This window comes from Nostoc sp. (assembly GCF_036919815.1).
In the GTDB taxonomy this organism is placed as follows: domain Bacteria; phylum Cyanobacteriota; class Cyanobacteriia; order Cyanobacteriales; family Nostocaceae; genus Nostoc.
The window spans coordinates 1-115,343 of record NZ_JBALCE010000005.1; the positions used below are offsets into that span (position 1 = coordinate 1).

Below are 115,343 nucleotides of genomic sequence, written 5' to 3' on the forward strand. Positions count from 1 at the left end.
ACGACGTGTCATGATAACACTCCTCACTCTTCTGAATTTTCCATCAGCCACTAATTCTAAAATAGATTGATGCCTATTTGATGACACACCCTAGTAGTCTGTCAAGTTTAAATTGATGGGTAAGCAAGTTCGTAGTGAGTCAGCGCAGGAACAGGGTGTTTCCCCTATGAGCAACGTTAGCGTGTTTTGTCTAAGGCTCGCTGTTAGCGTTCGAGCGTCACCCGTCCCTTGCGCGTCTTTGTCTGGAGAAGGGTAATACCATTTGAGATTTGAGATTTTGGATTGTGAAACATCCATTGGATAAGCGTTTCAGGTTTGCATCTGTCGCAATGATTTTTCAAATTGGTATAAGGACTTTAACTTTAGTGCTTACTACAAACTCTTCATTACTTGCTTGACAAAGTAGTAGTATGCTTATTTCCAGCGTGAAGTCTCAACGATGAACCTCTAAGTCGAAATTCACCGTATATGGTTCCTCCAGTGATTGCTGATTACTAGCCTTGATTGCATCTAAATAGCGACGCAAAGACAACAGTTGTTGGGAATTGGGACGATAAGTGAGACTCCCTTGTTTTTCAAAAAGTGGTGCTGTGGCGATCGCCTGATAGTCAGGATTTTGTTGCGAACTCTGGGTAAGCCAAGCTGAGTCTGTGACTGAAGGTATCAAACCTGAAGGCAGTTCACCTTCTAAAAAAGCTAGCAGGCGTTCCTGACAAGTGCGAGTATTGATCCCACGACCTTCAAATAACTGGATAACTTCACCGAAAGATAAGGGTCGATCTGGTAGCAGCCGCAGCAATTCTGTAAATAGGAAATAATCAGTGTATTGTTGCCTGGGTATATCTAATATCTGGGGATGTAGAGGCAGCATTGCCAAACCATAGGCAACCCGACTGCAATTAGGAGCGCCGTTTTCGCCAAGATATAAATCTTGAATAATCTTAGAGTTGGGGAGTTTTTGCCGTAGCCATCGGTTCACCGTCCCGACACAAGCCACCCCACCAGTCAGGATAGCTTGATTAATTGCTTCTGTAGGGATGCCACGAGCTACCAATAATTTGTTGAGTTCTCGGTTGATGCGGCGCACAAAGGGGATAAATACCTGGCTTTCTAAGTCTCGTCGCTGCAAAATCCACTGCTGATCGGCCAATTCCAGGGTAAAAGAGTCTTGGTGTTGCAAAATCAACTTTAGGGCTAGTGCCGCATCTAATACCGCCTGTCCCAGTAGAGAACTTTCTAGACGTTGCTGGAGGCGAATCCGAGCGATAATATCTGGTTCTCCGACTCTGGGTAGTTCTAATTCTTCCAACCCTAAACTCTGCCAACGCATTTGGTCTAAACCCGGAATTGAGGGTTGCCATTGCCAAGGATTAGTGGTAATAGTTTGGCCATCGCTTGGTGTTTCGGAGCGTGATTGCCGAGATTTAGGTGGCAATAGCAGCTGGCAGATAATATCTTGTTCAATTCCCTTGCCAGCGTATGCAAAACTGTGAAGCATGAAATCATTGTATGTCAATTGCAGTAAGGTTTCTGGTACATCGACCAGCAACATTTCTGTGGCAGCTGTTCCAATATTAATCACCAGGGTATTGCCAACAATCGGATGTTCGCTGGTTTTTGCTGGATGAGAACCTTGACTATTGCTTAATTTTACTTGCTCACCGTTACCAGCATCGAGTTCTGGGAGTAGACTAGCGATCGCTTCTTCCACAAAAAAGACTTGCTGCGGATGTTGGATCAGTTTGCTAGTGAGTAAAGCTTCGCGCACGTTAAAGCGGTATTGTTCCGACCAGCTAGATGGACAGGTACAAATTACACCAGCAATATTACTGATAATCTGCGGAAAATTTTCTTCGCTGATCCCAACAGCAGCAACCATTAAACTAGGTGTAGTACTTGTTTGGTCGGATTTGAGGGTTAATAGTAGCTTAGAGAGCGATCGCACAACCCAAATCAAAGGGCCTGCCGAAAATTCATTTAATTGCAAAACAGGTTCCCATTTTTGCCGTTCACTCTTGTAGGGAATAGCTACTTGTAAATAGGGCTTCAACTGCGCCGAGTAGAGATTATTTATCGTCGCTTCTGCTGTCGATCTCGGTGTTGCAGGAGTGGTGGCCGAGTGGTCAGGCGCATTATCTTGGGCAACAGCCGCAGGTGCTATCTGCTCATGTGCTTCGATACTCTCATTTTCACCCTGGGGTATAGAAGCTGTAGGCAGATAAACCTCTGTTGGTAAACGAAATGATTGCTGAAACGAACTTGTTCCCGGCGGATTTTCTGCTGACCAGTAGATAGGATGTACAACAAAAGTTGAGCGATTTAATAATGCGGCAGAAATTCCTGTTGTACCTAAATCAATTCCTAAATACCAGACTGATTCTAGAACATTGAGGGAAACTTCTGGATTATTTATGGAGTTGGAAATTGAAGATAAAGAACTTACTTGAACAGTAGTTATGACTTCCTTTTGTTCAGTTTCTACCTGGGGTACAGTAGTTGAGGTATTCTCTGCTATTTGGAGATTTTCTGTTTGCGGCTCAGGGGAAGTTGTAGGGATTGTGTCTTGAGTGTTACTAATTAGTTCCGAGAAAATATTCAAGTTAGTATCTGGCTGCAACTCCGAATTTAGCTGCCGATCAAAATTAGCCAAATCTCGATCTAATTGCTGCAACTGTTCTTCATCTAAAGAAATATTAGGTACGACTGGAGACTGGTTTGACTCAACAGAAAGCAAGTTTTCTTGGGGTGAAGCAGTAATGTAGTTATCTGAAGATGGTTCTGGCTGATCATCATTAATTAATACTTCCGATGTGGCGATACCTTCGCTAGGCATCTCTAGCAGAGGCTGCGCGTAACTTGCTTCCCCGTAGGGGTATGCGATCGCAATTTCTGCTACTTCTGGAGCAACTGGTGCTGTAGTTGTCGCATTATCCCCAGAAGATAATACTTCCAACAGTTGCTGCTCACTACCTGTATCAGGCAATAGGTCAGTTAGGGTATTAATTGTATCAACACTAGTTGGCTGAGTGTCGAGTTGCACCGGGAAACTGTCTGTTTGTGGCGTAAACAAGCTAACAAGCGAATCTTGGTCAGTATCCTCTCCAAAAAATAGTTCTGACTGTGGGTCTGATGATGAATCTGTGCTTTCTACCAAAGTCTCTTGGGTTGAAAGATCTATATCCAGTATTGAAGGTACAGATGCGCCCTCAGCGATGTTCAGCGTTGAGGGGGGCGCTGTAGAAGCAGATAAGTCAACATCAAGGCTGGAATTATTAACATCATCAGTACCAAACAAACTGGCGTAAAGTTGGTCTACTTCATCACCAATTAACGCAGAAATATCTTGCGGTAATTCGGTCGCGGTTTCAGAATATTCAGACGAGTGTAAACCAAGCTGCAACAGCGCTGCATCTAAATCTTCTGTGAGGGTAGTCTCTTGTTGCTCAGAATTAATTGTCAGTGAAGATGAAGTTTCTGGCTGTATAAACTCCAAGGGCTGGGGCGCAACTTCAAGCAATGATGGTGGTGTCTCAGATTCTACCCCCAGAAAAGATGACTGAGAACTAGAGGATTGTTGCTGCAAATTCTGAGTCAAATTGTTGAGAAAGCTGGTCATCAGCTGTTCGCCTTGCATCCCCTTGCTATGCATTCTTGCCACGGCTTGCGACAGGGATTCATAATAAGTATTAATGTTGCGCTGTAGCGCATCAAAGACTACATTCACCGTCCCATCTAGTGATAATAGGCGTTGATCCAACTCCCTGGCTAGCTGGGTTAACCGCTCCACACTGTCTGGTGATTCTAAAAAATGTTGAGTTGCAGAGGTTACGTGATTTACTTCTGAAGAACTGACGGAATTTTCCCCCGTTTGTGCTACCAGTGGCGTTAAAGTTGGCACAAGACGACTCATGAGTACCTGTAAAAACTCGGTAATCATCTGATCCTGGTTTGTCAACTGCTGCGCTAAGGAGAAGTTTTGCAATCGCCTTTGCTCTAACTGCCGAATTTCTTGTATGAGAGTGGCTCTTTCTTGCAATAGCCCTTCTAATTCCGATCGCAATGGCTCGATCAATCTCGAAAATTCACTTTTTAATTGTCCTGCTCCAACAGCACTCTGTTCCTGGCTGGGTTGAAGCGGCGGTAGGGGATACTGGTTATTACCATGATCAATAAGTTTTGTTGACAAGGGCGAACGCAATTCTTCAGAAGACTGATTTTGGATGCCCCTCTCTAACGCTTCTTTTTCTTGTAACCTCACCAAGAAGTTGCGAATTCGTTCTAAAACTTCTTTAGGCTCTTGCGCCTGACCAGACAGAAATTTAGACAGGCGCTTGCCACCGTTGGCAAGTAAGTTGTCAATGTCTGCGATCAGCTTTTGGATTTCATCTGCACTGAAAGTCACTTTTGTTACCTTACCTAGAAATGTATGTCAACTAATGTGACAATTACTTTACAATTACCATACCCCGATGGGGAAGCAAACTACGTGCAGCCTCGACCATCGGGTAAATTTTGAGTGTCAAAAGCCGCTGCTTGGACTTTTGACACTCATTATGTTATGAATTACTGGGAATCGTGGCAATCTTCAGTCAGCGTTTGTTTAAGAAGCTTAGTTTTGTAGCTCATTGGTTGCCTATTTTGGAAAATTGCTAAAATACCTGAGCAATAATTTACTCACTTTAGTATCATTGATGTTGTTTGCCTATATTCTTAACTAACCCCTAAGCAATACAACCGCCGGCTATAAACTACTTTTTGCAAAACTTTTACCCCGTTTAAACTTATAGGTAAAGATCATTTAGAAAAACGTTCTTATCGCTTTCTTATGTAGCATAGTTTAGTTTTCTCTTTGAAAGGGAGCTATGCAATGATAGCTTAGGCTAAAAATGGCGCTCTTGTTTGTTGTGTGTATATAGCAGCTTGAATAAAAATGTCGTAATGGAAGACCGATATAGCTTGCAAGCACAGGCTAATCCCTGGATGATCAACTCGGCTCCCTTTTTTCAAGGGTTGCCAGAAGCTGCTGTGGAATCAGCCCTGATCCATCTTGTCACCCGCACTCACCCAGCCAATCAGGTGATTCTGCTGGAAAATGACTGGGGCGGTTCTGTGTATTTTATTCTGGACGGATGGGTAAAAATTCGCACCTACAATCTGGAAGGAAAAGAGGTAACGCTGAATATTCTTGGCAAAGGGGAATTGTTTGGTGAAATGGCGGCGCTAGATGAAGTACCTCGATCTACAGATGTGATTACCTTAGCCCCGACGGTAATTGGCAGTATGCCTGCTCAGGATTTTGTCAAGTTGCTTCAGATAGAACCCTTAGCGGGAGTTCGATTAGCGCAACTAATGGCGCGACGTTTGCGGCAAGTAAATCGGCGATTGCGCTTGCGGGAATCTGATAGCCAGTCACGGGTAGCAGATACGTTGCTATTTTTAGCAGAAGGGCAGGGAAAAAAAGGGCAAACAGGAACCGAAATCCCCAATTTACCTCATCGGGAATTGAGTAGTTTGAGCGGACTGGCGCGGGAAACGGTGACACGAGTGTTGACAAGGCTAGAAAAAAAAGGCTTGATTAAACGGGATCAAGATACTGTTTGTATTCCCGATTTGTCAGCCTTGGAAAGAATGATCGTTTAAGAACTTGTCAGATATGAGTATTTTAGATTCTCTCCCAGATGAGCCGGAGAAAGATCCATCCCCTAAATCTCCAACTCCCCACAATCATTGGTTAGACAAAGAACAGCAGTTAATGCCTCCTCAAGTCAAGGCTGATGCACCTTTGAGGATGGTAGAAACGGCATTTTTAGCGAGTACCGCTAGCTTGATTTGGTTTATTAATTTCTACTTTCCCTTGGGGCCAGTTTTGCGGATATTTTTTCCGGTGCCGATCGCACTAGTTTATTTGCGTTGGGGCAAACGTGCGGCATGGATGGCGGCACTCACCTGCGGGTTACTGCTGATGGTACTGATGGGACCGTCTCGCAGTTTGCTATTTGTCATGCCCTACGGATTTATGGGCGTGCTTTTGGGTGCAGCGTGGTATCGTCGTGTTCCCTGGATTGTTTCTATCACCTTGGGTACGCTGTTGGGTACTTTAGGAGTCTTTTTTCAGCTGTGGTTGCTGTCTGTTTTGTCCGGTCAAGACCTGTGGATTTATGCGATTACCCAGGCGACTGAGATCCTTAAGTGGGTATTTTTTAACTTGAGTTTATTAGCGAGTCCCAGTGTGTTTTTGATTCAAGTGGCAGCGATCGCTCTAATTCTACTCAACAACTTTATCTACCTTTTTGTAGTACACCTGGCAGCATGGTTCCTTTTCGACCGCTTGGGCAATCCCATTCCCCGTCCCCCACGCTGGGTACAAGTCCTTATGGATTATGAGGGATAATTATTAATCATTAGTCATTAGTCTTTCGTTAAATGATGAAGTCCTAACTAATCACCAATGCCCAATGCCCCATGCCCAATGCCCAATGCCCAAATTCGGATTTATACCCAAAAAGAACAGAGTGAAAAATGGCTACGACGGTATCGTGGTTGTCTACCCGTATTTGCTTGTGTTTTAGGATTTACTGAAACTGGTTTAATTCCAGGAATTTCAGCGGCTGGTCGCACTCCAGAGGATCGGAAATATACCGCTTGTGCCGATGCCGAGTTTTTGTATTATGGCGCAGAACATAAAGCCCAATATCCCTTACCACCATTAGCGGCTGGGGCTTCGCCTGTGCTGATTTCTCGCGCTGTTTTTGAGTCGCTAAAAATACCAGTTCATTTGTTTAATGCTGGTTTACCCCAGCCTCCTGCTGTGCCAGTAATTGATTTGGGTGGCGCTGCCGCTAAGTGTTTAAGTGGAGGTGCTGCTATGGAAATTACAACGGTACACCACTTGTTTAAACAAGGGCTACTTTGGGGAGAACGCCTTGCTGCCAATATCCAACAGGGATATCTGATTCTCGGTGAGTGCGTCGTTGGAGGTACTACAACTGCCCTGGCAATCTTAACTGGTTTAGGTATAGATGCTGCCGGAAAAGTTAACAGTAGCCACCCTGTTTGTAACCACGCGCAAAAGTGGGATTTAGTGCAAGCTGGGCTGGAGAAGATGATGGGGAGTAGGGAACCGGGGGAGATAAACTTCCAATATCAAAGCCAAAATTCCGTTGATCCTTTACAACTCGTTGCCGGCGTGGGTGATCCGATGCAAGTGGTGGTAGCTGGGATGGCGATCGCAGCTAGTCGTAGTTGTGGTGTAATGCTGGCTGGTGGGACGCAAATGTTGGCGGTTTATGCGCTAGTGAGTGCGATCGCTCAAGCTTACACTTTATCATGGCGACCAGAAGCAGTAGTTGTCGGCACAACTCGCTGGGTAGCAGAAGACCCTACTGGCGCTACAGTTGACTTAGCCCTCAGTTTAGGAAAAGGCAGCTTAACTCAGAGTGGAGGAACCCCTCCTTTATTAGCAACTCATCTGAGCTTTGCTGATTCTCGTTATCCCCAACTGAGAGCTTATGAGCAGGGCTTTGTCAAAGAAGGCATGGGTGCTGGAGCCGCTTGCATAGCCGCCCATCTTAGCCAAGATTGGCAGCAACACCAACTTTTGGCAGCCATTGAAGCCCAACTTGAACTGCTAAGTACAGCATTTCATTAATTTGTAGTAACATTCTGTGCCTTTAGGTATAATCAAAAATCTCAAATTTAAAATCAATGGAACGACGGTCTTTTTTGCTAGGCACAAGTACATTGGCACTTTCCCAACTGCTTTTTGGCTGTGGTGGAAAGAACCAGAGGCAACTAAAAGTACAGTTATTAAAAGGTTCTATACCTGGTCAAGTGGTGAATCAGTTCCACAAAGGTTTGCAGGAACAGGCGCAGTTAAAGTTTGCTCCTGTTGAGCAGATACAGGATTTATTTCAGCAATTACAAAATTGGCAGCAGAAACCAAAAGCCACTGATGAGCAGGGATGGAGGCACTTTATACCCTTTATACGTCGCTTTATACCCTTTATACAAGATCAAAAAACAGCTGACGCAGACCTAGTGACATTGGGCGATTACTGGCTAAAAGCAGCTATTGAGCAGAAATTGATTCAACCACTCCAAGAGGTAGAGGGAAACCAATTAAAGCAGTGGTCTGTTTTAGATGAAAGCTGGAAGAAATTAGTAACGCGGAACGACGAAGGTAACTTGGACACTCAAGGGAAGGTGTGGGGTGCGCCTTACCGTTGGGGTAGCACGGTGATTGTTTATAACCGTGACAAGTTGCGAAAATTGGGATGGACACCCAAAGATTGGAGTGATTTATGGCGAGATGAAATGCAGCAGCACATTTCCCTACTTGATCAACCACGAGAAGTTATTGGTCTGGTCTTAAAGAAGCTAGGAAAATCTTACAATACAGAGAATCTTGACCAAGTACCAGACTTAGAAAAAGAATTACAGACATTAAACCAACAGGTGAAGTTCTACAGTTCCAATAACTACTTGGAACCTCTAATTATGGGAGACACTTGGCTAGCTGTTGGTTGGTCAAGCGATGTGCTGCCAGTTTTGGGACGTTATCCCCAACTTGCAGCAGTTATCCCGCAGTCAGGAACAGCAATCTGGGCAGACTTATGGGTACGTCCGGCAGGTATTACTAGGAATACTTTATCAGCTCAATGGATTGATTTTTGTTGGGAACCAAGCACAGCTAAACAAATTTCGGTGCTGACCAAAAGTAATTCGCCAATTTCTACAGATATTGTCGCTTCCGATATTGAAGAACCATTATGGAGCTTATTGAAGAGCGATGTCTACGACGGGCTACGCCTACGCAAAATTTTCAATAAAAGTGAATTTTTGCTTCCCTTACCCCCATCAATAATAAAACAATACGAGTCTTTATTCGCCAAAATTAAGGTTTAATTGGGCATTGAGCAAAACAGTTTCTCTTTTCCCAGTCCTGAGTAAAGAAATGAGATTCCCCACTCCCAAATCAACTCGCCGAAATTTCCAGAGGTAGTTTTAATACATTGGCAACCATAGCAATTAATTTAGTGGGGTCAATTGGCTTAGATAAATGCTGCTGAAACCCTGCTCTTAGCGCTTCTAGGCGGTCTTCCTCTCGCGTGTATGCTGTTAAAGCGATCGCCGGGATACATCCGCCTTTTTCTGGTTCCAAAGAGCGCAGTTTGCGAATCAGTGTATAACCATCTTGCTCTGACATGCCGATGTCGCTAATTAGGATATCTAGTTTTGCTTGTTCAACTATTGCTAGCGCTTCATCAACTGATGCTACCGCAGTGGCGATCGCTCCATACTCCTCAAACATAAAACTGAGAAAGTTACGGGTATCTGTTTCATCATCTACAACTAAAACTCTTAATCCAGTCAGAGGCATCGATACCACAAGGGAGGAAGTTTCTTCTCTACTTCCTTTATTACCCCTATTATCTTGTAGCAGTGGCAGTCTGACAGTAAAGGTTGCTCCTTGTCCACTGCCTAAACTTTCGGCAAAAATTGTACCCTCGTGCAGTTCCACTAGATGGCGAACGATCGCTAGTCCTAGTCCTAGTCCATTGTGCGATCGCGTTGTGGTGCTGTCTGCTTGCCGGAAACGCTCAAATACTTTGGGTAAAAACTCCGAACTAATACCAATGCCCGTATCGATCACTTGAATTTGGGCGTATTTGTGAGTTGTTTGTTGTCCTTCACCACAGACTACTGACAGATTCACTTCTACCCTGCCACCCTTGGGGGTAAACTTAATGGCATTAGTTAGTAGGTTCCAGACAACTTGCTGTAACCGGGCTGGATCGCCATAAACTGACCCTACCGAAGTATCCAGGAAAGTATTTAACTTGATATCTTTTGGCTCTGCTAGGGGACGCACTGCTTCTAAAGCTGCCTCCATCACCGAGAGCAGATTCACCGCAGCTACATTTAACCGCAGCTGACCCCGGATAATCCGGGATACATCTAAGATATCCTCAATTAGTTGCATCTGAGATATGGCATTGCGTTCGATCGCTTCCAAGGCGCGGGAAGTGGCTTTCTCATCAAGTTTCTTAGAGCGGAGGATTTTTGACCAGCCCAGCATTGAGGTTAGGGGTGTGCGGAGTTCGTGGGAGAGTACGGCGAGAAACTCATCTTTCATCCGATTTGCTGCTTCTGCTTCAGCCCTTGCCGTCTGTTCTCGAATCACTTGAGCGCGGACTTCTTCTGCTTGTTTGCGTTCAGTAATATCTTCGAGGGTGCCGACATATCCTAGCAATTCTCCTTGACCGGAAAGCATTGGTGATGAGCGAACCTGAACCCAACGGATGCTACCGTAAGCAGTTTGAAAGCGAAACTCTTCAGAGTAGTCACGACTTTGACGAATGTAGTTAGACCAACTGCTAACTGCTCGTTCTCGATCTTCTGGATGAACTGATTCTAGCCATCTTTTTTCTAAACTCTCTGCCGCTTGCAAATCACAAATGGCCTGATAGCGGGGATTAGTATATCTACATCCTCCTTCAGTATCAATTTCAAAAATGCCAACGGGTGAACAGGTACTCAGCGATCGCAATCGTTCTTCACTTTGCCTGAGTGAACCATTCATAGCTACCAGTTGCGCGGCTTGTTGCTTGACGGCTTCTGTTTTCTTAAATAGTTCTACGAATACTATGACTTTAGAAGTCAAGATATTCGGGTCTAATGGTTTGAGCAGATAATCAACTGCACCCAAGGCATAGCCTTTAAACAGCATTTGGTCGCTGGTGCTAAAGGCGGTGAGAAAGATAATTGGAGTGTGACGCGATCGCCCCCGATTGCGAATCAAGGTAGCAGTTTCAAAGCCATCCATCCCTGGCATTTGTACATCAAGCAAAATTACTGCAAAGTCTTGATGTAGCAGACACCTCAAAGCTTCTTCCCCAGAAGTAGCTCTCACGAGATTCTCTCCCAGTTTTTCTAGGATTGCCTCTAGTGCCAGCAAATTTTCTAGCTTATCATCCACTAGGAGGATGTTTACTTTGGGTTCCATCTGCATGGGTTTATTTCCGTGATAAGTGACAAAGCTTGACCATTTGGGAAGCAATGTTTGAGAGTGTCAAAATCCAGTCTACTGCAACAGCAGAGATTGCTGCCTCTGGCATAACGTCGCTCTCAGCTGTGGCAGGTTCCTGTACAATAGTCAGTCCTCCCCGTGCTTTTATTTTCTTCAGACCTTGCCTACCATCTTGATTTGCTCCTGTCAATATTACACCAATAACTTGCTCACCATAGACATCGGCCGCTGATTCAAATAGTACATCAATAGATGGTCTGGCATAGGAAACAGGCTGATCAGTCGAAAGAGCAAAGTGATCTAGTTCAACCAGCAAGTGATAATCTGCTGGAGCTAGGTAGATATGTCCTGATAGTATTTCGTCTTTGTCTTCCACTTCTCGAATCGGCAACAAACTGGATTCTTGTAATAATTCCTGGAGTGTGTTATTAGAATCCTTGTGACGGTGTTGCACGATCGCGATCGGCACCAGGAAATCTGCTGGTAAGTTCCCCAGGATAATTTTTAATGCTGATAATCCGCCCAAAGAAGTACCAATTACCACAATTTTAAACGACACTTGTTTAGCCCTCACACCTGTAGAATGTGGGTTTAAATTTTCGAGGATGTTTTAAAAGTATTGGGCGAATATAATTCACTACTACACGAATCAAGTCTACCTCGGTGGACTAAGAGAAAATTAAGAGTTTTTAACCCACGCCGGCGCTCACTGAGCTTGTCGTTGGCGGAGCCTCTCGTAGGCAAGTGTGGGTTTTGCCTATAGAACCGCGATTTATAATCGCCAGGGCTAGAGAGTTTCCAAACATCTTCTTAGTGTGACTTGATGGCTCATAAAATCCTTTCAGTATTCTCCAGTTTCACTACAGCTACTAACTTACAGCGTTTTTCAGGTAAATGAGGTACACAGGTAGCGGCACAATAATGTTGTGCCCTTACAATAATCTGTACAGAGGCGCTTGTTGCAATCTGCCGTATCTTGATTCCCTTCTATACCAACTACTGAATGAAGATTATATAATTTTGTCCCTTGCATTACAAATAAATATTTTATCATTGTGAGCTACTTTACAAATAAATATTATATCTAGGGTTTTTAAAATTTTAATTAATGCCAGAATCGATACATTTTGAAAATACTTTTTTGCTAAATAATTAACTTTTAAAATTTTAATTATTATTGTTTTGACAATTCATAAAAATTTACTTAAACTAAAAGATAGGTTAGGCAAATCAACAAACGACAGCAATTTTTTTAGCTCCACCAAAAATTGCTGTTGCAGACTATGGGCATGAGGAAATTAATCGCAATCAAAATTATTCACTGTAGGCAAGCTCACTAGATTTAGCTGCAAAAAGCTAAGACATGATTAAGCGTATTGCACGGCGCACATATTGAACATATTCCGGTCAACTATAGATGGATACTTGTGGTGATATTAGTGAGTATCCATCAATCATTGAAGTTTAACTAGCGATTCTAGATTTTCGATTTTGGATTAGGGTCTTCTGGTTTATATCTCGTCAGAGACGGAATAAATCTAAAATCCAAAATTGGCAATCCAAAATTGATTGACCAAAGTGCAGTAGATATGTCCAGGAGAAAACAAGAAGACAATGCTTGAGTATTTGACATCTTTGAACGACCACAATTTACCCTATCCAGATACGATTCATCCCATCGTTGTCCACTTCGTAATTGCGATGGTATTGTTTTCGTTTTTCTGCGATGTAGTTGGCTATTTTACTGGTAAAGCCAGTCTTTTTGAGGTGAGTTGGTGGAATATGTTAGTTGCCACGATCGCTATCTTCGTCGCAATCATTTTTGGTCAATTTGAAGCGGGTTTAGCCCAACCTTATAGCCTCGCTAAATCGGTGCTGAATTTGCATACACTGATTGGTTGGTCGCTTTCGGGAATCATCACCGCAATTACAGCTTGGCGCTATGTAATTCGTTCTCGCAACCCGCAAAAAATACCAATTTATTATTTAGGAGCCGGGTTAATTTTGACCCTGATAGTTGGCTTGCAGGTATATCTCGGAGATGAACTTGTTTGGGTGTATGGATTGCATACAGTGCCAGTAGTGGAAGCAGTAAAGGATGGTCTGTTGCGATGAACTCAGAATTAATTGACCAATTGAGCGGCTCTCTAGGCGCAAACGGATTACCTTACACAATTCCCATTCATCCCAACTTAGTCCATTTAACAATAGGTTTGTTCATCATTGGGATGACCTTTGATATTGTTGGTGTTCTATTCCCCTTTGAAAAATGGGTCTTTAAATTTTTAGCAATTACTGTGGAACGTGACAACTTATTTAATGTTGGCTGGTACAACATGCTAGCTGCCAGCATCATTACATTTTTCACAGTGGGAGCAGGCTTTTACGAAATGCTGTTGGCAACACCACCAGCTGATATGAAAAGTGCCTGGGGATTGCAGGCAATGCAAACTATGCTTTGGCATGGTGTAGGTGGTGTGTTGTTATTAGCGCTGATTGTTGGCATGACCATCTGGAGAGGATGGCAGCGCTTCGTTTGGGCCAAACAAGAATATAAACAGACAGATAGAGAAGTGCAATGGAGCTATCTGTTGGGAGGCATAGCAATCATGTTGATTATGTACGTCCACGGGACACTAGGAGCGCAAATCGCTACCGAGTTTGGCGTACACAATACAGCAGATAATTTGTTGCGATCGCACCAAGACCTCAACACAACACTCAAATAAATCATTAGCCCAATGCCCCATGCCCAATAACCAATGACCATGAAAATCCAGAAGATTTTAAATATTTTGACGCTGCTTACAGGCGCGATCGCAGTGACTATTACCAGTCTCTGGATCGGTAAGCAGGCTTACTTTTGGCTTCCCCCCCAAGCAGCAGCCGAATCCCTACTAATTGATGATTTGATTAGCTTCTTAGTAACCCTCGGTGCCTTCATCTTCTTGGGAGTAACAAGTACTTTAATGTATTCTGTGATCTTCCATCGGGCAGTGAAAGATGACTTCAGCGACGGCCCCCCAATTCATGGCAATGTCACCTTAGAAGTTGTCTGGACAGCAATCCCAATTCTTTTGGTGTTTTGGATTGCGGGTTACAGCTACCAAGTTTATGAACAAATGGGGATTCAAGGCCCAGCCGAATTAGTTCACCTGCATAATCCGCTAGCAATGGAATCAGTACCAGCTAACGCTTTAGCAGAACCCGTTGAGAAAATCGACGTACTAGCTAAACAGTGGGCGTGGGTTTTTCATTACCCAGAAAAAGATATTACCAGTACCGAATTGCATTTGCCGAGCGATCGCCGGATACGTTTAGCGCTCAAATCACAAGACGTTCTCCACGGCTTTTATATACCTGCGTTTCGCCTCAAGCAGGATATTATTCCCAACCAGAGCATCGACTTTGAATTTACTCCTATCCGCCCCGGACAATACCGATTGACCGATTCCCAATATAGCGGCACCTACTTTGCGACGATGCAGGCGAATGTAGTCGTCGAATCTCCTGAAGATTATCAGCAGTGGCTAGCACAAGCTGCAACTCAAAAGCCATCTCCAGCAAAGAATCAGGCAGCTTCTGAGTATGCCCAAACATCCAATCAATCAGTCAAAACAGGTTGGGTTACAGTTCCACCTGCTGCACCTCCTCTAGTGAATTCTCCTGGTTAAAAGGAAACTAACCGATGACTAATATTCCGATTGAAGGTATTCTTCTCCCGAATGAGAAGCCTAACCACGAATCTCCAAGTAACTGGAAAGAATACTTTAGCTTTAGTACAGACCATAAAGTTATTGGTATCCAGTATCTCGTTACCTCATTCTTCTTCTTTCTCGTCGGCGGTATCTTTGCGATGGTGATGCGGGGAGAACTACTAACACCCGAATCAGATTTAGTCGATCGCACAGTCTACAACGGGATGTTCACCATGCACGGCACTATAATGCTGTTTTTGTGGACATTTCCCTCCCTAGTTGGTTTTGCTAACTATCTAGTGCCACTGATGATTGGGGCGCGAGATATGGCATTTCCCCGCCTCAACGCCGTTGCCTTTTGGATGGTGCCAGTAGTTGGGATTTTGATGATGGGTAGCTTCTTCGTCCCTGGTGGACCAGCCCAAGCCGGTTGGTGGTCTTACCCGCCAGTCAGTCTCCAGAATCCCACAGGTAACTTAATAAATGGTCAAGTTATCTGGCTGTTAGCGGTGGCAATATCCGGCGTATCCTCGATTATGGGGGCAGTAAACTTTGTCACCACCATCGTCAAGATGCGGGCGCCAGGAATGGGCTTCTTTCGGATGCCCTTGTTTGTCTGGGGAGTGTTTAGCGCCCAGATTATCCAACTTTTCGGACTACCTGCACTGACAGCTGGTGCGGTGATGCTGTTACTCGACCTCACAGTTGGTACTAGCTTTTTTGACCCAGCCAAGGGTGGAAATCCAGTCATGTTCCAGCATTACTTCTGGTTCTACTCCCACCCTGCCGTTTACGTGATTATTTTGCCCGTCTTTGCGATTTTCTCAGAAATCTTCCCAGTTTATTCACGTAAACCTCTATTTGGTTACAAAGTAGTTGCTATTTCATCCATCTTGATTGCAGGAGTGAGCGGCATTGTTTGGGTACACCACATGTACGTCAGTGGTACATCAGGCTGGATGCGGTTGGTTTTCATGATGACAACGATGTGTGTATCTGTACCGACGGGAATTAAAGTATTTGCCTGGGTAGCGACTATTTGGGGCGGTAAACTGCGGCTAAATACCCCCATGCTGTTTGCTCTGGGTGGATTAGTCATGTTTGTGTTCGCCGGCATCACAGGGATCATGCTTTCCTCGGTGCCGGTCGATGTCCACGTTAACAATACCTATTTTGTGGTGGGACACTTCCACTACGTCCTTTACGGCACCGTGACGATGGGCTTATTTGCTGCCATCTATCACTGGTTCCCCAAAATGACTGGGCGGATGTACTCCGAAAGCTGGGGCAAAATCCACTTCTGGTTAGCCTTCATCGGCACCAACCTTAACTTTTTGCCTATGCACCCATTAGGATTGCAAGGAATGTTACGTCGAGTTGCTTCCTACGCCCCAGAGTATCAATTCTGGAATGTGATCGCTAGCGTGGGCGGATTTCTCTTAGGAATGTCCACCTTGCCCTTCATATTCAACATGGTGATTTCTTGGATGCAAGGCGAGAAAGCACCTGCTAATCCTTGGCGGGCAATTGGACTAGAGTGGTTAGTTTCTTCACCCCCCCCAGTAGAAAACTTTGAAGAAATCCCCATCATCATCTCCAAACCCTACGGCTACGGCAAATCAGAACCCTTAACAGCCAACCTCCCAGAATAACCCAAAGGGAAGCCACAGAAACCCTCCGCGCCCCTCTGCGGTTCCCTCCGCGACGGCAGTCGCTACAACGGGGGGAACCCCCGCAATGCGCTGCCTCTCCTTTGCGTTTCAAATTCCCCCTCAAGCTAAAAGCAAAATGGACAGCTATATCAATTCAAATGAATTGCACCAGACAAGCGCAGAACACAGCCACGACGAAGAAGGCAACAAAATGTTTGGCTTCATTGTCTTCCTACTGTCCGAAAGCGTTATCTTTTTAAGTTTTTTCGCCGGATATATCATCTACAAAACAACAACTCCTAACTGGCTACCAGCTGGTGTTTCAGGATTAGAAGTAAAAGATCCGGCAATCAATACAGTCATTCTAGTTTCCAGTAGCTTTGTGATTTATTTAGCAGAAAAAGCCCTTCAACGCCATGATTTGAAAGGGTTTCGCCTGTATCTCTTCGCTACGATCGCAATGGGAACTTACTTTTTAGTCGGACAAGCGATTGAATGGAGTCACCTGGAGTTTGGCTTCACCTCCGGGACATTCGGTGGCACATTTTACCTGTTAACGGGCTTCCACGGTTTGCACGTTTTCACAGGTATCCTGTTACAGTTGATAATTTTGGTACGTTCTTTCATACCTGGCAACTACGAAACAGGTCACTTCGGCGTCAATGCAACCTCGTTGTTTTGGCACTTCGTCGATGTTATTTGGATTATTTTGTTTATCCTCATCTACGTTTGGCAGTAAAAAATAAGAAATCCCCAGCAAACTGTTTGAGCGATCGCTGGGGATGATTAGTGTTATTGTGATACCATTAACAAGTTTGCCATTCCGCTCCGATCTAAATCCTCTGTAAAATTTCTCTGACCCAAGCTTCTTCCTCTGGTGAGCGCAATATTTTTAAAGGTTGTGCATAATCAATTGCTAAGTCAAATCTAGCACGTTCGTAAACTTGATTTAGTAACTTTTGCAAGTCAACTATTGGCTCAGATTCTCCCTCACGCAAAGGCACAGGAAAAACAGGAATTGGGTTTTTTAAGTTGAAAGTATATAAATCTGCATCAGGTCTGTTGTAGCTGCGACTGACTAAAATACTATAATCTGCGGCTGTCGCTCCAAAAATAGGCATTGGCTCTCCTTGCCTCAAGAGGTCGATTTCTACCAAGTTGGTTGCAGAAGCCAAAATTTTCTGTCTTTTGCTCTCGTAAGCGGCTCTACCTTCTTTGGAGCGTTTATTTTTGGGTGAAAGTATTTCAATTACAGCAACTACTTCTTTACTTTGAGTTGCTCTTACCTCTAAAAATCGCTCAGTTAACTGTTCAGGTATGGGAACTTTCACTTTACTGGGTTCGGTAAGTTTTGCAGCAGTCAAAGTTGTGCCAGTATCTGTAGTATTACGATTAGCAACTGCGACATCAGCGATTCCCACAAGTAAGATATCATCTACACTCTTATAAACTCGCTCTTCGATGGAAACTCGGTATTTAGGCGCGATTTGAGGAGTCAAATCATCAGCTATAGCTACAATCAAACGATTGTGAACTTGATGCCAAAGTTGTGGCTGTTCTAAATAGGGGTTCATTCCAGGAAATGGATTTCCCATTACGCTTTCCTTTAATTAGTTCTCCTCAATTGAGACTATTCTATCTGTTCTCATCTTCTGTACCTTATTTCAATGAAAATCGCTGGCGTTGCTGAATCGAGGTATGAACTTAATGATATAGAGACGTAAAATTTTACGTCTTTACAAGGATTTTCAACGCAATGCACAATCGTTTCATACCGCAATCAGCAACGCCGGAAATAAATCGCTATATCAAACCAAATAACTCGTATTTGGTACGATCGCAAAGAAGGCATACTCATACCAAGCAGTCCAAATGAAACTGCGAATCCATCGCTGACGCTTTTCGGGACTCAATTCATATTCAAACGCCCCACGAGATATATCAATGGAAGATAGATGAGAGTTGCAGCCGCAGCCGTGTTGATAAGTAAAACCGTATTTAGAAGCAATACTTTGCACCTTCATCTGGATAGCAAAGACCTTACCTGCATGGAGTATGGCATCCCAAGCGCGTTTGTGTTCGATATCGCGCTGATCAAATCGTAAGGCGCGTTCTTCAAAAACATGATCGCGGTAAATTGGTGCTAGATGCACATGGTAGAAGCTGGCGGGTAGTTCATAACCAAACTCATTAAATAAATCTATACCAATGCGAGCCACTTTTACTTCATCAGCGAACTCGATTCCCTTTGACTCTACATCACGGAGAATTTCTGCAAAGTTCGGATAGCTGTGTTTGAGAAAGTCTTGCCCAAAAAACTCCAGAGTTTCCCATGCCAGTTGTGTAAATAGCTGCGAGAATGACGGTATCAAGTGAGCTAGTTGGGGGCGATCGCTAAACAAGTCAACATCACCATGCTCTAATTTGTATAGGAACAACTGTGCCATCTCAACATAGCTTTCGGGATGGGAAAGTCCGACACTCGTGGTTCCTCTAGCAATGTCTTGCCATGTAGAAGGTAGTTGAGAAACGTGAACCGCATTTTCTCCAGCAATGACTGCAACAGGAGGACATTCGAGAAGTTGCATCGACAATCTCCTTTAAGACTTTAATCTGTAATTTACCTTAAGCGATCGCTTTATCTTCTTCTGAACACAATTAAAAATGTTTGACAGACTGTCTTTTGACAGCGATGCCTACATATGCTACGACTACGCAATTTTATTCATAATTTTTGGGGCATTGGGCATTAGTTATTTTACGATAATTCATAATTCAACCACCTGCAATTTTCTTATATATTTTCTCAGCTTTGACTATCTCTTCATAGTGCTGCTCATGAGAGGTAAACCTGATAGATTCTTGTCTTCCTAAACCCAAGATGCCAAAGGTGCAAAGGCTATTATAAAACAGTTCATGTACCCGTTTTTGAAGTACCTGATTGAAATATATGAGGACGTTACGACAAAGGATGACATTAAACTCATTAAAAGAACTGTCAGTTGCTAAATTATGCTGGGCGAAAACAACATTTTCTCTTAGAGATGCTCGAAAAATCGCGTTATCATAAGCTGCTGTATAATATTCTGAGAAAGACTTCTTGCCACCTGCTTTTAAATAAAGTTGAGTATATTCCTGCATCAGTTTTAGGGAAAAAATGCCACTTTTGGCATTTTGTAATACCTTCTCGTTCGTATCAGTCGCATATATGCGGCAACGGTGGTAAAGTCCTTCTTCTTGCAGTAAAATTGCCATTGAGTAAACTTCTTCACCGGTCGAGCATCCAGCGTGCCAGATCCGAATAAATGGATAGGTTTGTAAGAAGGGGATAACTTGATTTCTGAAGCTGTTATAAAAGCTGGGATCACGAAACATTGATGTTACATTCACCGTCAGAGCAAGCAAAAATCGTTCCAAATAGACACGGTTATGGAGTAACCGTTCTTGCAATGCCGAAACATTTGCTAACCCCTCTAACTGCATGAAGCTCTGAATGCGCCGCTTGAGTGAGGAAAGAGCATAATCACGAAAATCATAACCGTAGTACTGATATAGTCCTTCCAAGAGCAGATGTATTTCGATGTCCTCCAAGGTCGGTTTGGGCAAAGGCATAATATTTATAATTTATAATTTATAATTTATAATTCATAATTCATAATTATTACGCCAAGGATGAATGGGCTTTTTGAAATAATGATACTGGACTTTGGGTAATTTCCATAAATCAATTTAGTTGGTCTTTAGCATGAATTAGTGATTATAAATTAATGATTATTTGCTCATACAAGAATTCCAGATTGGTCATAAACAAAAAATTTGAAGAAGTAACGACGTCTTTCTATAATTAAGTAAACTACGCGCAGCAAATGTACCATAAGAAGAAATAGAGAAGATGTTTACAAACAATTTAATATTGCTGTAAAACCCAAGTAGATTTTACACCTAAAATAGCTTGCTGAATCAATTAAATTTGAGCGCGTTGCTACTTATGGGTTTGAGTTTAACCAAGTGGCTATTAGTCCTAAAATAGCGATCGCTGTTATTGAAATCCCAGCTAGCCATCTAACCTGGTAACGCAGATTTTTAATCTCTTGACTCAGACTTTCTCTCTGTGGTATAGAATATGGTTCAAGTTGTACAACTTCGATAGCTACTTGTTGGGGTGTATTTTGGGGTTTTGCAAAAGAAACCTGCGTCTGTAGCCAATTAGTAATCAGTTGGGGACAGTTCTTTTTAAACCAATTTAAAGCTAAAGTTCTAAAAACTGGTTTCGACATCCGGGCAATTAATTTCATCACCCTATTTAAGGGTTTCAAGCGAAGCTTTTGATTAATCAGATTGACTGAACCAACATCATACAGACAATCCAGAATTAGTTTCACAGTGGCTTCTTCACTGTTAATCAAGTTTTGCAGTAAAAGCAGAACATCACGCATCCGCTCTGCTTCCTTATACTTTTCTGCCAAGTTTTCTGGAGAACTTACTGAAGGACTTACAGTTGTATTTACAGTATTTTTTCTTACTATCGTCATATTGGTAACATAGCAGCCATAATAATGTTAGTACACCTATCTACCGAGAGAAAGATTTTTTATCTAGAGAGAGAACCTAAAAGCCAAAATTTGTTTGTAAGATACATGACTATATCGTGTCTGGAAAAAGGTTATTTGTCTAGTTCCGATAAATCTTTTATTTACTTTTGGGAAAATAAAATTTCTTATTGAGATGCTAATATCTCAATTTGTGCAACTACTCGTTCTAATTCCTCAATAATTACAGTGGTTCTAGTCTTTTTGAAGGCATCGACAAGCGCCCGATAATACCAAAGAGTACCATCTTTACGCCCCTGAAAACGTTCCCAAACTGATTCGCCCAAAACGCGATAATCTTTGAGAATAGATTGGGCGTTGTAAAGTTTATCTGCTGATGACACGAGCAGTACTGATGGGGAAGCAGTAGGAATATGAGCAATATATGCCTCCTTGCGCTGTTGCCAAGGGGGTTTGGGAGTTGTATCAGCATCAGTACAACCATCGACAATTGCTGTTACATTGTCACCAAAGCGGCGACGAATTTCTGAGCGGGTTGCGGCGCCACCTTGATCTTCGATCGCATCATGTAAAAGGGCTGCGATCGCTTCATCTTCATTTGCCCCGTATTCTAAAGCAATACTGGCGACACCTAATAAATGGGCAATGTAGGGGACACCTGAACCTTTACGAACTTGGTTGGCGTGCAGTTGGGTAGCGTAGATAAGGGCTGCGGTAAAACGTTCTGAGAGCATTGTCTAAAATCAGTTAGGAGAACTCTACCTAATCAAGGGTTTGTGTCAATTTTATAATAAACCGTTCCCGCCGCAGAGGTTGCAAAGGATGAGAGGGCTACAAAGCTAAAATTGAAATATCTATCAAGCTTTCTATGGCATCATCATGAACAGCGAAAAAATAACGGTCCAGTCTTTGTATACTGTCACTGATGAAGAATTAATGCTGATGAGTTCGCAAAACCCAGAGCTGCGCTTTGAACGCAATGTTAATGGTACTTTAGAAACTATGCCCCCAACTGGTGGAATTTCTGGTAATCGAGAAATAAAAGCAGGAGCCTATCTATTTAATTGGGTAGAAAGTCAGAATCTAGGTGAAGTTTTTGGGCCGAGTACTGGTTTTAGATTAGCAAATACTGCTGTCAGAGCGCCTGATGCTGCTTTTGTAGCTAAAGGACGTTTACCAGAAGGTTGGGATCAGCAAGAGGACAAATTTATCAACTTAGCACCCGACTTTATAATTGAAATTCGGTCTAAAAATGATAGCTTGACAAAACTCAAAGCCAAGATGGAAGAATATATTAGCAATGGTGTTCAATTAGGATGGTTAATTGATAGTAAAAATCAGCAAGCTTTAGTCTATCGTCGGGATGGTTCAATTACTCAATACCCGGCTACGGCAATATTAAGCGGTGAAGATGTTGTACCTGGGTTTACGTTGCCTTTGAAAAAATTATTATAAAAGCGATGCTTACGACTGGCTACATCTACGCACTTTATACATATTTGATCTGACGATGGATGCGCCAAACCAAAATTCGATTCTAAAGTATGCTGCAAGCTTTTCTTATTAAACAGATTTTCGCAAAATTTCATAAACAAATACTATAACTACTAAATTCTATACATTCCATCTTTCTTTTGAGTGATATCTGAAAAGAAGCCGTTTTGCATCTACGCATTAGAAACTCTGCATATAAAAGCAAAACTTTTAATTATAAATAATAAAATTATACTTTTAGATAGACAGTATTTAAATCTATATTCCATCGCCAGATAGATAAAATTCTGATGCTAATTTATTAAATTTACTCAAGGCTATGGTATTTAAAGTAGGAGTCAATTAAATAATGCTAGACAGTCCTGGATTAGGAGAGCAAGCGCTGAATAAAGCTACAGAAATAGGATTATCTAGCCAATTAGATGAAGTAGAAAATTTAGATGTAAACATCAAAACAGACCCGTTAAAACTGGTTCAAGGACAGGTGGATGCAGTCACGATTCAAGGTGAAGGTTTGGTTATGCAGAAAGACCTCCGCATGGAGGAATTGAAAATAGAAATGACTAGTGTTGCCATTAATCCTCTGAGTGTAGCTTTTGGCAAAATTGAACTCACTAAACCTACTGATGCTAATGCCCAGGTTGTGTTAACCGAAGCTGATATTAATCGCGCCTTCAACTCAGAATATGTGCGATCGCAACTGCAAAGTCAAAAAATACATATTAACGGGCAACTGACAACTATTCAGCCTGAATATGTAGACTTTCAACTACCTGGTGATGGGAAAGTAGCATTAAATGCTAGCATAAAATTAGTAGAAACAGGTGAAAATCAGCAAGTTGCTTTTTCCGCAGTCCCCCGGATCAGCGCTAATGGAAAAACTGTTACTCTAGAAAATGTCGAGTATGGTGAAAGTGAGGAAATATCGCCAGAGTTGACAAAAGCTTTGATAGATGAAACTAGCGAAATTTTAAATTTGAGTAACTTTGATTTAGAAGGAATAAGTTTGCAAGTTAAGCAATTAAAAGTAGAAGTAGGCAAACTAACTCTACAAGCTGAAGCTTATATTGAACAAATTCCTTCTGGTTAAAAATAGTCCGCGAATAAATTCAGGATACTAATAATGGAAACTACAGACACAACGCAAACAAGTTCAACACCTTTCCCAAATATTCCCCCAGTTATTGAAAGTAACGACAGTGAGTATCTTGATACCGGTGTACCCAGTACAGTTGCGATCGCAGGACATCCCCTACATCCCCTGAGTGTAATCTTTCCCATCGCCTTTTTAGCCGCCGCCTTGGGAAGTGATATCGGCTACTGGTTAACTCATGATTTCTTTTGGGCTAGGGCTTCGCTATGGTTAATCGGACTCGGATTAGCTGGAGGACTCCTAGCAGCAGCGATCGGTCTGAGCGACTTTTTCAAAATTGAACGAGTTCGCAAGCGCACCGCAGGTTGGGCGCATTTGATACTTAACGTTTCTCTACTAGTTTTATCACTCGTCAACTTTCTCCTGCGTTTGGGCGACGCTGAATCCCGAATAGTACCTTGGGGACTGTTACTATCGCTCATTGTCGGTACACTGGTTAGCCTTTCCGGTTGGTTCGGTGCCGAACTCTCTTATCGCCACAAAATCGGTGTAGTGGGTGCTGGTAGCAGAAGATATCCATAACCAAATAATTCCTAATTAGGGACTGACAACAAATAAATTATCCAATATTGTGGGGTGGGCAACATGAGCGCCTTTGACTAAGGGTTTTCGTGTCGCCCACTCCACAAAAAGTAGTCGAGTATTTTTTTATTTGTCAGTCCCTTAACATTCAATATTACGAATTATTGAGAAACGACTATGCAAAGGCTAAAATTTTGCTTAGTCTCTAAGCTTTCAGAAAATGCGCCAAAACCGTAACCAAACAATATTTATTATTCTTTCTGTGCTCATCGTTCTACCGATGGGCTTTTTATTTAAGTATTATAGTGGGACTGCCCATGAGTGGTTTAATGACTACGGAGCCGCTATATTTTATGAAATATTTTGGTGTCTATTCGCATTTTGGTTTTTCAGAAGTCGGGCGGCGGTAATCCAAATTCCTCTATGGGTTTTTGTGATCACCTGTATACTAGAATTCTTGCAACTTTGGCATCCGCCACTATTAGAGGAGATTCGCGCCACCTTGATAGGTAAATTGTTACTTGGTACTACCTTTGTTTGGTGGGATTTTCCTCATTATATATTGGGTTCTGTTTTAGGTTGGTTGTGGCTGCGACAATTACACGGAATAGGTTATGCAAAAAAAAGTCAAGGTTAAACCTAATTCAAAACAGCAAAAGATTGAAGAACAACCTGATGGCAGTCTAACTGTGTATTTAAAATCACCCCCAGTTGATGGGAAGGCGAATGAAGAGTTAATTAAACTACTAGCAGATAAATTTGATGTAACCAAATCTCAGATCAGAATTAAGTTAGGTTTGTCCTCCCGGCAAAAGCTGATAGAAATTGATACAAATCTCTAGTTGTTGTTTAGTAATACCCTTTCTTTGTGAGGCTGCGCCAAACCTTTTTAACTTCTTTCTTTCTTTGTGTACTTTGCGTCCTTCTCCCAAGGGGAGACGCTAACCCGAATGCGGTTCTTTTTTCTTTGTTGTACTTAAATATGATTTAGCGCATCTTCCTAGAGAATTGGTATAACACCTTCTATAGTCTTCAATGCAAGAATTTTGAATTGTTTAAGCTTGTGTAATACTGATATACCTTGGTTGAGCCTTGACTCTTTCTATCCAAGCTTGGATAGCAGGAAATTGTGTTAAATCAAACCCTCCCTCACCAGCTATATGAGTGTAAGCAAACAAAGCAATATCAGCAATCGTGTAACGCTCTCCCACAAAAAAAGTGTGAGAAGTTAAGTGGAGTTCCATCAAGTTAAGCGCTGCATAACCGGGTTCACGTTTTTGCTTGATAGCTTCGCTATATTCTTCAGTTTTACCTAAAATAGAAATCCAAAATCTTGATGTAGCAATAAAAGGTTCATGACTATACTGTTCAAAACATAACCATTGCAGCACCTGCGCTCGTAAAAATTGGTCATAGGGTAAAAATTCTGTGCATTCACTCAGATACACCAATATGGCATTTGATTCTGCCAAGTATTTCCCTGGCTTAATTTCCAGAACAGGTATCTTACCGTTAAGATTTTTGCTTAAAAATTCTGGTGTTCGAGTCTCGCCTTTCAAGATGTTAAGCTCTACCCTCTCAAAAGGCATACCTAGTTGTGTCAATAAAAGACGTACCTTATAACCATTGCCAGAAGGTAAAAAATCGTACAACCGCAGTAGTTCCATGCTAAAATAAAGTTAGAAATATGTTGATAAGTGAAGGTTCAAAATACAATATCTTACCAAAAGATTTTCCAATAACCGGATAATTATTTTTATATTCCGTTTCTGAGTCCTACAGAAAATCATCAGACAAAATAAAAAAAGTATTATTTATTTCGAGATTGAGATGTTTAATTTAGTTAGTGGTTGAGAATAAAAGTATGTGTGGAAGATTTACTCTAAACCAGTCGGCAGCAAATTTAGCTGAAGTTTTTCATATTGATCGAGTTTCGGATTTAGCAGCCGAATATAACATTGCACCTACGCAAATGGTGGCTACAGTGTTACAAAATCCCGAAAGCCAAAAGCGTGAATTTAAGGAGTTGCACTGGGGATTAATTCCGTCATGGGCGAAAGATGCAGGAATGGGGGCAAAGCTGATTAACGCTAGGGCAGAAACTGTTGCCGAAAAACCCGCTTTTCGCTCGGCTTTTAAGCACAGACGCTGTTTAGTGCTAGCTGATGGCTTTTATGAGTGGCAACGGCAACAAGGCAAAAAGCAACCGTTTTATTTTCGCCTTCAAGATGGGCAACCCTTCGGCTTTGCAGGTTTGTGGGAGAAATGGCGTTCGTCTGCTAAAGAAGAAATAATCTCTTGTACAATTTTGACAACGGCAGCTAACGAATTACTCCAACCTATCCACGAGCGGATGCCAGTGATTCTAGAGCCACAAGATTACGATTTATGGCTAGATTCCCAAATGCAAACGCCCCAAATCCTCCAGCAGCTATTGGGTCCCTATCCCGCCTCAGCAATGACTGCCTATCCAGTTAGCACCTTGGTAAACAACTCTCGGCATAATAATCCGCAATGCATAATACCCCTCAGTGAGAATAATGCACCCGCAAATCAGTTAAATTAGCTATTGAGTGTCCTAGGGGATTGGGGAGCAGAGGGAGATGAGGGAGATGGGTGTAACCAATGTCCAATGCCCAATGCTCAATATCCAATGTCCAATGCCCCAATACGCAATACCCAGAGACAAATATGCCAAGAACACAAAAAAACGATAATTTTATTGACAAATCCTTTACAGTGATGGCAGATATCATCTTGAAGATCCTGCCAACCAACAAAAAAGCTAAAGAAGCGTTTGTTTATTATCGAGATGGTATGTCAGCCCAAGCAGAAGGGGAATATGCTGAAGCATTGGAATACTATGAAGAAGCTCTAACACTAGAGGAAGATACCAACGATCGCGGCTATATTCATTACAATATGGGGCTAATCTTTGCCAGCAATGGCGACCACAAAAAGGCTTTAGAACTATATCATCAGGCAATTGAGTTAAACCCACGTATGCCCCAAGCCTTGAACAACATCGCCGTGATTTATCACTACCAAGGCGAAAAGGAGAAAGAAGCTGGAGATAACGAGGCTGGCGAAGCACTGTTTGACCAAGCAGCAGACTATTGGATTCGAGCTATTCGTATGGCTCCCAATAACTACATCGAAGCCCAAAACTGGCTGAAAACCACTGGGCGATCGCAAATTGACGTATTCTTCTAAAAGTAATGAGTTAGGAATTATGAATCATTCACTCCTAACTCCTGTACAGACGCGATTAATCGCGTCTCTAACTCCTGTACAGACGCGATTAATCGTGTCTCTAAAAAAATATGATTGACCAAGAACAAGTCCACAAAGTAGCTAATCTTGCTCGTTTAGAATTGACTCCAGAAGAAGAGGAACAATTCACTACCCAGTTGGGAAATATTCTGGATTATATTGAACAGTTGAATGAACTTGATGTCAGTAATGTGTCCCCAACAACACGGGCAATTGATGTCAGCAATATCACACGAAAGGATGAATTGCAACCCTATCCAGACCGGGAAAGTATTCTCAATAGTGCGCCTGAACAGGAAGGCGAATTTTTCAAAGTCCCAAAAATCCTCAATGCTGAATAGTCGAAAGCTATTGACTAACGACAAATATTTACACTGAGCTATTTGTATATAATAATTACTGCGTTAAAGTGTTCGACTTAACGCACTCTAGTAAATTGAATATTTTTTAATTACAAATATAACTAAGTGGGCATGAATAATTAAAGGTTTATAGTAAGGGCTGAAGCCGTTACTACAAGCCAATTTAATTAATTTTACATTGCGTAACATAGTTTGATTTATTTTTGCCCACTTAATTAGCAGTGCTGTGGGGGTTTTTTCCAAAAAGAAGTTACTAAATTTCAGTTTCACCTTCGGCTAGAGCGCCCAACATTAGAGCATGGTGAAGAAAGTCAAAGTCCCCAGCCACCCGGATGCGACCCGATAAAGATAGCCCAAAAGAGGGTCGCTGAATAATTAACTTGTGAAAAAGGTCTTCGTGAGTTTCTACGGTTATAACAGAAAGCGACATTAGGATACACTGGCTTTTGAATAGACCGGAAGTTGAGTAGCGACAAACAAAGTCGCTTGTCGCTGACTTCCTGCCTAGTATCCTATCGCTTTTTGCTGTATGAAACTTACTCCAATCTACAGGAAGTCTCCCACTGTTTTGAGGCTATAGCCTTAGAATATTTACAAGCTTTACTTACGAATTAGCTCTCTCTAGAAAAAGTATCGTTTTTGCTGTCTAAACTGACATTATACCTGTTTCTATTGGTATCTCTGTAGCTTAACAAATCAACGGATTCATTAATATTAAGCCTGTTTTACTATTTAGTTTCTTACCCTGACCTATTAGACAGCTAGAGTGTTCATTTCACTTTGTTCAATAGCTATTAGCCCTTATCGCTCCCATGCTGACCCATCACCGCAAGCCCGTGTGCTTATCACTTATTTCCACTGACCTACCAATCTGGTCTGTTGTTGAAACTGCCGGGACACTGTATCAAAAAGACACTGACCGGTTCCATTTGCTGTTAACTGCACCGCCCTTGATTAGTTGCGAAGTAGAGAGTGTCCTAAGTCCAGAGGACACACTTCCCCAAAGTAAGAGCAAAGCTTACGCCCCTAACAGTCCCAGGATTTTGTGGCTGGAGATTTCCCCTTACCGTGTAATTATGACTATGCAAGGTAACGCTCAAGTGAGTTACCGTCACTTTTGGGAACAGGGCGTTTATGGGATTAGTCGATATTGGTTGCCAACTGAGTCGTTGCAACCTAACAATCCTATTCGTTTACGAAATTTTACTAGTAGCTTAAGTCTCAACGGACATCCCTTGCCAGAACATTTGCGGCTGGAATATGAATTGTGGGCAGAAAAAGTCCAACTAGGATGCTACATACTGAATTTGGAAATTAAACACTGATAATTGTGGGGAGTAGGGAGTAGGCTTGCCGTGAGCTTGTCCTGAGCGTAGTCGAAGGGCGTAGCCGAATGGGAGTGCGGAGATGAGCGAGCAGGGGGAGAAAGAATAACTAATGTAATGTCCAATCTCCAATGCCCCATGCCCAATGCCCCATGCCCAATCTCTTTCAACCAAAATAACTGGGTTGGTTTCCAGGTTTCCATTTAATATTGCAACCAACACTCGGCTTTTGCTCACTCGTAACAGGTTTACCCGCCAGCACTGCTTCAATGGCTGCGCGTAAATCTGCGCCCGTTACGGGTTTACCATTACTGGGGCGGCTATCATCTAATTGTCCACGATAAACAAGTTGGCGATCGCTATCAAATACAAAAAAATCTGGTGTGCAAGCTGCGGTGTAAGCTTTTGCTGTTTCCTGGCTCTCGTCGTAGCATAAAGTAAAATTAAACCCTAGTTCTGTGGCAAATGCTTGTAAGGACTCTGGCGCATCATCTGGGTAATTTTTTGCATCATTAGCACTAATGGCAACGATCGCTAAATCACTTGTAAAATAATCTTTTCCTAACTGCACTAATTCTTGTTGGACGTGCTTTACAAATGGGCAATGCCGACAAATAAACATTACCAACAGCGCTTTTTTCTCTGCAAAGGTAGAAAGTGAAGTTGCCTTTCCAGATACTACTTCCGGTAGATGAAAATCTGGTGCTTTTGTGCCTAGCGGCAACATAGTAGAAGCAGTTAAAGCCATAGTTCACCCTATATTTTTACGCTGATAACGGCTTTTGCTATCAGTATATTTTTACTCTAGCACTAAGTTTTCCATAAATTAAGAGACGGTAAATTTACCGTCTCTTACATTTGTTGAGAGTTACGTTATGGTAGTCAGTTTTTACAGACTTGTCAAAACACCAACTATACCGTGTCCTGTCAGTACTTCTAAAGCTATCAGAGAGATAAAACCAATCATTGCTAAACGACCATTAAGCAGTTCTGCGTAAGGAGTGAAGCCTGTGCGATCGCCTTGCTCATCTATGTAAACCTTTGGCTCGATCGCAAAGTTGTTCAGTTTGCCTTGGTCGTCAATTATAGCAGTGTTTGTACGCATGGATTTTTCCCTGTCTTCTCTTTATGTAAATAACTGTAACAAAATTATTAATATTTGTAAAGCAAGCGCATTGCATTGATTTATTAGGTAGACTTTCAAAGTCCACCTTCTATGAAACTATTACCAATTTAGATTTAGTGATATAATCAAAGATCGTTAATTTTTTACTTTTAGCCAATCATGACAGCAACGGGTAAGGCAACCCAATTTGAATACAAAGCACTACACAAGCCCAATCAGCTTATTTATGGACATGGGCAGACAGCAGTGATTACAGGGTGGACGGTGAAGCAGGCGATCGCTAAACACCTGCAACCCGAAGATTATGCTGTAATTGGGCAACTATACTCGCCCACAAGAGGGATAAACTTACTTATTCGCAATTTACTGTATAATCCCCATGTCCGCTTTTTGGTTGTTCTCAATGCCACAAGGGAAGATAATAACGCGGGTGCGTGTCAGTGCTTGCTGGACTTTTTCCGTAATGGCTTTGAAGAAGGTGTTTGTGATACTGGGTTGCGTTGCTGGGTAATTCGCTCCCCAATCAAGGGATATATTGATCTTGACGTGAAAGCTACTGCTTTAGAGCACCTGCGGGAGTCAATAAAGTATGAGGAAACCAAATCCATCTCCCAAGCCGTTAGGCAAGTTTTATCTTATCCCCAATTTGAAGGACTTTCTCCTTGGGGAACGCCTGTAAAATTTCCCATGTCTATCGCTTACCCTGCTGTTTTACCAGGGCCACGTTATGGACATCGAATAGAAGGTAAAACTATAGCCGAAACTTGGGTAAAAATAATTCATCGGATTAAGACAACAGGAACAATTAGACCAACTGGCTATGATGGAGAATGGCAAGAATTAATTGATTTAATGGCAATTGTTACTGATGAGCCTGTTGACTTTTATTTTCCTGAGCCGAATTATTTGCCAATTGACCGCCCTTTTCTGGAAGAATACGTTTCACAAATTTTAGATGATGCACCTTATAGGGAAGGCTTGAAATATACATATGGTCAACGTTTACGTTCCTGGTTTGAGCGTGACCAAATTGACCAGGTAATTCAGAAGTTAATTGGAGAAATTGATGCTGCTAGTGCAGTGATGAACTTATGGGATGTAAAAGACCATGAAAAAGGTGGTAGCCCTTGTCTTAATCATATTTGGTTGAGAGTGGTTGATAATGAATTATCACTAACTGCAACTTTTAGAAGTAATGATATGTTTGCCGCTTGGCCTGCAAATGCAATGGGATTGAGGGCTTTGCAACAACGTATTAGGGATGAAATTGGCTTACGTTCTGAGTATGACTTGAAAATGGGGCCACTGATTACTATTAGTCAGTCTGCTCATATATATGATGATACTTGGAGCAACGCCGAACAACTGATTAAACAACAGTATCTACGCATTTCTAGAAAAATAGATTACCACGATCCTGCGGGAAATTTTTTAGTCGATATTCTAGAAAATGAGATAGTTGTTACACAAACAACTCCCGGTAGTGGCGAGGTTGTAGGTTGCTATTCCGGTGAAGATGCATTGAAATTAGTTAGAGAAATTTGCGCTGCTTCGCCTTCAATACGTGCAGATCATGCTGGATATTTGGGAATGGAATTACAGAAAGCTATGAAATGTTTGAAAACAGGGGCTAAATACATTCAGGATAGTAAATAATGGTTTGTGATGAGCAAAGACCAACATGGGATGAATACTTTCTGATGTTGGCTAAACTTGCAGCAACTCGCTCAACGTGTTTAGCCTTTCCTGTGGGTGCTGTGATTGTGAAAAACAAGCAGGTTGTAGCAACTGGTTACAATGGCTCACCATCAGGTTCCGCTCATTGTACGGCTCAGGGCTACTGTTATCCAGGATTAAGTAGCTGTGATGCTAGTAAAACTTTACCATCAAGAGCTGTACACGCAGAAGCAAATGCGATCGCACAAGCTGCAAAGCATGGTATCTCTACAGATGGTGCAAGTATTTACGTCACCCTAGAACCTTGTCTGTCTTGTTTGAAATTAATTATCTCCGCAGGGATTAAGGAAGTGTTTTATGAAACTTCTTTCAATAGCGGCGAGAAAGCCTTGGTGAGAGATTCCTTTGTGAATGAAGGTCTAGTTACCCTCAAGGAAGTTAAGCTTTCTGAAGCCACAGCAAAAAGAGCAGCATTGTTCCTGTTATCTTCTACGTCTGTTGTCAGTTTTGACATTGTACAAAATCCATAAACTCATATCAAAACATAATTATTGCTATGTTGAGTGATACAGATATTAAACAACAAATAGAACACAGAAAAAATAATCCAACAGAGGGAATATATATAGATCCCTTTGAAGAAAAGTACTTAACCCCTGTTGGTTATGATTTTAGAATAGGGCTAAAAGGGTTCTCTTGGAAAAATAAGCGTGAAATTGATATAGAGAAAGAGAGGCAGATTGAAATTGAACCCAATGATACGGTAGTTATTGAAACCCTAGAATCAGTCAGTTTGTCTAAAGTAGTCGGCGGTACCATACATGCAATGGTTTCAAAAGCTGTTCTTTATGGTTTGTCTCATATTTCTACCACAATAGATCCAGGATGGACAGGCAAACTGTTAATTTCAGTAAGTAACTACCGAGATAGCCCTGTAGTACTTCGTTTTAGAGATTCTTTCTGTACAGTTTGCTTTCATCAAATGGAATCTGAATCAAAAGTACCTCTTGGAAGACCTCCCGATAGGGATGATATATGGGAAAGACTACTAGAGATATCTAGGCAAGAAAAAAAGAAGAAAGAAAAAGAAAATGTTAGCCGGAATATATTAATAATTTCTTTGATTATAATTGTCTTATTTTTGGGAGTTTTCGTATCCTTAAAAAACCCCGATTTGGGATCTGCACTAGCAGCTTTTATAGCTTTAATAAGCCCTGTTGTGTACGATAGACTAAAATCAAAATAAATTTTTGATTAACTACTAAAAGTTAAGTATTTAATATAAAACTAAGATTCGGAGAATATAGCTAATTGAATAGTAGAAAATGAATACTACAAAAACACGTATATATATTTCTGGTGCGTTGACAGGTATTGATAACTTAGATACAGTTAAGGCTTTTTATACAGCTATCGGCTCACTTTGCGACGAAATAGGATTTCAGAGTTATGTTCCCCATCTAAAGACTGACCCTATTAATCATCCTAATATCAGCCCTCGTCAAGTTTTTGATACTGATAAGCACCAAGTTAGGATATCTAACTTAGTTATTGCCTACATTGGTTATGCTTCGCTGGGTGTTGGGATGGAATTAGCATATGCAGAGACAAATGCTATTCCAATTATTTTACTCTATGAAAGAGGTAAAGTAATATCGAGATTCCCTCGTGGTATACCTACTGTATTTTCTGAAATCCAGTTCAAAGACTATAAAGATGCTTTGACTCAACTTGAGAGCGTTTTAAAACAGTGGAGACAACAGCACAAACAAAAATCCTCATCAGCGCCATTCTCCTCCACTTAAATACTACTAGTCGCAACTCACCTTTTGAGCAACTCATCAATTGGAAATGGATTGTTTAAGGTCGATGACTCCGGCGGATTTCTGTAATTTGATCTGCCACATCCAAGAGAGATTTGGGCATCTCTGGCCCTGTGAGAATGATATCGACATGGGGAGGGCGTTTTGCCAGAAACGCTAAAACTTCCGTTTCAGGAATTAAACCAAAGTTAATCGCTAAACTTAACTCATCTAAGACAACGAGAGAATACTTACTCTCACACACTACTTGTTGTGTATACTGCCACAGTTTTTGTAAAGCTTGGTTCTCCGTATTGTCTAACTGGGGTGTATCGATACAACGAGGCAAATCACAGCGAATCCAATCTAAATTTTGTCCTAATTGTATGGGTCTTTCCTGTCCTTGACGAATACCTCCTTTGAGGAACTGCACTATTAATACTGGCGTTCCTTGTCCAGCTATTCTCAGTGATTCAGCTATAACGCTCGTAAAAAAGTTACGATGGGAGCTAGTGAAAACTTGCACTAGTCCCTCAACTGGATATGGTAAGGTAAGGGTTGAATTGATACTTGGGGTTTCTAGCTGGCTAACCATAGGGTAAAGTTCAAAAAGTTACAATAAATTAAAGGTTTGTGCTGGCGGTACTTATCACAAATTTGCCTGTATAATCAATCTGTTTTTCACAGGTTTGGTAGATTTGGCAAATTGCATTCTTAGTCAAACACTACGTTTGTGCTAAAGTCAAGAGTTATTTTCGTCTTTTCTCTGAAAGGAGTTGTAAAAATGAAAACATAAGAGTTAGAGTTCCAATTATTAAAAAAAGCTGGGTATAACGGCTGAAAATCGCTAAATGTGAGATTTCCCGGTTGTTTGGGTAAAACAGACTTAGCAAGTAGTGAATTTGACAGGATGAGGAGTTAATTTTTGTGAGATTGGTGATTCTGGGAGGTTCAGGATCGGGGAAAAGCACTCAAGCACAAAAGCTTTGCAGATACTTTGATATTCCTTTGATTTCTACAGGTGAGATTTTACGGTCAGCAATATCTGGCGATCAGCCCCTGCCGGAATTTCGATGGTCAGAAGCCGATCCCCGGACTTCTCTTCCGGTTTACCCTAGCTTGAGTGAACTAGGCTACCACGCACGTCCCTACATCCAAAAAGGGGAGTTAGTTCCAGACGAAATGATCATTGAATTGATCCGAATTCGCCTCAGACAACCAGATATTAACTGCGATTGGGTCTTAGAAGGCTATCCCCGTACTGCCTTTCAGTCTGAAGAATTAGATTTTTTCTTGGATGATTTCGGGCAAAAGCTAGATTGGGCGATTTATCTCCAAGTCCCAGAAGCTGTCATGGTTAACCGATCCTTGGGGCGATCGCTACCAGATGACCAACCTGAAATCGTCCAACGCCGTGTAGAATTATTCTACGATCGCACCATTCCAATACTTGAATATTACGACCGTCGTCGCTGCCTATTAACCATCAACGGCGACCAGTCACCAGAGATGGTGCAGCAAAGTATTTTGACTCTGCTTTCAGTTCCTTAGAAAAGAAGCAGGGGAGATAAATCAATTCAAAATTCAAAATTCAAAATTCAAAATTCAAAATTCAAAAAAATTAAAGAATTTCTGCCTCCTCTTTCCCAATGCCCAATGCCCCATGCCCCATGCCCAATGCCCAATGCCCAATGCCCAATGCCCCTAAAATGATGATTTGCAACACTAAGGTAATCTTAAGGCAGTATTCTAAAACTTGAGGCAACTCCAATGGCTTGGCAGCGTCCTGACGGCCGTCTTCCTGACAAACTACGTCCGATCAGCTTTTACCCCAGTTTCACCAGCTTTGCCCCCGGTTCTGTTCTTGCAAGATGCGGTGATACTCAAGTACTTTGTACTGTTAGCGTTAATAAAGGAGTTCCGAAGTTTCTTGAAGGAACTGGTAAAGGCTGGTTAACTGCTGAGTACCGAATGTTACCATCTGCTACCCAAAAACGCCAAGAAAGGGAATTGTTAAAATTATCTGGACGGACGCAAGAAATCCAACGTCTAATTGGACGCAGCTTACGTGCAGCAGTGGATTTTGAGGCACTGGGAGAACGCACGCTGACTGTGGATGCCGATGTATTGCAAGCAGACGCTGGAACTCGGACAACAGCGATTACAGGCTCGTTTGTGGCGTTGGCTCATGCGATTTCTAAATTGTTGCACGAGGGCGTGTTGGAGCGATCGCCTCTGTGTGGACAGGTAGCAGCAGTTTCCGTAGGATTACTGGAGGGAGAGCCATTTTTGGATCTTAATTATATCGAAGATTTGGCTGCAACAGTAGACTTTAATGTGGTAATGAATCAACACCTGGGAATCATTGAAGTCCAAGGAACAGCCGAAGAAGGCAGCTTTAGCCGCACTCAGTTGGATCAGCTGCTAGATGTCGCCCAAAAAGGAATTCAGGAATTGTTAATTGCCCAACGTCAAGCGATCGCTGACTGGGAAGCGCTGTTTGTGATTAATTAGTTTTATTAAATTTTAATAAGAATTAAGAAATGTATCCTGTGTGGCGTTAATCAAGAAAGTATCAAGGAACTGGGTGTAAATAAAAATAATTATGAGAGTAGTTAGTACGGCTGACTACTTACCGTTGAAGGTGATAATGTCCGTCTACGTTTTTCCACCCTAGCTAATCCACGATGTTAAATGTTTCAAAAGTTAAAAAGGGGGATTGCAATAAGTTCGGTATTGTATTGCTGGAAGCCAGCAATATGATCAAGTCATGAACAAAACCGTTGAAGTTTTACCGGATCAGCCAGCACTGGTTGCACGAGCGCTAGAATTAATTCTGTCGAAGTTAGAAACTGCCATTGAGCAGCGTGGACGGTTTACGATCGCCTTATCTGGCGGCAGTACACCTAAACCGTTATATGAAGCGATTGCTAATCAAAAACTGCCTTGGGATAAAATTCATATATTCTGGGGGGATGAGCGTTACGTACCAGCAGATCATCCCGATAGCAATGAACTGATGGCGCGGCGTGCGTGGCTAGATCGTGTTGACATCCCAGCAGCTAACATTCATCCCGTACCAACTTTAGAAGCTAATCCAGAACTGGCTGCTGCGAAGTATGAAGAACAACTCAAAGAATTTTTCAATTCTTCTGGGGTCGAATTTCCCTCGTTAGATGTAGTATTACTAGGAATGGGTGATGATGCACATACCGCATCCTTGTTTCCCCACACAGAGGCTCTGAAAGTAAGCGATCGCCTGGTTACTGTGGGTAACAAAGACGCAAACCCCCGGATAACTTTCACATACCCCTTCATCAACTCTGCTCGCAGTGTGATTTTTGTGGTTGCTGGTGCTAATAAACGCCCAGCTTTGGCGCAAGTCTTTGCACCTGTAGCCGATGACTTCACTTACCCATCCCGCTTAATTCAGCCCCAAGGAGAACTTTGGTGGTTACTGGATGCGGCAGCAGGTTTGGAACTTCAACATTGAACTTGAGCATTGGGCATGGGGCATTGGGCATTGGGCATTGGTTATTCTCTTTGTCCCCTTGTCTCACACCCTGCGGGGAGCTAAAGCTACATCCCCCTCATCTCCCCTGCTCCCGTTTCCCGTGTCTAATTCATCGTTCCATCACCAGTAATTGCTAGAATCTAAAGCTAAGGCCGCCCTCTGCTTGCCAGTCCTACCTATATTTATGATGATCTTGAACAAAGGCTAAATATCGATGATCGTCTGCCCTAATTGCAATCATCCCAACCCTGATGGCGCTGTCCAGTGTGAAGCTTGTTATACACCCTTACCCGCGACTACTAACTGTCCCAGTTGTGGGGCAACTGTGCAGGCAGATGCTGCATTCTGCGGTCAGTGTGGCTATAACCTACACTCCGCAGGAGTTCCACACGTTCCTACTGCGGTAGCTGCAACAGTTACTCCTGATATTCCTGTGGAAGTACCGCCGTTAGTTTCACCCGATCCATTGTTAGAACTTTTACAACCAGATGCTTTGGGAATGAGCGAATCTACTAACTCACATCCTCTCAGTTCATCTTTACCACCAACAGAGATGGCAGTTGCCCCAGCAGCTCCACCACAGGTATCTGTTATAGAAAGCAGCCCCCCAGAACCAGCGTCAACCGTCCCCGATCAACCGGTAGTCTTTGAAAAAAGTATTCCTACTCCACCACCTTTGGAATCAGCGCCAGCCTCTGAAGCCGAAGTACCAGCACCAGCATCAACTGCTGCCAGAACGCAATTACAGCAGGTTACAGCGCGGTTAATCCATGTTCAAACTGATCAGTTAATTGAATTGCCGCAAAATGTCTCTGTGATTCATATCGGCAAGCCAAATGATCGGATTCCCCCAGATATAGATGTTTCAGGATTTCCCAATTCAGAAATTGTTTCGCGGATTCATGCAGATATTCGCGTCGAGGCAGATGCTCACTATGTAGAAGATGTGGGGAGTTCTAATGGCACTTACATTAATAATTCGCCGCTATTACCGGGGAATCGTCACCGCTTGCGTCCAGGCGATCGCATTAGCTTGGGTAAAGGAGACTTGATGACATTCCTGTTTCAACTTGCTTAACTGATTCTCGATCAATTGTGACATCAGTTTAAGCATTTTCTGCTCATCCTCCGGCATCCATTTTGGAGGATCAACAAGATAAACCGCATCAGACAAGCGACGGATAACTATGTTGTTCTTGATAGCCCCATAGTTTACAGCCGTCGCTTCGAGGTGTGAATTGTTGCATTGTTCAGCAACTCCACTACCTTAATAATTACATTAGGATGGATGAAAATACACTCCACCAGTTGGGGTAATTACCTTCAGGAAAGTGACCGATGAGGGAACCAAGCAAAAATTTTCAACCCTTACTTACCAGAGAAGCCCCGCAAGTTGTTGAACGTATGGGGCTAACCTGGCTAATTGCAGCCGCGATCGCAACTGCTTTACTGTGGCAACTACCAGGAGGAGATTATATCTTATACCCATTTACGATCCTGGCAACCTGGTTTCATGAAATGGGTCACGGCTTAATGGCACTTTTATTAGGGGGACAGTTTCAGAAATTAGAGATTTTTAGCAATGGTTCCGGTGTCGCAACTTATGGCATCCAGTCGTCATTGGGGCCAATTGTGCCGGCAATAATTGCCGCAGCAGGGCCAATGGGGCCACCTATTGCTGGTGCAGCTTTAATTCTGGCTTCCCGAAGTTTTAGAGCAGCTACCCTAAGTTTAAAAATATTAGGAAGTTTTTTGCTATTTTCGACATTAATTTGGGTACGTTCCTGGTTTGGATTGCTGGCAATTCCGTTACTAGGTTTAATCATCTTGGGTATCGCCCTGAAAGCGCCTCGTTGGGCACAAGGGTTTGTGATTCAATTTTTGGGTGTACAAGCTTGTGTAAGTACCTACCATCAACTTGATTATCTATTTAGTCAGTCTGCTGGTTCCCTGGGACTTTCTGATACAGCGCAAATGCAACGGTATTTGCTTTTACCTTACTGGTTTTGGGGCGGGTTGATGGCGATCGCATCTCTGGTGATTTTAGTCCAAAGTCTTGGCGTTGCCTATCGTTCAAAATGAATATGCGCGATCGCCATCTTGCAATCACGAATTCAAGGTACAGAATGCCTGAAAGTACAAACCTGAGTTAACCAGTTACAGTTAATTAATTTAACTCCTAACCAACAAGCTGAAATTCTCGCATAACTCCTAGCTGCTGCGGTTCATCTGCATAATCATTGTGACGAAGATTTTCAGATGCTAATTACTGAGGAAATGGAAAATTTGCCTGAGGATCAGGATTGACTGGTGATTTTGCGTACATGAATTTGCAGATTGGCGTTGGTATAGCGATCGCCAACCATTACCTAAACGGGCAGTTGAGCGCGAATTTCATTTGGACAGGAACGACCCTTTTCAATATCAGTAATATTAGCAAAAGTTGTTTCTGCAATATTGTAGAGAGCTTCTGCTGTAAAAAAGGCTTGATGTCCAGTAATGAGTACATTGGGGAACGTTGTCAGACGCTGGAAAATATCATCCTGAATAATTTCGCCAGACAAATCCTCAAAAAACAATTCCGATTCTTGTTCGTAGACATCCACACCAAGATAGCCAATTTTACCAGATTTCAATCCCTCAATCACTGCTTGGGTATCAATCAGCGCTCCTCGGCTAGTGTTAATTAGCATCACGCCTGCCTTGATCTGTTTTATAGTCTGAGTGTTGATCAAGTGATGCGTTTCCGTAGTCAGGGGGCAATGTAGGGAGATAATATCAGAGTTGGCAAATAGCTCAGGTAGTTCTACATACTTTCCACCTAGCGCCTCCAATTCTGGATTACGATAAACGTCATAGGCGAGTAGGTGACAGCCAAACCCTTTCATAATCTGTCCTAAAATCAGACCGATTTTGCCGGTGCCGATAATCCCGACTGTGCGCTCATGCAAATTAAATCCCAATAGTCCATCTAGGGAAAAATTGCCTTCTCGGACACGGTTATAGGCACGATGAATTTTGCGATTCAAGCTTAAAATCAATCCCACGGCATGTTCTGCTACCCCATAGGGTGAATAGGCGGGAACACGTACAACCGTAATTCCTAAGTCTGCTGCGGCTTGTAAGTCTACATTGTTAAACCCTGCACAGCGAAGGACAACCAGCCGAGTTCCCCGTGAGGCCAGAAGCTCTAAAGTTAGGGCATCAACCTGATCATGTACAAATACGCAAACCGCCGGAAATCCGGCGGCGAGGATAGCTGTATCCCGATTTAAACGGGGTTCAAAAAACACTAACTCGTGTTGGGTGGGAGAATTTGCAGCTGACAAAAACTGCCGATCATAGGCTTTTGTACTGAAGACTGCTACTTTCATGCAAAACCTCAAACTGTATGCTGCACAATGTTCGACTACATAATATCTCAGCAGTTAGAGAAGCGATGTCTACAGCGATCTGTTCGGTGACGCACCTTTGAACATTGTCAGTCTTAGGGTTAGAAACAGTAAGCTAATTCCTCCCCAAAGCTATCCATCTATGGAGTGTTTATCAATACTAATTATGAATTATTCAGTCATGAATTGATAACTGCCAGAGTTGGATTTGATAACAGAGATGGCGATCAAAAATGCTGCGTGCTGCTAACCCCTCGACAATCGGCTTTTCCAGCCAGCGCTTGAAGGCTAAACGACCGAGTGCGTGTATTGGTGGGACTGCGATCGCTACAACATCAGCGATATATTTCATCGTAGTCAGTCCAAAAGTACGAAAGTTATCAAGACACAAGTCAATCGTTGGCGCAATTTGGCTGGAGATATCCTCAGTCTTAATTAACTTAAATCCAGCCTGCTCCAAGGCTTCCTGAAGCTCGCTAGCGACATGACAATTAGAAAAAATGCCCTCTCGATATCCAGCATCAGAACGCATCATATCCGCAAGCAATAGGTAGCCACCACTATTTAATACACGAGCTGCACCCTGAGCTAAATCGTTAGCAGCAATATATTGGCTGCTTTCACTGAACAGAACTAGATCATAGGAGTGTGAGGTGTGAAAATCTTCAAATCTGGTTAAGTAGAAAGGTACTTGAGAGTTGGTATTCTTGATAAACTTCTCTTGTTGGATTGCATCGGGTGCTAATCCTTCAACGCCAAAACCGCGATCGCACAAATATGCGGCGTTACCACCAATACCACAGCCGACGTCAAGCACAGTTTTTGTACCCTCTGGAATGAAACTGAAAAGCTTGACTGCATAAGCAACTTGCGCCGCACGAAAGCCAGTTATGGTCAATTCTTCACCGGGAGTCGGCACTGGCTCCCAATACCCATAATGAAGATAGGGGGAATTTGTCATTCCCATGTAATAATCTATCGCCGCATTTTGGTAGCGAGTTGGTTTGGGAATGTTGATTGATTTTGATTTGAGCATTATGAATAAAGTAAGTTTTAGGGTATTAGACTTGGATAAAATTCTTCCCAACGTTTGCAAACTTGTTCGTCACAATCGGGTGGAGTAATTTTTACTTGGTGTCAGATAATTGACCTTAAACTGAGGATTACCCTTCTCTATGTTCGCGTAGCGTGTCACAGACAGACGCTGCGCCAATAGCACCAGAAGAATATCTTGATGGGGATTGTATGTTGCAACCCTACATCAACGCAAGTAATAAAATCATGGCTGTCATTGATTCGCTAAGTAATTGCGGCAATCACGATGATTGGAAATGTCTTGGGTGGGCGTTGGCGTTCCCGGAGTATTCCGTTACGCAGATAAAGCGATAATGTTATAGTAATATAGGGGATGTACTAAAATTTTCCGGAATTTTCGGCATTTGACTATAGAATAGATACTCAAATGTGTTAATGATCTATTTGGAGAGGTGTCCGAGTGGTTGATGGTGACGCACTCGAAATGCGTTTTGGGGAAACTCAACGGGGGTTCGAATCCCCCCCTCTCCGTTCAAAAAGATTTGCGAATGTCAACCAAAATCTTAAATTGACTAGTTATTGTCATCTTGGGGATTTTCCTTGGATTGCTGATCATTTTGGGGTTGACTATTAGGCAATGAATTTTGCTTTTCCAGTGTTGGTACTACTACAGCAGAAGGATCTGACTGTTTGGATTCCGTTGGTGGTACTGCTGGTATGACCACAGAATTTGACGGCTTTACAGGTTGGGGGGAGGTAGAATCTTGATTAGAAGCGGGTAAGTTATTTTGGGGCAATGGTGCGGGGGAGGCTTTACGAGATGACCGAATCGCCCGTAGTTTTTCCACTAGCGAGGGTGTGGGGGAAACGCTAGGTGAAGGTGTGGATTTTTCAGAATCGCCGCGTTGTAATTCTCCTCTAGGGCTGCGCGTGGAAGATTCTTCTGGGGAAGAACGACGATTGCGCCTGCGTTGCTTGGAATTATAGACAGGTGGTGATTCGGTTCCTGAGGTGGTGTTAGTCTCTTCACCCTGAGGTGAAGATGTCTTATCGAAGCTAGGCACTTTCGCGGGTGGTTCTTGAGTTGGCTGTTCAAAAAGCGGCTTTGCATTTGGCTGCGGCTGAGATTTGGGTAACATGCTGGTAATCCCAAAACCTGCTGTAGCAGCAACTAAGGCTACACCTATACCAATAAATACTTTAGATGACCCCAGTTTTTTAGCCAGTACAGTTTCCTTGGCGATGCGTGCGGGGGGCTGCGCCAACGCAGATGGTCTATGAATAGGATTTTGGGCAGTTTTCCCAATTAAAGTTACTGCTTGCTGGGCAGATACATTGACAGTTGGCACTGCATAAGTGGCTAAGGCTTGCGGTGTCACATTCGCCCCATTTCCAGGTAGTAGTTGTAACCACTCAGCAACTGTGGCTGGGCGAAAACGAGATTCCACCGCCATCCCGCGCATTACAGCTTGGTTGACAGCAGCACTCAAATGTGGTTGCAGTTCGCGGGGGGAAGACATTTGCTCGCGATCGCGCAATAATGCTGGTATAGGAACTTGGGCAGTCAACAGTGAATATAAGGTTGCTGCTAAACCATAAACATCGGTGGCGGGTGTGCGCGGCGCTTGCGTGAGATACTGCTCAATTGGAGAATAGCCCTCAGAAACCAGACCTGTGTGAGTCTGCCTAACACTGCCATTAAATTCCCTAGCAATGCCAAAATCAATCAGTACTACTTCCTGCGTTCCTTGGCGTTGGATAATATTATCTGGTTTGACATCCCGGTGCAGCAAACCATTATTATGTACTACCTGTAAGGCTGCCCCAATTTGCCGGATGTAATGAATTGCTGTGGCTTCTGGCATTGGTATTCCTGGTAATACAAATGCGTCTGTCAAGGTTTCGCCACGAATATATTCCATCACCATGTAAGGCAGTCCAGCTTCCACAAAAAAGTCACTGACTCGGACTATATTTGGGTGGATACACGTAGCCAATCTTCTGGCTTCATCTTGGAATTGACGCTCGAATTTCGCAAAATCAGGATGTTGTCGCAGCCGTTCATTGATGGTTTTCATCACCACCTCCTGACCCAAGTAGTGATGGGTAGCTTTAAATGTAATGCCAAAACCACCCCGTCCTATTTCTTGGATTAGGGTATATTTTCCATCTTGCAAAATTGTGCCTGCTAACATAGATAGTCCTGAGTCTTGAATGAGCAGATAACTAGCGAGTTCTGAGTCTTTAAGAGATTTCCAAAAATTTTCCCATATTTTTATCGGGCAGAGTTCATACCTGTTTATCCTACGGGATAATTTGGTTGTTAGAACTCTCCAAGTGAGAAAGACCTACGCATGGCATGATCACAAAAGTTTTATCTTTTTCATAGGATAACGCGGGAGTCAAGAAATCCTGAAGTAGGAAAGAGACTCAAGCTGTCTTTACATCCGTGATTTCATGGAGGAAGCATGACTAGATATGCTACTTGTTACAACGCTAAAGAGCAATTCCGTGACTCGACTTTAAAATACCAATTCAGTAATCTTTAAAATCAACGACTAATTGGATCATATAATAACCTAAAAATTAATGATTAACTAATATTTTAATTTAGAAAACCTCCTGTGAAGATTTGACATATATCTCGGATTATTTTCAGGATACAATCAAGAGTTAAGAACCCGTTTATTTCAGATATATTAGTGAAATGCGGCACCATTTATTACCAAATATTTAAGCGATTTCCTTGGTTGATTTTTGAACTAGTTGATTACCGGACTGAACAGACGCAGAACTATCGATTTGAGTCTGTTGAGATGAAAGAAACCGCCTTTCGGATTGATGGAGTCTTTTTACATCCAGAGGGTGCAGCATCCATAATTATCTTTTTTGCAGAAGTTCAATTTCAGAAAGCGGAAAGTGCGGTCTTGAGGTCTCCCCAACTAGAGTAACTTTCCAAGACAGATGAAGCTTTTTATCATCGCTTCTTTACTGAGTCGATGATGTATTTGAACTGGAATCAGTCTTAATATGATGACTGGTATTGTGTGGTAATCTTCCGGAATCGCACTTTAGAACCAAGCGATAGAAGAACGCACACGCGAGTTCGCCGTTTACAGCAATTTTCGTTTATGTTTAATTGATAGCACTCGTGCTAAGTTATAACCATTGTCGGGCGACTTGATAGGTGAGTAGTTTAGCACCAGATAATTGCAGCGATGCCTGCGGCGGACTGCGCCAACGCACAATCACCACAAGACTTGATATACTACATTCAATCCAGCCGATGTGCTGCGGCTATTCACTGACACTGCTAAATAAATCTGTATCCCAAATTGCAGCTACATCTTTTTGTAGCTGGCTTTGACTGGTTTCTGCACCAGCCTGGTTTTAATTATTTTGCGAATGATTTGGGCTTAATCTTTGTTTACATTTTCAGGTAAATAGACCACACGGTTGGGGCACAGCAATGCTCATACGTGTAAACTTAACGTAGAAGTTAGGCTTGGCAAGCTTTCGAGGTTTGACCCTCACCCCAGCCCCTCGACCAATTTTGGGAGAGGGGAGCAAATTATCTAGTTCCCCTTCTCCCAAGTTAGGAGAAGGGGTTAGGGGATGAGGGCAAAACGTCTTCTCAAAGCAGATTTTTTCTTAAGTTGACACCAATGAGCTTTTTCTGTGCCCCGACGACAGATGTGGTTCAAATACATGAAAACTGCTGTAAGTCGTACTACTGGGGAATTTTTGTTTGCACCTGTTTGTACGACGACGCTATTTTGGGAAAATTGTTGTGCAACTATACTTTTTAGGGAAGCAATTGTCTATATCTGTGCGGGAAGAGATTTTGTTTAAAGTTTTACTATAATTCCTCATTCAATAGTCAAATAAGGGAAGTAAATAAATAGGCATAATATTAACTTCCATCTTCTTCGCTGATTTCCCTATTTATACCTTTTACCTAAACAAACAGTTAATTTTGATATTTTGTTTCTTATGAGTAATGTATCTCGGTTATATCTAGCTTCTAAATCACAAGCTGCAACTTCTCGTTTGCGGTTACTTGTATTAAGTAATGGTCATGGTGAAGATGTAATTGCAGTTCGGATTTTGGAAGAACTCCAACGGCAATCAAACCCACCAGAAATATTTGCTTTGCCTCTAGTGGGTGAAGGACGTGCTTATCAACAGTTGGATATCCCCCTCATCGGTTCAGTCCGCACTATGCCTTCTGGCGGCTTTATTTATATGGATGGACACCAATTAGTGCGGGATGTACGCGGTGGTTTATTGCAACTTACCCTCAGCCAGATTAAAGCTATCCGTCGTTGGGTGAGTTCCCAAAAAAAATTAGGTAATAAAAGAGCGATTTTAGCAGTGGGAGATATTCTCCCCCTGTTGTTTGCAACTTTCAGTGGCGCTAATTATGCTTTTGTGGGTACGGCAAAATCAGAATATTATGTGCAGGATGAAGCTGGATTGTTACCCCGAAAATCTCAAGGTGCGCGTTGGGAAAACTTTTCTGGTTCAGTTTACCATCCTTGGGAACGTTGGTTAATGAGTCGTCGCCGTTGTAAGGCGGTGTTTCCGAGAGATGCACTGACGACGGAAACATTAAAACAATGGCCAATTCCAGCTTTTAATTTGGGTAATCCTATGATGGATGGTCTAGAACCGACCTTTTCACGCCAACAATTTTATAGTCAGGATAGCCAACAGCAAGAAACAGTTCGACCTTTAATGGTGACTCTTCTTCCTGGTTCCCGTCCACCAGAGGCATACACCAACTGGGAAACAATTATGATTGCCGTATCTGCTTTAATGGCAAGTTTCCAGGAGCGAGATTCGGTGTTTTACACTTCTGGCACAGTGGTATTTTTAGGTGCGATCGCTCCGACTTTAGACTCTAATATTTTATCCCAAAGTGTACAATCTCAAGGCTGGCGCATTGAATCAGCATCTCCTATTCAAATTTCTGATCCAAATATCTTGACATTTAAACAAAGGAATGCATATCTACTGCTGACACAACAAGCCTATAATGATTGCTTGCATTTGGGAGATTTTGCGATCGCAATGGCAGGTACAGCTACAGAACAGTTTATCGGTTTAGGGAAACCTGCGATCGCTATTCCCGGCAATGGTCCTCAATATAACCCTACTTTTGCTGAAGCTCAAAGTCGTCATTTAGGCTCATCTTTGATTTTAGTTGAGCAGCCAGCAGAAGTAGCCAAGATTGTCCAATCCCTATTCAAAGATCCTGATATTTTGCAAATTATTGCCGAAAATGGTCTGCGACGCATGGGTAAATCGGGAGCTGCACTACGCATTGCAGAATGTTTACAGGAACGATTTTGAACAGGCATTGAGCATGGTTATCTCCCTCATCCCCCTCATCCCCACTCCCTCACGCCACCAACCCAGAACGTAGCGCCCTCACAGCAGCTTGAGTACGGTCATCGGCACAGAGTTTATTTAGAATATTACGAACATGTGTCTTCACAGTACCAACTGTAATGTAGAGTTTCTCAGCAATTTGCCCATTGCTACACCCAGCTACAATTAACTCTAGGATTTCCAATTCCCGTTGAGTCAGGGGGTATGTTTCCAAAACTTGCTCGTATTCTGTCGCCAGCGCCTCAATTTTTACAGTCTTCGGCTTGTCGGAACCTTGGCTTTCTCCAGGAATACCTTGCCGCATCTTCCGCAATACCACGTTGGCAATTGCCGGATCAATCCAAGAGTTACCGGCGTGAGTTGCTTGTATTGCCTCGGTTAATTTACTGATACTTGTTTCTTTCATATAATAAGAATCAGCACCCGCCGCGAAGGCTGCAAGTACAGCATCTTCTGTGTGATCCATTGTCAGGATCAGAATTTTTGTAGTCGATTGCCCAGTTTCAGCTTGGTAGCGTTTGAATTTACGGGTCAGCTCGATCCCATCCATGTCAGGCAAGCCGATATCTACAACAGCTACATCTGGCTTTGCCGTTTCTAAAAGTTTTAATCCTTGGGTAGCATTTGACGCTTCGCCAATTACTTTCAATGCGCTGTGAGACTGTAATGCCGCTCGTAGCCCCATTCGCGTTAAGTCGTGATCTTCAATTAAAATAATGCTAATTTCATTCATCGCTACACTCACTTTTACGCTGTTTGCGTCTTTCAATGTATTACCTTGTGTAAGTGCTATCTATTATTTTCCCATACTAAAGATAGATGATATTTAAAAAAGTCTGCATCCACCGAGAGAAATAATAAATACCCGATTTTTTATATTTCGATAGAGGATAAATCTAGCTGGAGATATATGGATACTTGCACAAAAAGTATGAAATATTGAAACGAATGCCAAATTGTTCTCCCTTACTTAGAATTCAGCTTTGAGTTGGGATGTTCCATTAGTTAATTCTTGTATAAAGCTTACAAAAATGGACAAATTACAAAAAGTCAGAGTTGTTTTACAAAAAAGTGAACAATGGTTTCGAGGGATTTTTAACCAAACCTTTGGATTCATCGGATTGATGGAGCCAATAGGAATCTTCATGGAAGGGAATCAGGCGGCCTTAAAATTTGCTGGAATCGGCAGCAGCAAAGTAATTAGTTGTCCTTTGTGGGAAGCTTGTTGGTCTGACTTTTCCCCGAAGTGGAGACTTTTCTCCTTCTAGGGGAGAGGCTGGGAATTTTCGCTCAACCCTTGTAGGGAAGCTTGCTCAAATGGCAGAAGGTTGGAAGCAGTTGGTATTATTCCTAAAATTCAGGATAAGGATCATCAGAGAAATACTAACACAGGTCTGGCGATCGTTAAGAAAATTCTCAACATTTCAGGAGGTAAGATTACTTCAGATTCACAAATAGGTATAGGCAATACTTTGTTATTTACCTTGTCTAACCAATCTGATGGGTAAAACTGCTCAATATGGTACACGATAATGGTATGTAACTCTCACCAATGACTGACGACGGTCGCTTGCTAACTCATTTAGAATTGATTTTAAGCTTAGTAAAGTGTTTTATGTTACTTTATATCAGCTTTATTTGCTGTCTTCAGATGAATAGTTTTCGGTTTGTTAATTGCTAATTTTTTGAAAGCCATTGGTCATTTGCTAGAGGTTGAATTTCAATACTCTGGTAAATTAACCAGATTGAGGATACAAGAAACTGAATTTGCCTTTGATCTTCCCTAACTTTCGGGAAATGATCGCAACGCTCAACAAGTATTGGATATTGTGCAAAATGCCTTAGTCAATCAAGTTACAGATTTTAGATGTCGGAAAATCTTATATTATTTAATTGGATAATCTCAAAAGAGAAATGTTATACATCAACCTATGTTTGGTGGCGAAAATAAAAACCGATGCAAGAGACGCTGAAAATTTTAGTTGTAGGAGATGACGAAGTAGACCGGATGGCAGTCTGTTGTGCCCTGACTAAAGCAGGTGTTCAAATGGAACTGTCTGAAGTAAGGGATGGCAATGATGCGTTTTCTGCCTTAAGCACTACTGTCTATGATTGTGTTTTCCTCAACTATCGCTTAGTAGACGAGGATGGATTAACCTTGATTCAACAACTACGTTTTTCAGAAATTAAAGTTCCTTTAGTAGTTATAACTGGTCAAGGAGATGAACAAATTGCTGTCCAATTAATCAAAGCTGGTGCTACAGACTATCTCTCTAAGTCTAGGATATCCCCAGAAACATTATCCCAGGTTTTGCGGAGTGCGATTCGGGTTTATCGGGCTGAAATGCAGGCAGCTTTGGCAAATCAGCAGCTCAGAGAAAGTCATGAACAACTAATTCGTAAGAACCAAGAATTGGAGAGACAACAGCAAGAGATTCAAATGCAAAACTTCAAGCTATTGGAGGCATCACAGCTAAAATCAGATTTTTTGGCAAGTATAACTCATGAACTCAGAACGCCGATGAATGCGATTATTGGTTTTTCGCAAATACTGTTGCGTCCTAAGTTAGGTCAACTAACGCACCAACAAGCAGATATGCTTGAGCGCATTTTGAATAATGGGAAGCATTTGCTAATGCTACTCAATGAAGTTCTCGACTTTTCCAGGCTGGAAGCAGGGCGATTAAATTTCAAGGCGGAAATATTTGATGTATTAAAGGTAATAAATCTCGCTATAGGTGAAATGCGTTCCCTAGCTGATGCCAAAAATCTCTCATTGTTAATGCGAACTGATTTGGAAAATATTTTGGTATTTAATGATCCAGTTCGCATCAAACAGATTTTAATTAACCTGCTCTCCAACGCCATTAAGTTCACCGAGTCTGGCGAGATTTGGGTTGAGGTTAAGGAACTACCTGAAAATCGAGTGGCAATTATTGTTCAGGATACAGGTATTGGCATAGCATCAAGAGATTTTAAATGTATTTTTGAAGCATTTCGGCAAGTCGATCAAACTATCACTCGCAAATATCCAGGTACAGGTCTGGGTTTGGCAATTATAGATTCGCTGGTACGAATGATGGGCGGCAAAATATTTCTGGAGAGCAAATTGGGGTTAGGTTCAATGTTTAAAATTGAATTGCCACGTCAAATCACATCATCGACTGTAGCAGCCGATGTTCCAGCTTTAGAGTTAGAGGGTAAGGAGGTTTTTTGCTCTGCTAAAAACTCGCATCAGTCATCTTCTCAAGCCAGTAAAGCATTAATAGGATATCCTAAATTTAAACTATAAATTAGTTCCAAAAAAAACTGATAAAAGTTGATAAATCATGTCTGTAGTTGAAGATAATAAAATTTTTCGTATCCTCGCAGTTGACGATATTCAAGATAATCTCATTTTGGTTGAAGCAATTTTAGAAAGTGAGGGGTATAAAATTGATTTGGCTTCAGATGGAATAAAGGCTTTGCAAAAAATTGAACAATCTCCACCGGATCTGATTCTGTTAGATGTGATGATGCCGGGAATAGATGGTTATGAAGTCACCCGGCGGATTCGGAAGAACCCGGCAATCTCTTATATTCCAATTCTGCTGATTACTGCCTTTCACGAATCCAGCGTTGTCGAAGGTTTGGATGCTGGGGCTGACGATTTTATTCGTAAACCATTTGATACTGATGAACTACTGGCAAGAGTGCGATCGCTGTTGCGTCTCAAGCACAGTCTAGACGAACAACAAAAAATGGCCCGCCAACGCGAAGACTTTGTTTCTCGTCTGACTCATGATTTGCGAACTCCCTTAGTAGCCTCCGATCGCATGTTGAATTTGTTTGAGATGGAAACATTCTGCAAAATTTCGCCGGAAATGAAACAGGCGATCGCAGTCATGATTCGCAGTAACCAAAATTTGATGGATATGGTAAACACCCTCCTCGAAGTCTATCGCTTCGAGGCAGGTAAAAAAACGTTGAATTGGGAAGTATGCGATTTACGTGAGATATCTCAAGAAGTAGTCAGCGAACTGAGTCCTCTAACTAATGAAAAAGGGTTGACTCTAGAAATAGATACCAGTGAATTAGAACCACTGGGTAAAAATGCTGGGATTATTATGGGCGATCGCTTGGAACTACGGCGAGTGCTAAACAACTTGATCGCAAATGCCATCAAATTTACAGATACAGGTGGCATAACAGTCCGCATTTTGGAAACATCACCTCATCCAGGAAATCCAAATTCGGTAATAATTGAGATCCAAGATACAGGATATGGGATTGCGCCAGAAGATCAGGCAACAATTTTCGAGCGATTTCGCCAAGGCAGAAATAAACGCTCAGGTAGTGGCTTAGGACTACATCTATCCCACCGGATTGTAGAAGGGCACGCCGGAACTATCCAGGTGGCCTCTGAAGTAGGTAAAGGTAGTTTGTTTACTGTGCAACTACCTAAAAACACTTAAGTTATTCTCCTTCACCACGATTTTCTGCTGGACTAACAATCATTATTATCTGCCAATACGAGCAAGTAAGTTCTGAAATAGACCTTCTTGAGCTAACTTTTCAGCATTAATACATGCTAATAAGCTCCCTGCAAGAATCTCTGAATTTAGACAAATCTAGCTGCAATAATTCATTGCCTTTGACTAATTCACATCGATTACGCCTTAAACGTCAACACCGGACTCAATCGGGCCACAACATCAACCATTTCTGCCTCAACCTGCACATCAATTACAGACTGAATCGGTTTGTAGGCGGCGGGTGCTTCTTCAATTCGGCGTTCTTCACGCAGGGTAATGCAGTCTACCCCAGTTAATCCCAGTTCCGCCTCACTTTCAGATGCACCTTTACGATTGAGGTCGAAACGAGAACGAATTCTTCCCGCCCCATGTGAGGCCGAATTAGAAAATGCTGGATTGCCTCTACCCATCATCAGATAAGAATAAGCACCCATTGAACCAGGGATAATTACTGGTTGCCCTAAATGGGCGGGACAAGCGCCTTTGCGTGTTACCCATCCCTGACCTTCTGATAAGGTGATATTATGCGGCAAGTCATAAACTAGAGGTGCTTCCACATCTTTGTATACTTCCCGCAAACGCAGACGCAGCAGTTCCGCTAACAGCAGGCGATTCACAAAGGCATAGTTAGCAGCAGTAGCCTCAGCTTGCAGGTAACTGGCGACTAGTTCGGGGTGAGAATGGGTAGAGAGAGGAAAAATCTGAGAATCAGGGTACTTCAAACCTTTTTGCCAAGCTGCCTTAGCTTTATCTCGCCACATTCCCCCAATATATTTACCCACGTTTCGAGAACCAGAGTGAATCATAAACGCTAGTTGTCCCTCGCGCACTCCCCAGGCGTGGGCAAGTGTGCGATTTTCGACTTTATCAACCCGTTGCACTTCTACAAAATGATTACCGCCGCCAATGGTTGCCAGTCCGCCATCGCGTATTAGTCCAGCATCGGGAACCAATTCTTCAGGCGCAAGTTTCCAGTCACCATCCATCGAACCACCTAAGAAGATGCGATCGCTCTCTTGGGCAAGTTGTGATAAATTAGATTTAACTAGACTCCCCGTAGGCTGATCTAGCATGGCATCCAGCCAACCGGGGACTCCGTACTGAAATAGCGATCGCATTGCTTGAGCAGTCATCGTCACATCACGCGTACCGAAGAAGTAATCCCCCTTCATCCGTTCTACGAATTGGTCACGCTTTGCCAGAAATTCCTCGATTGTCAAATCTGCAACATGTAGGCGCATTCCACAATTGATGTCAGAACCGACAGCGCCAGGAATGACCTGACCTACAGTTTCTACGATTGAACCAATGGCAACACCTGCATCTCCGGGGTGAAAGTCAGGCGTAGCACAGGCACGACAAACGCATCCACCTGATGGGTGGCGGACGCTTGCTAAATTCGCTAACTGCTTGAGTGCCTTAGCTTCTACGGGGAAGCCTTCCGGCAGTAGCACTTCTGCTACAGGGGCATCAGGAGAATTAACTAAACGGACTGAATAAGTGCGATCGCTGTAACTTACATCTAAACCCTGCCGCTCTAAAGCACGCAGGAGACGTTTGAGATTTTTTGGCTGCATGAAAACTCCAAATAGAGCCTTAAAAAAGACTCTTTGTTGTGAAGAGAGTAGGAGACTTGGGTTCAGCAGCCGCGTCTCAAGTGTTATTTTCCCAGAATTGTGGGGAAAACAACAGGTTATATAGCCTTGATAACATACACTTGCATCGGATGACAAGTGTTTTGTAGTACGTTGTATTTACATTAGCAACACTTGCTCAGTCAAACCAAGGCTGTAAAGAAATTTGAAGTTTAGCGAAAAACTTTTAAAAATCTCTAGACTCTCCAGCCGGCTAGAGAGTCTAGGATGAATTCAAGGCGACTCTCAACCAGAAATTTCTTGAGTCATCCAGTTTGGTTTGGCTAGCTTTTCCACTTTATCCCGTAAATCTATGACTCTCCAACTCACAGTTCCCAACATGGCTTGTTCTGTTTGTGCAAGCACCATCACCAAAGCACTTCAGGCAGTTGATGCCAATGCTAGCATTCAGGCTGATCCAACAACCAAGCTTGTCAGTGTAGAAACTCAAGCATCAGAAACAGCAATTAAGGAAGCGTTAGCTGCTGCTGGCTATCCAGTTGCTTAACCTTTAATGATCCTGCCACACCAATTACAGGGGTTCATCTAGTTATGGATACTCTCACACTTAAACTTCGAGGAATGAGTTGTGCCGCTTGCGCCACTAACATCGAAAAGGCAATCCGCTCTGTTCCTGGGGTAATTGACTGCAACGTTAACTTTGGAGCAGAACAAGCTACTATCAAGTACGATCGCTCTCTAGCGAGTTTAGAGAAAATTCAAACTGCGATCGCATCTGCGGGATACTCTTCTGACTCACTCCAAAAAGAAATACTCTCCGAAGAAGATGATGCCGAAAAAGCTAGTAGGCGAGCATTACAACGCAAACTCTCTCTCAAGGTAGTGGTGGGAGGTGTAATTAGCATTTTCCTATTTTTGGGATCGTTGCCCATGATGACTGGGCTAAATTTACCCTTGATTCCAAGTTTCCTGCAAAATCCTTGGATACAGTTAGTGCTGACAACACCTGTCATATTCTGGTGTGGTGGATCTTTTTACCGGAATGGCTGGAAATCCCTCAAGCGCCATACGGCGACAATGGACACGCTGATTGCTTTGGGCACAAGTGCAGCGTATCTATATTCTTTGTTTGTCACTGTTTTCCCGAAATTTTTTATTGCTCAGGGCTTGATTCCTCATGTTTATTATGAAGTTGCTGCGATTGTCATTACCTTAATTTTGTTGGGGCGATTGTTGGAAAATCGCGCTAGGGGGCAAACTTCTGAAGCTATCCGCAAACTCATTGGAATGCAAGCTAGAGATGCTAGAGTAATCCGTGATGGTAAGGAAATTGATGTTCCGATCGCCGAAGTCAGAATCAACGATGTGATTTTGGTGCGTCCTGGTGAGAAGATTCCGGTAGATGGGGAAGTGATTACAGGTGCTTCAACGGTAGATGAAGCGATGGTGACAGGTGAAAGTTTGCCAGTCAAAAAGCAGCCAGGAGATGAAGTAATTGGGGCGACAATTAACGGTGCGGGTGCATTTCAGTTTCGGGTGACACGAGTCGGAAATGATACGTTTTTGGCTCAAATCGTCAAACTAGTGCAACAAGCGCAAGGTTCTAAGGCACCAATTCAGCGCTTGGCAGATCAGGTTACAGGATGGTTTGTACCAGCTGTGATTGCGATCGCGATCGCCACTTTCGTCATTTGGTTTAATTTCACGGGCAACCTCACCCTAGCAACAACGACAACTGTAGGTGTACTGATTATCGCTTGTCCTTGTGCTTTGGGTTTAGCTACCCCCACATCTGTAATGGTGGGGACGGGCAAAGGTGCAGAAAATGGCATTTTGATTAAAGGTGCGGACAGCTTAGAACTAGCGCACAAAATTAAAACCATTGTTTTGGATAAAACTGGCACTTTGACTCAGGGGAAACCGACAGTTATAGACTTTGTGACTATCAACGGCACAGCTAATGGTAATGAAATCAAGCTTTTACAGTTAGCAGCAACGGTAGAACGAAATTCTGAGCATCCTTTAGCTGAAGCTGTGGTGAAATACGCCCAGTCTCAACAGGTGAGTTTAATAGATGCAAAGAACTTTCAAGCGATCGCCGGTAGTGGTGTGCAAGCAGTTGTTTCAAATCAGCTTGTGCAAATTGGTACACAACGCTGGTTAACAGAACTTGGAATTAACACCATCAGTCTTCAGCAGTATAAAGATGCCTGGGAAACTGCTGGTAAAACAGCTATTTTGATTGCTGTAGATGGCGAACTCCAAGGAATAATGAGTATTGCCGATGCCCTCAAACCTTCATCAACAGCAGTAGTCAAAGCATTACAGAAGTTAGGTTTAGAAGTAGTAATGTTGACCGGAGATAATCGTAAAACTGCCGAAGCGATCGCAAGACAAGTTGGCATCGAGCGAATCTTTGCCGAAGTCCGGCCAGATCAAAAGGCGGCGATTATCCAATCTTTGCAAGGGGAGATAGGGAAGCAGAGGCGGCAAACAAACAATTATTATTCCCCCACTCCCCACTCAATTGTCGCAATGGTAGGCGATGGCATAAATGATGCGCCAGCCCTAGCACAGGCTGATGTGGGAATTGCTATTGGTACGGGAACAGATGTAGCGATCGCAGCTAGCGATATTACCCTAATTTCTGGAGATTTGCAAGGAATTGTGACAGCAATTCAACTTAGTCGCGCCACCATCAATAACATTAGGCAAAATCTCTTCTTTGCCTTTATTTACAACGTCATTGGTATTCCGATTGCGGCTGGAATTCTGTTCCCCATCTTTGGTTGGTTGCTCAATCCAATTATCGCCGGAGCTGCGATGGCTCTTTCTTCGCTTTCTGTTGTTAGCAATGCTCTAAGATTGCGTAACTTTCAACCAAAAGCTATCTCATAATTGTAGGTTAATTTAGGAAATGTTCAGTAAAAAAATGCTTTGGGGAAGCCTTACAGCTTTAGTGCTTCTCACTGTAACATCAGGCGTAACATTAGCAAAAATGCCAGCCCACTCGTCAGAGCAAACCAGCCAATTTAATCATATTGAGCAACCTTTGGGCTTAAAAGTTGGTGTTGCGATCGCAGGTTTAGCCTTAATTGGACTAGAGTTATGGTGGTTTCTTCTCTATAAAAGTTCTAAGTCGTGAACTACACACACTAAGGATCGTGAATTAAATAAAATGCAAAACTTCATCCTGTCTCTAGCTTCCCTCTCCTTTATAACGAGAGGGATTGAGGGTGAGGTAAGCCAGGGACATAAATTGTATATTATTTAATTCTTATTCCTAAGTTTTATTTTGAATGATCGGACAAATCGTATCCTTATGGCGATCGCTGATATTCTTCCAACCTGAAAGTAATCCCTCTATTTCAGAGCGTAAAGTTAACAACTGATCAATTTGTTGATCAATTTGCAAGACCTTATCTTCGAGCTTATCTTTGATTTCACCACAGGGAGCTTGCCCTTGGTCATAAACCTGAAGAATATTTCCAATCTCTTCTAGGCTAAGACCAAGATTTTGTGCCCTTTTAATGAATGCTAGACGAGTTAGCACATCCAATGAAAACTGGCGAAAGCCTCCCTCTGTTCGTCTTGATGAATTGATTAAGCCTAAACTTTCGTAATAACGAATTGTCCTAATGGGGATTCCGCTTAAATCTGTTACCTGACCAATTAAAAGCAGTTTTTTATCTTGAGTTAACACGGGAGATTTTCCTAACTCTTGTAATTATTATTACATATTTTATTAATTATTAAATCGTTTCAGAGTTTAGCAAAATATTGGCGTAAATACTTGAAGTTTTTATCTAATTAGAGATTTTACGAAGTTTTCATTTTTCAAATATCTATTCTAAATGGACACCAGCTTAGTTTAGCTGATATTGGATTGTCATAATTTTAACATTCCTAATAATATTTTTCCAACAATTTATCTGATTAATTTTATCCATTTATTGGGTAACTCTTTCTCATGGTACTGAAAGTAACTGTTTTTTTTAAATTCCCATGTTACTTGTAGATCAACTGCTTCACTTCAAGTGAAACTATAAAAATGAATCTCAACTCGCAGACTTTTAGCTCAACCCGTAAACCTAAAAACTTTAATAATCCAGAGCGTTTTATTGAGGGATGGTATTGGGTAATACCCTCTCAAAATCTGCGGGTGGGTGAAGTAAAACCTGTCACGATTTTGGGCAGAGAATTAGTAATTTACCGTGGTAAAGATAAAAGAGTAGTTACCTTTGATGCCTACTGTCCCCACATGGGCGCTCACCTTGCTGAAGGCAAAGTTGAGGGTAATGCACTACGTTGTTTTTTCCACCACTGGAAGTTTGATGCTGAAGGGATGTGTATTGATATCCCATGTTTAGATGTGCCACTTTCCCTAAAGTTACAAACTTGGCCTACTGCTGAAAAGTACGGGATGATTTGGGTTTGGACTGGAGAAATACCACAACAACCCTTACCTTTTGTTCCAGAGTTGGAACAAAAAGAGTGTGATGTCGCCATCCATTCTCACTTTGTGATGAACTGTCACCCCAACGTGGTGATGATTAACCCCATTGATGCTCAACACCTCAATACAGTTCACAAACTGCCAATAGAAATTATTTTTGAAAGACAGGAACTGAACGAGAATGCGATTATTTTCACTAACACTACACCCATCAAAGACAATTCCTCTTTCATTAAGCTCATCCGTCTTTTCTACAAAAATGCCATAACTTACAGTATTTGCTATTGGTACGGTAGCATTAGCATTGCGACACTTGGCCCCGATTTCTTCCATGTCCACACGATGTTAGCAGTTCGCCTCCACAAAGGGGGAAAAGCTGAAGGTCAAATCATGTTGATCACTAAGAAACGTAAAGGAATTTTTGGTTGGTTATGCAATCGAATTGTGTTATGGCTGACCAAGATTGCAGGTAAGTACTTTTTCATGGGTGACATCAAGATACTCCAAACAATTCAGTTTGATTTGAAAACTCCCATCAAAGTAGATCAGCCAATCATGCAGTTTATTAACCATGTTGAAAAACAGCAATCCCTAATGTGGGGGACTTGGCAAGAAGCGCGATCGCGCGATGTGGAGAGCAAGCCCAAACGTGAGAGATGGCAAGATACAATGAGTAATGACTAATAATATCATGTCTATATGACCATAATTCTGTCAAACTACTTGGTCAATTAAACGGACATTATATCATAACTATTGTCAACAATCTTTGCAACAAATCAATATTGGTTGGGGCGTATAGCTATACGCCCCAACCAATATTGATATAGCAGAAATTTTGTGAAATGGTGTAACAATTAATAAAAGTTAAAAGTTCAACGAAATTACTTTTAACTTTTAATTTATTTTTTACTGACCTACCTTATCAATAAAAAGAAGTGGCAAAGCCACTTCCTAATTCCCAGGTAGAACCTAAGTCATGAGTATAACGACTACAAAAATTTGAAATAGTATAAACAAACACCAATTAACTTAATATCTCTATTTTCTTTGTTTTCTGGGTGAGGAAATCCTGATTCCCATCTGCGAATTAACTGTATATTTACACAAGTCTTATGATCTCAATGCAGACTCAATTTTATCAAGTTCATCGCTAAGATCTGCCAGCTTTGCCTCTTCATCAATAAGTTGCTGTTCTAATTGAAACTTGACTGCCGTACCAGCCTCAATTGCTACAGCTTTCTTCATCTGCTTTAACTTCTCGCTGCGGATGTCAAATTCTGCCTGAAGTGCGTCTAGTTTTTGTTGCGATCGCCGTCGCCCTCCAGCAGTTAAACTAGTAGAAATTGGACTAGTTTCAATAGTTGCTGCTTCACCAGGTAAAAATTTACTTCCACCTGCGTAATAACAAAGGGGAAAATTATCGCCCAAATCCAGCACTTTATTTACAAACGGGTGCTGCGGCCCTGATGCTCTTTTTGGCACTTGGTCAAACAAGTAAACTAAAAGATCAAGAATACGTGCATAGCCATCCTTATTCACGGCTGCTTTACCTTGCAAAGCTTCCAACAAGCAATCTGTGAAAGCACTGTAGGGTTGACCCGTGTAAGAATATTCGTCTTCTCGTGAGGAAGCAATCACAACTCGACCGCTTCCCGTTCCTAGCACATTTAACAGTTCCGGCGGTAAGGGTGATTTTACAAAGGTTTCTCCTGGTTCCTTCAAAGCTGGAACGCCACCAGCATGACAGCAATCTAATAAAACTACGAGTTTACGCGCTGTAATTGCTTCAATCTTTTGGGTAAATTCTACACCTGAGATAGCTGTGTCTGTGCGTTGACTGGGGTCGTAGCCGAATGGTACAAGGAAGTATTCATTGGTGCGCTGGATGCGTCCACCGTGACCAGAGTAGTAAATGATGACAGTTGCATCAGGATTTTGATTGACCTGGGCGATGATTTTGTCAAAAGCTGCAAGGATATTTTGCCGAGTTGCAGAGGTTTCGGTTAGCAGTGTGACTTGTTCTGATGGATAGGCGGCGCGATCGCTATCAATCAGTATATCTCGTATAGCAGTTGCATCTTTGACTGTGACAGGTAAATCAGCACCTACGCCAATGAGTAATGCATAACCGTTGGTAAAAGTTTGGTTTGTCATACAGTGGGTGAAGAATGCGTAGCTGCTAGCTTGTCGTTAGACATCGCCTTTTTATACTCTATATGCTAGTGAGTAGTGTGTAAACGTGAAATTTTTATGCTACTAATATTCTCCTGCTGCATTCAAAATCTCAGTATAAAGCTGAATGCTGACTCGAAAACCCGCTTCAGTCATTAAATCATCTATCACTGGTTTGACGATAGGAATTAAACCTCTATGTTTGGCTACCAAGAGAATCCCTAATAATCCAGTTATTGGGACTCCTAATTTAGTGGCTTCTCTTCTACCAAGCCGTTCGTCAATAAGTAACTCGTCTGCATTGAGTTCGAGCGCCAGGGCTATTGCTTCCGCTTCTCCTAAATCAAGTCTTTGTTCATTTTGAAGCCTTCCAACTACTTCTTGATCAGTAGCTTGTCGAATTTCAATCCAATCCAAAGAAAGTACGGCTGTGACTCGTTCATCTTCATCACTTGTGTTTGCTAATTCATTAGCAACTGCTTCAGGAATTATTACTGTATTGTATATCTCTCCCAAAAGAGATATATACCCAACTATGGCTAAACTACTCAATGGTGACGTGTCACTGACTACAATCATAGCCAGTCTTTTTCACGCAAGTGCTGGAGGTCTTCTTCAAATTCAGCCACATCATAGTGTACGCAAATACCGCGATTAGCTAGAATTTTTTGAAATTTTAGTTGATTCATTCCAACTAATTTGCTGGCTTTGCCGATGCTAATTTTATCTTGCTGAAAAAGCAAAATTACAATTTCCTGCCATAATTCTTCTTCTGAAAGACCACTGATTTTGAGAAGTTCGTCTGGGATAACTAAGCTCATAAAAGTTTTATTAACTGATGATTGCATCGTAGCATTGGGTTTGCATGATGCTTTAGAATCTGATTAACCTGAGTGATAATTTGGTCAAAAGCTGCGAGGATATTGACCGGAGTTGTAGAGGCTTCGGTTAGCAGTGTGACAATAGGCAGCGCGATCGCTATCAATCAGTATATCTTGTATAGCTGTTGCATCTTTGACTGTGACTGGTAAATCTGCACCTACGCCAATGAGTAATGCATAACCGTTGGTAAAAGCTTGGTTTGTCATCGGGTGGGTGAGGAATGCGATCGCCTTTTATACTCTATATACTTGTGGGGATGTGCGATCGCTTTCAGTAGGTGTTTCACCAGCGCTTTTTATACTCCATAACTTGTGGGGAGGTGCTTAGACGTGAAACGGCTTGTCGCCAGATATCGCGCTTTGCTGATGTGATTGTTTTAAGCGATTGCCGTCGTTGTCCAGGAGTTAAGCTAGGAGGAATTGGGCTAGTTTCAATAGTTGCTGTTTCACCAGAGAAAAATTTACTTCCACCAGCGTAATAGCAAAGGGGAAAATTCTCGCCCAAACCCAGCACTTTATTTACAAACGGATGCTGCGACTCTGATGTTCTTTTTGGCACTTGGTCAAACAAGTAAACTAAAACATCAAAAATACGTGCATAGCCATCCTTAATCACCGTTGCTTTACTTTGGAAGGCTGACAACAAGCAATCTGTGAAAGCATTATATCGTTTGCGTTGCGCTTAAGGTTGAATCGGTACAAATTCATATTTATCAGTGCCAGGTATTTGTTGAACTTTGACTAGGAAGATGGGATTGTCTTTGCGATCGCCTGATGCTAAAAACTGAATCTTTCCCGTTGCACCATCGACTGAAAAATCTGGACTGTGCAGTACCTTTTGCAATTCATCGCGTTTGTTGGTTCGTTGTAAACCTGCGATGATCGCCAAAGTTGCATCATAAGCCGTAGCTGTTCGCCAACTGACAGTTGCACCCCAAAGTTCTTGGGCTTTTTGGGGAAAGATGTTATAAGGAAATGCTGCGGGATACCAAGGTGCAGAGATTATCAGTCCGTTGATACCTCTGCCCTCCTTTAAGGTTTCGTCAGTGAAAAGTGTAGGACTACCAAATACAGTCAACTGCCCTTGATTAGATTGTACCACCGCTAGACCTTGCTTTATTTTGTCTACATAAACACCTAACACCAAGGCATTAGCACCGCTACGTACAGCTTGAGAAATGACAGCACTAGGGTTAAAGTCACGGGCAGAAATATCGCACTCTGTAGAATTAATCTGACTGCCAGCAGCCTTTATCGCTTTAACAAACTCATTGTTAAACGACTGATTATCTATCCCTTGGTAATCAACACAGATAAGAAAATTGGTTTTGCCTGCTATTTTAATGGCGTCATTAGAGACGCTATCTGCTATGGATTTAACACTAGGAGCAGTGCGGAAGATATAATTGCCAATACTGGTAAGATTTTGGACATAACTGGTGGGAGATATCATGACTAACCCATCTTTTTGATACACTGGGGCTGCGGCGAGAGAAGCATTACTAGAATTATGTCCCACGACAGCTAAGATGCTGGTATCATTGCCGAACCGAGTGGCAAGCTGTACAGCTTCAATTGGATCATTATCATCATTAGCGATCGCAACCTCTAAAGCTTTACCATTAATGCCACCACTCTTATTCACCTCATCTTGAGCTTGAGCCACACCGCGTAGCATCTCTTTTGCTATATTTGGGTTTGTACCAATGGGTACGCTCACAGCAATTTTAACGTGTTCTGCCTGCTGACGAGCCTTAGCGTTATTTAAGTAAATCAATGTTTCTGGGTCTGTAGGATTAGCTTGACGGGATGAATTGAACTTATCAATAGCAAGCAGACAATTACCCTCTAAAAATGCTTGAACTCCAGCTTCTTTATCTGGGTTCGTATCTTGTTGTTTTAATAAAATTTCTTCACCCAAGCTAATTCTGTCATTCAAACTATACGTATCTTTAGTACATGATGAATTTCGTATAGATTCTGTTTTGAATAAAAAATATACTATATTGCCTCCAATCAGCATTCCCAGAATTCCCAAAGCTAATACAGATGGAAACACTGGTGAGAAAAACCTACTTCTTTTTAGTGTGTTTTTATGGTTTGTAAGTTTTTTGAACTGTTCTGGAAAATTTGCCTTTATCTTTTCGGGAATAGGTAAATCAACTCCAGCAACCCGTATTTTGTTTCCTCCTTCCAGGATTTTGCCAAACTGAACTGTTGCAGCCTCCAAATTGCCACGGGCTAACTTTCCCATTCCGCGTGCATAACTCAGTAACGGATCGAATTCAGCTAATGGCTGTGCAAATATTTCTGTTAATGAGACGATTCTTATCAGTTCTGCTTTATTATTAAAATCCAATTTTGAGAATGCCAATGCCAGCTCACGAGCTGCTTTCCAAGGTTGTGTGTATGCTAAAGCTGTCCACTGTTGAGCCTGGGCTAAGTCTTTAATATCGGGATCATCATTTTGAAGCCTTTGCCGTACATACTCAAGCAAAAAATCTGACAGTTCATTAATCCGCTGTTGACCAAACTTTTCATCTTCTTGTAATAGTTTCAACAGCACATTTCGCACTGCCAAATCCATTTCGTAAAGTTCATGCCCAACTTCATCGCAAAGACTAGAAAGCAGCAGATCCGCTACCGCTACCCAAGGGATTCCTAGTACTTCACCATGAATATCTTGTTGGAAGTTAGCCCACAGACGATATAAAATATCGGGTGTGAGTGCTAAGGGAAAAGCAGCATGATATGCCAAATATAAGTACGCTTTTCCAAAGCGTTTTTCAAAGCGTTTTTCCCAAGACTCAATGCGTCGGTTGGCAACTTCTAAGCTAATTTTGCTCACTTCTAAGCTAATTTTGCTCATTTTCTCCGCCCCTCAAAGTTCGTAGGGCGACCGCGTAGCACATCAATAGCATCTTGCAAACCTCGGCGACTGACTTCAAACATAGGTACAACACTGGCAATATCGGTAGATGTTGTACCTATCCAACGCTTTCTCGGCATAGGATTAAGCCAAGCAATATAACGCACCCGCTGTTTCAACTGGGTAATAAATTTTTTTGTTGATTTATAACGTTCCTCGCTATAATCGCCACGAGCAGCACCAGCATCACTGAAAATCAATACAGCTGTGCGCTCAGAGCAAATATGCGTGACAATATCACTAACTAATACCGCTTCCTGATGATAAAAATCATGGTAGAGATAATCTATAGGGCAGTTGTGAAAATAGTAAATGCTAGCTTTGCCTAAACGTCCACCTCGCAAAGCAGTTTTTATCAAGCGATGCGACAGCCCATGAAAAGGTACCATTGAGCCATCTTGGTCAATTAATAACAGCAGTTCTGCCTGGTTTACTCGACGCGCTAGCAACACAGGTTCGAGTAATATTCCTTGAAATCCAATTTGGTTTACCGTTGATTCCACATCCAACTCTGTGCGTTGTCCCTTACGTACTGGGCGGCGCAAGTAGCGCCAAATCTGCTTCATTTGCCGTTCGGTTACAGGAAAAAACTCAGTGGTCAGAATAAAACGACTGTAAGATGTCCCTTCATTTCTGCTGGTATTTTGCAGCACAGCTTGAACTACTTGCACTTCATCTTCTATTACCTGTGTCAATGTAGGAAGAGGAGTAACAGACTTACTTAGATTTTGTTTGGCAAAAGAAGTACGGTGATCAGTGCGCTCATCTTCAACTTTGAATTGAGCGGCTCTCCTTAAAGATATATATACAAAACTCAAGCGTATAATCGATAGCACACTCCAAGCAATCAAATCTGGTTGGCTTTTATTGATACTTTTTTCTTGCTGTACTGTTGGGGGTAGGTTTTGTGTCTCGTTTAGCTGTGCTGTTGGGGGTAGGTTCTGTGTCTCGTTTAGCTGTGCTGTTGGGGGTAGGTTTTGTGTCTCGTTAGGCTTTTGTAAACTAAGTCCAAAACCCAAGACTAATAGAACTCCGAAAATTCCCAGCATTATGTAGTCACCAATCTGAGAAATCTTTGGCTGCTGAGATTGCATAACAAATATTTCCGACATTGGCGAGACAGCCTTACTGCTCATTACCTCTTCAAAGTAAGACTCAAATAATTGCTTGTCCTCAGCAGATTTGACCCACAAAGTCTGACACAGACGCTTCAAAGCAGCTTGATCATTAATTCCAAAGTCAGCTTGCATGGCTTGCAAAACTAACTGATATTCATCAATACCCAGTGGTAAGCCAGCTTCGCGCAACTTAGTGAACAGTTCCAGTAAAGGCAAATCATTCACGTCCACGGCTCTGTCTCAAATAGCGTATATGGTCATCCCAACTTTTCAGCAACACGCCAGCATAAGGTATTTTACCATCCAGTTTTGCCAGAGCCTCATCTTGAGGATAACGGCGCAGGACGCGAAACCAGTCAATTAATTCACTGGTGCTTACCTTTTTACCAGCCTCTCCTTTATCTTTTCGCATTTCCTCTCGCAGTAATAGGAAGCGAACTATGGCTTTATCCACCAAAGCTTGGGGTGAAGCAGGAAACAGAGCGTTAACAATCTGTATCAACCGCTCACGACTAGGAAATTCAACATAGTGAAACAAGCACCTTCGCAAGAAGGCATCTGGCAAATCTTTCTCATCATTGCTGGTGATCAAAACAATCGGTGCTGCCTTTGCTTCAATTTTCTGACCTGTTTCCTCAACAATAAATCGCTGCTCATCTAATTCCAGCAGCAGGTCGTTGGGAAAGTCAATGTCAGCTTTATCAATTTCATCAATTAGTACGACAGTACAGTTTTCTTGGTGAAATGCCCGTCCCAGAGGCCCCCAGCGTACATAAGCTGTTGGGTCATCAATTCTCTGGATTTGTTCTGCTGTCAGGCGACCGGAAGCAGCTAGCTGGGCATCCCGCAACCGTCCGACAGCATCGTAGTTATACAAGCCATCCCGCCCTCGACTAGTGGATTTGACATACCAAGCTTCTAAATTCAAACCTAGCTCGTAGGCAACTGCACTTGCAAGTTGAGTCTTACCACATCCCGGTTCACCTTTCAGTAGTAAAGGACGTTCCAAGTAAATTGCTAAGTTGACTGCTTCTACCAGTTCAGGATTAGGCAAATAGGGATATAACAGTTGTCCGTTCACCCCCCTTTCTCCTAGTTGGGGCTGCACTTTACCTGTATATTCCAAAAGTTTTCCACCTACAGCCTTAACCATTTTTCCTCTTCGTCATACCAATTACAGCCAGACAGGTGACAAATTTCGCATAAAGCTGGTTCTGGAATTCCATTATCACTGTTTTTCAGTATGATCTGTATCGTTTCATCCATCTGGTCTATCAGGCTACTCGGCAGTTCGTCTGCCTCATGCTCTAACCAATCAGTCAGTTCGGTGTCAGAAAATTGTTTAATTTTAGACAGTTTCACAGGCTTATCTGGCTTCCAGGTAGAGTCGAGCCGTTCTACAAAAGGAATATTCCAACTACCTACGCAGCCATCATAATCTACTAGGAACATTAATAATTTGAATTGACTCGCTTGCGGACTAGCCGCCTTAACTTTAGTGGCTAATAGTAACCAGAAATCTTGGATCAGCTCATGCAAAAAAGTTTCTGAAAGACAATCGACATCGTACAAAATTAACAAGACACTCTGAGTTGGCCACCATTGATAAACTCGTTCGGCAATTTCAGGAATTGAGCTTTGCCTACCCAGACCAACTCTACCACTAAGTTCACGCCACAAAGCAGCACTGTCACTTCTCCGAGCAATGCGACTGAGTTCAATTCGTACAACTTTTCCCGTCATGATATTGGGGACATTTTGTACTACTAACCGATTCAACAGCCAGCGTTGACCATAATACAGTGAACCGTGGATTAGAAAAGCTGCTACTGAATGAGTCTCAATAAATCTCCGAAATGCTCGTGTCTGCTCTCGATAACCCAATTTTAACAAAGCACGATACACTCTTCCACTAGATAAAGCTCGTTCAAGATCACTAAGCTGCTGATCCAAATCGTTTAGTTCAGCTTCAGTTTGTTCAATTTGCTTTTCTAATTGGAAGCGAATGAGAGTATCTGCTGCGATCGCATAATCACGACGCAACCTTTTTAGCTTCTCGGCTAGCAGATCATAATGTTCCTGTAGTGCATGGCTTTTGTGCTGTAGACGCTGCTCGGAGGACATCCAGGTACTTTTTGAGTTAATAATCTTTACTCAAGACGACTAGTCAGATTATCGATCTAGCAATCTGGTTTACTGTGTTTGGTTTCAATAGCTGAAACATCATTGCCACACGAGATGTCACTTATGTAATTTCTTCTGTCAGTAATTTACCAGTTCCAGACTTAGTATAAGAACGTCGTCTCCATAGTCCCTCTACGGCCTAGCAAGCAAACTGATGTTTAGCATACCACTACTCACTTGGATTCAATACAACAATAATTTCTGCTAGCCTAATTCCCAGAGGTTTCCAGTGAGGATTGCTGGAGGAAAAAGTAGCATCTCCAGACACCGCTTGGTAGTTATTGGGGAACTTTTCGTAAGCATTGGGAGCAGCATCTACTCGTAAAATGAGTTTGCCCTGATAGCGAGATAATTTGCTACTATCCAACAAAATAGTACCGCCATAATCCCAGGCTAATCCATAAAGTTTAAAGTCACCTAATTTCTTGCGTAACTCGCTCAATGGTGTTCCCACTCCAATACCTTCGCGGGTTTTACAAGCTGAACCCAGGTTACGCACATCTAGAGGTTTAGTACGAGTATTATCACTCCAAACTACCAGTAAAGATCGCCCCTGATTTAGATTTAACTGAGTAGCTGCAAAACTACCGATTCCTTCAGCACCAGAAATAGTTTTATCAACGAGATGAGACGCGCCAAACAGTTTGATTAAATCTTGCTTAGTGGTTGTGCGTGTTATCGGCCCTACTCGTTCGCCAGGAACAATCAAGGTGTCTGTTAATGGTTGCGATTTAGCAACAGTAATTGGATGATTAATTTTCTGGGGTAGTGCAAAGGCTGGGTTTGCTGAATAGTTTAGCAGTAAAGCTAAAGTAACTGTAGCAATACCTTTGATTGATGAATTCATAGGTTCTATTATTGGGTAGCAGAATATGAGTGAGAAGTACTCATAGTTTAACTACTACAATTTCCCAATTACAGATTCCCGATTTTATAAGAATTTTATTTCATCGCTCTAGTTGCGTTTAAAATTGCCAGCATTGCTACTCCAACATCAGCAAAAACAGCTTCCCACATTGTCGCTATCCCGAAAATACCCAATCCAATAAATACAATTTTAATTGCTAAAGCAAACCCAATATTTTGCCAAACAATTTGCCTTGTTTTTCTGGCGATTTGGATTGCTTCTGCCACTTTTGATGGTGCATCTGTCATGATTACAATATCCGCAGTTTCTATGGCCGCATCTGAGCCTAACCCACCCATTGCTATGCCCACATCTGCTCTAGCAATCACTGGCGCATCATTAATACCATCCCCAACAAAGGCAACTTTACCATGCTTGCCGGCGGTGCTGAGTAACTTCTCAATGGCATTAACTTTTTCTTCAGGTAATAATTCTGCTTCATAGCTATCTATACCAAGCTGTTGAGCAATCTGGGAAGCGATCGCTTGATTATCTCCTGTCAACATTACTGTTCTCTCTACACCCATTCTCTTAAGTGCTTGAATAGCAAGTCTTGCATCTTCTTTGAGTTCATCAGCAATGACTATATATCCAGCGTAAATGTCATCTACTGCTAAATGAATAACTGTTCCTTCTACTAGGCAATTATCATGAGGAATTTTGTCTCTATGTAATAGGCGATCGCTTCCCGCTATCACTACCCTATTTTCAACCTTGGCTCTAATTCCATAACCTGCGATCTCTTCATAATCTCTCACCTCAAATTTATCAATTTTTCCGCCATAAGCCTTGCAGATAGATTGAGCGATGGGATGATTTGAGTGCGATTCTACTTTGGCAGCTAATTCCAGCAATTCTTGCTCATTCCAGCCATTTAATGGTACTATCTTTACTACTTTAAATACCCCTTTCGTTAACGTTCCAGTTTTATCAAAAACAACTGTATTGATTGCATTCAAAGTATCTAAAAAAGTAGAACCTTTAACCAAAATACCACGTCTAGCTGCACCTCCCACACCTCCAAAGTAACCCAATGGAATACTGATAACCAGCCCACAGGGACAGGAAATAACTAACAAAATTAGGGCGCGATAAACCCATTCTGAAGAAGTTGCACCCGAAATGAATAAAGGAGGTAATAGTGCAACTGCTAGAGATGTAAAAACTACTATTGGTGTGTAATATCGGGCAAATTTAGTAATAAATTTTTCTGTTTCTGCTTTTTTACTTTTGGCATTTTGCACCAAGTCTAAAATCTTGGCAATGGAAGATTCATTAAAAAGTTTTGTTACTTTAATGCTGATCACACCCATTTTATTGATCATCCCAGCCAAAACTGTCTCTCCGACCCTCACTGTTCGCGGTACAGATTCTCCAGTTAATGCAGATGTATCAACTTGCGAATTACCATCTATAATTTCGCCATCTAAAGGAATCTTTTCTCCGGGTTTTACAATAATAATATCCCCAATATTTACTGTTTCTGGCGATACTTTCTTGAGTTCTCCCTCTATTTGGATATTGGCATAGTCGGGACGGACTTCTAATAAAGCTTTGATGGAACTACGAGAACGACTGACGGCTATATCTTGAAACAATTCTCCAATTTTATAAAATAACATTACCCCGACAGCTTCGGGTAATTTATGAATTGCGATCGCCCCTAGTGTCGCTACTGCCATCAAAAATGTTTCATCAAATACTCTCCCTCTGAGGATATTGCGCCCAGCAGTTTTTAAAACACTCCATCCACTTAATAAATAGGCAGGGATGAAAAGTAGATATTCACCTATCGAGTAGAATGTATTGTGTAATTGATTTTCAAAAATTACACCAGGCGCATACAAACTTAAAATCATTATTAAGGGCAATACTTCATTTTTAAGATTGAATTCTCCACCGTGGTCATGATTGTGGTCATGGTTATGATTCTCATCAGGATTATGATCATGATTATGATTCTCGTGTTCGTCATGTTCACAGTTGGAACAACCTGAAGATTCTGAATGTCGTTTTTGCTTCATTTTTTCTGTTGAGGCTAGTAAGTTACTTGAGAGATGAGCTTGTTCTCAAATGTAATTTAAAAAAGAAGTTTTTACAAGTTGACAATTTAAGAACGAGAATCTATATCAATATAAAATTTAGGTTTATTGTTGAATCTTTCTATTAATATCTAGTGAATCTCAAGATTTATAACCTTAGAAAAGTAGCTATTCTGGTCAGTTTTTTCAGAAATTATGACAGAATTATGAAAAATTGAGAGTGTAAACAAATGCCCTTTCCAGAAAAACCGATCAGGAAGCCTAGCCTACCTGAAGTTCACCGCAGCATTAGGATTCCTAACACTAAAAGCATCTGGCGCAAGATGCTGGCTTATGGAGGACCAGGATATCTCGTATCTGTAGGGTATATGGACCCTGGTAACTGGGCGACTGACTTAGCTGGCGGGGCTAAATTTGGTTATGCGTTGCTAACGGTGATTATGCTTTCCAACTTGATGGCGATTTTAATGCAATCGTTGTGTGTGCGGTTAGGAGTAGCAACAGGGCGAGATTTAGCACAGGCTTGTCGAGATCACTTCAGCCCGCGTGTCAACATTGGGTTATGGGTACTTTGTGAGATAGCGATCGCCGCTTGTGACTTAGCAGAAGTTTTGGGAAGTGCGATCGCGCTGCAACTACTTTTTGGCATTCCCCTGAGTTGGGGTGTGTGTATAACAGCCCTAGATGTATTTGTATTGTTACTGCTACAAAACAAAGGCTTTCGCTATACAGAAGCTTTGGTAATCTTGTTGGTAGCAACAGTAGGTATCTGCTTTGCAGGAGAAATCATCTTTTCGCATCCTGATTTGGGCGGAGTTTTATTAGGTTATGTTCCTAAAATAGAAATTGTGCAGAACCCAGAAATGCTCTACATTGCTATTGGCATTTTGGGGGCAACAGTGATGCCGCACAACTTGTATCTGCACTCAGCAATCGTGCAAACACGCGATTGGGAATCAACATCTGAAAAAAAATGGGAAGCGATTAAGTTTAGTACAATAGATTCCACAGTTGCTTTATGTTTCGCCTTGTTTATCAACTCAGCAATTTTGATTATTGCTGCTGCCACTTTTCATTTTTCTGGTTATCAGGATGTTGCAGAAATTCAAGATGCTTATAAATTGCTCTCTCCCTTATTGGGTGTGAATGCTGCCAGCGCAATTTTTGGTTTAGCGTTACTTGCTTCCGGGCAAAGTTCAACTCTTACCGCCACCTTAGCAGGGCAAATTGTCATGGAAGGCTTTTTGAATCTGCGTCTGAAACCTTGGTTACGTAGGTTATCAACTAGATTAATTGCGATTATCCCCGCATTAATTTCAATTATGTTTTTGGGAGAAAAAAGTACAAGTAGCTTACTAATTTTAAGCCAAGTTATTTTAAGTTTACAGCTATCATTTGCCGTAGTGCCGTTGGTGATGTTTACAAGTAATAAATCCTTAATGGGTGAATTTGTCAATCCTTGGTCGTTGCAGATTTTATCCTGGTTAGTAGCGATTGTTATCGGGAGTTTAAATGCTTGGCTGTTATTGCAAACTATTTCAAGCTGGCTGTTTTCGAGTCCTAGTTAGAATGTTTATCCACAGCCACCCCTCCAATTTCTCTGTGCAGCGCTGCCTCACCTTACGCATCTACGCAGACTTTAACCAGGTAAGTAGATCACAATAAAACGCTCAGGACATGGCGAAAAGTCGCGGTTCTGGGTATTATGTTTACTTATACCCACCTAATTTACGATCAAACTCTGTAGATATGGAACTTTCTTGGGTAACAAGTGTCAAACTAGCTATTCTCAGTAAAAATTCACTTGAAGTTTGAAAGTGAATCGAATACCCTAAGCTAGTAGACAGTTTTCTCAAGGAATCTATGAACAAAAAAATTATCCTGAATTTGCTTTCCACTTCCTCAATTTTTGTGTCGCTGATGTCTACACTGGCAGTATTTCATCCTGCCCATGCTAGTACTAATCAGCGATTACTGCACACACAAGATGGTCGTACCTGTATCGCTAACCCACATGGTGGAACAGATTTTGTGTGCATTCGAGATTCAGAGAGAAAGCAACCGTATACCTCATCTGCACGTTCCTCAACCATTGCCACATCAGTATCAAATCAGAATGTTGCCATGTTGAATTTTACTGACGAGGAAAGCGATGCTGCAATCAAGTTATTTAAATGTGACTGTCCATTGTGTATAAATTCTTTGCGTCAGTTGCGCGGTACTGGAAACTTAGTGTACTAAGATTGAACAAGGCTGATAGCGAGTATAACTTCTGTTAGATACACATGATTAATCACGTATAGAAGATATACGAAACCAAAAAAGCATTTGTGACTACGTACCACTACTATTATTTGGCCAAATGTAAATTCATTGTTGGGGCGGTTTGTAGGACTACTGCAAACCCCTCAAATTAATCTTGACCAAGAGGACGCACAGACAGAAAAAGATGCAAAGAAATAATCAGTAGAGGATAGTTTTCTTTCCTGTCCTGACTCCCCACTCCCCAGTTATGATTTTGCACCATTGGGCGACATTTGTGGCAATATGGAAAGAAGTTGAAAAGTTCGCTGTTGCCGTTGGGAATTTCAAAGGGTGTTTTTCCTGGCCACGCCGAACTTTGGACAAGAGGATCAGAAGTATATTGTGCCTTCTCCTTACAGATTGATAAATTGAAGTCACCAAAGCAGATGGTGATGTTTATCTACCAGCCTCTACTCTGGGAATCTACGCTTGGCGGCTTCTATTGTACCATTTCGCTTCACTGCCACTAGCTTTATCTGCCCATTAGGAACTAGATCAAGGTCTTCGTAACCGCAGTTTTGGATTTTAAGGAAGTATTCTGGCGAAAGAAAGTTATTATCGTCTGAATGTTTAGAATTCACTGCGAAAAGATATACATACTCCCACCTTGACTATTAAATGAATTCAGAAAACCCAGAAACTTACATAAACCATCCAACTTGGGGTTTACTCTACAAAATCTCTATGGTTGATGAGAACCAGGATTTGTTTACCACGCTTTATGCCCAGCGCTTATTTTTTTTGGTTTCAAATGACATTAAAGGTGTTAAATTCCAGTCTCTAGGACGTACTGAGGCTAGAATGATGTTGGAAAATCGCTTACGTACCCTGCGGCGCAGTGGACAATCTCAGGAGTACGATCAGCTTCAGAGTGTTTTCCAACGCACCTTCCAATGAGCAGTTCAATTTATGAACGTATTGTTTCCATTCGCTCCTCACTGCCAACTTCAGTCCGATTGATTGCTGTTAGCAAGCAAGTTTCTGCCCAGGCCATTCGGTCTGCATACTCCGCAGGAATTCGTGATTTTGGGGAGAGTCGTATCCAAGAAGCCGCCAGCAAACAAGGCGAGTTGCAAGACTTACCGGATATTACCTGGCACTTTATTGGACATTTGCAAAGCAATAAAGCCAAAAAAGCCATCGAACAATTCCATTGGATTCACTCCGTCGATAATTTGAAGCTGGCACAGCGCTTAGATGAATTAGCGCAACAGCTAGGAGTGAGTCCCCAGGTTTGCCTGCAAGTGAAAATTCTTCCCGATCGCAACAAGTCTGGTTGGAGTGTACCAGAATTGTTGGCTGATTTACCCACGCTCAATCAATACAAAAATTTACAAATTCAAGGTTTGATGACAATTCCGCCTTCAGGATTAAATGATTCCGAAATTTTAAGTGTGTTTAATCTCAATCGTGATCTGGCAAAAGAAATTCAGGAGCAAAACTGGCCGCAGATTAAAATGCAGCACCTGTCTATGGGTATGTCAGGCGACTACGAACTGGCAGTGCAAGCAGGCGCGACGATGGTACGATTAGGAACCATATTGTTTGGCGATCGCTCTTAGAGGATTTTCAACAACTAAATTACTACTACTTGTAGGGTGGGTCGAAAAGCCCGCCTTTTGCTACAGGCACTCGTGTCGCCCACCTCACAATCAGTAGTTGAGTATTTTTTTCTTTAGAAGTCCTTTAAAGGATGTTTATCAAGTCTAATTTATGACTGCCGAGCGAACGTGGATTAGCAAGCCCTTGATTTGGCAGTAGTCCACGGAGATGGACGAGAGCTTGTGTAGTAGCGAATTATATTTGCCCAATACTTTGAAAAGATCGCTTTTAACCTATTATTCATCAACCTTGCAGGTGAGTATTAATAGAAGCTGAGAATTTGATCACAAGAATTTTGTCAGAGACTGGTGCAATTGGAAACAAAGGATATAGTATTGACAAGAGTAATCGCCAAGGGAAAATGGGGTATCAACAACTTTCCTTCGGACTAACCTTAGGATATAATTTTGACCCCTTATGATGTTTAGGCGATGCACAGACCTTTCTAATAAGTGTCAGTTCATCGCCAAAACCCGTAGTATAGGCTACAAATAGCAATAGATTTGCTGAAGTATCCACCGATATAGCGGTCGCTCCTAGTTAAATCAATCTTAAGCCAAGTCAATCAGGCTATTCGCATCAGGAGAGTACACACACAATGAACAATATCTTTTCCAAACTCAGAGACTTTGTGGGTCTAAATGAGCAAGTGGAATACGAGTATTACGAAGAAGAACCAGAAACAGATAATAATTACCAAAATCTGTATCAGCAAGAAAATCCCCAACCACCAACCCCACAAGAGAATACGTCCGCTCAAAATCGACGCTGGCGGGAACCAGTGCCTACAATGGGAGATGATATAACAGCAGGTTCAAAGCCAATGGGGAATGTGATTGGTATGCCAGGAGCAAGTAACGGAATTTCGGAAGTTTTAGTACTCGAACCACGCACCTTTGAAGAAATGCCTCAGGCAATTCAAGCGTTGCGAGAACGGAAGTCAGTGGTATTAAATCTGACAATCATGGACCCAGATCAAGCTCAACGGGCAGTAGATTTTGTTGCAGGTGGTACTTACGCACTAGATGGACATCAAGAGCGCATTGGTGAGAGCATCTTTTTGTTTACGCCAAGCTGTGTGCAAGTTAGCACTCAAGGTGGCGTTCTTTATGAAGTACCACAACCGCCAGCACGTCCCTCTCGTCCTCCAGGTTCTTCAAATCAAACCTGGGGTAACGAAACTAACCGAATGGCACAATAACAATTCAAAATTCAAAATTTACGCATTCAAAATTGTTCGCGTGGTCACTGAGCAGTTCCACAGGCTCACTGTGCCACCTTGCCGAAGTGCAGCGTCTGGTAGCAAAGAGAGTTTCAGTCGGGGTTTAAATCCCCGTCTGAAACTAAAGCTACGTGTAGCAAGTGGCGTTAGCCTCTCACGCCACTTGCGACAAGGGGGGAAAATACCCAACGCAGTCGCTTGCTTTAGGAGAAGGGGCTTTAAAGCCTTTAATTTACAATAAAGTTAAATTAGTTGTTAGTCCTTTGTCATTTGTCCTGGATTTTGAGAATAATGACAAATGACGAATGACCAATAACCAATGACTAATGACTAATGACTATAAAATTTGGTTTAATTGGTGGTGGGGTAATGGGAGAAGCGCTCTTATCCCGCCTGATCGAGCGTGGAATTTATCAATCATCAGAAGTCATAGTTAGCGAACCGCTATCTTCACGCCTAGATTTTTTAAAACAGCAATACGATGTTGCGGTGACGACAGATAATATCCAGGTTTTCACTCAAGCAAAAGAGGTTGTATTTTTGGCAGTGAAACCGCAGGTGTTTAGCGCGATCGCTCAAGAACTAGCAGATATTGATATTATTAATACAGAACAGTCACCCCTGATCATTTCCATTATGGCGGGTGTACCTTTAAGTCAGCTAGAAGCTGCATTTGTGCGATTGCCAGTTATTAGAGCAATGCCCAACACCCCAGCAACCGTGGGAGCCGGAATTACCGCAATTTGTTCAGGTGCATACACCAACCCCAAGCACCACCAAATAGCACAGCAAGTTTTTTCAGCTGTAGGTGAAGTTGTAGAAGTCTCAGAAGCGCTGATGGATGCAGTCACAGGGCTATCTGGTAGCGGACCGGCTTACGTGGCGCTGTTAGTAGAAGCACTTGCTGATGGCGGAGTAGCCGCAGGTTTACCTAGAGTAATTGCCAATCAACTAGCCTTGCAAACCGTATTGGGAACAGCGAAACTGTTGCAGGAAACAAAACTGCACCCAGCAGAACTTAAAGATCGCGTTACCAGTCCCGGTGGTACAACGATTGCGGGGATTGCCAAGCTAGAACAGGCAGGATTTCGTTCAGCTTTAATTGAAGCAGTAAAAGCTGCCACAGAGCGATCGCAAGAGATGGGAAAATAATCAAGAGTCATTAGTCATTAGTCATTGGTCATTTGCAAAAGACTAATGACTAATGACGAAGTTGACAAAAGACTCGTTAATATAGTAAAAAATCTGGTTGCAAATCTAATTGAGTGAATTATCCTGCGCCGTCTCCAGAACTTGACTTAGGATCTATATTTCCCTTTGAACTGGATCAGTTTCAAAAAGAAGCGATCGCGTCCCTAAACGCCGGACGCTCTGTAGTCGTATGTGCCCCCACAGGTTCGGGCAAAACATTAGTTGGGGAATACGCCATTTATCGCGCCCTAGCACGAGGAAAACGTGTATTTTACACGACTCCCCTGAAGGCGCTGTCAAATCAAAAATTACGTGACTTTCGAGAAAAATTCGGTTTTGATCAAGTCGGACTGTTAACTGGAGATGCTTCCATTCACCGGGATGCACCGATTTTGGTGATGACTACCGAAATTTTCCGAAATATGCTCTATGGCACACCCATTGGGCAAATCGGCATCTCATTAGTAGACGTGGAAGCGGTGATACTTGATGAGTGCCACTACATGAACGATCGCCAACGCGGGACAGTTTGGGAAGAATCAATCATTTATTGTCCCCGTGAAGTGCAACTAGCAGCCCTTTCTGCAACCGTTGCCAACAGCGATCAACTCACCGACTGGCTAAATCGTGTTCACGGGCCAACTGACCTGATTTACTCCGATTTTCGTCCAGTCCCCTTGGAATTTCACTTTTGCAATCCCAAAGGGTTATTTCCCCTGCTGAATGATAGCCAAACCAAAATTAACCCCCGCCTTCAGAAGAAAAAGGGGAGAGGGGGAGAAAGGGAGAGGGGAAGAAGTGGTAGACCAGAGGCTCCTGGAATCATTTATACTTTGAGCCAGTTAGAACAACGGGATATGTTACCAGCGATTTACTTTATCTTCAGCCGTCGGGGATGTGATAAAGCGGTGGCGGAAGTAGGTGATTTATGGCTGGTAAATAGTGAAGAGTCCCAGATTTTACGAGAACAGATTGATGACTTTTTAGCCCGCAATCCCGATGCCGGGCGTGCTGGACAAATTGCACCCCTGTACCGGGGAATTGCAGCCCACCACGCCGGGATTTTGCCAGCCTGGAAAGCACTGGTTGAAGAACTATTTCAGCAAGGGCTGATTAAAGTAGTATTCGCCACTGAGACGCTGGCGGCGGGAATTAATATGCCCGCCCGGACAACGGTGATTTCCACCCTTTCCAAGCGGACTGACAATGGACACCGCCTATTGAACGCTTCCGAATTTTTGCAAATGGCGGGACGAGCCGGCCGCCGGGGGATGGATAAACAAGGTCATGTGGTGACAGTCCAAACTCCCTTTGAAGGAGCCAAAGAAGCGGCGTATTTGGGCACATCCAAGCCAGACCCCCTAGTAAGCCAGTTTACGCCCAGTTATGGTATGGTACTCAATTTGCTGCAAACCCACACCCTAGAGCAGACTAGGGAATTGATAGAGCGCAGCTTTGGGCAGTACATGGCAACCTTGCATTTAAGACCAGAATATGATGAGATTGCCGAACTACAAACACAATTAGCTCAACTTCAGGAGCAAATCGCCACCGTTGATGAAAATGAACTGGCTGTTTATGAGAAATTGCGGCAACGCCTGAAAGTGGAACGCCAGATATTCAAAACCCTGCAAGAGCAAGCGCTCTCAGACCGACAAGAAGAATTGGCGATGATGTTGGGCTTTGCAGTGTCAGGAACTCTGTTGAGTCTCAAAGGCAAAAATATCACAGTGTCTTCACCCGTCACCGCAGTATTAGTGGAAAAATCACCTGGTTCTGGTCAAGCTCCTTACTTGGTATGCTTGGGACATGATAACCGTTGGTATGTGGCAACCACAGGGGATGTAGTCGATTTGTATGCCGAACTGCCGCGAGTTGAGGTGCCACTTGATGTACTACCACCGCCAGAAATGCCTTTGAAACCAGGACAATCCCGCCGTGGTAATGAAGAAACATTTGCGATCGCAGCACGTATTCCTGATCCGGTAGAATCTTTGAATCTGGCACCAGAAGTAGCAGAACAACTCAGTCGCCTTACTGCCGTCCAAGAACAATTAGAAGCTCATCCCCTACATGAATCAGGCAATGCGGCAACGCTTTTTAAGCGCCGCGCCCGCTATGTCGAACTAGAAGCCGAACTTGAACAGTTACAAGGGCAAGTAGAACAACACTCACAACGTCATTGGGAAGAGTTTCTGAATTTAATCTCAATTCTGCAACACTTTGGGAGTTTAGATAACTTAGTCCCCACAGTATTAGGGCGAATCGCTGCCGCCATTCGAGGTGAAAATGAGTTGTGGCTAGGTTTAGTATTCGCTAGTGGTGAATTGGGCAACTTAGATCCGCAGCATTTAGCAGCAGCAGCAGCAGCTTTGGTAATGGAAACACCCCGTCCAGATAGCAAGGTTAACTTTGAGCTGAGTAATGAAGTGGCAGAAGCCTTGAAAAAATTGCAGGGAATTCGCCGCCAAATGTTCCAATTACAACGGCGCTATAACGTAGCGTTGCCTATATGGTTGGAGTTTGAGTTAATTGCGATCGTGGAACAATGGGCGTTAGGAATGGAGTGGACAGAACTCTGCGAAAACACCACTTTAGATGAAGGCGATGTGGTGAGAATTTTACGGCGGACGTTGGATTTATTATCGCAAATACCCCACGTTCCCCATTTGCCAGACTCTTTCCAACGTAATGCCTATCGGGCGATGCAGTTGATTGATCGATTCCCTGTGAATGAGGTAGTTGAATGAACAGGACACTCTTAGGGACTTTGAAATCAAAAAATCCTCAACTACTGATTGTGGGGTGGACATCTTGCCCACCCGTAGCCAAAGGCGGGCTTTCCGGCCTACCCCACAAGATTGGATAATTTATTTGTTAGAAATCCTTTACGCGCTTACACACGGACTACACAGAGTATTTGATTATTCACAAAAACATCGCGGGTCGTATGGAAGCCACTTGACTGCTCTGCTGTGGAGGAAACACGCCACGAGTGGTTTTAAAATGATAAAATTAAAGTGTGAGTAGGAATAATCATTTGCGCTTTCGCCCTTGGCGTCTCCCCTTGGGAGAAGAAATGTTTTGTAAGTAGTGACCCCTGATTTATCTCGTACCGACACAAGTTGTAGCCCTAGATAAACAAGTAACGGGAAAACATGGAGCGTACCTAACTGGCTTGTGATGAACTCGGAAAGCAGAAGTAATTAAAAAGTAAGCGCAATTGCAATACCTCTCGTACTGGTCAGCCCTGAGCGCAGTCGAAGGGTAGTTGTCTTGAGCGTCTAGGGGGATATTTGACTATCCCTTTTAAGCTAAGTCTTAGAGAATCTGCGCGTCTTTAGACCGCAGAGTGTCAAACCTGAGTTCCGATCGCTAGCCGTATTCCCCAGAATAAGATTAAAGTTGCGATCGCAAGCCAGTCACGCGCTTTTAATCGTAAGTCGTGCCACTGGACTCGATGCTCATTGGGACTGGTAAAACCTCGCACCATCATTGCATTCGCCATTTGATCAGCTCGTAAGAGGAGATTTTCTAACAATCTCTCTGCGACTGTCATCCAAACCTTGAATCCTCCTTTTAATCCTAGCTTTTTCCAATTAATTGCCCTTGTCATCACAGAGCGAAATAAATTTTGCACTTCTTCTAAAACCAGGGGAATAAAGCGCAAGGATAAGGTTAAAGTTAAAGTAATTTCTGTGACAGGCAAGTTGAAGCGTCGCAGGGGTTGCATTAAGCTTTCTATACCAGATGTGATTTCTTCTGGTGCGGTTGTCAGCAGATATAGGTTGGTGCTATAAATTACGGTAAATATAAGTGTACTCAGGCGTACTGCTAAACTCAAAGAGTAGCGAGTCACTTTGACTAGGCCTTTGTGAAATAGCACGTAGCTGTATTTTTTTTGATCGCCTACTTGCTCTTGAACAAGATTATTGGCGTTTGATGGCTGAGTTAATATTTGTTCATTAGCTGGTAGGCGTGACTGATAATCTACACCCATTCCATCAGGACTGATAGCTGCGATCGCGAAGACAAAAAACGATAGCATTAATAGCCAGCCCATTTGCTGCCGCCATACTCGTCGGGGAATTCTCGCAATCAAGGTGGCAATAATTAATAATACCACCAGCAGCACCCGCCAAAAATTATTGGCCAAAACATAGCTTGTTAAAAAGCTCATCAACCAGGCAAACTTGACTCGCGGATCAATTTTATGAAGCCAAGTTTGGGGTTGTTCTAAATAAAGTCCAAGTGGCAGCGATCGCAATAAATCCATTATTTTAGAGTTATCAGTTAAGAGTTAGCAGTTTTGACTTTAACTCATAACTCCTGTACAGATGCGATTAATCGCGTCTCTAACTTATTTTGACGCGAGTTGCTCTATTCACATTACCACTTTCGGCATCACGGACTTTTTTACTCCGCCACAGTAAAATCATTGGCGTGCCTTTAAATCCTAGTTGTTGCCGGAATTGGCGTTCAATGTAGCGGCGGTAGTTGTCGTTGAAGCGTTTGGAATCATTCACAAATAAAGCGATCGTTGGTGGTTGGCTACTTACTTGTGTACCATAATAAATCTTACCCTGACGCCCACCACGGGATGCTGGCGGTGAATGCCAACTAACGGCATCTGTTAAAACTTCGTTAATAACTGATGTGCTGACACGGCGTTTGTGTGATTCCGCCGCCGTTTTTACCAATTCTAGAATCTTTTCTACTCGTTGTCCTGACAAGGCACTCACAAAAATTGTTTCTGCCCATTCGGTAAAATGTAAGCGTGATTGCAGAGTTTTTTCGTAGTCGTAGATTGTGTAAGAGTCTTTTTCGACAGCATCCCACTTATTAACGACGATGATGCAAGCTCGACCTTCCTCGATAATCCGCCCAGCTAATTTTTGGTCTTGCTCGGTGACTCCATCTACAGCATCTATTACTAATAAAACCACATCAGCGCGGCGAATCGCTTTGAAAGCACGGTTAATACTAAAGAATTCTGTGCCGTATTCTATGTGTTTCTTTTTGCGAATGCCTGCGGTGTCAATCAAGCGGTAGGTTTGTCCCTCTCGTTCAATGACGGTATCAATAGCATCGCGGGTTGTGCCAGAAATTGGGCTGACAATTGCCCTCTCTTCCCCGACAAAAGAATTGAGTAAGCTCGATTTGCCCACATTCGGACGTCCCACAATTGCTACTTTGATTTCATTAGTATCTGGGATGTCTTCAATAGCAGGGATGTGATTAATTAACTCGTCGAGTAACTCTCCTGTGCCACTGCCATGAATCGCGGAGATGGGGTAAGGTTCGCCCAATCCCAATTCCCAAAATTCCGCAGCTTGCATTAAGCCTTGTTCTGGGGATTCACATTTATTTACAGCTAGTAGCACAGGTACGGGTTGTTGGCGCATCCATTCGGCTATTTCTAAATCTGCCGATGTGGGGCCTGTTTGACCATCTACCACAAAAATAGCGCCACACGATTCTGCAAGGGCTGTCATTGCCTGTTGGCGAATCAGTGGTAAAAATTCGGTATCATCATTAAAGACTAGACCACCAGTGTCTACTACTAAAAATTCCCGACCATTCCAGAAAGCTGGTAGATAAGTGCGATCGCGTGTCACTCCCGGTTCATCATGGACAATCGCCGTTTGTTCCCCGGCGAGTCGATTAACCAGGGTGGATTTGCCCACATTTGGGCGTCCGATAATTGCAACAATTGGCAGTGCCATAAAACCAGGGTGAGTGAGAGGTGTAGTATATCACGTACTTACATTTTACTCACTTTAAACTTGAAGTTTTAATAATTTCACAATCATCTGCAAAGATGCCTACGACGGGCTGTATGGCGATCGCCATACTTTAAAAAATAAAAAAGGTAGGAAATCCTACCTTTTACCCAAAAAAAGCATTTTGTAACCAAATACCAATTTAAATATCACACACTCTTTTGACAAATCTATTGCAAAACTATGACGAGTGTATGACGTTTAATTTGTAATTGATTTCGCTATTACTCCCAGTTGCAACCCAGGCGGATAACTAGCTTCTTCTTTAATCCGCTTAATTTCAGCATCCGTTATTCGCAAATTTAACTTTTGTGCCAACGATCGCACAATATCTCCCCGATCAATTATCCCAGCTACAGCGCCAGCCGGAGAAAGTACGGTAATTCGAGGTAACTGCTCATTTTCTAGCTTGTTAATTACCTCAGCGATCAATGTTGATTCCGTAACGGTAGGTATTTCTGTCAAGGGATGCACAATGCTGTGTAAAGTTTCGGTTTCCCATTGACTCCTTTGAGTTAAACGAAAATCGTCAATGGAAACTAGACCCCGATAACGTCCATCAGAAGCAGCAAAATAAACCTGTGAAGGAGCGGTTTCCAACAGGTATAAATCGGCAAAGGAGCGCAATGTCTGGTCAGCATCAATTACCCGAAACTCACGCGTCATGGCATCAGCCGCCGTTACCTTGAGTAGACTTTCTTGCAATGTAGTCATGCTGTCATAGCTGTTGGCGTTGCGGACAGCAAACCAACCTAACAGCGCCATCCACAAACCAGTTACTAACTCCCTTGTCAATAAATCTACAACAAATCCGGAAGCGATCGCACCATAACCCAAAATTTGCCCCGCCTTTGCAGCCCAGTGTACGGCTTGAAAGCGATTACCTGTTATTTGCCATAGTGCTGCTTTTAACACTTGTCCTCCATCTAGAGGTAAGCCGGGAATCATGTTAAATAGAGCCACAACCAAGTTAATTCTTGCCAAATCTCCAACCATAACACTCACTGGACTCGTATCCGGGATCACAGTAGCTCCCAGCTGGAGTAGGAAAAATAGGATGATACTCACCAAAGGTCCAGCGATCGCTACTTGAAAGGCTTTGGCTGGAGTTTTAGATTCTTCTTCAATAGCAGCAATCCCGCCAAACATAAATAGGGTAATTGAATTAACTCTAATGCCTTGCGATCGGGCAACCAAGCTATGACCCAATTCATGTAACAATACCGAACCAAACAGCAGCAGTGCCATAACTATTCCAGCACTCCAAGCTATAACATTCCCCCATTCTTGATAAGCTACCCCAAAGTTGAGAGTTGCCAACCCTAAAATCACAAACCACAACGGGTCTAAAAATAGGGGAATTCCAAATAAAGACCCAATTTTCCAATTTGTTTGCATTACATTGTCCTAACACTAGATATCGCCAGTAGTTTTTATACTGAGATACTACACATAGTCCTATACACATTTATATTGAGCATCAATTCGGTACTGCCGAGTCACAAAATGCTCTTATTTCTAGAATAGACAATTAATGCCTGTGAGCAAAACTCTACCAGAGTGGGAAGAAAACGAGGGGACGCAGTGACGCAAAGAAAGTATTTGAGAATTTTTCCGCGTCACTGTTTCCCCGCGTCTTCTTGAGTAGTCAGAAAGAAAAATCAGATTTAGGAGTTTTGTATTGATTGCGACGTTACAACTAACGCCTTTGTCATTGCAAAACTACAAACGACCAATGTTAGTCAGTCCTAAAACGATGCCAACGCCGATAATGTGACCGAAAGCCATCGCCGCGACGAATGTTGGAATACTGATCGGCAGGATAGGGAACTTGGGACCAACTAGGGGTTTTTCAATCCTAGTACTTAGCAAAACGACTACTAAGCTGCTGAGGCTGATGATCAGCGCCACTGTGGGATTCCACGCAGGGGTTGCGGGAACGGATGCAGGTACTGCTAGCAAAATAGATGAAATCAAGTTTTTGTCTCCTGAATGGAAAAGTTAATCTAGACCTACAAGATTATAAAATTAGAAAGCCCAAAAGTTTTTGAGATAGTTTAGACTTTTCTAATAATTATTTTAAATGTGTCAGATTTCCATGCGCGTTAAGATTTGCGGCATCACTCAACCACAGCAGTCTATAGCGATCGCCTCTCTGGGCGCAACTGCACTAGGATTTATTTGTGTACCAACCTCACCTCGCTATGTGACTACATCCCAAATTCGGGCAGCAGTGGCAGAACTCCCGGCAAATATTGACACAATTGGTGTTTTTGCCAACGCTAATATCCCCGAAATCAGTCAGATAGTTGTTGATTCGGGGTTGACTGGTGTCCAGTTACACGGTGATGAATCAGCAGATTTTTGCTCCCAATTACGTCAAGCTTTACCCAATGTCGAAATTCTTAGAGCACTGAGAATTGGTAGTCCTGAGCATCTTGACACAGCGATCGCTTACACAAAATACGTAGATACTTTACTGCTTGACGCTTACCATCCGCAACAACTTGGTGGTACAGGCAAAACCTTAGATTGGAGAATGCTAGAGCAATTTAACCCCAATTGCCCTTGGTTTTTAGCTGGAGGATTAACAGCAGATAATATTGTAGAAGCTTTAAATCAGGTTAGTCCTAGCGGCATTGATTTATCTAGTGGTGTGGAACGTTCACCTGGAGATAAGGATTTAGATAAGGTAGCCAAGTTATTTGAGAAATTGGGGAGTAGGTAGGGAGTAGGGAGTAGGGAGCAAACAAATAATTATTATTCCCATTCATCCCCCTACTCCCTACTCCCCATTCCTTAAAAAAATCCTGATTGGTGGCGAATCAAGTTAAAAAATTCTTCGCGGGTTTTGTGTTCCTCTTGGAACACACCAACCATTGCGCTAGTGACAGTCCAAGAACCTGGTTTTTGAACCCCCCGCATCACCATGCACATATGGCTAGCTTCCATCACTACGGCTACGCCTTGAGGTTCTAGAATGGTCTGAATTGCTTCGGCAATTTGGCGGGTTAACCTCTCCTGGACTTGCAAACGACGGGAATACATCTCCACAATTCGGGCTAGCTTACTCAATCCCACAACTTTTTGGTTAGGGATATAAGCAACGTGGGCTTTACCCATAAATGGCAGCATATGGTGTTCGCACAGACTAAAGAAATTAATATCTCTAACCAGTACCATCTCACTATGCCCTTCATCAAAGATGGCATCGTTAACGAGTTCTTCAAGGGATTGGTTGTAGCCACTGGTAAGAAACCGCATTGCCTCGGCCACTCGCTTGGGTGTTTTGAGGAGTCCTTCGCGTTCGGGGTCTTCGCCAACTCCCAATATTAGTGTCCGCACGGCGTCCTTCATTTCTTCCATCTGTTCCTCTTTTGGCTGGAACAAATCCGCTTCTCGCCCGTTATGAGTATTGCGATCGGGTCTAGGAGTTATGGCTTCTGCCAAGTCTGGATTCAGAGGCGATTGAGAACTATTTGAACCGTTGGAACTAACGATAGTCATGATTCAGTCTTGGTTATGGTTTGAATTTAGTTATGAGTTATGAGTTATGAGTTATGAGTTAAAAATTCTAATTCCTAACTCCTAACTTTTAACTCCTAACTTCGCAATTAGAGTGCGCCAGCACTGGGCATCAGGGTTAATTCATCAATAACTGCCTGTTGTGGTAACAGAACTGTGTAGAGAATTGACTCAGCCACAATTTCCGGGGTTAACATTTTGGAACGGTCTAAGTTGGCATGGACTGTTTCTGTGTCCCAAAGTTCGGTATTGACTGCGCCCGGACAGATAGCTGTTACCCGAATGCCGTGAGTGCGTTCTTCTTGTGCCAGGGTTTGAGAGAGGGCAATCAAACCAGCTTTGCTGACGCTGTATGCTCCCCAACCGGGAAACGGTTGCTTGGCGGCTATTGAGGCGACGTTGATTATTGTGCCTGTGCCCCGATCGCGCATTGAAGGCAAAATCCCCAGAATGCACTGAAACACACCAGTCAGATTCAAGTCAATTACCTGCTGCCAGTCCTCTAGGGGAGTTTCGCTCAAACTACCTGTATAGCCGATGCCAGCATTGTTTACCAGAATGTCTATATCACCAAAGTCAAGAGCGATCGCTTGGATCTTTTCTTTTACTTGTGACAGCCGCGCTAAATCTACAGCGTAAGCTTTCGCTTCTACCCCGGTATGCTGTAGAGCTTCTCTTACAGCCTCCAACTTATCCAAAGAACGGCTGACTAAAGCGACATCTATTCCCGCTTTTGCAAAGGTTAAAGCCGTTGCTTTCCCAATTCCACTACTTGCCCCAGTAATCAGGGCGCGTCGTTTTTGCTCAACACTCATGGTGTCTCCCAATTTTTTGGCAGTTCCTAAAGCCTATTACCAACCAATTATTCACACTTCTCGGCTTGGTATAGATTAAAGGAATCTAAAAATCTGATGATTTTCATTAAGTAACTGCTATAATATAGTGCAATAGTCGGCAGATTGTAGGTTTTACCAGTGAAGACAACAAATCATCGCCGGGTAAATCACGCCGTACACTCAAATTAAATTACTTAATAGTAGAAAACCCACTCAATCAAATTGAGTAGATTTGCCGAAAATGCAAATGCCTATGGCTAGATTGTTAAAAATCTTTAAGCACATAGGCAATTATAGCATTTCTGCTCTGCTAATCAATTATTATGCAATGCCGTTAGTGGGCAACTTCTGTAAAAACACCAATTTTGCGGAATTTTTCATAGCGCAGTTGGCGGCGTTCTGGAGAGGTTAAACGATTGAGTTCGTCCAAATTTTCTAGCAGCACTTGTTTGAGAGTGGTAGCGGCTTTTAAAGGATCAGAATGAGCGCCACCAGTGGGTTCAGGCAGTATTTGGTCGATAATTCCCAACTTTTTCAGGTCGTGGGAAATAATTTTCAGAGCAACGGCGGCTTGGGGAGCCTTACCAGCATCTTTCCACAAAATGGCGGCACAGGCTTCGGGAGTGGCGACAGTATAAACGGAGTGTTCAAACATCAGTAGGCGATCGCCTACGCCAATACCGAGTGCGCCACCAGAACCACCTTCACCAATGACTGTGCAGATAATTGGCACATCTAAGCAGAACATTTCCCGCAAGTTGTAAGCGATCGCTTCTCCTTGACCTTGGTGTTCTGCTTCCACCCCAGACCAAGCTCCTGGCGTGTCGATAAAAGTTAGTATCGGCATACTAAACTTGTTAGCGTGTTCCATCAACCGCATCGCCTTGCGGTAGCCGCCAGGGTAAGGCATTCCAAAGTTACGGGCAATATTGTCTTTGGTATCTCGACCTTTTTGATGACCCAACATCACCACAGGTTGCCCACTCAGACGACCGACACCACCAACTAAAGCCGGATCATCACCACCACAGCGATCGCCATGCAATTCCATCCATTCATCGCTAATAGCCTGGATGTAATCGAGAGTACTGGGGCGACGCGGATGACGAGCGACTTGCAATCGCTGGGACGGGGATAGACTAGTGAAAATTTCCTCACGCAGTTGCATAGCGCGTGCTTCTAGTTGCCGAATTTGACCAGAAACATCGACACTATTTTCTTCTGCAAGTTGCCGAATTTGATCAATTCGGGTTGCGAGTTCTGCTAAGGGTTTTTCAAAATCTAACAGTAGCGGTTTACGCTCGGTAGTTGCCATCGTAGGGATTATGAATTACGAGTTATGAGTTTTTCAGAGTGGGGAGAGACGCGATTAATCGCGTCTGTACAAATGACCAATGACCAATGACTAATGACTAAACCAACAGTGGTCTAAATCCATGTTTTAGTGATACCCGACCAATCTGCTCCATTTTGTCTACGGTAATCTGATTCCGTCCCCAGGAAAAGTTCGTGTATAACTTCTCAAATTCCAGCAGCATTGATTCGGCAAAACAAGCAAACAACTGGCGGGCTGGCACGTCCATATTGACGATTTTCATAATTTTCCAGTCAATATCCAGGGAATGCTCTACAATCCCACCATTTAACACGTATACACCAGGATGCTGAATTTTCGTCGCTAAGTTTTTAGGATAGCCACCATCAATCAACAAACAGGGTTGTTTCAAAGTGGTAGGGTCAATTTCCACGCCTTTGGGCATACTGGCAACCCAAACTACAATATCAGCTAGGGGCAGTGCTTCTGTCAAACCCATGATTTTTCCCCGCCCCAGTTCGCCTTGCAATTCTTTGAGACGTTCTTGATCACGAGCTATCAACAGGAGTTCTTTGACATCTGTTCTTGCATCTAGCCAGCGTGTAACTGCACTACCAATATCCCCAGTTGCGCCACATATAGCAACAGTGGCGTTTGATAGATCAATTCCCAGTTGTTTTGAGGCTTCTTCCACCTGCTTACAAATAATGTAGGCAGTATGCGTGTTTCCTGTGGTGAAGCGTTCAAACTCTAGTTTAATGTTGCGGACTTGGCTAAACTGCTCTAACTTAAAGTTTTCAAAAATAATTGAGGAAAATCCGCCTAAAGCTGTGATGTTAATGCCATGCTTCTGTGCATGGGCCATAGCGTTGAGGACTTTGCGCGTTGCGGCTTTGATGCGGCGACTTGCTAGCATCTCCGGCAAAAAGCAAGATTCTACATACCGTCCTTCAATTTTTTGCCCAGTGATGCTGGTGACAATAATCGTATCGACAATTTGCGGCGGGGCGCTGCACCAAAAGTCTAGCCCTTGATCGGCATATTCTGGGTATCCCAATTCTTGAGCTACCGCTTGAGCGTGTTCTAAACTAGAGAGATGTCCAATTAGACCAAACATGTATTGATTATTAAGCTTATGCTGTCTTGAGCGTGTGGAATTTAGTAGAGTTAAGAGTTGGGAGTTAGGAGTTCTGAGTTCTGAATTTTAACTAATGAGCAACGCCAGTTGCTTCTCCCTACAGCCCTTCTCCTAAAGGAGACGCTAGGCGAACGGGCATCCTACGGCAGGCGCTAACCTCTCCCAAAGAGAGCAGGGGAGACGCTGCTGTGTAGCTTGCTTCTCCAAAGGGGTGGCAAGTCGGCAGAACCGCCCAAAGCACTGGCTCCTCAGCACTCGTTACTCAGCATTTTTTTAAGCGGCGGTGAGTCCGTAGGCTGACAAGCGCATAATATCGCGTGTTGTGAAACCGATATTACTTAATGCTTCACCGTACTGAATCATAAAGGCTTCTACCAAAGCATCTTTTTCCATTGCCATTGTGTGGGCATCACCCTCTACTTGGTTGAGCATTCTCCAGACGATGGGTAGGTTCTGGCGGTTTGCTTGTTCTAGTTCAGCTTTGGATTCTGTAAAGTGTTCTTTCAACCAAACTTCTCCAAAGTTGAGGTGGCTATATTCTTCTTTTACTACTCCCTCAGTGATTTTACGGGCAAAATCGTCGGCGACGTTGATATAATTTTCGTATGCTGCGATCGCAAAACATTCGATAATTAAAGATTGAATCAACAGACAAGTTACGACCTTTCCTTCCGCCGCCGCTATTTGGAAATTTTGGTCTAGTCCAGAGAAAAACTCCTTGGCAAATTGCAAATCTGGGGTGACTTGCAAATTGCGCCCACAAGCTTCAAATCCTTTCTTATGGCGACTTTCCATCTTGGATAGGCTAATCAATTCATCATGAGATTCCGGCAGCAGTTGGGCTAGTGTGATGTAATTTTCGTGGGCTTCTTGTTCCCCTTCAATCACGATCGCATTAATCCGGCTATAAGCATCTTTGTATGTTTCGCTCTTGAAATCTAATTCTTTAAATTGGTCTGCTAGCTGCTGCATGGTATGTTTACTCCTGTAAACTTGAATTAATTATTTGACACCACGATTCAATTTACCCTATGAACTGAGGGTAATAATCACTGTGCTTTAATTTAACTTAACAAGTAACTATGTTTATAGATTAACTGTTGCTGAGGGCGATGTTCTACTACTAGGGAAACAAATACTTTGCAGATCAAATTATGTCCAAACCAAACCCGAATCTGAAATCTGGCGATTTTTTGAGTCTAGTAGTGTTACTGCTAGGGGCATTTATCGTTCTTTTACCTCTGTTTGTGGTCTTTCTTACCTCCTTTGCACCGACGGCCGCCAGCCCAGAAAATTTGTTCAAAAATAACTGGTCTTTAGCTAATTACCGCGTTGCATGGCAACAGGGAAAATTTTTGCTGGCGTTTGCTAATTCTACCTTGGTAGCGATCGCGGTGACGGCGTTTCAGATTGTCACTTCTGCTTTAGCGGGTTACGCCCTCGCACGGCTGAAGTTTCGGGGACGCCAAGCCCTGCTATTAGTCGTTTTAGCAACTTTGGTGATTCCCTTTCAGTTATTGGTGATTCCCATCTTTTTGGTTTTGAAGTGGGGACACCTGATAAATACCTATGGGGCGCTGATTTTACCCACGGCTGTCAACGGCTTTGGGATTTTCTTATTACGTCAATATTTCCAGACAATTCCCGTGGAGTTAGAGGAAGCCGCGGCCATCGATGGGGCGAACCGACTACAAATTTTGTGGCGGGTGATGTTACCTTTAGCGCGTCCGGCATTGGTAACGCTGTTTTTGTTCACCTTCATCGGTGAGTGGAATGATTTGTTTAAGCCTTTGGTGTTTACGACACGTCCCGAATTAAGGACGGTGCAGCTAGCGTTGGCTGAGTTTCAGGAACAATTTACGAATAATTGGCCTTTGATGATGGCGGCAGTGACGATCGCCACAGTTCCAGTGATGGTATTATTTCTCATCGGTCAACGTCAGTTTATTCAGGGTATTGCCACGACGGGGATTAAAAATTAGCGGTGAGTGGAAGCCCACCTGAGATTAAAATTTAAGCATTAAATTTTGTGACAGTATGCGAAATTCTTACTAGCCAACCTGAATCAATAATTATATACATCCTGTAGGAAATGGAAACAGTCATGAACCCTGAAACATTACAGCAGTTACAAGACGAGATTCAAGAGAAACTGCTTGAAAGCCTTCATAACGCTGACTTATACGCAGTGCTTGAGAAATACGGGGTATTAGAAGATAGATCTCTGATAGTTCAGTGGGAGTGCAATCTTGACCTAAATAAAATCAAATCTGGTGATGCAGTTGATGAACAGCAACCTAATGAATTATTACCAGCCAACTCAGGACGCCCAGGACAGGGAATTGTCCTAATGCAAAAATCATGGTGTATCCCTTGCCCTTCAACTGGCAGCCAAGTCGGTTGTAACTGCTAAGGAACGTGGATTAAATAAAATGCAAAACTTCATCCTGTCTCTAGCCTCCCTCTCCTTATAAAGGAGAGGGATTGAGGGTGAGGTAAGCCAAGGACATAAGAGGCTCGATAGGGTTGGCGTAGCTTCTAGTAGAGAAATGTGACTGTGTGTTGCGTCGGAAACCTGCACAACGCACTGGTTCCCTTAGAGGTTGTTTGAAAAGTGGTTGGCTGTGATTTTAGGTACTAGTTGATCCCCCCTAACCCACGCCAGACGCTCATGGGGGAAACCCCCTGTTCCCGCGCTGGCTCCCCTTAAAAAGGGGGGAACCAGAATTAAAGTCCCCCAATTTATCGGGGGATTTAGGGGGATCTAAAACGTTTTGCTACCGAGAAGAGGACTTTTCAAACATCCTCTTACAGGAATTTTATTTTTACTTTATAAATGATCCCTAAAAAGTTTATTCTAATGAGTATAAAAATGCTGAACTTTGCATTTACTAGTTAGGCTACAGAGAGAATCTCAAGTATCCCTATACCTAATTAGCAAGGAGCAGTATTTCAATATACTTTTATATTTTGGGTGTAAGTTTGTCATGCCTCGATACCGAAGCAGTTGGTACTGGGAGTTAGGGATAGTGAGTACTTTAGCAATTGCTGGAGTGCTGACTTTCTTTGAGAGTTTTGCCTTAGCCCAAATACAAAAAGATGGCACACTTGGATCTGAAAGTTCAATCATTACACCAAAGCTAATTGATGGTCAGCCTATAGACCAGATTGATGGCGGGGCAGTTCGTGGAACAAATTTGTTCCACAGCTTTGAACAGTTTTCTGTCTCTGCGGGAAGGACAGCCTATTTTAACAATCCAATAGATATTCAAAATATTATCAGTCGGGTGACAGGCAATTCTATTTCTAATATAGATGGCATTCTGAAAGCTAACGGCGCAGCCAACCTGTTTCTGATTAATCCTAACGGCATTGTTTTTGGGCCAAATGCTTCTTTAAATATCGGCGGTTCATTTGTAGCTAGTACCGCGAGTAGCTTGAACTTTGCTGATGGTATAAAGTTTAGTGCTACATCTCCTCAAACTACACCCCTGCTGACAGTAAGTGTTCCCATTGGTTTACAATTTGGAACAACTGCGGCTCCTATCCGCAATCAATCCCAAGCAGAACCAGATGGCGCAGTTAATATCTTTGGAGATGGCGTTGGTCTACAGGTGCAGCAAGGCAAAACCTTGGCACTTATAGGTGGTGATATCACGCTAGATGGGGGAAATATCACAGCAGAGCACGGAAGGGTTGAGTTAGGAAGCGTCGCTGGTAATAGTCTGGTCAGTTTAAGTCCAACGAACCAAGGTTGGGCATTTGGATATGAAGGTGTTCAAAATTTCCAGAACATCGAATTAATCAAATCGAACCAAATTTCATCTACCATCGATACTCATGGAGAGGGTAACAGCAATGTCCAGATGCAAGGCAAACTTGTGCGGATAGCTGGCAGTAACGTAATTCTAGTTTATCCCTTCCAAGATCAATCAGCAGGAAATTTGACAGTAAATGCCTCAGACTCTGTACTAGTTGAGAAAGATGCATTACTGCTTACTCAGAGTTTTTTGACTGGAAACTCTGGAAACATAAATGTTACTACTAAAAAGTTGGTGGTCAGAGATGGAGCGCAATTGCAGGGGCAATTGACCATAAACGCCTCAGATTCCGTGGAACTAATCGGCGGCACCTCCATTGCTCCCTTGCCAGATCGTAGTGATTTAATATCCAGTGGATTATTTAGTGCAACTTATGACAATAAAGATGCTGGCAGTATCACAATTAATACTCGAAAGTTGCGTATCGAAGGAGGGGCAAGTATAACAACAAGCTCTGAGAGTATATATAACAATACTGCTAACCAAATTAAACTAGCTACAGGAAAAGCAGGAAATTTGACGGTGAACGCCTCTGAGTCCGTAGAACTAATTGGAACCTCACCAAATGGTTCTAAGGTCAGTGGCTTGTTTTCTAGAACTGAAGGGTATGGAGATGGCGGCAACTTGACGGTAACGACAGGGCAATTGATTATCCAGAATGGGGCTGCAATTTCTGTGAGCAGCCAAGCTGAAAATAAGGTAAGAAGTTACGGAGATCCAAATAAGTTAGGGAAACCAGGCCAAATAAATATAACCGCTCGGTCCATACTTCTGGACAACAAAGGAGAACTCACATCTAATAGTGAGTTAGGTCGAGGCGGGAATATTACGCTACAGGTGGGGGACTTATTACTGATGCGCCGCGAAAGTAAAATAACCACTAACGCAGGTACGACAGGGCTTAGTGGAGATGGCGGTAATATCACCATCAAAGCACCTAATGGCTTCATCGTCGCTCCTCCCTTGGGAAATAGCGATATCACCGCCAATGCCTTTTCTGGCTCTGGTGGTAAAATTGCAATCACTGCTAAAAACATCTTTGGGTTTGTGCCCCGCACTCGTGCAGAGGTAGAGAGACTTGATCCAAAGGAAATCAACGTGAATAACCTGATAACAAGTGACATTACGGCATTTTCTCAGCAAAACCCTTTATTAAGTGGCACTGTACAAATCAACTCACCAGATGTTGACCCTAGTAAAGGATTAGTGCAATTACCCATAAATCTGGTTGATGCTTCGCAGCAAATTGTTGCCGGTTGTAATACTGGTGGAAAAATAGCCAGGAGTTCATTTATTGCGACTGGGCGTGGAGGACTAGCACCCGATCCCACCGAGCCATTGATAGCTGATGATGCGGTGCTAGCAGATTGGATTACACTGGAACCAGAGAGTAAGAATCGTGCCGGCGCTATTCAGAAAAGAGTGGTTGTTCACAAGCAGCGAAACACAGAAGAAAAATCACAAAAAGTTAATTTTGTCAATGAACCTACTCAAATTGTGGAAGCCCAAGGGTGGGTTATAGATGCCAATGGAAACGTGGTTTTAGTTGCTCAAGTACCCACTGGGTCGCCCCATAACTCCTCACTCGTTGCTACATCTTGCGCTGCTAATTAGAATTTGAGACATGGTAGTTTTAACACGGCTAGTGTTAAAACTACCATCCCTAAAACCTCAGTTTTGCATTGCTTTCTCGCCCTGAAACTTTATCCCCAGTGAGGGGAGAGAGGAGAGCAGGGGAAGCAGGGCGAGAATAATTCTTCACTCCACATTCCCCATTTCCTAACTCGTTTCCTGAATTTGCAAACGAATAGTATGTTCAGTCGCACCACTAAGTTGCAATTCCATGATTTCACCACCCAGAGGCTCCAAGCAAGTGAGGAGCGATCGCAAGTTGGGTGTACTTGCGCCAGTATCCACATATAATCGATCTGCTAAATTACTGATCCGTTTCCAAGTCATGTAAAGTTTAGCGATCGTTTGTTCCATCTGCGATGCTTGATTCACCAAATCAGCAGCTATGCTCAAACAGCCGACTCTTTGTGCTTCTTCTAAGGCTGTTTCAATATCAACATCTTCTTGCGTCAGCGCCTGAACTTGAGCCGCCCCTTTGAGATATTTCGCCAAGTTACGCGCTTCGGTAGTTACCTGTTTCAGGGTATCCACATCGGGGTTAGCAGCAATTTCCTTTTGGATAAACTTTTGGTGCGATTCTGGCAGTTTTTCCATTTCCTTCACCAGTGGGGCGATGTAGCGTGGAGGAAGGGTGTTATCTGCGGCTTTTTCCTTGACTGCTTCGGGTAGTAAATCTGAGGACATGGCTGTCCATTCATCGCTGAGTTGACGCACTTCCCGCCTAGTGATGCGATCGCCTTTTTGTGCGGCTTCACTCACCATCTGTTGCACTTCGGGGGATGCTTTGGAGGTTTCGATAAATGCCCGTTTGCTGAAGTTGTTCACAGATCCGGGGTCAAGTTTACCGTCTTCAATCAGAGTATCGGCACTATTCGCCAGTTGAATCCAGGAGTATGCTTGACTCTTGCTGATTTCCCGCTCTTTTAGCCATCGCAGAAAGCCAGTACCGCGTCCGTCACCACCAATTTTCTCTCTATCGCGGATCGCCCGTAAGATTCGCCCCCGCCAGATTTCAGTTTGCAGATCAAAGCGATCGCATACCTGCCAAGCTATTTCTAGCTGCTGTTGAAAATCTGACTCTAGAATCTGTTCATCTTCTGGATCGGGCAGTTCAAAGCTGATATCTGCTGGCTGTTGCAAAGCAGCAGCAAGGTCGTTGATGGAGTCGGTATCTTGCACGATTGATGACTAACTAGTGGATGCGATCGGCTTATTATGCCACAATCTGTAGATTCTAACCTAAGAGGTGGTGCGGTATCTTGAATTACAGCAAAATGGTAGAAAGGGGTAAACTACCTCAGCAAAGTCTTTAATTGCTCGAAGACAATAAAAATAAAACGATGAACCAGGTAGACTACCTCCGCATTAGCTTAATCGATCGCTGCAATTTTCGTTGTCAATACTGTATGCCAGAGGGAGTAGAACTGGACTATATCCTTAAGCAACAAATGCTGACTGATGAGGAACTGCTCACCCTAATTCAAGAGGTATTTATTCCAGTTGGCTTTACCCGGTTTCGTTTAACTGGGGGTGAACCCTTATTACGTCCGCGTGTGGTGGATTTGGTCGGCGCGATCGCAACTCTCCCCCAAACTCAAGACCTCTCAATGACCACCAACGGGTTTTTGCTGGCTCCGATGGCACAAAACCTCTACAATGCTGGTCTGCGACGAATTAATATTAGTCTGGACTCTCTTGATCCCGACATTTTTGATCAAATTATCGGTAATCAAGGGCGTTCTCGTTGGCAACAAGTTTGGCAAGGGATTCAAGCAGCCCATCACGTCGGATTCGACCCACTGAAGCTGAATGTGGTGGTGATTCCTGGCGTAAACGACCACGAAGTTCTCAATTTAGCCGCCCTGACACTTGACAAACAGTGGCACGTGCGATTTATTGAGTTTATGCCTATTGGTAATGTGCATTTGTTTGGCGATCGCGGTTGGGTATCTTCAGCCGAGTTACGACAACAAATTTGCGATCGCTGGGGCTTGACAGAATCCCAAGTTCGTGGTGCTGGACCTGCTGATGTCTTTCAAATTCCCGGTGCGAAGGGGACACTGGGATTTATTAGTCAGATGTCAGAATGTTTTTGCGATCGTTGTAATCGGATGCGCCTGAGTGCCGATGGCTGGCTGCGTCCTTGTTTATTGAATGAAACTGGTCAAATAGATTTAAAAACTGCTCTGCGTTCTGGTATCAGCACCACTCAATTACAAGAGCAAGTCAGGCATTTATTAGGAATTAAGCCAGAAATTAACTTTAAAGAACGCGATTCTGGCATTTTAGGTACATATACCCGCACCATGTCGCAAATTGGGGGTTAGTCATTAGTCATTGGTCATTTGTCCTTTGCAAATAACTAGGGACAAATGACTAAGGACAAATGATTATTACGCTTGTCGTGAGTAGTATTCCACCACAAGTAGTTCATTAACTTGTAATGCCACCCATTCGCGCTCAATAACGCTGTTAACTTTACCAACCAACTTAGTTTTGTCAAACTCCAAATGACTGGGAAGGTTAGCCAAACCTGGATATTGTAAGTTAGTTTCCACCATTTTCCGTGATTGTACCCGATCCCTGACCGCAATTACTTCACCAGGACGGCATTGGTAGCTGGCAATATTCACCACACGACCGTTAACAGTTATGTGACTGTGATTAACCAGTTGACGAGCTCCTGGAATAGTCGGGGCAATACCCAAGCGGAAAACGGTATTATCCAAACGCATTTCTAGCAATTGCAGCAGCACTTGTCCGGTAGAACCAGTAACACGTCTGGCTTTCCGCACATAGCGCAGCAATTGCTTTTCAGTCAAACCGTAGTTGAAGCGGAGCTTTTGCTTTTCCTCTAGACGGATAGCATACTCAGAGCGCTTCTTGCGGTTCTGACCATGCATACCAGGTGGGTAAGCGCGTCTGGCGCTTTTACGAGTCAATCCTGGTAAGTCGCCCAAGCGACGGACAATTCTGAGGCGTGGCCCTCTATATCGGGACATGAGTTTCCTTAATCTAATCCTGTTTAAACTTTACCCAAACATTCCATTTTGACATTCCCCTGATCAGAAATCAGGGAATTCTTGGTTTTTTGAGGCTGCTTGCCTTGGTATGACGTATCATACCAATGTAGAGGCATCAATTGCGCTAGTTGCTTTAAGTCGGTAGAGCCGACGCACTGGCTTCCAAGCCTGAATTCCGACGTGCCCCGCCGTACTCCTGCCAATAAGTTTTTTGTGTTTATTTAGTTTCGTAGGCTACTCAATCATCAGATTGGTTTACGCAGTATTCTTACTCGGAAATACTTTTTACGTTGCCTACTTATCATTCAAACAGTTATATTAGCACAATTTTCGACATAATTAATTATGTATATACTTTACTCCCGCCAAAATTCTTTGATTGCAGAGGATTTTAAAATAATTTTTTTAAAATAATATTTGAGTTAGCATAACGTTGGGTGTTTGGAGAATGGCAATATCAATGAGCAAAAAAGTGGTTAGCAAAGGTAAGAACGAACAAGTCAGTTCCACCTCCAGGATTCTAATAGTACCAGTTTTGGCTATAGCTGGATGGTTAACAACGATCTTGCCGAATGTGGCTGTTGCTGCCTCTTACAGCAATGATTATAGTGTTTGTGCGGGTCGCCTTTTGAGCGTGGGTGTCACGGCAGAAGCGGCATCACAAGGTTGTGCAAAGGCACTACGTCCAAGGGATTTGGCTGCTTGCGTGGTTAAAATTGAAAAGCAGACCCAAATTGCCGCGACAGATGCGCTTTCTACTTGTGGAAAAGCCCGGCGTCCTGAGGAGTTAGCTACCTGTGTAGTCGGCGTCAGCTCTAGTACTCAGGAAGCAGTTAATCCCGCAGCTTTAGATTACTGTGGCCGTAGTTTGTTGCCCGTGCGCTTTGGTCAGTGTGTGGTTGGCTTCCATAGTAGTAAAATCGACCTTCCTGCTACCCAGATATTGGAAACTTGTATCGATGCTAGTGATAGCGTTATCGGTGCTTCATCTTCCTCTACACCGCCGAGTATAATTCCTACCGGATCAAGTCCAAGTATCGAGACAAACCCAGTTCCAACGCAGCCGATTATTCCAACGCAGCCGATTATTCCAACGCAGCCGATTATTCCAACGCAACCGATTATTCCAACGCAACCGGGCACTAATTAAATTTCAGTGCTTTTTAACTCATCCCCCGGCTTGAAGCCGGGGGATTTCGAGTCATTAGTCATTCATTAGTACCAATGACTAATGACTTTGGAAGCAGGCGGCTATTCCGGACACCCAAGAATGTTGGGATGGGATTCCCGCCGATTTTCGGTAATTGACTGAAAATACAGGTTAATTTTTTGTAGGGTAGGCATTGTAATGCCCACCCTACTATCACTAGAGCGACAATATTTATATAAAATCCGCTATAATTTCCTTCTGCTTGCAAATTATGCAAACTAAATACTTAAACTTAACAATACAAAAGTCACAACCAATTTTGTGACTTTTGTACTAATAGTACAGTATTACAATGTCAATAGACCAACCACGCCCTTACTCTTAAGCAAGGGACAAAATCAGTAAAAAGCTTACTTTACCAGCTTTTTTAATTTTGAATTCAGCGTAATGGCGCTAGTCTTCTCTTTCGCCAAAAGCTGTCTGCAATACCACTGCAATACCACCGTCTTGGTGATATTTATCTGCCCAGGCACGGATAACTTCATCCAATTCTTCCATAGCTTGCTCCATTTTTTCTGGGAGGATATCAAGTTCTTCTAGCAAGCGCATGGCATTTCGTCGCCGTTCTGCCCAATTTTTCATCATGCGGAAATACCGCGCGGTATCTTCCACCATGATGTAAGTACGTTCTTGATCGTCTGCTGGGGCATAAAAAGGACGGGTAAGTGCGTAGAAGGGCATTCCCCAAGGAGAATCAATCCGTGTTACCGTGCCTGAATAGAGTAAACGGCGCTTGATATGCTCACCCAAGGCTTCACTCAAAGGCATTTGGTGTTCGGGTGGCAATTCTTCTTGCGATCGCTTGTGCAAAAACTCAATCAAATCTAGAAACTCAAAAGAGCTAACTAACTGGGCATCAGGTAGATTACTTGGTAGTTTCTGCTCAATTTGTCTTTTTTCTTCACTTGTCAGATTGCTACCAGGAACGCGCGATCGCCCCGGTTGCCAAGGATACTTTTCTAGCCAGACATAAGGCAATTGAATCAGATAACGCGGTTCCTGAGAACCCAACATCTTTAACAGTTTGCCTTCTGTTAGCGCCTGTCTTACTTCTTCTACAATAATTTTTACGCGTTTCGGCTCCAGGTGGTGCAAATGCCCTGTCATCCGCAGGTTTTGTCCCTGCTCCAGATAGGTCATGTAAATTGCACATTTTGCTGCTGTTGCGGCTGCGTCTAAAAATGCCCCATGCCTGTGCCCACTCGTCCGCATGGCACTAAAAGCCAGATAAAGCATGATCTGATCCATCGCACTGGGGTCAAGACGTTTGATCAGATCTATGTCGTTACTCATATGACAGACAATTGAATAGCACGTTTACACAGTTTTTAATCGAGTGAGAATAGGGTAGTATACACCTGGTTCAAGGCAATGTCTTCACGTTCAGACTATATTAGTATGCGATAACTATCAAATCTGTGGTAGCCCAAACTACCATTCTCACATATTCTCTGGTACACAAGCAGATTCGGTGGTTATTACTAAAACTGTCTCTGCATCTGACCGGAAAATTACAGACATTACCAAGTCCAGCTTCAAGGCGGTTTACATCCCAAGATCAACTGTGGTGCAAGTAATCTACAAAGCCTTTCAGTTTTCTGGGGTTTTTCTCATCTTTCAAGAGCAACAACCTCAAGCTGCTTACACCTAATTATGGCACTATGCCGACTGGGAGTAAAAACTAGTTTGCGCGGTTCATCTGGGATCTCTGTTACTCGAAAAAGATGGGTTTTTTCAGCTTTGGCAAATTATTTGTAGCACACAGATGACTAGAAATAATTGGAAGTGGTCTAAAAAGAAATCGCTAGGTGTAGCCACATTCAGAGGTTGAGCCACACGGCTGGTTGTGAACTCTCATCCCGTTCACAACCTCCAGTGATGTCTCGGCAGTATCAGCCGTTGGGTTGAGGGAAGATAGTAGACATCAAGTAGAGCAATTAATTCCAATTTCAAAATACCTGTTCTTTTTTCAAATATCGTTATTTATCATATCATTGTTTTGGGGATTTGGAATGAACTTATGTACTATAAAGTTGATCAATCATGCTTATTAAAATACTTCCCATTCTGGTTAAATCAAGGTTTGATGATATTTTCATGTTTACTCCTAAATCTAAGTCTGATTTATCGTTTTCTGTTGAGGATTGGACACAGAACGCTGCGATTAATTCAGACTGAATCGCATACCTATAAGCCTTTGTTGGTCGTGCTAATAACCTGAAGATTAGTTACTAGCCATAGATATAATAAAACATATTGGATTGCATCTGATGATTATTTAGAGATTTTCTCACAATGAATTTATATTTTGTCATGAAAGAATTTTAAATTTTCATGATTCAACTAATTCATTGGCTACTTTCAAGTATGTTTTTACCTCGCTGTTTTAGATATTTGAGGGACTTAAATTGCGTAGATAGTTTGTTGCTATAAAAGAAGGAGAATCCGCAGCAGGCTACAATATAAGCTTCTTTCTCTGGGCATCTGGGCGATCGCAGTCCAACTTGACGTTTTACAGACCTGCAGAAATCAACATACCATCTCACGAAACACAAAAGCATAAAAATGAGGAATTTGGAATTTTGCGTTACCCGCAGGGGTTTTGGTAGGATAAAAGTACTAGCTGTTTCATGGGCGATCGCTCCATATATTCATGTAGCTAGAATAGTCTCCCACGCTGAAAAAACGGGTTACTCTAAACATTTGTGCTACTTCTTGATCTCTTAGTTTCAAAATGTGCTGCAATGGTCTAAACTCCTTGCCAATTTCCTCTGTGAGCTAGTACTCCTCCTCAATTGTTTGAGTCAGTACTACTCATACTGCTTATATATACGTGTTTTCCCTATCTGTATCAGGCTAAATTTCTAAAAATATATTACAAGTCAAGTAGGGGCACAGAAAAAGCTCATGTGTGTCAACTTAAGCTGATAATCTGCTTTGAGAAGACGTTTTGCCCTCATCCCCTAACCCCTTCTCCCAAGTTGGGAGAAGGGGAACTAGATAATTTGCTCCCCTCTACCAAAATTGGTCGAGGGGCTGGGGGTGAGGGTCAAACCTCGAAAGCTTGCCAAGCCTAACTTCTACGTTAAGTTGACACTAATAAGCTTTTTCTGTGCCCCTACCATGTATTGCATCTAAACCAGAACTGCTATAGATATAGGAATTTAGTGTCTAAATATATGGAATAGTTCCTAATTCAATGGTCAAATATAAGCAGACCCGCTCATATCTTTCAAATTAGGCGTTTTGAACGGCAATACCTACGATCGCATTAGTTTGGAGAACTTACAAGTGGGCGTCAGAATTCATGCCCAGAGTGATGGGAGGTAAAGTAGCTCCCATCACAGCTAAACTGATTGAACTCGCCATTTAATTCGTGGGATTAGAGGGTTTAACCTGATTTCGCATTGTTTCAAAGCTGAAAGCAGCCGCGCCAAAGGTTACTAACAACACTCCCAGAATTTGCACAATGTCCAAATTTTCTTGAATGATTAAGCCAGCGAAAATCACGGTTAAAACTGGAATAGTCCCACCGATGAGCGCCGATCGGGAAGCCCCTAGTTTAGTAATACCAACATTGTTCAGCAAATATCCGGCAAGAGTTAGCACACCCAAAATAAATGCGCTTAAAACCAGTTCCAGCATCTTAGAGGGATCAACTATCAAGTTCCAACTGGTTGGTAAAGGTAGCATTAAGCAGATAAAGCTCAACAACAACATCGTAGCGAAGTTAATTAAAGTAAAAGTCACCGGATGCAGTTTGCTAGCACAAACCCGTGTCAGAATTATGTAGGCAGCAAAAGCCACCCCCGAAAGAATCGCGGCGCTACTTCCCATTGAAATATTACCCATACCTGTGCTGGGAGAACCGCTTAAAACCAACAATTCACCGCAGCAAATCGCGGCGATCGCACTGATCCGAAATATGGTAGGGCGATCGCGGAACAGAAACCACGACAATAAACCAGTAACCATCGGATATATAAAGAACAGTGCGATCGCCATTCCAGTTGTGACTTGAGCGATCGCAATGTAGATTAGCACCTGAGACAAAAACAGAAAGCCTCCACTCACAATCGACAACAGCAAAATCTGCTTAGTAGCTGCATTAGCAGGTGTGGGATTTCCTCGAACTGAATTAGCCAAGTTTTCCAAGTCTTGCCACAGTCTGGGATGCAGTATTGGAGACAACAGCAGCATCAGTGGTACTACTACCATAAACCGGAGCGTCAAAATTAATAGAGTATTGCCCAAAGTCGGTGGCAGCAAGCGCTCTACCTCTAATACTCCAAAAATCTGGGAACCTTGGTGAAAAATTATTTTGATGGCGACGTTATAAAGCGACGATACCACTGCCGATAAGACAATCAACAAGAAACCGATTTGGAGTGTAGATAAGCTGGATGAATTAGGCGATCGTGATTGTGGGGGCTTTGCTTCCGGTTGCGGCTCTAGGGCAGTAGTCGATGAAGATTTAGCTTTGCTCTGTGACGCGTTACTGCGGAGGAGAGAAATTGCTTCAGCAGCGTTTCTCCTTCGTGAAGGTGGCACAGATACAGTCGGAGGCTCTGATGTCCTTTCGTTTTCCAGCAAGTCTTGATTGCGGACAGAAATTGGTTCAGCAGCGTTTTCCTTTGGTGGCGGAACTATAACCGCCGGCGCGTGTGATGTCGTTTCCCTTTGCGATAAGTCTTTGCTGGGGAGAGAAATTGGATTTGCGCCGTTTTCTTTCACAACCGGCGCGTGTGATGTCGTTTCCCTTTGGGATAAGTCTTTGTTAGGGAGAGAAATTGGATTTGCGCCGTTTTCTTTCACAATCGGCGGCTGTGATGTCGTTTCCCTTTGGGACAAGTCTTTACTGGGGACAGAAATTGGGTTCCCGCCGTTTTCTTTCACAATCGGCGGCTGTGATGTCGTTTCCCTTTCTGAAAATTTATTGGGGATCGGGGAAATTGGCTCAGGCGAATTTCTGACTACTTCGCCAGACTGTGGCGGGGATGTCTCAAAAGAACTGTTTTTCTCTGGCTCGGTAAACTGCAAAACAGTAGGTTTCCCTGCTGTTGCTGCTTTGCGTGAAGTTTCTTCTAGTTCTCCATGTAGGCGATTAACAAACTCCGCCAAAATCGTTTCCCCTTGTTGCTGCTGGCTATACATCCGTGACAACTGTTGGGAAAGATTACTTTGATAGTTCTTAAGTTCTTGTTGCAGCGAATTAAAAGTAACAGTAACGGTGTCATCCAGGCTGTCAAACATGTGTTCGACTTTTTCATTGATTTCACCTACTACAACATTGCTACTCACTTGGGCGGACTTCAGGGCAGTTTGTTCATAAGATTTGCCCTCGATGATTTGGTTAGCTAAAGTTGCCAGAGAGGATTGCAGTTGTGAAGATATATGCTTTGCCAGAACTTCTGCCAGTTGACGAATTAACGCTTGCTGCTCAGTGATTTGGCGCACTTGTTGTAAATGCTCTTTTTCCTCCACTAAGCTTTGAATCTCATCAGATAACCGATTTTTATCTGACTGAAGCCGCTTTACGTCTTCCTGCAAAGCTCTGAGGACGTTCTGCTGAAGATTTTCTAAGTCTTCAACTACAGCCCAAAGAGCATTTTCTGCTGCTCTAGGTAGCTCGCCTCTGACTCTTGGGTTTTCTGGTTGCTTCTCGAATCGCCCCATTAGCTTCTAACCTCTAACACCTTGACGATAAAGCTGCTTCCCGTACACTTGCTTGGCGCTCATAGTAATTTCCTGTATTTTGTCAGATAAATTAAAAGTTTTAACAGCACTTGGGCATTTCAACGTAATTCTGTCATACTGGACACAGGTTAGCAAAGGGTCAAATTTGCTCCACTGCTTACTACACGGTCTTATCTTCAGCATTGACAAGTATTTGGTCAGTTTTAATTTTCATAAATATATTCGCCAATGAGATTTTTAGTTTTAAAAAAATCTCACTTAAAATAAATATTTATTGTTTTGCTGCCAATAATAGTTAGCAAGCACTTACGCATTGACGCATTCGCGGAGCGTCTCGTAGAGAAGCGACTTTTCCCCAAACATCGCCACAAAATTGTCTGACTTGCGAAACTAACTGTAAATTTGTCTGGAATGTAACTTGTGTGACAGTTTACATCTCTAAATGGAGATTAAAGTATCTTTCTGTGGAAATTCAAAGTTACGCTAACCCCTGCACACATTCTAATGAATGAGCAGCAATTCTGCAAAAACACGCTTTTTTGGCGTTGTTGCAGTCTAGGTCTTACTTTGAGTAGATACAATAGAGGAAAAAGTTAGGAAATATTAATAATTATTAGAGGAAGTGCGATTCGTTGTTAGTTGAATCACACTAATCAATCCGTACATAAACTAGCCAACCTAATCTAGCAATAAATAAAGTTGAACTCTCGGTCTGATATGGGTGAAAGCCCCATCTACCAGACTCAGGTATGACTCCCTATCTGCCTACACTGGCTAGACTCGGTATCTGGAGGGTGAAGCTCTAGAGAGATGCCGTATCGCGGAGCGTCTCCTTGGCGCAGCCTTTCGTAGAGAAGAGTTGGCAGTAAGCTATGCACTTTTTCATGAAAGCTGCATTTACTTTGCCACTGCCAACAAATCAACCTGAAAACATTGCGATCGCGCTTTCACCATAAAAAAGAGTTTAATTTACTTCCATCCCACAAAAAAAGCAACACAACCTACAATACGGATATCATAAGTACGAAAGTTTTCTTTGAGAATCGTTTCTAAATCTTCGCAAGTATCATTTGTATTGCCAAATATTCCTTTAGCATTATATGTACGCATTAATTGTTGGGCAAACAGATTGTGTGATACTCCTTTGCCAAGAATAGTTGTTCCAAAAATTATACCACCATCATTTAGCGAAGTTTTAAGATTTCTGAAAACCACAGCTTTACTCAATATGCTATGACCAGAAAGACAATGCAATAAGTAGTTCAGTCCAATGGAATCAAAAGTTAATGCTGAAGGTAATGGTTGGAAAATATTAGCAAGCAAAGTAGTCGGCTTATATCGATGTATCCGATGTGCAGTATATTCGAGAGCATTAGGATTTAAATCAACTAAAGTAATAATAGGATTAGGGTTGGGAAACTGACACTTGTCTAAAAAATAGCCACTTCCTACCCCAACATCTAGATGTTTAGCCGATACGTGTTGGTTATAAAAATTAAGAATTAATTGAGTTGGGCATTTCCAGAAAAACGTATTTGATAAACCTAATACGAAAAAATCATAAATCATCAAAAGTGATTTATTGTAAACAGCTGCGCCGGAAGTTGCATCAACATTAATAGTAATTTCCGGTTGTTGAGTAGAACTATCTTTCATTTTTTTTCAGTGATATTTATAGCAATAGTAGTGTTACTGTAACTGCTCATACTTCAGTGCCAATAAACGCTGCGATTCATGAGGATTATTTTGGATATGCTCAAATATACTGCTCATAGTCGTTTTGGTTACAAACACCCATTTATATTCTTTTACCACATTTTAATTCTTTTTCGGAGATGTCTATTAAAGCATTCGTTTGATGCCAGTTAAGTTTGGATTCTTTATTAAAGACACTCCATGTTAAGAGTGCGGGTGATGCTGGAAAAGGCTTTCAGCTATTGAATTACTAGTTCATTTGTTCGCGTTCAAAGGGCTGGACTTTGTGAACATACTAATTGCTGCAACACCAAACGCACCTACATCAAGACATTGCCTATAATTATTTTCGTTGATTCCTCCAAGGGCAAAAACCTTCATTTGCGTTGATTCACAAGCCTTACGGAGCATACTTAGACCAATTGCTTTTGCTTCTGGATGAGTTTGTGTCTCAAAAATGGGTGAAAAAAATACATAGTCTATTCCGCACTGTTCCGCTTCTTTTATAGATTTCAACGAGTGGCATGACTTGCCAAACAGCACATTAGGGTTTTTCGTTTGATGAGTTTTAATTTTGTCATTCTCTCTAAAATGAAAAGCACTAACCAAAGAAGATTCATGATTAAGAGAAAATGGTAGTATGATTGGTAATTCCTTATAAGGCAAATTCTCCAAAATTATATCTATAGTTTCTTTGTTCGCATCATATAAACGCACATAGCAAGAATCCGCACCATTATTGCTAGCTATTTTTCCCCATTCTATAACTTTTTTAACAAGCTTTGAATTGTCATGAGAAAGTAGCTCTTCGGCAACTACTGATGTGGTATCAAATATTGCGATTTTTTGAAAATATTTTACTTTTAGTGTCATCAGCTTACCCTTCAATAACTAAGCCACGCCATGAGTTACGCAAACAATTATAAACTGCTTAATTGGTAAGCCTTTCCTCTGGGTAGTCTGATCACACGCTACCAATTTTTGAGAGCAGCGATCGCAGCGTGTGCAGTGAAAGTTGCACGCACGGTTCTAATACCCGCCATCGACTCAACCTAAAATCCGGGCGATGCTAAAGAGGGCAGCGCTAAGGATAGCACTCACGGGGATTGTAATTAGCCATGCGGCGGCAATACCTTTTAGTGTTTGGAACTTAATCGACTTGATATTTTGCACCAGTCCAATACCTACTACACCACCGACGAGGGCGTGAGAGGTGGAGACTGGTAAACCTAGCCGGGAGGCGATGAGGATGGTGGTAGCAGTGGCAAGTTCGGCACAAAATCCACTACTAGGTTGCAAGGCAATAATGTTTTCGCCAATGGTGGCGATGACTTTTTTACCCCAGACAGCTAAACCACCAACAATACCAGCACCACCAAGGATTAAAATCCAAATGGGGATAGTGATACCATCTGTAGGTACGCTACCAGTGCGATTGATGTAGACGATCGCAGCTAAAGGAGCGATCGCATTTCCCACATCATTAGAACCATGAGCAAAGGCTACAAAGCAAGCACTCAGCAATTGGAATCGGGCGAATAATCTTTCTACGGGATTGGGCATAGGGTATTGGGTAGACTCTTCTGTTTGCCCTGTTGTCCCCTTGTCTTCCAATTGTCGCCAACTAATGATTGTGAGTCCAACTGCTGCTACTCCACCCGTTAATAGTGGAATGTCGTAAGCAGGGATTGTAAAACCAATTTGCTCTATTACAAAATTGGTTAGCGGTTCAGTCAGCGAGGGTAATACAATTACACCAAATACACCTAGCAGTAGAGTACTCAGCCAGGGAATCCATTCTTGTAACTGCACTAATTGATTGGGTTGATCCAAAATCCAGTGCTTGATTTGACTGTAGAATAAAGCAGCGATCGCACCACTAATTAACGGCGTTAAAATCCAGCCAATGGTAATTAATTTAATTGATGACCAATCAATTGCATCTACTCCCAAAGCTACCCAACTAAATCCAGCGATCGCACCAACAACCGCATGAGAAGATGAGACGGGTAAACCCCGTGATGTAGCAATTTGCAACCACACACCACACGATATTAGTACTGTTACCATCCCAGTAACAAATATTTGGGGTGTAGCTACGAATAAGGCGGGATTAGCAATTTTCGTGGCTAGGGTTTCTGTTACCTCATGTCCAAACAATACAGCACCCGTAAACTCTAATACCCCAGCAATTATTAGTGCCTGTTTGAGCGTAACAGCTTTGGAACCTACAGAGGTTCCCATCGCGTTAGCAACATCGTTTGCTCCGAGATTCCAGGCGACGTAGAAAGCTAGTAGAGCGACTGCAACTTGGGTAATAAGCATTTTTTTAAGGCTGATGGCGAAGCAGGGGAAGATGGGGGAGAAAAAGTGCTTCCTCGTCCCCCTGATCTTCTTTTATGGATAAATTAAGATTTTATAAGTATCCGGTGTGGGTGCGATCGCAACTTCCACAGCTGCTGATAAATCTTTTAATGGATAGCGATCGCTAATCAACGCTTTCACGTCTATCCTCTGATTAAATACAATGTCAGCTGATAGATTCTGAAGCCGATAAGATGAGCTATAACTGCCGATCAAGTCAATTTCCCGACGGTAGAGAATATTAGGGTTGATGGCAAGTTCCACTTCATCAGGGAATTCGGCGAAAAACAAGATTTTGCCACCTTTGCGGGTACAATCAAGTGCTTGAAAGAAAGCTTTCTCACTCGGAACAGCCAGCAGGGTAACATCAACACCCAGTCCACCAGTTAGGGCATGGATTTTGGCGGTTAAATCGGCGTCACGCGCATCAAAAGCCGCCTCTGCACCGACACTCAAGGCTTTTTCAATTCTAGAGGGCAGTAAATCGGTAGCGATCGCTTTTGCTCCAAAATACTTCACCAACATCATGAACATTAACCCAATTGGCCCAGCACCAGTAACTAATACAGTTTGTCCTGGGGCAATTTGGGCTTTTTTCACAGCTTTTAAGCAGCAGTTAGTTGGTTCGACAAAACTCGCTTCTTCAAAACTGATGCGATCGGGGATGGGAATTAACCCACCATTTTCTACAATATGTCCCGGAACCTTGACATAATCGGCAAAACCGCCGCCACTAGCGTTAAAGCCTGCGGTAGTGGAGATGTTTTTGTAGACATCGCACATGGAGAAATTATCATTTAGGCAGTAGGCGCAACGCATACAGGGGATGTGGTGCATCACTGCTACTCGTTGTCCAACTTGCCAACCTTTAACATCATTGCCTAATGCTGCGATCGTGCCGGCAGTTTCATGTCCAAAAATGCGCGGCGGTTCATACAGTGGATAACGAATTTTTTTAATATCTGACTGACACAACCCCACAACCCGCACCTGTACCAGCACTTCATCTGGTTCCAGAGTTGGAACTGGGATATCTTCGTAAGACAGTTGATTAACGCCTCTAAATACCTGTGCTTTCACGTTGGTTTTTCCCGCTCAATGTTATAGATGTAACATTTAGTGGTTCAGGTTAGGTGATGAAAGTGCGGATTTTTTCGGAAAATTTTGGTATCTGGTTACTCAGCTTATCTAGTAATTCGACAACAGTCCGAGGATTTCTTTTATAGTTTTGAGATTGTATCAGTAAGATTTGAACCATTATTTTAGGATATTGTTCAAATAGATCACAAAGAAAATCATCTGGTGACTGTGTTCTTATATTCCAATAGTTTAGATCTTGATCCTGAAAGTCTTTAATATTTCTGGTAACAATAATCTCCGCTTTAGCAACTACAGCAGCAGCAAGAACATGACGATCTTTATGATGATTTGTCATTAATTCTTCCAGTTTTATAGGTACTTCAATCATCGCTTCGGGAAAAGCTGCTTTCATGACCGTTTCTAAATTTCTCGCTCCCTCATTTGACATATATCCTTTATTGATCAGATTTCCTATTGCTTCATCTAAGATTTTTTGTGACCAATAATGTACATACAAACCAGCCTCAACTGTAGAAAGTAAGGTATCTCGTAGGTACATTGGAAACAAAACACAAGCATCTAAGATTACATTAGGCATAGTAATTTGACTATTTTAATTATTCTTCATAATCATAAAGTCCAGCTTCTTGACTCATTTCTATTAGTTCCTGTAACAATTGTCCACGTTTAGTATCCCTTTGCTGTTTATATTTGATTAAATGCTCAAATTTCACCCGTCTATGAGTTCCTACCATAATGTAAGGAAGCTCACCCTGCTCTAATAATTTAATCAGATAGGGACGTGACACATTCAACAAATCAGCCGCTTGTTGTGTTGTTAACTCTGGATTATGTGTAACTATAGATACATTTTTACCTGATGCCATTGCCTGCACTACTTGACGTAATACAAGACATACAGAATCAGGAATAGTCATTTCTTCGCCGTTTGCTGCTGCTAATTTCAGTTGACTATTTTCCTGATTGAGTATGTGTTCAAATTGCTTAATAGCTTCAGCTTCGGCTTCTGTAATCAGACTCGAATCAATAGGCAGATTTTGATTAGATAGGAAGGTATTCATAAACAGGGTTAGCTTGGTATTTTGTTTTGATTGTATTACACAAACGCAACAAACGAAAATTGGATGTAAAGTAAAATCCTGAAGAATGCAAGGCAAAAATTGAGGATAAATGTCGAGGCTAAGACACGTTGCCATTGCTCTGCTATAGTGTCTAACCAGTCAAGGTAACTTTTGTCGGTTTTAAAGTCCCTATCGCCAGTGATATTAGCTTTTTTGGTAGTATGGTAGGGTGGATCTGTGAGTATGAGGTTGACTGAATCATCAGGGAGCGATCGCAACACATTTAAGCAATCTCCTTGATAAAGAGTAACTTCAGGGGATTCTAGGTAAATTGTCATCACTAAAACTAAAATCTGTTAGACCAATAACATAGCATCCCTCCACCGCTTCACCCCCGCTTCCAAACAAGTTCTCTTGCTTGATTTAACCTAACTGGAGAAAATATGGGGACACTCCAGTGAGGTTAAGGGATGGTTCATCAGACATACACAGTTGATATCTTAGTTGTCGGCAAAGGAACCGGAGTCACTGCGGCTGTTATCCAAGCGGCGCGACGGGGAGCCAAAACTATTCTGCTGAGATAGTGTTACGGCTTCCGTAACGCTGTATTATTTTTGAATATTTTCTCAAGATTTTCTCCGAGACGCCAGCAATGACTATTCGCCATGCGACAGAAACTGACTTACCTGCAATTGTGGCAATTTATAATGCTGCAATTCCTAGCCGCATGGCAACTGCTGATTTAGAGCCAGTATCTTTGGAAAGTCGCCTTTGTTGGTTTAAAGAGCGATCGCCTTCACAACGCCCAATTTGGGTAATCGAAGTAGAGGGAGTAATTGCTGGATGGCTTAGTTTCCAATCCTTTTATGGGCGACCCGCCTATAGTACGACTGCCGAAATTAGTATTTATATAGCCCCTCACTTTCATCGGTGTGGTTTGGGACGACAACTATTAGCACAAGCAATTAGCGAAAGTTCTAGTTTGGGTTTAAAGACCCTACTATGCTTTATTTTTGCCCACAATCAACCCAGTTTAAAACTTTTTGAAACATTTGGTTTTCAACACTGGGGACATTTACCTAAAGTTGGCGAAATTGATAGCGTTGAATGCGATTTAGTAATTATGGGACTGCGAATTAGTCAACCTGTTGTTTAATATAAAATTAACAATGCTGCAACTGTGTCAACAACACAACAATTTCATCAATAGCCTGCCGCACATCTGTTGCAGGTTGCTCCGATTGATTGACGATAATACTAAAAACCAACGGCTCATATTTAGGTGCATTCATATATCCAGATAGAGAAACCACACCCGTTAACGTACCTGTTTTTGCTTGGACAATGCCCTCAGCAGGTGTGTTTTCAAAGCGGCCTTTCAAGGTTCCACTTTTACCCGCCACTGGTAAAGATGCGCGATACACATATCCTGTTGGTGTTCTTGCTATTCCTCGCAAAGTTTGTACAAAAGCTTCTGGTGTTACTAAGTCACGACGTGATAAACCCGAACCATCCACTAAAACATAATTTGCTGGATCAACTCCCAATTGAGTTAAACTTGCTTTGACAACTTCCAAACCGACATCAGCGCTAGTCTGATTTTTCACTCTGAGTTTTTTCACAGCTAATGCTCTCAGAAGTGCTTCAGCATAAAGATTATTACTATTCTGAAGAGTTTCCATTAATAATTCAGATAAAGGTGGCGACTCTACAAATGCTATTTCCTTTTGATTAACACCACCAGTGACTACTAATGTTTGCCCCAAGGTAATTTTTTCTGTTGCCAAAGCAGTACGAAAGCGCCGTAAGAAGTAATAATTAGGGTCAACTACAGGCAAATCTATTAAAGAAGGTTCAGAATTCGTTGTCAGTTGTCCTTGAATTCGTAATACTGTTCCTGATAATTCGCGGGTAACGTTGACGTAGATTGGTTGATTTTGGGCAACGGTTACTGACTGATTAATTATCCGCCATTGTTTCGTTTCGCCAGCATCAATCCACAGCACTTGTAAAGATTTACCTACAGCCTGGGGTACAAGTTTTAAGCTAAAAATATTTTGATTCAGAATAAAGCTACTGACTGGTGCGCCATAGTCTGACTGCACATCTTCCCATTGCCAGGTAGGGTTAACAATATCTCCTTGAATATAACTATCATCAGCTATCAATCGCTGAATTTGAGTAATACCTTTCTGTTTTAGCTGCTGTGCCAATTTTTGCAATTGAGTATCACTTAAGCTGGGATCTCCTCTACCGACAACACGTAAAACACCATTGCCATTCTGATAAATTGAGGTGCGAATCCGAAAATTAGCACCCAACTGCTGCAATGCAGCTGCTGTTGTCAGCAACTTCAGGTTAGACGCGGGGGTAAAATATTTCTGAGCATCCCGACTGTAAAGAGTTTGCCCGGTTGACAGGGGTTGTACCAAAATTCCCCAGCGCCCCCGACTGAATAAGGGACGATTGATTACAGCATCTATAGCTGTTCCCAGTTGCGTAGAGCAAATTGATTTTGTGGTAGTTGTTGGTGCAACTGGGGTTTGTGCTTTAGCTGCTGACTGGGTAACACTAATTTGAGTACCCACAAACAGCAGCATCAAGCCAAGAGAAATTTTTCTGTTCATCAGATAGTTCTTAAAACTACTTGATGATAATACCTTGGTGTGGCATTTTTTTAACGTTAGTTCGATGGGAGGAAATTAACGCTTTCCTTTTACTTTTTGTTTTTCCTCTTTTTCCTCTTCTTCCTCTTCCTCATCTTCCTCGTCTTCCTCGTCCTCCTCGTCCTCCTCGTCTTCCTCTTACGGTGTACACGCAAGTTATTGAATTACCCCACCCTAACCCTCCCCTTGTAAAGGTGAGGGAACTAGATAGATTTTCCAATTTCCCTCCTTTTCAAGCTGCGGTGTATACACAAGTCTGAAATAGCTGATAAATCTGGATTTTACCCCACCCTAACCCTCACCTTTACAAGGTGAGGGAACTAGATTTCCTATTTACCCCCTTTATAAGGGGGGATTAAGGGGGGTAAACCAGGGAATAATAAGCACAGTCCAGGAATATGAAAACGCTGATGACAAAACTCTATAACCAAACCTCAGAAAAGCAAAAACGGCAAACTCTTAGAAACAATATGCCCCCATCTGAAAAAATAGTTTGGGCAAAACTTAGAAATCAACAAATTGAAAGCTGTAAATTTCGCAGACAATACAGTATTGACAGATTTGTAGTGGATTTTTATTCTTCGGAATTGAAACTTGCCATAGAAATTGATGGTGATAGTCACTATCAAGATGGAATTCCAGAATATGATCGCGATCGCCAAGCATTTTTGGAATCAAAAGGTACGAGGATTTTGAGATTTACGAATCAAGAAGTTTATCAAGATATTGATGGTGTGGTGGATAAGATTAGGGAAGTTATTTGTAAGTTGAGGGAAGTTACCCCACCCTAACCCTCCCCTTTATAAGGGGAGGGAATTAGATGTTCTAGTTTTCCCTTTCTAATGTTGATTTAGCGATCGCATTTATTGATTTGGAGTTCGCATTTATTGATTTGGCGATCGCAATTTGCTATTTTAGCGATGCCTACGCGTTTGTTATTTCGCCAGTCGCATTTATTGATTTGGCGATGCCTAGGTTGGGCTACGCCAACGCAATTGTTATTTTGGCGATCGCTATTGCTGATTGCACTTATTCTCAAACAAAAAATCGAGCTGGAAAATGAAAAACTCCACCCACTCTTGGGATGGAGTTTTTGGGCATTCAGAATTATCAAAAAGCGTTACAACTTAGTCCCACACTCAGCGCAAAAATTGTGAGTAGGAGCATTTTTGGCGCTACAGTGGCTACAATAAACTGCTTCTACTGCGGCTTTCGGCGGTTGCTTCTGCAAGCCGACCATTTGAGCGTTGCTCTTGCCAGGGATTACCATTGGATAGCAGTTTTCGTCTCTGGTGACGTGGACATTCACGATTACCGGGCCGTTATGTGCCAGCATTTCGGCGATCGCATCTTTCAATTCACTGCGATCGCTGATTACCATGCCCTTAATCCCATAGGCTTTTGCTAATAACTCTACGTCTGGCATCCCTACTTCCATGTTTGAGCATGAGTAACGCTCACCATAGAAGGCTTGCTGCCACTGGCGCACCATCCCTTGCCAGCCATTATTGATAATTAATGTCTTGACATTTATCCCATACTGTGCTAGTGTACCAAGCTCCTGTAAACACATTTGGAAACTGGCATCACCGCTAATACAGATGACTTCTTCATCAGGAAACGCCACTTTCGCGCCCATTGCCGCAGGTAAGCCAAAACCCATCGTTCCCAAACCAGCACTAGAAATCCAGCGCCTTGGGCCATTCTTCAGAAATTGTGCTGCCCACATTTGATGTTGTCCGACATCTGTCGTGTAAAAAGCGTGGGGTGCTTGGCGACTGACTTCTACAATCACTTCTTGGGGTGAAATGCTGTCGGCATGGTGCGGCACTATTAGAGGATACTCTTCGCGCCAACGGTTAACTAAATTTAACCACTCTTGGTTTTGATTCGGTGTAGCCTTGACGCCTGTTTCTTGGCATCGACGCAACAAGTCTACTAACACGTTCCGCACATCGCCGACGATGGGCACTTCAGGAACGCGGTTTTTGCCAACTTCTGCGGGATCGATGTCGATGTGAATTACTTTGGCGCGGGAGGCGAATTCGTCTAACTTGCCTGTAACGCGATCGTCAAATCTAGCGCCAACGCAAATCAGCAAGTCACAATCACTAACTGCAAAGTTAGCGTAAGCAGTGCCGTGCATCCCCAACATTCCCAAAGCTAGGGGATGATGTTCGTCAAATGCACCGATCCCCATTAAGGTTGTGGTGACAGGGATATTGAATAATTCAGCTAGTTCTTTTACTTCTGCATGGGCACCAGCTGCGATCGCACCACCACCGACATATAATAGCGGACGGCGACTTTCAGTAATTAACTGGATCGCGGCATTAATTTGCCGAGGATTTCCCTTTA

General features: G+C 42.6%; 105 protein-coding genes, 1 tRNA gene and 2 pseudogenes (1 of these 108 running past the window's edge). 54 read left to right on the plus strand and 54 right to left on the minus strand.

Annotation, left to right across the window (positions count from 1 at the left end; genetic code table 11):
• Positions 1-433: 433 nt before the first annotated feature.
• Complete coding sequence (locus V7K15_RS00845; protein ID WP_334902155.1) at positions 434-4,402, minus strand: hypothetical protein; 3,969 nt, start codon at positions 4,400-4,402, stop codon at positions 434-436.
• 536 nt (positions 4,403-4,938) lie between these two features.
• Between V7K15_RS00845 and V7K15_RS00850 the strand changes: the two genes are divergently transcribed.
• From V7K15_RS00850 to V7K15_RS00865, 4 genes are all read left to right on the plus strand, one after another.
• The gene (locus V7K15_RS00850; protein ID WP_334902157.1) at positions 4,939-5,640 is read left to right on the plus strand and encodes a Crp/Fnr family transcriptional regulator; all 702 of its coding nucleotides are present in this window, start codon (positions 4,939-4,941) and stop codon (positions 5,638-5,640) included.
• Between the two features lie 13 nt (positions 5,641-5,653).
• Entirely contained in the window at positions 5,654-6,391 is a 738-nt protein-coding gene (locus V7K15_RS00855) for a DUF2232 domain-containing protein (RefSeq protein ID WP_334902159.1), read from the plus strand.
• A 78-nt stretch (positions 6,392-6,469) separates the two neighbouring features.
• The gene (cobT, locus tag V7K15_RS00860) at positions 6,470-7,648 is read left to right on the plus strand and encodes a nicotinate mononucleotide-dependent phosphoribosyltransferase CobT (RefSeq protein WP_334902384.1); all 1,179 of its coding nucleotides are present in this window, start codon (positions 6,470-6,472) and stop codon (positions 7,646-7,648) included.
• 56 nt (positions 7,649-7,704) lie between these two features.
• Entirely contained in the window at positions 7,705-8,904 is a 1,200-nt protein-coding gene (locus V7K15_RS00865; RefSeq protein WP_334902161.1) for an extracellular solute-binding protein, read from the plus strand.
• 70 nt (positions 8,905-8,974) lie between these two features.
• On the opposite strand, the gene V7K15_RS00870 is transcribed toward V7K15_RS00865, so the two are convergent.
• The gene (locus V7K15_RS00870; protein ID WP_334902162.1) at positions 8,975-11,011 is read right to left on the minus strand and encodes a hybrid sensor histidine kinase/response regulator; all 2,037 of its coding nucleotides are present in this window, start codon (positions 11,009-11,011) and stop codon (positions 8,975-8,977) included.
• Positions 11,012-11,015: 4 nt separating this feature from the next.
• Positions 11,016-11,588 carry a chemotaxis protein CheB gene (locus tag V7K15_RS00875; protein ID WP_334902164.1) on the minus strand — a complete coding sequence of 191 codons (573 nt, stop codon included), beginning with the start codon at positions 11,586-11,588 and terminating at the stop codon, positions 11,016-11,018.
• Between the two features lie 1,055 nt (positions 11,589-12,643).
• Here V7K15_RS00875 and V7K15_RS00880 point away from each other — a divergent pair.
• The 5 genes from V7K15_RS00880 (at position 12,644) to V7K15_RS00900 (ending at position 17,118) form a co-directional block, all read left to right on the plus strand.
• Positions 12,644-13,144 (plus strand): DUF2231 domain-containing protein, encoded by a 501-nt coding sequence (locus tag V7K15_RS00880; protein ID WP_334902166.1) that lies wholly within the window; start codon positions 12,644-12,646, stop codon positions 13,142-13,144.
• The gene (locus V7K15_RS00885) at positions 13,141-13,758 is read left to right on the plus strand and encodes a DUF2231 domain-containing protein (protein ID WP_334902167.1); all 618 of its coding nucleotides are present in this window, start codon (positions 13,141-13,143) and stop codon (positions 13,756-13,758) included. The genes V7K15_RS00880 and V7K15_RS00885 overlap by 4 nt, the downstream gene beginning before the upstream one ends.
• A 39-nt stretch (positions 13,759-13,797) precedes the next feature.
• Complete coding sequence (locus tag V7K15_RS00890) at positions 13,798-14,703, plus strand: cytochrome c oxidase subunit II (protein WP_334902386.1); 906 nt, start codon at positions 13,798-13,800, stop codon at positions 14,701-14,703.
• 14 nt (positions 14,704-14,717) lie between these two features.
• Entirely contained in the window at positions 14,718-16,379 is a 1,662-nt protein-coding gene (gene ctaD / locus V7K15_RS00895) for a cytochrome c oxidase subunit I (RefSeq protein WP_334902169.1), read from the plus strand.
• A gap of 136 nt (positions 16,380-16,515) precedes the next feature.
• Positions 16,516-17,118 carry a cytochrome c oxidase subunit 3 gene (locus V7K15_RS00900; protein ID WP_334902171.1) on the plus strand — a complete coding sequence of 201 codons (603 nt, stop codon included), beginning with the start codon at positions 16,516-16,518 and terminating at the stop codon, positions 17,116-17,118.
• 94 nt (positions 17,119-17,212) lie between these two features.
• On the opposite strand, the gene V7K15_RS00905 is transcribed toward V7K15_RS00900, so the two are convergent.
• The 5 genes from V7K15_RS00905 to V7K15_RS00925 form a co-directional block, all read right to left on the minus strand.
• Positions 17,213-17,974, minus strand: coding sequence for a DUF4058 family protein (locus tag V7K15_RS00905; protein ID WP_334902173.1), 762 nt, complete (start codon positions 17,972-17,974; stop codon positions 17,213-17,215).
• 213 nt (positions 17,975-18,187) lie between these two features.
• Complete coding sequence (locus V7K15_RS00910) at positions 18,188-18,967, minus strand: hypothetical protein (RefSeq protein ID WP_334902174.1); 780 nt, start codon at positions 18,965-18,967, stop codon at positions 18,188-18,190.
• Positions 18,968-19,154: 187 nt separating this feature from the next.
• The gene (locus V7K15_RS00915; RefSeq protein ID WP_334902176.1) at positions 19,155-19,991 is read right to left on the minus strand and encodes a CheR family methyltransferase; all 837 of its coding nucleotides are present in this window, start codon (positions 19,989-19,991) and stop codon (positions 19,155-19,157) included.
• A 374-nt stretch (positions 19,992-20,365) separates the two neighbouring features.
• Positions 20,366-20,911 carry a hypothetical protein gene (locus V7K15_RS00920; RefSeq protein ID WP_334902177.1) on the minus strand — a complete coding sequence of 182 codons (546 nt, stop codon included), beginning with the start codon at positions 20,909-20,911 and terminating at the stop codon, positions 20,366-20,368.
• 185 nt (positions 20,912-21,096) lie between these two features.
• On the minus strand, positions 21,097-21,663 hold the full coding sequence (locus V7K15_RS00925; protein WP_334902179.1) for an HD domain-containing protein: 567 nt from the start codon (positions 21,661-21,663) through the stop codon (positions 21,097-21,099).
• Between the two features lie 145 nt (positions 21,664-21,808).
• Here V7K15_RS00925 and V7K15_RS00930 point away from each other — a divergent pair, with 145 nt between their 5' ends.
• From V7K15_RS00930 to V7K15_RS00950, 5 genes are all read left to right on the plus strand, one after another.
• Entirely contained in the window at positions 21,809-22,384 is a 576-nt protein-coding gene (locus V7K15_RS00930) for a Uma2 family endonuclease (RefSeq protein WP_334902181.1), read from the plus strand.
• A gap of 388 nt (positions 22,385-22,772) precedes the next feature.
• On the plus strand, positions 22,773-23,513 hold the full coding sequence (locus V7K15_RS00935) for an LmeA family phospholipid-binding protein (RefSeq protein ID WP_334902183.1): 741 nt from the start codon (positions 22,773-22,775) through the stop codon (positions 23,511-23,513).
• Positions 23,514-23,546: 33 nt separating this feature from the next.
• The gene (locus tag V7K15_RS00940; protein WP_334902184.1) at positions 23,547-24,098 is read left to right on the plus strand and encodes a DUF2231 domain-containing protein; all 552 of its coding nucleotides are present in this window, start codon (positions 23,547-23,549) and stop codon (positions 24,096-24,098) included.
• Between the two features lie 220 nt (positions 24,099-24,318).
• A complete protein-coding gene (locus V7K15_RS00945) occupies positions 24,319-24,735 on the plus strand; it encodes a ribosomal maturation YjgA family protein (RefSeq protein WP_334902188.1) in 417 nt (138 codons plus the stop codon).
• Positions 24,713-24,940, plus strand: coding sequence for a DUF167 domain-containing protein (locus tag V7K15_RS00950; RefSeq protein WP_334902190.1), 228 nt, complete (start codon positions 24,713-24,715; stop codon positions 24,938-24,940). The genes V7K15_RS00945 and V7K15_RS00950 overlap by 23 nt, the downstream gene beginning before the upstream one ends.
• Positions 24,941-25,153: 213 nt before the next feature.
• On the opposite strand, the gene V7K15_RS00955 is transcribed toward V7K15_RS00950, so the two are convergent.
• A complete protein-coding gene (locus tag V7K15_RS00955; RefSeq protein ID WP_334902192.1) occupies positions 25,154-25,765 on the minus strand; it encodes a glutathione S-transferase family protein in 612 nt (203 codons plus the stop codon).
• A 197-nt stretch (positions 25,766-25,962) separates the two neighbouring features.
• On the opposite strand from V7K15_RS00955, the gene V7K15_RS00960 reads away from it, so the two are divergent.
• From V7K15_RS00960 to gatC, 3 genes are all read left to right on the plus strand, one after another.
• On the plus strand, positions 25,963-26,664 hold the full coding sequence (locus V7K15_RS00960) for an SOS response-associated peptidase (RefSeq protein ID WP_334902193.1): 702 nt from the start codon (positions 25,963-25,965) through the stop codon (positions 26,662-26,664).
• Positions 26,665-26,789: 125 nt separating this feature from the next.
• Complete coding sequence (locus V7K15_RS00965) at positions 26,790-27,311, plus strand: photosystem I assembly protein Ycf3 (RefSeq protein ID WP_334902195.1); 522 nt, start codon at positions 26,790-26,792, stop codon at positions 27,309-27,311.
• A gap of 110 nt (positions 27,312-27,421) precedes the next feature.
• The gene (gene gatC / locus V7K15_RS00970; RefSeq protein ID WP_334902197.1) at positions 27,422-27,712 is read left to right on the plus strand and encodes an Asp-tRNA(Asn)/Glu-tRNA(Gln) amidotransferase subunit GatC; all 291 of its coding nucleotides are present in this window, start codon (positions 27,422-27,424) and stop codon (positions 27,710-27,712) included.
• Positions 27,713-27,989: 277 nt separating this feature from the next.
• Here gatC and V7K15_RS00975 read toward each other — a convergent pair.
• A pseudogene (locus tag V7K15_RS00975) lies at positions 27,990-28,163 on the minus strand (3-phosphoshikimate 1-carboxyvinyltransferase); the annotation flags it as partial.
• Between the two features lie 382 nt (positions 28,164-28,545).
• Between V7K15_RS00975 and V7K15_RS00980 the strand changes: the two are divergent.
• Entirely contained in the window at positions 28,546-29,058 is a 513-nt protein-coding gene (locus V7K15_RS00980) for a hypothetical protein (RefSeq protein ID WP_334902199.1), read from the plus strand.
• Between the two features lie 166 nt (positions 29,059-29,224).
• On the opposite strand, the gene V7K15_RS00985 is transcribed toward V7K15_RS00980, so the two are convergent.
• Together V7K15_RS00985 and V7K15_RS00990 are read right to left on the minus strand one after the other, a co-directional pair.
• Positions 29,225-29,806: a thioredoxin family protein gene (locus V7K15_RS00985; RefSeq protein WP_334902202.1), complete on the minus strand. Its 582-nt coding sequence runs from the start codon at positions 29,804-29,806 to the stop codon at positions 29,225-29,227.
• 141 nt (positions 29,807-29,947) lie between these two features.
• Entirely contained in the window at positions 29,948-30,163 is a 216-nt protein-coding gene (locus V7K15_RS00990) for a chlorophyll a/b-binding protein (protein WP_334902204.1), read from the minus strand.
• 180 nt (positions 30,164-30,343) lie between these two features.
• Here V7K15_RS00990 and V7K15_RS00995 point away from each other — a divergent pair, with 180 nt between their 5' ends.
• The 4 genes from V7K15_RS00995 (at position 30,344) to V7K15_RS01010 (ending at position 33,666) form a co-directional block, all read left to right on the plus strand.
• Entirely contained in the window at positions 30,344-31,840 is a 1,497-nt protein-coding gene (locus tag V7K15_RS00995) for a thymidylate synthase (RefSeq protein ID WP_334902205.1), read from the plus strand.
• Positions 31,840-32,391 carry a deoxycytidylate deaminase gene (locus V7K15_RS01000; RefSeq protein WP_334902207.1) on the plus strand — a complete coding sequence of 184 codons (552 nt, stop codon included), beginning with the start codon at positions 31,840-31,842 and terminating at the stop codon, positions 32,389-32,391. The genes V7K15_RS00995 and V7K15_RS01000 overlap by 1 nt, the downstream gene beginning before the upstream one ends.
• 26 nt (positions 32,392-32,417) lie before the next feature.
• A complete protein-coding gene (locus V7K15_RS01005; RefSeq protein ID WP_334902209.1) occupies positions 32,418-33,107 on the plus strand; it encodes a dCTP deaminase in 690 nt (229 codons plus the stop codon).
• Between the two features lie 79 nt (positions 33,108-33,186).
• Positions 33,187-33,666: an XRE family transcriptional regulator gene (locus tag V7K15_RS01010; RefSeq protein ID WP_334902211.1), complete on the plus strand. Its 480-nt coding sequence runs from the start codon at positions 33,187-33,189 to the stop codon at positions 33,664-33,666.
• A gap of 55 nt (positions 33,667-33,721) precedes the next feature.
• Here V7K15_RS01010 and V7K15_RS01015 read toward each other — a convergent pair whose 3' ends face one another.
• Positions 33,722-34,258 carry a P-loop NTPase family protein gene (locus V7K15_RS01015; RefSeq protein WP_334902213.1) on the minus strand — a complete coding sequence of 179 codons (537 nt, stop codon included), beginning with the start codon at positions 34,256-34,258 and terminating at the stop codon, positions 33,722-33,724.
• Positions 34,259-34,590: 332 nt separating this feature from the next.
• On the opposite strand from V7K15_RS01015, the gene V7K15_RS01020 reads away from it, so the two are divergent.
• A complete protein-coding gene (locus V7K15_RS01020; RefSeq protein ID WP_334902215.1) occupies positions 34,591-35,214 on the plus strand; it encodes an adenylate kinase family protein in 624 nt (207 codons plus the stop codon).
• Positions 35,215-35,284: 70 nt separating this feature from the next.
• Here the strand turns inward: V7K15_RS01020 and V7K15_RS01025 are convergent, their stop codons facing one another.
• On the minus strand, positions 35,285-35,428 hold the full coding sequence (locus V7K15_RS01025; RefSeq protein WP_334902217.1) for a hypothetical protein: 144 nt from the start codon (positions 35,426-35,428) through the stop codon (positions 35,285-35,287).
• Between the two features lie 5 nt (positions 35,429-35,433).
• Here V7K15_RS01025 and rph point away from each other — a divergent pair, with 5 nt between their 5' ends.
• The 4 genes from rph to V7K15_RS01045 all read left to right on the plus strand — a co-directional run bounded on the left by rph (position 35,434) and on the right by V7K15_RS01045 (position 39,259).
• A complete protein-coding gene (gene rph, locus V7K15_RS01030) occupies positions 35,434-36,177 on the plus strand; it encodes a ribonuclease PH (RefSeq protein WP_334902218.1) in 744 nt (247 codons plus the stop codon).
• 256 nt (positions 36,178-36,433) lie between these two features.
• Complete coding sequence (gene pgl / locus V7K15_RS01035; RefSeq protein ID WP_334902220.1) at positions 36,434-37,156, plus strand: 6-phosphogluconolactonase; 723 nt, start codon at positions 36,434-36,436, stop codon at positions 37,154-37,156.
• Between the two features lie 235 nt (positions 37,157-37,391).
• Positions 37,392-38,255: an FHA domain-containing protein gene (locus tag V7K15_RS01040; RefSeq protein WP_334902222.1), complete on the plus strand. Its 864-nt coding sequence runs from the start codon at positions 37,392-37,394 to the stop codon at positions 38,253-38,255.
• Positions 38,256-38,515: 260 nt separating this feature from the next.
• The gene (locus tag V7K15_RS01045; protein ID WP_334902224.1) at positions 38,516-39,259 is read left to right on the plus strand and encodes a M50 family metallopeptidase; all 744 of its coding nucleotides are present in this window, start codon (positions 38,516-38,518) and stop codon (positions 39,257-39,259) included.
• Between the two features lie 287 nt (positions 39,260-39,546).
• Here V7K15_RS01045 and V7K15_RS01050 read toward each other — a convergent pair whose 3' ends face one another.
• Positions 39,547-40,551 carry a 2-hydroxyacid dehydrogenase gene (locus tag V7K15_RS01050; RefSeq protein WP_334902226.1) on the minus strand — a complete coding sequence of 335 codons (1,005 nt, stop codon included), beginning with the start codon at positions 40,549-40,551 and terminating at the stop codon, positions 39,547-39,549.
• A gap of 193 nt (positions 40,552-40,744) precedes the next feature.
• A complete protein-coding gene (locus V7K15_RS01055) occupies positions 40,745-41,605 on the minus strand; it encodes a class I SAM-dependent methyltransferase (RefSeq protein ID WP_334902227.1) in 861 nt (286 codons plus the stop codon).
• Between the two features lie 445 nt (positions 41,606-42,050).
• On the opposite strand from V7K15_RS01055, the gene V7K15_RS01060 reads away from it, so the two are divergent.
• Positions 42,051-42,135, plus strand: a tRNA-Ser gene (locus tag V7K15_RS01060).
• 41 nt (positions 42,136-42,176) lie between these two features.
• On the opposite strand, the gene V7K15_RS01065 is transcribed toward V7K15_RS01060, so the two are convergent.
• A complete protein-coding gene (locus V7K15_RS01065; protein WP_334902229.1) occupies positions 42,177-43,799 on the minus strand; it encodes a serine/threonine protein kinase in 1,623 nt (540 codons plus the stop codon).
• Positions 43,800-44,306: 507 nt separating this feature from the next.
• Here V7K15_RS01065 and V7K15_RS01070 point away from each other — a divergent pair.
• Positions 44,307-44,702 (plus strand): annotated as a pseudogene (locus V7K15_RS01070) (DUF2887 domain-containing protein); the annotation flags it as partial.
• A gap of 895 nt (positions 44,703-45,597) precedes the next feature.
• Entirely contained in the window at positions 45,598-46,959 is a 1,362-nt protein-coding gene (locus V7K15_RS01075; RefSeq protein ID WP_334902231.1) for a lipid-A-disaccharide synthase-related protein, read from the plus strand.
• Positions 46,960-47,008: 49 nt separating this feature from the next.
• On the opposite strand, the gene V7K15_RS01080 is transcribed toward V7K15_RS01075, so the two are convergent.
• A complete protein-coding gene (locus V7K15_RS01080) occupies positions 47,009-47,731 on the minus strand; it encodes a response regulator transcription factor (RefSeq protein WP_334902233.1) in 723 nt (240 codons plus the stop codon).
• A 298-nt stretch (positions 47,732-48,029) separates the two neighbouring features.
• Here V7K15_RS01080 and V7K15_RS01085 point away from each other — a divergent pair, with 298 nt between their 5' ends.
• The 4 genes from V7K15_RS01085 to V7K15_RS01100 all read left to right on the plus strand — a co-directional run bounded on the left by V7K15_RS01085 (position 48,030) and on the right by V7K15_RS01100 (position 51,452).
• Entirely contained in the window at positions 48,030-48,266 is a 237-nt protein-coding gene (locus V7K15_RS01085) for a hypothetical protein (RefSeq protein WP_334902234.1), read from the plus strand.
• Positions 48,267-48,326: 60 nt separating this feature from the next.
• Positions 48,327-48,506 carry a hypothetical protein gene (locus V7K15_RS01090; protein WP_334902236.1) on the plus strand — a complete coding sequence of 60 codons (180 nt, stop codon included), beginning with the start codon at positions 48,327-48,329 and terminating at the stop codon, positions 48,504-48,506.
• A 449-nt stretch (positions 48,507-48,955) separates the two neighbouring features.
• The gene (locus V7K15_RS01095) at positions 48,956-50,290 is read left to right on the plus strand and encodes a hybrid sensor histidine kinase/response regulator (RefSeq protein WP_334902238.1); all 1,335 of its coding nucleotides are present in this window, start codon (positions 48,956-48,958) and stop codon (positions 50,288-50,290) included.
• Positions 50,291-50,327: 37 nt separating this feature from the next.
• On the plus strand, positions 50,328-51,452 hold the full coding sequence (locus V7K15_RS01100; protein ID WP_334902240.1) for a hybrid sensor histidine kinase/response regulator: 1,125 nt from the start codon (positions 50,328-50,330) through the stop codon (positions 51,450-51,452).
• Positions 51,453-51,649: 197 nt separating this feature from the next.
• On the opposite strand, the gene V7K15_RS01105 is transcribed toward V7K15_RS01100, so the two are convergent.
• Positions 51,650-53,089, minus strand: a complete 1,440-nt coding sequence (locus tag V7K15_RS01105; protein WP_334902242.1) for an RtcB family protein — start codon at positions 53,087-53,089, stop codon at positions 51,650-51,652.
• A gap of 370 nt (positions 53,090-53,459) precedes the next feature.
• On the opposite strand from V7K15_RS01105, the gene V7K15_RS01110 reads away from it, so the two are divergent.
• From V7K15_RS01110 to V7K15_RS01120, 3 genes are read left to right on the plus strand one after another with little or no spacing between them, the layout of a single operon-like run.
• Positions 53,460-53,654, plus strand: a complete 195-nt coding sequence (locus V7K15_RS01110) for a heavy-metal-associated domain-containing protein (RefSeq protein WP_292791713.1) — start codon at positions 53,460-53,462, stop codon at positions 53,652-53,654.
• Between the two features lie 44 nt (positions 53,655-53,698).
• Entirely contained in the window at positions 53,699-56,005 is a 2,307-nt protein-coding gene (locus tag V7K15_RS01115) for a heavy metal translocating P-type ATPase (RefSeq protein ID WP_334902244.1), read from the plus strand.
• A 19-nt stretch (positions 56,006-56,024) separates the two neighbouring features.
• The gene (locus V7K15_RS01120; protein WP_334902245.1) at positions 56,025-56,252 is read left to right on the plus strand and encodes a hypothetical protein; all 228 of its coding nucleotides are present in this window, start codon (positions 56,025-56,027) and stop codon (positions 56,250-56,252) included.
• A 138-nt stretch (positions 56,253-56,390) separates the two neighbouring features.
• Here the strand turns inward: V7K15_RS01120 and V7K15_RS01125 are convergent, their stop codons facing one another.
• A complete protein-coding gene (locus tag V7K15_RS01125; RefSeq protein ID WP_334902246.1) occupies positions 56,391-56,810 on the minus strand; it encodes a heavy metal-responsive transcriptional regulator in 420 nt (139 codons plus the stop codon).
• 348 nt (positions 56,811-57,158) lie between these two features.
• On the opposite strand from V7K15_RS01125, the gene V7K15_RS01130 reads away from it, so the two are divergent.
• Positions 57,159-58,247 (plus strand): aromatic ring-hydroxylating dioxygenase subunit alpha, encoded by a 1,089-nt coding sequence (locus V7K15_RS01130; protein WP_334902248.1) that lies wholly within the window; start codon positions 57,159-57,161, stop codon positions 58,245-58,247.
• Between the two features lie 429 nt (positions 58,248-58,676).
• Here V7K15_RS01130 and V7K15_RS01135 read toward each other — a convergent pair whose 3' ends face one another.
• From V7K15_RS01135 to V7K15_RS01185, 11 genes are all read right to left on the minus strand, one after another.
• Positions 58,677-59,720, minus strand: coding sequence for a caspase family protein (locus tag V7K15_RS01135; RefSeq protein WP_334902250.1), 1,044 nt, complete (start codon positions 59,718-59,720; stop codon positions 58,677-58,679).
• A 102-nt stretch (positions 59,721-59,822) separates the two neighbouring features.
• On the minus strand, positions 59,823-60,317 hold the full coding sequence (locus tag V7K15_RS01140) for a DUF3368 domain-containing protein (protein WP_334902252.1): 495 nt from the start codon (positions 60,315-60,317) through the stop codon (positions 59,823-59,825).
• Positions 60,314-60,559, minus strand: coding sequence for a UPF0175 family protein (locus V7K15_RS01145; protein ID WP_334902254.1), 246 nt, complete (start codon positions 60,557-60,559; stop codon positions 60,314-60,316). Before V7K15_RS01145 ends, V7K15_RS01140 begins: the two co-directional genes overlap by 4 nt.
• A gap of 84 nt (positions 60,560-60,643) precedes the next feature.
• Positions 60,644-60,826 carry a hypothetical protein gene (locus V7K15_RS01150; RefSeq protein ID WP_334902257.1) on the minus strand — a complete coding sequence of 61 codons (183 nt, stop codon included), beginning with the start codon at positions 60,824-60,826 and terminating at the stop codon, positions 60,644-60,646.
• A 76-nt stretch (positions 60,827-60,902) separates the two neighbouring features.
• Entirely contained in the window at positions 60,903-61,262 is a 360-nt protein-coding gene (locus tag V7K15_RS01155) for a hypothetical protein (RefSeq protein ID WP_334902259.1), read from the minus strand.
• Positions 61,263-61,301: 39 nt separating this feature from the next.
• Positions 61,302-63,488, minus strand: coding sequence for an ABC transporter substrate-binding protein (locus tag V7K15_RS01160; RefSeq protein WP_334902260.1), 2,187 nt, complete (start codon positions 63,486-63,488; stop codon positions 61,302-61,304).
• Positions 63,485-64,897 (minus strand): hypothetical protein, encoded by a 1,413-nt coding sequence (locus V7K15_RS01165; protein WP_334902262.1) that lies wholly within the window; start codon positions 64,895-64,897, stop codon positions 63,485-63,487. Before V7K15_RS01165 ends, V7K15_RS01160 begins: the two co-directional genes overlap by 4 nt.
• Positions 64,884-65,819, minus strand: coding sequence for an AAA family ATPase (locus tag V7K15_RS01170; protein ID WP_334902264.1), 936 nt, complete (start codon positions 65,817-65,819; stop codon positions 64,884-64,886). Before V7K15_RS01170 ends, V7K15_RS01165 begins: the two co-directional genes overlap by 14 nt.
• Positions 65,804-66,790 carry a hypothetical protein gene (locus V7K15_RS01175; RefSeq protein WP_334902266.1) on the minus strand — a complete coding sequence of 329 codons (987 nt, stop codon included), beginning with the start codon at positions 66,788-66,790 and terminating at the stop codon, positions 65,804-65,806. The genes V7K15_RS01170 and V7K15_RS01175 overlap by 16 nt, the downstream gene beginning before the upstream one ends.
• A 229-nt stretch (positions 66,791-67,019) precedes the next feature.
• A complete protein-coding gene (locus V7K15_RS01180) occupies positions 67,020-67,697 on the minus strand; it encodes a hypothetical protein (protein WP_334902268.1) in 678 nt (225 codons plus the stop codon).
• Between the two features lie 95 nt (positions 67,698-67,792).
• A complete protein-coding gene (locus V7K15_RS01185; RefSeq protein ID WP_334902270.1) occupies positions 67,793-69,781 on the minus strand; it encodes a heavy metal translocating P-type ATPase in 1,989 nt (662 codons plus the stop codon).
• Positions 69,782-70,029: 248 nt separating this feature from the next.
• On the opposite strand from V7K15_RS01185, the gene V7K15_RS01190 reads away from it, so the two are divergent.
• From V7K15_RS01190 to V7K15_RS01220, 7 genes are all read left to right on the plus strand, one after another.
• The gene (locus V7K15_RS01190) at positions 70,030-71,367 is read left to right on the plus strand and encodes an Nramp family divalent metal transporter (protein WP_334902271.1); all 1,338 of its coding nucleotides are present in this window, start codon (positions 70,030-70,032) and stop codon (positions 71,365-71,367) included.
• A 295-nt stretch (positions 71,368-71,662) separates the two neighbouring features.
• Entirely contained in the window at positions 71,663-72,040 is a 378-nt protein-coding gene (locus V7K15_RS01195; RefSeq protein ID WP_334902273.1) for a hypothetical protein, read from the plus strand.
• Between the two features lie 681 nt (positions 72,041-72,721).
• Positions 72,722-73,000, plus strand: coding sequence for a transcriptional coactivator PipX (gene pipX, locus V7K15_RS01200; protein WP_334902275.1), 279 nt, complete (start codon positions 72,722-72,724; stop codon positions 72,998-73,000).
• Positions 72,997-73,665 carry a YggS family pyridoxal phosphate-dependent enzyme gene (locus V7K15_RS01205; RefSeq protein ID WP_334902277.1) on the plus strand — a complete coding sequence of 223 codons (669 nt, stop codon included), beginning with the start codon at positions 72,997-72,999 and terminating at the stop codon, positions 73,663-73,665. The genes pipX and V7K15_RS01205 overlap by 4 nt, the downstream gene beginning before the upstream one ends.
• A gap of 638 nt (positions 73,666-74,303) precedes the next feature.
• Positions 74,304-74,906, plus strand: a complete 603-nt coding sequence (locus tag V7K15_RS01210; protein WP_334902279.1) for a cell division protein SepF — start codon at positions 74,304-74,306, stop codon at positions 74,904-74,906.
• A gap of 354 nt (positions 74,907-75,260) precedes the next feature.
• Positions 75,261-76,079 (plus strand): pyrroline-5-carboxylate reductase, encoded by an 819-nt coding sequence (gene proC, locus V7K15_RS01215; protein WP_334902281.1) that lies wholly within the window; start codon positions 75,261-75,263, stop codon positions 76,077-76,079.
• A gap of 113 nt (positions 76,080-76,192) precedes the next feature.
• Positions 76,193-78,868 carry a DEAD/DEAH box helicase gene (locus tag V7K15_RS01220; RefSeq protein WP_334902283.1) on the plus strand — a complete coding sequence of 892 codons (2,676 nt, stop codon included), beginning with the start codon at positions 76,193-76,195 and terminating at the stop codon, positions 78,866-78,868.
• A 605-nt stretch (positions 78,869-79,473) separates the two neighbouring features.
• On the opposite strand, the gene V7K15_RS01225 is transcribed toward V7K15_RS01220, so the two are convergent.
• From V7K15_RS01225 to psaK, 4 genes are all read right to left on the minus strand, one after another.
• Positions 79,474-80,394: an energy-coupling factor transporter transmembrane component T family protein gene (locus tag V7K15_RS01225; RefSeq protein WP_334902285.1), complete on the minus strand. Its 921-nt coding sequence runs from the start codon at positions 80,392-80,394 to the stop codon at positions 79,474-79,476.
• A 79-nt stretch (positions 80,395-80,473) separates the two neighbouring features.
• Positions 80,474-81,844 (minus strand): ribosome biogenesis GTPase Der, encoded by a 1,371-nt coding sequence (der, locus tag V7K15_RS01230; RefSeq protein WP_334902287.1) that lies wholly within the window; start codon positions 81,842-81,844, stop codon positions 80,474-80,476.
• A gap of 258 nt (positions 81,845-82,102) precedes the next feature.
• Positions 82,103-83,299: a site-2 protease family protein gene (locus V7K15_RS01235; protein ID WP_334902289.1), complete on the minus strand. Its 1,197-nt coding sequence runs from the start codon at positions 83,297-83,299 to the stop codon at positions 82,103-82,105.
• A 324-nt stretch (positions 83,300-83,623) separates the two neighbouring features.
• The gene (psaK, locus tag V7K15_RS01240; protein WP_292791667.1) at positions 83,624-83,878 is read right to left on the minus strand and encodes a photosystem I reaction center subunit PsaK; all 255 of its coding nucleotides are present in this window, start codon (positions 83,876-83,878) and stop codon (positions 83,624-83,626) included.
• Between the two features lie 121 nt (positions 83,879-83,999).
• On the opposite strand from psaK, the gene V7K15_RS01245 reads away from it, so the two are divergent.
• Positions 84,000-84,629 carry a phosphoribosylanthranilate isomerase gene (locus V7K15_RS01245; RefSeq protein ID WP_334902291.1) on the plus strand — a complete coding sequence of 210 codons (630 nt, stop codon included), beginning with the start codon at positions 84,000-84,002 and terminating at the stop codon, positions 84,627-84,629.
• Between the two features lie 71 nt (positions 84,630-84,700).
• On the opposite strand, the gene folE is transcribed toward V7K15_RS01245, so the two are convergent.
• The 5 genes from folE to V7K15_RS01270 all read right to left on the minus strand — a co-directional run bounded on the left by folE (position 84,701) and on the right by V7K15_RS01270 (position 89,687).
• Positions 84,701-85,408: a GTP cyclohydrolase I FolE gene (folE, locus tag V7K15_RS01250; RefSeq protein WP_334902293.1), complete on the minus strand. Its 708-nt coding sequence runs from the start codon at positions 85,406-85,408 to the stop codon at positions 84,701-84,703.
• Positions 85,409-85,515: 107 nt separating this feature from the next.
• Positions 85,516-86,241, minus strand: a complete 726-nt coding sequence (locus tag V7K15_RS01255; protein ID WP_334902295.1) for an SDR family oxidoreductase — start codon at positions 86,239-86,241, stop codon at positions 85,516-85,518.
• A 355-nt stretch (positions 86,242-86,596) separates the two neighbouring features.
• The gene (locus V7K15_RS01260; protein WP_334902296.1) at positions 86,597-87,577 is read right to left on the minus strand and encodes an acetyl-CoA carboxylase carboxyltransferase subunit alpha; all 981 of its coding nucleotides are present in this window, start codon (positions 87,575-87,577) and stop codon (positions 86,597-86,599) included.
• 97 nt (positions 87,578-87,674) lie between these two features.
• On the minus strand, positions 87,675-88,694 hold the full coding sequence (locus tag V7K15_RS01265; protein WP_334902298.1) for a long-chain acyl-[acyl-carrier-protein] reductase: 1,020 nt from the start codon (positions 88,692-88,694) through the stop codon (positions 87,675-87,677).
• Between the two features lie 294 nt (positions 88,695-88,988).
• Positions 88,989-89,687 (minus strand): aldehyde oxygenase (deformylating), encoded by a 699-nt coding sequence (locus tag V7K15_RS01270; protein WP_334902300.1) that lies wholly within the window; start codon positions 89,685-89,687, stop codon positions 88,989-88,991.
• 182 nt (positions 89,688-89,869) lie between these two features.
• Between V7K15_RS01270 and V7K15_RS01275 the strand changes: the two genes are divergently transcribed.
• The 3 genes from V7K15_RS01275 (at position 89,870) to V7K15_RS01285 (ending at position 94,150) form a co-directional block, all read left to right on the plus strand.
• Positions 89,870-90,697 (plus strand): carbohydrate ABC transporter permease, encoded by an 828-nt coding sequence (locus V7K15_RS01275; protein WP_334902302.1) that lies wholly within the window; start codon positions 89,870-89,872, stop codon positions 90,695-90,697.
• A 122-nt stretch (positions 90,698-90,819) separates the two neighbouring features.
• Positions 90,820-91,128 (plus strand): hypothetical protein, encoded by a 309-nt coding sequence (locus tag V7K15_RS01280; RefSeq protein WP_334902304.1) that lies wholly within the window; start codon positions 90,820-90,822, stop codon positions 91,126-91,128.
• 574 nt (positions 91,129-91,702) lie between these two features.
• Positions 91,703-94,150: a two-partner secretion domain-containing protein gene (locus V7K15_RS01285; protein WP_334902306.1), complete on the plus strand. Its 2,448-nt coding sequence runs from the start codon at positions 91,703-91,705 to the stop codon at positions 94,148-94,150.
• 165 nt (positions 94,151-94,315) lie between these two features.
• On the opposite strand, the gene V7K15_RS01290 is transcribed toward V7K15_RS01285, so the two are convergent.
• Positions 94,316-95,347, minus strand: coding sequence for a hypothetical protein (locus V7K15_RS01290; RefSeq protein WP_334902307.1), 1,032 nt, complete (start codon positions 95,345-95,347; stop codon positions 94,316-94,318).
• Positions 95,348-95,508: 161 nt separating this feature from the next.
• On the opposite strand from V7K15_RS01290, the gene moaA reads away from it, so the two are divergent.
• The gene (moaA, locus tag V7K15_RS01295) at positions 95,509-96,495 is read left to right on the plus strand and encodes a GTP 3',8-cyclase MoaA (RefSeq protein WP_334902309.1); all 987 of its coding nucleotides are present in this window, start codon (positions 95,509-95,511) and stop codon (positions 96,493-96,495) included.
• A 66-nt stretch (positions 96,496-96,561) separates the two neighbouring features.
• Here the strand turns inward: moaA and rpsD are convergent, their stop codons facing one another.
• Complete coding sequence (rpsD, locus tag V7K15_RS01300; protein ID WP_334902311.1) at positions 96,562-97,170, minus strand: 30S ribosomal protein S4; 609 nt, start codon at positions 97,168-97,170, stop codon at positions 96,562-96,564.
• A gap of 481 nt (positions 97,171-97,651) precedes the next feature.
• Between rpsD and V7K15_RS01305 the strand changes: the two genes are divergently transcribed.
• Positions 97,652-98,341, plus strand: coding sequence for a hypothetical protein (locus V7K15_RS01305; RefSeq protein WP_334902313.1), 690 nt, complete (start codon positions 97,652-97,654; stop codon positions 98,339-98,341).
• A 453-nt stretch (positions 98,342-98,794) separates the two neighbouring features.
• On the opposite strand, the gene hetR is transcribed toward V7K15_RS01305, so the two are convergent.
• Positions 98,795-99,694: a heterocyst differentiation master regulator HetR gene (gene hetR, locus V7K15_RS01310; RefSeq protein WP_334902315.1), complete on the minus strand. Its 900-nt coding sequence runs from the start codon at positions 99,692-99,694 to the stop codon at positions 98,795-98,797.
• Between the two features lie 178 nt (positions 99,695-99,872).
• Between hetR and V7K15_RS01315 the strand changes: the two genes are divergently transcribed.
• Complete coding sequence (locus V7K15_RS01315) at positions 99,873-100,052, plus strand: hypothetical protein (protein WP_334902317.1); 180 nt, start codon at positions 99,873-99,875, stop codon at positions 100,050-100,052.
• 1,718 nt (positions 100,053-101,770) lie between these two features.
• Here V7K15_RS01315 and V7K15_RS01320 read toward each other — a convergent pair.
• The 8 genes from V7K15_RS01320 to V7K15_RS01355 all read right to left on the minus strand — a co-directional run bounded on the left by V7K15_RS01320 (position 101,771) and on the right by V7K15_RS01355 (position 110,657).
• A complete protein-coding gene (locus tag V7K15_RS01320) occupies positions 101,771-104,077 on the minus strand; it encodes an EamA family transporter (RefSeq protein ID WP_334902319.1) in 2,307 nt (768 codons plus the stop codon).
• Between the two features lie 990 nt (positions 104,078-105,067).
• Positions 105,068-105,754 carry a class I SAM-dependent methyltransferase gene (locus V7K15_RS01325; protein WP_334902321.1) on the minus strand — a complete coding sequence of 229 codons (687 nt, stop codon included), beginning with the start codon at positions 105,752-105,754 and terminating at the stop codon, positions 105,068-105,070.
• Positions 105,755-106,048: 294 nt separating this feature from the next.
• Entirely contained in the window at positions 106,049-106,666 is a 618-nt protein-coding gene (locus V7K15_RS01330) for a thiamine phosphate synthase (RefSeq protein WP_334902323.1), read from the minus strand.
• Positions 106,667-106,840: 174 nt separating this feature from the next.
• Positions 106,841-108,118, minus strand: a complete 1,278-nt coding sequence (locus V7K15_RS01335; protein ID WP_334902325.1) for an inorganic phosphate transporter — start codon at positions 108,116-108,118, stop codon at positions 106,841-106,843.
• Positions 108,119-108,190: 72 nt separating this feature from the next.
• Positions 108,191-109,237: a zinc-dependent dehydrogenase gene (locus V7K15_RS01340; protein WP_334902327.1), complete on the minus strand. Its 1,047-nt coding sequence runs from the start codon at positions 109,235-109,237 to the stop codon at positions 108,191-108,193.
• 49 nt (positions 109,238-109,286) lie between these two features.
• Positions 109,287-109,835 carry a PIN domain-containing protein gene (locus tag V7K15_RS01345; RefSeq protein WP_334902329.1) on the minus strand — a complete coding sequence of 183 codons (549 nt, stop codon included), beginning with the start codon at positions 109,833-109,835 and terminating at the stop codon, positions 109,287-109,289.
• 19 nt (positions 109,836-109,854) lie between these two features.
• Positions 109,855-110,319 (minus strand): helix-turn-helix domain-containing protein, encoded by a 465-nt coding sequence (locus tag V7K15_RS01350; protein WP_334902331.1) that lies wholly within the window; start codon positions 110,317-110,319, stop codon positions 109,855-109,857.
• A gap of 35 nt (positions 110,320-110,354) precedes the next feature.
• Positions 110,355-110,657, minus strand: coding sequence for a DNA methyltransferase (locus V7K15_RS01355; RefSeq protein WP_334902333.1), 303 nt, complete (start codon positions 110,655-110,657; stop codon positions 110,355-110,357).
• 314 nt (positions 110,658-110,971) lie between these two features.
• Here V7K15_RS01355 and V7K15_RS01360 point away from each other — a divergent pair, with 314 nt between their 5' ends.
• Entirely contained in the window at positions 110,972-111,475 is a 504-nt protein-coding gene (locus V7K15_RS01360) for a GNAT family N-acetyltransferase (RefSeq protein WP_334902335.1), read from the plus strand.
• Positions 111,476-111,482: 7 nt separating this feature from the next.
• On the opposite strand, the gene dacB is transcribed toward V7K15_RS01360, so the two are convergent.
• Entirely contained in the window at positions 111,483-112,946 is a 1,464-nt protein-coding gene (gene dacB / locus V7K15_RS01365) for a D-alanyl-D-alanine carboxypeptidase/D-alanyl-D-alanine endopeptidase (protein ID WP_334902337.1), read from the minus strand.
• 449 nt (positions 112,947-113,395) lie between these two features.
• Between dacB and V7K15_RS01370 the strand changes: the two genes are divergently transcribed.
• Positions 113,396-113,776, plus strand: a complete 381-nt coding sequence (locus tag V7K15_RS01370) for an endonuclease domain-containing protein (protein WP_334902339.1) — start codon at positions 113,396-113,398, stop codon at positions 113,774-113,776.
• Between the two features lie 59 nt (positions 113,777-113,835).
• On the opposite strand, the gene V7K15_RS01375 is transcribed toward V7K15_RS01370, so the two are convergent.
• Both V7K15_RS01375 and ilvB read right to left on the minus strand, forming a co-directional pair.
• Positions 113,836-114,024, minus strand: coding sequence for a hypothetical protein (locus tag V7K15_RS01375; protein ID WP_334902341.1), 189 nt, complete (start codon positions 114,022-114,024; stop codon positions 113,836-113,838).
• A gap of 81 nt (positions 114,025-114,105) precedes the next feature.
• On the minus strand, positions 114,106-115,343 hold the 3' portion of the coding sequence (gene ilvB, locus V7K15_RS01380; RefSeq protein WP_334902343.1) for a biosynthetic-type acetolactate synthase large subunit. 658 nt of this gene lie beyond the right edge of the window; 1,238 of the gene's 1,896 nt are visible here — the last part of the coding sequence; its start codon lies beyond the right edge, outside the window — the gene reads right to left on this strand; the stop codon is at positions 114,106-114,108.

Bases quoted from the DNA above. Each gene is read 5' to 3' on its own strand.
- V7K15_RS00865 (WP_334902161.1), top strand. From the start codon at position 7,705: ATGGAACGACGGTCTTTTTTGCTAGGCACAAGTACATTGGCACTTTCC.
- V7K15_RS01015 (WP_334902213.1), bottom strand. From the start codon at position 34,258: ATGGTTAGCCAGCTAGAAACCCCAAGTATCAATTCAACCCTTACCTTA.
- V7K15_RS01255 (WP_334902295.1), bottom strand. From the start codon at position 86,241: ATGAGTGTTGAGCAAAAACGACGCGCCCTGATTACTGGGGCAAGTAGT.
- V7K15_RS01130 (WP_334902248.1), top strand. From the start codon at position 57,159: ATGAATCTCAACTCGCAGACTTTTAGCTCAACCCGTAAACCTAAAAAC.
- V7K15_RS00920 (WP_334902177.1), bottom strand. From the start codon at position 20,911: ATGACGATAGTAAGAAAAAATACTGTAAATACAACTGTAAGTCCTTCA.
- V7K15_RS00905 (WP_334902173.1), bottom strand. From the start codon at position 17,974: ATGGGAAATCCATTTCCTGGAATGAACCCCTATTTAGAACAGCCACAA.
- V7K15_RS01320 (WP_334902319.1), bottom strand. From the start codon at position 104,077: ATGGGGCGATTCGAGAAGCAACCAGAAAACCCAAGAGTCAGAGGCGAG.
- V7K15_RS01085 (WP_334902234.1), top strand. From the start codon at position 48,030: ATGGACAAATTACAAAAAGTCAGAGTTGTTTTACAAAAAAGTGAACAA.
- V7K15_RS00925 (WP_334902179.1), bottom strand. From the start codon at position 21,663: ATGCTCTCAGAACGTTTTACCGCAGCCCTTATCTACGCTACCCAACTG.
- V7K15_RS01000 (WP_334902207.1), top strand. From the start codon at position 31,840: ATGGTTTGTGATGAGCAAAGACCAACATGGGATGAATACTTTCTGATG.
- V7K15_RS01355 (WP_334902333.1), bottom strand. From the start codon at position 110,657: ATGACAATTTACCTAGAATCCCCTGAAGTTACTCTTTATCAAGGAGAT.
- V7K15_RS01265 (WP_334902298.1), bottom strand. From the start codon at position 88,694: ATGTTTGGTCTAATTGGACATCTCTCTAGTTTAGAACACGCTCAAGCG.
- V7K15_RS01180 (WP_334902268.1), bottom strand. From the start codon at position 67,697: ATGAATTCATCAATCAAAGGTATTGCTACAGTTACTTTAGCTTTACTG.
- moaA (WP_334902309.1), top strand. From the start codon at position 95,509: ATGAACCAGGTAGACTACCTCCGCATTAGCTTAATCGATCGCTGCAAT.
- V7K15_RS01235 (WP_334902289.1), bottom strand. From the start codon at position 83,299: ATGCAAACAAATTGGAAAATTGGGTCTTTATTTGGAATTCCCCTATTT.
- V7K15_RS01285 (WP_334902306.1), top strand. From the start codon at position 91,703: ATGCCTCGATACCGAAGCAGTTGGTACTGGGAGTTAGGGATAGTGAGT.
- V7K15_RS01205 (WP_334902277.1), top strand. From the start codon at position 72,997: ATGAGCAGTTCAATTTATGAACGTATTGTTTCCATTCGCTCCTCACTG.
- der (WP_334902287.1), bottom strand. From the start codon at position 81,844: ATGGCACTGCCAATTGTTGCAATTATCGGACGCCCAAATGTGGGCAAA.
- V7K15_RS01095 (WP_334902238.1), top strand. From the start codon at position 48,956: ATGCAAGAGACGCTGAAAATTTTAGTTGTAGGAGATGACGAAGTAGAC.
- V7K15_RS01210 (WP_334902279.1), top strand. From the start codon at position 74,304: ATGAACAATATCTTTTCCAAACTCAGAGACTTTGTGGGTCTAAATGAG.
- V7K15_RS01335 (WP_334902325.1), bottom strand. From the start codon at position 108,118: ATGCTTATTACCCAAGTTGCAGTCGCTCTACTAGCTTTCTACGTCGCC.
- V7K15_RS00985 (WP_334902202.1), bottom strand. From the start codon at position 29,806: ATGGCTTTAACTGCTTCTACTATGTTGCCGCTAGGCACAAAAGCACCA.
- V7K15_RS01325 (WP_334902321.1), bottom strand. From the start codon at position 105,754: ATGAAAGATAGTTCTACTCAACAACCGGAAATTACTATTAATGTTGAT.
- V7K15_RS01330 (WP_334902323.1), bottom strand. From the start codon at position 106,666: ATGACACTAAAAGTAAAATATTTTCAAAAAATCGCAATATTTGATACC.
- cobT (WP_334902384.1), top strand. From the start codon at position 6,470: ATGCCCAATGCCCAAATTCGGATTTATACCCAAAAAGAACAGAGTGAA.
- V7K15_RS01345 (WP_334902329.1), bottom strand. From the start codon at position 109,835: ATGCCTAATGTAATCTTAGATGCTTGTGTTTTGTTTCCAATGTACCTA.
- V7K15_RS00885 (WP_334902167.1), top strand. From the start codon at position 13,141: ATGAACTCAGAATTAATTGACCAATTGAGCGGCTCTCTAGGCGCAAAC.
- V7K15_RS01305 (WP_334902313.1), top strand. From the start codon at position 97,652: ATGAGCAAAAAAGTGGTTAGCAAAGGTAAGAACGAACAAGTCAGTTCC.
- gatC (WP_334902197.1), top strand. From the start codon at position 27,422: ATGATTGACCAAGAACAAGTCCACAAAGTAGCTAATCTTGCTCGTTTA.
- V7K15_RS00870 (WP_334902162.1), bottom strand. From the start codon at position 11,011: ATGCAGATGGAACCCAAAGTAAACATCCTCCTAGTGGATGATAAGCTA.
- V7K15_RS01110 (WP_292791713.1), top strand. From the start codon at position 53,460: ATGACTCTCCAACTCACAGTTCCCAACATGGCTTGTTCTGTTTGTGCA.
- V7K15_RS01160 (WP_334902260.1), bottom strand. From the start codon at position 63,488: ATGAGCAAAATTAGCTTAGAAGTGAGCAAAATTAGCTTAGAAGTTGCC.
- V7K15_RS00950 (WP_334902190.1), top strand. From the start codon at position 24,713: ATGCAAAAAAAAGTCAAGGTTAAACCTAATTCAAAACAGCAAAAGATT.
- V7K15_RS00855 (WP_334902159.1), top strand. From the start codon at position 5,654: ATGAGTATTTTAGATTCTCTCCCAGATGAGCCGGAGAAAGATCCATCC.
- V7K15_RS00965 (WP_334902195.1), top strand. From the start codon at position 26,790: ATGCCAAGAACACAAAAAAACGATAATTTTATTGACAAATCCTTTACA.
- rpsD (WP_334902311.1), bottom strand. From the start codon at position 97,170: ATGTCCCGATATAGAGGGCCACGCCTCAGAATTGTCCGTCGCTTGGGC.
- ctaD (WP_334902169.1), top strand. From the start codon at position 14,718: ATGACTAATATTCCGATTGAAGGTATTCTTCTCCCGAATGAGAAGCCT.
- V7K15_RS01185 (WP_334902270.1), bottom strand. From the start codon at position 69,781: ATGAAGCAAAAACGACATTCAGAATCTTCAGGTTGTTCCAACTGTGAA.
- V7K15_RS01350 (WP_334902331.1), bottom strand. From the start codon at position 110,319: ATGAATACCTTCCTATCTAATCAAAATCTGCCTATTGATTCGAGTCTG.
- V7K15_RS01080 (WP_334902233.1), bottom strand. From the start codon at position 47,731: ATGAATGAAATTAGCATTATTTTAATTGAAGATCACGACTTAACGCGA.
- V7K15_RS01100 (WP_334902240.1), top strand. From the start codon at position 50,328: ATGTCTGTAGTTGAAGATAATAAAATTTTTCGTATCCTCGCAGTTGAC.
- hetR (WP_334902315.1), bottom strand. From the start codon at position 99,694: ATGAGTAACGACATAGATCTGATCAAACGTCTTGACCCCAGTGCGATG.
- V7K15_RS01280 (WP_334902304.1), top strand. From the start codon at position 90,820: ATGAACCCTGAAACATTACAGCAGTTACAAGACGAGATTCAAGAGAAA.
- V7K15_RS00980 (WP_334902199.1), top strand. From the start codon at position 28,546: ATGCTGACCCATCACCGCAAGCCCGTGTGCTTATCACTTATTTCCACT.
- V7K15_RS01175 (WP_334902266.1), bottom strand. From the start codon at position 66,790: ATGTCCTCCGAGCAGCGTCTACAGCACAAAAGCCATGCACTACAGGAA.
- V7K15_RS01050 (WP_334902226.1), bottom strand. From the start codon at position 40,551: ATGAAAGTAGCAGTCTTCAGTACAAAAGCCTATGATCGGCAGTTTTTG.
- V7K15_RS00900 (WP_334902171.1), top strand. From the start codon at position 16,516: ATGGACAGCTATATCAATTCAAATGAATTGCACCAGACAAGCGCAGAA.
- V7K15_RS00850 (WP_334902157.1), top strand. From the start codon at position 4,939: ATGGAAGACCGATATAGCTTGCAAGCACAGGCTAATCCCTGGATGATC.
- V7K15_RS01260 (WP_334902296.1), bottom strand. From the start codon at position 87,577: ATGGCAACTACCGAGCGTAAACCGCTACTGTTAGATTTTGAAAAACCC.
- V7K15_RS01270 (WP_334902300.1), bottom strand. From the start codon at position 89,687: ATGCAGCAGCTAGCAGACCAATTTAAAGAATTAGATTTCAAGAGCGAA.
- folE (WP_334902293.1), bottom strand. From the start codon at position 85,408: ATGACTATCGTTAGTTCCAACGGTTCAAATAGTTCTCAATCGCCTCTG.
- V7K15_RS01040 (WP_334902222.1), top strand. From the start codon at position 37,392: ATGATCGTCTGCCCTAATTGCAATCATCCCAACCCTGATGGCGCTGTC.
- V7K15_RS01105 (WP_334902242.1), bottom strand. From the start codon at position 53,089: ATGCAGCCAAAAAATCTCAAACGTCTCCTGCGTGCTTTAGAGCGGCAG.
- V7K15_RS01190 (WP_334902271.1), top strand. From the start codon at position 70,030: ATGCCCTTTCCAGAAAAACCGATCAGGAAGCCTAGCCTACCTGAAGTT.
- V7K15_RS00880 (WP_334902166.1), top strand. From the start codon at position 12,644: ATGCTTGAGTATTTGACATCTTTGAACGACCACAATTTACCCTATCCA.
- dacB (WP_334902337.1), bottom strand. From the start codon at position 112,946: ATGAACAGAAAAATTTCTCTTGGCTTGATGCTGCTGTTTGTGGGTACT.
- V7K15_RS01245 (WP_334902291.1), top strand. From the start codon at position 84,000: ATGCGCGTTAAGATTTGCGGCATCACTCAACCACAGCAGTCTATAGCG.
- V7K15_RS00955 (WP_334902192.1), bottom strand. From the start codon at position 25,765: ATGGAACTACTGCGGTTGTACGATTTTTTACCTTCTGGCAATGGTTAT.
- V7K15_RS01170 (WP_334902264.1), bottom strand. From the start codon at position 65,819: ATGGTTAAGGCTGTAGGTGGAAAACTTTTGGAATATACAGGTAAAGTG.
- V7K15_RS00995 (WP_334902205.1), top strand. From the start codon at position 30,344: ATGACAGCAACGGGTAAGGCAACCCAATTTGAATACAAAGCACTACAC.
- V7K15_RS01275 (WP_334902302.1), top strand. From the start codon at position 89,870: ATGTCCAAACCAAACCCGAATCTGAAATCTGGCGATTTTTTGAGTCTA.
- V7K15_RS01145 (WP_334902254.1), bottom strand. From the start codon at position 60,559: ATGAGCTTAGTTATCCCAGACGAACTTCTCAAAATCAGTGGTCTTTCA.
- V7K15_RS00945 (WP_334902188.1), top strand. From the start codon at position 24,319: ATGCGCCAAAACCGTAACCAAACAATATTTATTATTCTTTCTGTGCTC.
- V7K15_RS01010 (WP_334902211.1), top strand. From the start codon at position 33,187: ATGAATACTACAAAAACACGTATATATATTTCTGGTGCGTTGACAGGT.
- V7K15_RS01055 (WP_334902227.1), bottom strand. From the start codon at position 41,605: ATGCTCAAATCAAAATCAATCAACATTCCCAAACCAACTCGCTACCAA.
- rph (WP_334902218.1), top strand. From the start codon at position 35,434: ATGGCTTGGCAGCGTCCTGACGGCCGTCTTCCTGACAAACTACGTCCG.
- V7K15_RS00915 (WP_334902176.1), bottom strand. From the start codon at position 19,991: ATGCCTTTGCCCAAACCGACCTTGGAGGACATCGAAATACATCTGCTC.
- V7K15_RS00935 (WP_334902183.1), top strand. From the start codon at position 22,773: ATGCTAGACAGTCCTGGATTAGGAGAGCAAGCGCTGAATAAAGCTACA.
- V7K15_RS01065 (WP_334902229.1), bottom strand. From the start codon at position 43,799: ATGTTAGCAGGCACAATTTTGCAAGATGGAAAATATACCCTAATCCAA.
- V7K15_RS01360 (WP_334902335.1), top strand. From the start codon at position 110,972: ATGACTATTCGCCATGCGACAGAAACTGACTTACCTGCAATTGTGGCA.
- pgl (WP_334902220.1), top strand. From the start codon at position 36,434: ATGAACAAAACCGTTGAAGTTTTACCGGATCAGCCAGCACTGGTTGCA.
- pipX (WP_334902275.1), top strand. From the start codon at position 72,722: ATGAATTCAGAAAACCCAGAAACTTACATAAACCATCCAACTTGGGGT.
- V7K15_RS00910 (WP_334902174.1), bottom strand. From the start codon at position 18,967: ATGCAACTTCTCGAATGTCCTCCTGTTGCAGTCATTGCTGGAGAAAAT.
- V7K15_RS01195 (WP_334902273.1), top strand. From the start codon at position 71,663: ATGAACAAAAAAATTATCCTGAATTTGCTTTCCACTTCCTCAATTTTT.
- V7K15_RS01370 (WP_334902339.1), top strand. From the start codon at position 113,396: ATGACAAAACTCTATAACCAAACCTCAGAAAAGCAAAAACGGCAAACT.
- V7K15_RS00990 (WP_334902204.1), bottom strand. From the start codon at position 30,163: ATGCGTACAAACACTGCTATAATTGACGACCAAGGCAAACTGAACAAC.
- V7K15_RS01075 (WP_334902231.1), top strand. From the start codon at position 45,598: ATGAGTAATGTATCTCGGTTATATCTAGCTTCTAAATCACAAGCTGCA.
- V7K15_RS01135 (WP_334902250.1), bottom strand. From the start codon at position 59,720: ATGACAAACCAAACTTTTACCAACGGTTATGCATTACTCATTGGCGTA.
- V7K15_RS01005 (WP_334902209.1), top strand. From the start codon at position 32,418: ATGTTGAGTGATACAGATATTAAACAACAAATAGAACACAGAAAAAAT.
- V7K15_RS01115 (WP_334902244.1), top strand. From the start codon at position 53,699: ATGGATACTCTCACACTTAAACTTCGAGGAATGAGTTGTGCCGCTTGC.
- V7K15_RS01150 (WP_334902257.1), bottom strand. From the start codon at position 60,826: ATGACAAACCAAGCTTTTACCAACGGTTATGCATTACTCATTGGCGTA.
- V7K15_RS01045 (WP_334902224.1), top strand. From the start codon at position 38,516: ATGAGGGAACCAAGCAAAAATTTTCAACCCTTACTTACCAGAGAAGCC.
- V7K15_RS00940 (WP_334902184.1), top strand. From the start codon at position 23,547: ATGGAAACTACAGACACAACGCAAACAAGTTCAACACCTTTCCCAAAT.
- proC (WP_334902281.1), top strand. From the start codon at position 75,261: ATGACTATAAAATTTGGTTTAATTGGTGGTGGGGTAATGGGAGAAGCG.
- V7K15_RS00930 (WP_334902181.1), top strand. From the start codon at position 21,809: ATGAACAGCGAAAAAATAACGGTCCAGTCTTTGTATACTGTCACTGAT.
- V7K15_RS00890 (WP_334902386.1), top strand. From the start codon at position 13,798: ATGAAAATCCAGAAGATTTTAAATATTTTGACGCTGCTTACAGGCGCG.
- V7K15_RS01140 (WP_334902252.1), bottom strand. From the start codon at position 60,317: ATGATTGTAGTCAGTGACACGTCACCATTGAGTAGTTTAGCCATAGTT.
- V7K15_RS01120 (WP_334902245.1), top strand. From the start codon at position 56,025: ATGTTCAGTAAAAAAATGCTTTGGGGAAGCCTTACAGCTTTAGTGCTT.
- V7K15_RS01225 (WP_334902285.1), bottom strand. From the start codon at position 80,394: ATGGATTTATTGCGATCGCTGCCACTTGGACTTTATTTAGAACAACCC.
- V7K15_RS00960 (WP_334902193.1), top strand. From the start codon at position 25,963: ATGTGTGGAAGATTTACTCTAAACCAGTCGGCAGCAAATTTAGCTGAA.